The sequence below is a fragment of the Clostridium lapidicellarium genome (assembly GCF_041224415.1).
Classification (GTDB): Bacteria; Bacillota; Clostridia; order Clostridiales; family Clostridiaceae; genus Clostridium_B; species Clostridium_B lapidicellarium.
The window spans coordinates 1-103,000 of sequence record NZ_JBGFFE010000009.1; the positions used below are offsets into that span (position 1 = coordinate 1).

Sequence of the window (103,000 nt, forward strand, 5' to 3'; positions counted from 1 at the left end):
GGAAAGTCTGTAGCTTTTTAACCTACAGTAAATTGACACGATCATAATTTTATTGAAAAGGTGATTTTTAATAATGATCTGTGTTATAATATGAATATGAAAAGGGAAAATAAAAACAGGATGCTGATAACATCCTGTAGTATACAATCTAGTTGCTTAGGCAACTGGTATCACTAAATTTTTAAATAAAAAATAGTAGTATCCACTTGCGCAGGGGCTACTATTTTTTTGAGATTTTTTCTATAAGTAGAATTATTAATGTTAATAGTGATATTAAGAATAAACCACTTTGAAATAATAACATTAAAATGCTGTTACTCATTTGTATCACCTCCCTTCGAAAAGGGATTGGTGATATCAGCAGCCCTTATGCAGCCTATTTGATTGTACTAATAGATTATAACATGTATAATGTTTTAATTCTATAGTTGGTATTATCTGTTACTTGAAACATATATTATAAAATAAGACTTGTGATTTATTTTTATTGCACCGTAACGTCTCTTACTATCTTTATAAATATCGAGAATAAGGGATTTAATCTGCTCATAATGTGGTTATTCATCCCTTTAACTCATCCTACATTGAACACTGTAATATTTGTATTCGCCTTGTGCAATGTCAGCATGTCAACTGTTGATTATGATACTATATTTCATGCACTTAAAGAAGTACCGGAAGGGGCAGTCATACAAGGCGACGGTACAGACGCTTAATTGATACATTGCAGGATTTGCCAAATGAATAAATAGAGTAATTTTTTATGTCAATGCCTTTTTTAAGGTATTGACATAATTATTTCAGTTGGAGTTAGTTGCTTTTTATTGGTCTACATTTTATTTTAATTTACATAATATTTATGATGTTTATTAAATTATTTTATATTTTCTTTTCAAATAAATAAAATATTCACTTTTATCATCCCCTTAATGATGTCTCACCCATGAGGTAATAGTCAACCTGCTGTGCCGCCTTCCTTCCATCTTTTAAGGCCCAAACCACAAGTGACTGACCGCGCCTCATATCTCCGGCAGCAAATATTCCCTTTTTGCTGGTCATATAATTTTCATCTGTCTTCACATTTCCTCTAGCATCAAATTCTACACCAATATCATTTAGCAATCCTTCATGCTGAGGGTGGACAAAACCCATAGCCAGAAGAACAAGGTCAACTTTTTGATTAAACTCCGTGCCGGGTATGCTTGTCATCTTCATCCTGCCATTTTCTTTCTGCCATTTAACTTTCACCCCTTGAAGAGATCTCACCCGCCCGTCTCTGCCTTCAAATTTTTCTGTACCTATACACCATTTTCTTATACAACCTTCCTCATGAGAGGTCGTAACTTTGAGAGTTTTGGGGAAAGTAGGCCAGGGCATGGTTTCATCTCTTACGAGCGGCTGCCTGGGCATCAGTTCATATTGATAAACAGCTTTGGCACCCTGTCTTATTGAAGTGCCTATGCAGTCAGAACCTGTATCTCCTCCGCCTATGACAACTACAATTTTTCCCTTTGCATTTATCTCCTCTTCAATTAGTTTCTTACCTGCAACTCTTTTATTCTGCTGTTTCAAAAAATCCACTGCAAAATGTATTCCCTTGAGCTCTCTTCCCTGAATTTTAAGATCCCTTGGAATAGTAGAGCCTCCCGTTAGAACTACTGCATCAAAGTTTTTAATCAATTCATCAGCGGAATACTTTCCTCTGCCCGCATAAACATTTGTTTTAAAATCTATGCCCTCCTCTTTCATTATATTTATTCTTCTATCCAATACGCGTTTTTCAAGTTTAAAATCAGGAATTCCGTATCTTAAAAGTCCTCCAATCTCATCTTCTCTCTCAAATACGGCAACCGAGTGTCCTACTGAATTGAGTTCCGATGCCGCCGAAAGTCCTGAAGGACCCGAACCTACTATAGCCACCTTTTTTCCAGTTCTTACTTTCGGAAGATTGGGCTTTATCCATCCTTCTTCAAAAGCTTTTTCTATTATATTCAATTCTATTTCCCTTATGGACACCGGTTTCCTATTTACTCCGAGAGTGCAGGCACCTTCACAGATAGCCGGACATATCCTCCCTGTAAATTCGGGAAAACTATTGGTAAGGATTAGCCTTTCAAAAGCTCTCTTCCAGTTATTCCTATACACAAAATCATTCCAATCCGGGATTACATTTTCGGTAGGACAGCCCCAGTTGCAAAAAGGAGTCCCACAGTTCATACACCTGGCCGCTTGAATCTTAATCTTATCTTCAGACAATCCGCAGTATATTTCTCTATAATCTTTGACTCTTTCCTCTACACCACGTTTTTCAGGATCTTCTCTTTTATATTCTCTAAAACCAGTTATCTTTCCCATAATGCTGACCCCTCTTCATTACCAGAAGCAGCAACCGCTTCCGCTTCTGTCTGCTGCAATATGGACTTGTATGCTCCAGGTATTATTTTTTTGAACTTATTTTTATAAGCATCCCATTCATCCAGTATATTTTCTGCCTTCAAACTGTCTGTATATTTATAGTGCTCCCGTACTAATCTATATACAACATCCATATCCCGTTTATCTGAAATATTCTCTACTTCAACCATCTGTAAATTACACCTGTCATAGAAGGAATCATCCTCATCCAGAACATAAGCAACTCCTCCGCTCATGCCGGCCGCAAAATTTTTGCCGGTTCTACCTATGATAACCACTGTTCCGCCAGTCATATATTCACAGCAGTGATCTCCTACACCTTCAACTACCGCCTCAGCTCCGCTGTTTCTCACCGCAAATCTTTCTCCTACGCCGCCATTTATAAAAGCTTTTCCTGAAGTAGCTCCATATAAAATAGTATTCCCGGCTATTACATTTTTTTCTGCTGCAAAAGTGCAATTTTTAGGTGTTCTAATGATTATTTTACCTCCTGACAGCCCTTTGGCCACATAATCATTGGCATCACCTTCAAGTACCAGAGTAAGTCCATTTACTCCAAAGGCACCAAAGCTCTGCCCTGCAGATCCTTTAAAATTAAGTACAATTGTATCTTCAGGAAGACCGCGGCTTCCATATTTTTTAGCAATTATACCGCTCAGCATGGATCCCACGGCACGATTTACATTCTTTATTTCCATGGTTGCAGAAACTTTTGTTTTATCATTTATGGCACCTTCAGCCATCTGAATAATCTTATAATCCAATGCATCATCCAATCCATGATTCTGGGGTATCGTACAATAGGATTTAATCTTTTTCGGCATATATGGCTTATACAAGATAGAAGATAAATCCAATTCTTTGGCTTTCCAGTGATCGACCGCCTCCTTTGTCTCCAGCATATCTACCCTTCCTATCATTTCATTCATGGTTTTAAATCCAAGCTCAGCCATGTATTCTCTTACTTCCCGTGCAATAAAAGTCAAAAAGTTTATTATATACTCGGGTTTACCCCTGAAATGCTTTCTGAGCTCGGGGTCCTGCGTGGCTATACCCATATCACAGGTATTCAAGTGACATTTCCTGAGCATAACACACCCCATGGTCACAAGAACTGTAGTTGCAAATCCAAATTCTTCAGCTCCAAGCAGTGCTGCAATTACCACATCCCTGCCTGTTTTTAACTGTCCGTCAGTCTGCAGCCTAACTCTGCTTCTCAAATTGTTCAGCAAAAGCACCTGTTGAGTCTCAGATAGACCAAGTTCCCAGGGAATCCCCACATGTTTTACAGACGAAAGCGGCGCTGCTCCTGTTCCACCATCATAACCACTTATCAATATTAAATCTGCATGAGCTTTTGCAACTCCGGCCGCAATTGTTCCCACTCCCATTTCAGAAACCAATTTTACGCTTATATTCGCCTCAGGATTTACATTTTTCAAATCATATATAAGCTGTGACAGATCTTCTATGGAATAAATATCATGATGGGGAGGTGGTGAAATAAGATCTATTCCCGGAGTACAATGTCTGGTTCGTGCAATATATCCACCAACTTTCTTTCCCGGAAGTTGACCGCCCTCACCAGGTTTCGCCCCCTGGGCTATCTTTATCTGAAGCTCGTCTGCATTTACCAGATACTCTGTAGTAACTCCGAAACGTGCTGAGGCTACTTGTTTTATGGCACTTCTCCTTGAGTCTCCATTAGAATCCAGTCTGTACCTTTGTGGATCCTCGCCGCCCTCTCCAGTGTTGCTTCTCCCACCTATTCTGTTCATAGCTATAGCTATGGTCTCATGGGCCTCTTTACTTATGGACCCAAAGGACATGGCTCCTGTACAAAATCTCTTAAGTATTTCACTTACGGGCTCCACCTCTTCTATTGAGATACTATTTCCCTTCTTAAATTTTAATAGGCCCCGTATAGTACATAGATTTTTATCCTGCTCATTTATGATTTTTGCATACTCTTTGTATACATCATAACTGTCGGTCCTGGCTGCAACTTGAAGTTTATATATGGTTTCAGGATTAAAGAGATGAAATTCTCCCCCTTTTCTCCATGAATAATTTCCTCCTACATCAAGCTGTGAAATAGGTTTTCTTATCTTATTGAAAGCATTTTTATGTCTTGACAGTACCTCACTGGCTATTACGTCAATTCCAACTCCACCTATTCTTGAAGGTGTACCTTCAAAATATTTGTCCACAAACTCCGAGTTCAAACCTATGGCTTCAAATATCTGCGCTCCATGATAACTCTGAAGAGAGGATATTCCCATCTTTGAAAGTATCTTCAATATCCCCTGATTTACAGCTCGTATATAATTTCTTTTTGCCGTATTCATATCTGCTTCAGTTATGTCTCCATCTCTCACCATCTGATCTATAGTCTGATATGCAAGGTATGGATTTACTGCCGAAGCCCCGTAACTTACAAGCAGTGCAAAATGCATGGTTTCTCTTGCCTCTCCCGTTTCCACAATAATTGAAACTTTCGTACGGGTTTTTTCCCTGATCAGGTAATGCTGCACTGCGGAAACCGCCAAAAGACTTGGAATTGCCGCTTCATACGAATCCACATTTTTATCGCTCAATACCAGTATATTATATCCTTCTCTTATTCTCTGCGAAGCCCTTTCACAAATTTTATTAAGAGCCTCCTTAAAACCATCTATTCCCATATCGCATTTAAAGGTAATCGGTACCGTAGTAGTTTTAAAGTCCTTATTCCTCAAACTCTTTATCTTCGACATTTCCTCATCCGTTAAAATTGGGCTTTTGATCTCTATAAATGGATCCTTTGTAATTTCATCATTTAGTATATTGGCTTGAGGAGAGCCTATATAATTCAAAAGAGACATCACAAGTCTTTCCCTTATAGGATCTATAGGGGGATTTGTTACCTGGGCAAAAAGCTGTTTGAAATAAGAAAAAAGAAGCTGGTTTTTGTTGGAAAGCACAGCAAGTGGGGTATCGTTACCCATTGAGCCTACAGGTTCCTTACCTTCAATTGACATTGGGGCTAATATTCGCTTCAAATCCTCAAGAGTATATCCAAAAGCCTGTTGTTTTTCTCTCAGTACTTCTGGAGTTATTTGCTCTTTTGCCGCAACAGTATCAAACATATCCAAGGTAAATCTCAATTTATCCAGTATTTTGCCATAGGGTTTCGCTTTACAAATTTTTTCCTTTAATTCCTCATCCTTTATAATTTTGCCTTTAGATGTATCCACTAAAAACATCTCACCGGGCTTTAATTTTCCTTTTTCCAGGATATCTTCATTTTTGAATTCCAGCACCCCAGCCTCTGAAGCAAGTACAACAAATCCCGTTTTCGTTATTACATACCTGGCAGGTCTCAACCCATTTCTATCAAGGGTAGCACCTATCTGAATGCCATCGGAAAATGAAACAGCTGCAGGTCCATCCCATGGCTCTACCAGAGAACCATGGGATTCATAAAAAGATCTCTTATACTGTTTACTGCTGCAATTTTGTTCCCAAGCTTCAGGTATCAGAAGCATAAGTGCATGTGGAAGAGATCTTCCGTCCTGATACAAAAGTTCCAGTACATTGTCAAGAGAAGCAGAATCACTTCCGCCTGCATCTATTATTGGAAAAAGATTTTTGATATTTTTACCAAAGGCCCTGGATCTAAGCACACCCTCTCTGGCTCTCATCCAGTTTCTATTTCCCCTTATGGTATTTATTTCTCCATTATGGCCAAGATATCTAAAGGGCTGGGCCAAATCCCATGTTGGAAAGGTATTTGTACTGTACCTCTGATGTACCAGCGCAATAGCACTCTTAAAATTTATATCATTGAGATCAATATAAAATTTTTTTATCTGATTTGCCAGAAGCAGTCCTTTATATACTATCGTCCTGCTGGAAAGACTGCATACATAAAAAGTTTTTGCGGCTCCCTTCAATACCTCCTTTACTTTATTTTCCACCTCTTTTCTTATCATATAAAGCTTTCTTTCAAACTCAATTTGATTTCCTGCATTTTTTCCTATAAATATCTGCCTTATAATAGGCTCAGTACCCTTTGCAGTCTCACCTATACTTCTATTGTCTGTAGGTACGTCTCTCCATCCCAAAACCCGCTGGCCTTCTCTTTCAGCAACTCTTTCCATTATTCCCTCACACTGCAGTCTCAGAGCTGTTTCCTTAGGGAAAAATACCATGCCTACTGCATATTCTCCAGGCTGCGGCAGTTCAATACCTAGATTATCACAATTTATCCTGAAAAATTCATCCGGAATTTGAACAAGCATACCTGCTCCATCTCCAGTTTTTGTATCAGAACCAACTGCTCCTCTGTGAGTTAAATTAACTAGAATCTGAATGCCGCGTTTTACTGTACTGTGAGTTTTTTCACCTTTTACATTTGCTATAAATCCAACTCCACATGAATCCTTCTCAAAGTCAGGATCATACAGGCCCTGTTTTGAAGGAAATCCATTACTATAATTCATAATACTATGCCCCCTTTATAATTAACAATAAATGCCATCAGCTGAACCGATGGCCTCTACACACGGCAAAGATACATTTTTCAAGTCCCCAGAATGTATTTTATGCCTTTTTTCCTTTTAGCACTGTACTTTAAATTACAATGTAAGTTCTTAAAAGTATTTCATTTTTTATTAATATTTAGTAAAAATATTATCACAATTCACTATTATATGCAAGTTATATATAGAAATATTTCATTTTAATATATATTTTTTGTAATTGACATTATAAACTCCCCAACATTAAATTTATATTTTCAGATGTATGGGACACATTCTTTTATGAATCTGGACACCTGCACCGATTTGCCTCTTACAGTGCTGCTGCAGCACAGGTTCAAATTATCCACGGCCCTGGTGACTCCAACATAGAAGAGCCGTCTTTCCTCTTCTATATTGTCGTCAATATTGTTTTCGTGGGGCAGAATCCCCTCGCTGCAATCTACTATATATACATTCTTAAACTCCATCCCTTTCACGCCGTGAATCGTACTCAGCGTAACGCTGTTTTCATCCTGTACACTTTCCTCCAGAACTTTTTTTACATCGTCTACATGGTTTAAAAAGTCCTCTATACTGTCAAAATTCTCACATGAAACTTTAAATTCATACAGGATGTGCTGAAATTCTTCCAGATCCCTATTTGATTTTCTGCAGTAGTCCCTTAAATATTCTATATAATTTAGCTTATTCAATATAAATTCCACAGCACCATTTAGTTTTATCCTGTTTAATTTTTTGATTTTTCTCTGAAATTTATCTAGGATTTTAAGCTGGAAAATAGATATGCCGCCCACATTCTTCAATATTTCAAAACAATTTTCCCTCGTTCTGTTTTTTCTGATTTTTTCCATATTTACCCTTCCTATATACCTGAAGGGTTTATTTATAATGGATATGAAATTTTTTCTGTCACACACGTCAATGGATAATTTAAGGTAGGATATCAAATCTCTACATATAAAATGATTATAAAAATTATATTTCTCATCCAACAGCTTGAATTTTATGCCATGTGTCAAAAAAGAATCAATCAAGATCCTGGATTCCACATTTGTTCTGTAAAGTACCGCAATATCTCCATATTTGCACCTGCCTTCATCTACAAGATTCCGTATGGATTTCGACAGATAATCGGCCTGCTCTTTTTCTCTAGGGAATATATTGAAATTTATTTTCCCGTACTCCTGTCTGCTGCTGCAAATGGGTTTTAAATTTCTATCTTCATTATTAAATATGATGTTTTTAGACATACCTACTATATTCTTCGTACTTCTATAATTCATTTTTAGAAACAATTTTTTGCCATTTTGAAAGTATTCCCTAAAATTCACCATACAATCGGGTTTTGAACCCCTAAAGGAATATATGCATTGATCCTCGTCTCCCACTGCAAACACAAAATTGCTCCTGCCAAGCAGCTGCAGGATTTCTATCTGAAGGCTGTCGCAATCCTGAAATTCATCCACCAGTATATATTTAAAAGTTCTCCTGTAATAGTCTAAAATATTTCTATCCTTCCGGAACAGTTCCCCAACTTTCAGCTGGAGATCATCAAAATCCATAAGGTTATTCGCCGCCTTGTACCTCTCGTACTTATTAAAGCAGTCCATAAATACAGTTTTATCCAGTCGACTCTTGAAATCTTTTATATTTCCCCCGGTATTTTTAAAAAAGGATATGTCATTTAAAACCTCTCTTATTTTTTCATCTCCTGTGGAATCCATGTAAGATAAAAGTACATCTTTTACCACCTGGCTTGCTTTGTGCAGTGGTATTATCTTTATCTTATTATCATATTTTTTCAGTATGTTATAGTACAGGGAATGAAATGTTCCAAAAAAAGGTATATTTTCTCCCTTTGAAATCATTAAATACCTGCCTCTCATATCAAAAGCCGAGGATCTTGTAAATGTTATTACCAATATGTTACGCGGATCTGCATCTTTTACATTTATCAGATAATTCACCCTGTTTATTATAACTGTCGTTTTTCCCGAACCCGGCGGGGCACAGATTAAGACGTGCTTAAAATCAGTACATACTGCTTCCAGCTGATTCAAATCCAAGTTATTGTTCATTACAACCTTTCTCCTTATATATTTACAATAGTTTCGCCGAATCTACAATCTTGTAATATTTCATGTTAAGTATTACAATATTTATAGAATACCTATACATAATTTTGTTCATAATCACCCAAATTAAAACATAAATAGAGGAGATTTTTATTATGGAAAGTTCAAAAAATTTTGACATGAGAAATGGAAGAAATCTTACCATGCTGGTAGATTTTTACGAACTCACCATGGGTAACGGATATTTTGAAAGCGATATTGGAAATAAAATATCTTATTTTGATATGTTTTTCAGGAGTATTCCGGACAACGGAGGATACTGTATTATGGCTGGAGTTCAGCAGATTATAGAATACCTGTCCAATTTAAGCTTTTCAGAAGATGATATAAGGTACCTCAGAGGTAAAAAACAATTTTCCGAAGAGTTTTTGAATTATCTTAAAAACTTCAAATTTTCCTGTGACGTGTGGGCCGTACCAGAAGGAACTCCGGTATTTCCTGGAGAACCTATAATAACCGTAAAAGGTCCTGCCATTCAGGCACAGTTTTTAGAAACCATGATACTTTTAAATATAAATCACCAGACCTTAATTGCCACAAAGGCAAACAGGATTTGCAGGGCTGCAGGTAAAAGACCGGTAATGGAATTCGGATCCAGGAGGGCTCAGGGTCCTGACGCAGCTATGTATGGTGCCAGAGCTGCAGTCATAGGAGGCTGCAGCTCAACTGCCTGCACCATAGCGGACCAGATGTTTGGAATTCCTGCAGTCGGAACTATGGCTCACAGCTGGATACAGCTGTTTCCCTCCGAATATGAAGCTTTTAAAGCCTGGGCTAAAGTATATCCAAACAACTGCGTGCTTCTAATAGACACCTACAATGTATTAAAATCAGGCTTGCCAAATGCCATAAGAATATTCAAAGAATTCCTGATTCCCGGAGGTTATAAACCAAAGGGCATAAGAATTGACAGCGGTGATATAACTTATTTAACTAGAAAATGCAGAAAAATATTGGATGAGGCAGGACTCCCAGAGGTAAAAATAGTTATTTCCAATTCTCTTGATGAATTCGTTATAAGAGATGTGCTAAGCCAGGGTGCTTGTATTGATTCTTTCGGAGTCGGTGAAAGACTGATAACTGCGAAATCAGAACCTGTATTTGGGGGAGTGTATAAACTATCTGCAGTAGAAGATGACGGAGGAAATATAGTCCCTAAAATAAAAATAAGCGAAAATGAGGAAAAGATAACAAACCCCGGATTTAAAAAAGTATACAGAATTTACAGTAAAAACGAAGACAAGGCTATTGCAGATTTAGTGACTTTAAGAGATGAAAACTTGGATGCAGATAAACCTCTGGAAATATTCGATCCTGTATTTACCTGGAAGAAGAAAAAAATAAAAGACTATTATGCCAAAGAACTGTTAGTAAAAATATTTGACAAAGGCCGCCTTGTATATAAAAACCCGGATGTAAGCGCTATTAAAAAGGTGGTAGGGGAAGAGACTTCCAAGCTGTGGCCTGAAACTTTAAGACTTGAAAATCCCCATCGCTATTATGTGGATCTGTCCAAAAATTTATGGGATTTAAAGCAGCACCTGCTTGGAAAATATTCCGATACCTATGACGGATAAACCAAATTTAACTCACTGCTTGAAGATTTTCGGTCCTTCCGAAAATCTTCTTTTTAATTGTACTCTTTAATTATATCTGTAAACTTTTTTACTATATAAGCTGTAAATCCCCAGATAACATATTTTTTATACTGATAAAAGTATTCCGTTATTTTTCCACTTCTAAACTTATAGTTTCTCCCATTTACTACTAGATTATAGGGAAATTTTTCTCCCGGCATGGAAACCACCGGCATTTCATAAATAAGCGGAATGCTTTCCATAAAAAATTTCAGGGGAACTTTGATAATATGATCCACTTCACTTTTGCTGGGAATTATATTTTCACTTTTAACCCTGCATACAAAGGGATACATTATAAAATTATAGGGCGTTACAGCATAATCCATCTCTCCTACTACATCTATATCCTCCCTATTTAAATTTAATTCCTCCATGGTTTCCCTTACTGCTGTATCTTCGGGAGATTCACCATATTCCATTTTTCCGCCCGGAAAACATATATCCCCCGGCTGGTGCTTTAAATTCAGGGCCCTTACTTCAAATATCAAATTCAAATTCCCTTTCTCCAAACAAAGTGGAATTGTTACTGCACTTTCACTAAAATCCCCCATAATTTTTCCTTTTCTGCCTTTAAATATTCTCTCGACTTTTTCCATCAAAATTTATAACTCCTCCTATCTTTCAAAATACAACGATACTCAATTGTAAAATACATTCCTTAATGATATACTTTAAAATGTCATAATTAATTATATAATATGTTTTCAATAAAATACAAAAAAAATTTGGACAGATGGAGTGATTTACTTTGAAACACAGAATAAACATAGCATTGTTTTTCTATATATTTATATTTATATTCTCTCCGAATTACAATGTATCAGCTGCCAAACCGACTGGAAATGAAAATCCCGATATTTATGGAAAAGCAGCCATAACAGTGGACATGCAAACGAATGAAATAATATATGAAAAAAATCCGGATATCAGGGTGTATCCTGCCAGCACTACAAAGCTTCTCACGGCTATACTCCTTGAAAAAAACAGAAAGCCAAATAATATTTTAAAATATACTCCTGGAGCCAAAAATCAACCCAAGTCGTCTTTAAATAGGGACATCCATTCCATAGAGCCAGGTGATTCAATGACTGCAAGGGACGTAATGGATGGACTTTTGATGTATTCTGCCAACGATCTGGCCTATGTAGTTGCAGAGAATATATCCAAAAATGCAGGTGACTTTTCCAAAAAGATGAATGAATACGTGAAAAAACTCAATTTGAAAAATACCCATTTTGTCACCCCAAATGGCCTTCATAATCCCGATCACTATTCTACATCCTATGATATGAGTGTAATTGCAAGAGAAGCTTTTAAAAGTCTATGGATAAGAAACACCATGGGAACTTACCAGGCCACGGTAAAAACTGCAAGTGGTTTAACTTTTCCCATTAAAAATACAAATAAATTGCTGGGTAAAGATGGATGTATCGGAGGTAAAACCGGATATACCGTACCTGCCGGAAGATGCCTTGTAGCCATCTATTATAGAAACGGCCGCCAGATACTTGGAGTGGTAATGAATTCCGTATATGATCCGGGAGACACGTATGTATTCAATGATATGGAAAAAATAATAAATTGGAGCTATGATGAAAAGCCCACCATTTTATATAAAAAAAATTCTATAATTGGAAAGCAGATTATAAAGTATAGACCTTTATACTTTATAGGACCGCATGTAAATATAGAAGTTCCCATAAGAATAAAAGACAATGTAGCCTATTACGACAATGAGCTCAACAGAAAAGAACTGAAAAAAGATATGAATTTTTCGAACATCACTTTCAAAGCTTTGGAAGGTAAAGCTCCACTGGGAGATTTAACTATAAAAGAAAGAAATTATTCTAAAAGCTATAAAATTTATTCCAATTTATCAGATCGGGAATTTCTCAAAAAAATAATTCCTTTCTATTTAAAAACTTTACTTGTAATTTTCATAGGTTTCCTTATGATAAAGTTTATTTATAAAAGAAGTAGGGGCAAATGACAGTGGAGTATTTTGTCCACTGCCGCAGGATTCTATTTTACGCCTACATTATCCTCCAATTTATTTCCTCTCTGAATAGCCGTGAGTCCTGTACGTACAATCTTCTTAATTCCATAGTACTTCATAATACCAAGAAAAGCGGATATTTTTTTCTCGTCACCGGTTATCTCAATTGTCAGACTTTTTTCATCCATATCAACTATATTTCCCCTAAAGGTATTCACAATTTCCATGATAAGCAGTTTGTATTTTGAATTTGCGGATACTTTTACCAGGCACAGTTCTCTATAAACGGCCGGAACATCTGTAAGATCTGTTACTTTTATAACCTCAATCAATTTATTCAGCTGTTTGCTTATCTGCTCAAATATATAATCATCTCCCAGTGAAACAATAGTCATTCTTGATATCGTAGGATCGCCCGTAATACCTACAGTAAGGCTGTGTATATTGTATCCTCTCCTGCTGAAAAGCCCAGCTACTTTACTCAAGACTCCCGAATGATTTTCCACCAATACTGACAATACATATCTTTTTATAATGCTCACCTCTTTCTAAAATGTATTTTCGAGTGGATCAACAATACACTCTATTAAAAATGTTTTGTCCGAATACAGCGCTTCCTGAAAAGCCTTTTTAAATTCAACATTATTTTCTACTCTTCTTGCCAGAAGCCCATAAGCTCCAGCCAGTTTCACAAAATCAGGGTTAGCTTCAAAATTGACCTCAAATTCTTCAAAATGGTTATTTCTTTGAATTTCCCTAACCAACCCGAGACCTGAATTATTGAGAAGTACTATAATTATATTTATCCTTTTTTCCAAAATGGTTCCGAGTTCAAACATACTCATCTGAAAACCCCCATCACCTACAAAAGCTACAACTCTTTTGTCAGGGCACCCTATCTTTGCCCCGATGGCCGCCGGAATCGAGTATCCCATGGTCCCAAGGCCGCCGGAAGTGAAGAATTTCCTGTCACCCAGAATTTTAAAATTACGCGCACACCAGATCTGATTCTGCCCCACATCTGCAGTTAAAATTACATCATTTTCCAATAAGTCGGATATTTTATTTAAAATAATTTTGGGATTTACCTTTTCTGTGCTATTTTCATCAGGATCTGAATTCTCACTCCATTCTTTTATTTTATATATCCATTTTTCCGTATCTAAAGGACATATCATCCGTGACAATTTCTCAAGAATGATTTTTATATCGCCCACCACGGGAATATCTGCATTTAAATTTTTATCTATTTCAGCAGGATCAATGTCTATATGAATTATATCTGCTTCTGCAGCAAATCGGCTGCCTATCCCGCAGGTTGTCCTGTCAGAAGCTCTGGAACCAATAAGTATTAAAACATCTGCACTTTCTACAGCCCTATTGGCATAGTCAAAACCATGCGTCCCTATAAAACCTATATAATAATTGCTGTCTTCATTCATGGCTCCCTTTCCCATCAATGTATTTACAACGGGTATATGGGATTTCTCCACAAATTCTCGAAGCTGCTTTTCAGCATTTGAAAGTATAACTCCTCCTCCTGCACAGATAATCGGTCTTCTGCTATTTTTAATTCTATCCACTATTTTTCTTATCTGTCCAACATGTCCCTCCGTAGTTGGCTTATATCCCCTTATATCAACGGTTTGTGGATATTCAAAATCATCAATATCTTCATCCATTATATCCACAGGTATGTCTATGAGAACTGGACCCTTTCTCCCGGTTCGTGCTATATAAAACGCTTCTTTCATAATTTTAGGTATGTATTCTGCCTTTTTTACAAGGAAATTATATTTTGTAAATGATTCGGCAGCACCTGTAATATCAAGTTCCTGAAAAACATCCCTGCCAATTAAGGAGGATTTAACCTGTCCCGTGATTACTACCATTGGAATGGAATCCATGTAAGCTGCAGCAATACCTGTAATGATATTTGACGCACCCGGTCCTGATGTCACAATGCAAACTCCAACTTTTCCAGTAGCTCTGGCATATCCGCTGGCTGCATGTCCCGCTGCCTGTTCCTGTCTTACAAGAACATGTTCAATGTCAGATTTTCTCAGGGCCTCATATATGGGAATAACTGTGGCTCCGGGATATCCAAATACCACTCTCACATTTTCTTTTTTTAAGCACTGCATAATTATTTCAGCAGATTTCATATATACATCTCTCCCCATTGTTGAAAGTTTAATATATTTTTTATGCACAATAAGCAAACACCATTTGCTTATTGTGCATAATCAAAGTTGTGCCATTCTCGTATACTACTTTAATATTGCTCCAGTATTTGCAGAAGTCACAAGCTTTGCATACCTAGACAAGTATCCTGTTTTTATCTTCGGGGAAGGCTTTACATATTTCTTTCTTCTTCTTTGAATCTCTTCAGAATCCACTTTCAATTCTATTTTCTTGTTTATAATATCTATGAATATGCTGTCTCCTTCCTCTATCAGGCCTATAAGGCCGCCTTCCATAGCTTCCGGAGATATATGTCCTATGGATGCCCCTCTGGTCGCCCCTGAAAATCTTCCATCCGTGATAAGTGCTACATCCCTGTCAAGACCCATGCCTGCTATTGCCGAGGTAGGTGAAAGCATTTCCCTCATTCCAGGGCCTCCTTTAGGGCCTTCATATCTTATTACAATTACATCTCCCCTGTTTATTTCATTTCCAAAGATGGCTTTTACCGCATCTTCTTCTGAGTTGAATACCCTTGCCGGTCCTTCATGTACCATCATTTCCGGTGCCACTGCAGATTTTTTGACTACTGCCCCATCTGGTGCAAGATTTCCCCGCAATATTGCTATTCCACCTTCACTGCTATAAGGTTTGTCTATATGTTTTATAACTTCATAGTCAAGAACTTTATAATTTTTTATATTCTCACCCACAGTTTTTCCAGTGACAGTTAATTCATTCTCATTTATCAGACCTTTTTTTGAGAGTTCATTCATAAGAGCTTCTATCCCGCCTGCCATATGCAAGTCCTCCATATGATGCTTTCCGCTCGGGCTCAATTTTGTAAGACAGGGAGTTCTTCTGCTTATCTCGTGAAATAAATCCAAATTCAGCATGATTCCTGCTTCATGTGCAATTGCCGGAAGATGAAGTACGGTATTCGTAGAACCTGCCATTGCCATATCAACGGTTATAGCATTTTTAAAGGCATTTAAAGTCATTATATCTCTCGGTTTTCTATCGTTTTTTACACAGTCCATAACATACATTCCTGCATATTTCGCCAGTTGATTCCGTTCGCCAGTCTGGGCAAGTGCAGTTCCGTTCATTGGAAGCCCCATTCCAAGAACTTCGGTAAGACAGTTCATGCTGTTTGCTGTGAAAAGCCCGGAACAGCATCCACATCCCGGACAGGATCTTTTAACTTCCTCTTCAAGCTGTTCTTCTGTTATCTTGCCATCGCTGCAGGCTCCCACTTGTTCTATACATGTACTGAAGTCCAGAATCCTACCATTTAATCTGCCTGCCCTCATAGGTCCGCCGCTTACCACGACAGCTGGTATATTGAGTCTTGCAGCAGCCATTAGCATTCCAGGTACTATTTTGTCACAATTGGGTATTAAAACAAGTCCATCAAATTCATGGGCAAGTGCCATGGATTCAATTGAATCTGCTATGAGTTCCCTCGATGGAAGTGAATATTTCATACCTATATGACCCATGGCTATTCCATCACAAACTGCAATTGCAGGAAATTCCATCGGTGTTCCCCCGGCCATGACTACTCCAAGTTTGGCGGCCCTTGCTATCTCATCCAGATGCATATGGCCTGCCACTACCTCATTTTGCGAATTTACTATCCCAATCAGAGGTTTTTCAATTTCCTCTCTTGTAAGCCCCATTCCATACATAAGCGCCCTGGCCGGAGCACCTTTAATTCCTTTTTTCGCCAAATCACTCCTCATTTTGAAAATCCTCCCTCAAATTCATACATAACCGAACCAAATACAAAACCATCAACTGTGAAAGCAATCATGACCTGCAGGTTTCTCACCTTCTACCCCGCTTCTCTGTAAAGTCAATTTTCACTGCTTACTTCACTTTTTATTTTTTAATCACTTATATTTTAAAGCCCCTTTTTATTTACGATACTTAAATCAAATTTATTCATTGTCAGGATTCTCATTTATCCAGGACATCATACCTCTCAGTCTCTTGCCTACTTTCTCTATAGTGGAATTTTGTTCCAGCCTTCTCCTTGCAGTAAACTTAGGCCTTCCAACCTTGTTTTCAAGCAGCCAGTCCCTTGCAAATGTTCCATCCTGAATTTCCCCAAGAACCTTCTTCATTTCAGCTCTTGTATCCTCGTTTATTATTCTCTTTCCAACCTTATAATCTCCATATTCTGCAGTATCACTGATGGAATACCTCATTTTGTTTATTCCACCTTCATACATCAAGTCAACTATCATTTTCATTTCGTGCATGCATTCAAAATATGCATTTTCAGGAGCATACCCTGCTTCAGTGAGTGTGTCAAAGCCCGCCTTTATGAGCTCTACAATTCCTCCGCAAAGTACTACCTGTTCTCCAAACAAATCAGTTTCCGTCTCTACCCTAAAGGTAGTAGTCATAACACCTGCCCTTGTTCCGCCAATTCCCTTTCCATAAGCAAGCGCAATATCTTTTCCTCTCCCTGTGAAATCCTGGTACACTGCATAAAGGCACGGAACTCCGGCACCCAATGTATATTCTCTTCTCACTATATGTCCTGGTCCCTTAGGTGCAATCATAAGTACATCTATATTCTTGGGCGGAACTATCTGATTAAAATGAATGTTAAATCCATGTGCAAAGAAAAGTGCATTTCCCTCTGACAAATTATCTCTTATGCTTTCCTCATAAACCTGCTTTTGTTTTTCATCAGGTATGAGAACCGCTACAATATCAGCCCGTTTAACAGCCTCAGCTGTTTCATATACTTTGAATCCGTAATTCTCGGCTTTTTTCCATGACTTGCTGCCTTTGTACAGCCCTACTATTACATCAAGACCGCTGTCCTTCAAATTCAAAGCCTGGGCATGTCCTTGACTTCCAAATCCTAAAACAGCTATTTTCTTTCCCTTCAAAAGATCTAAATTAGCATCCTCATCATAGTAAACTTTTAATTTTTCCACAACATTTTCCTCCTCTATAATTTCATTTGTGCCCATTTTCACCTAATTAAATGAAAATTATGATAATTCCAAATTTTACAACTATTAATTATAACATATTTCACTCATTCGATTTAATTAAATCATAAAACTAAGCCAAAAACATACCCCTAAAATTTTATAAAAAAAGCGGCCAAATTTCTCACTTGGGGCGAGAAGTTTGGCCGCGCGGTACCACCCAAAATTTTTACTCAAAGTAATAACGGTATTACCGGAAAAGCCTACTTAAAGTTCAGCTCACAACTTAAAGGCTACCTTCAATAGTTGTATTTATGAGTTTTCACCAAATCTCACTCTCTAAAAAATATTCCCTATTTACTCTTCCTTGTCATTGTCTTTTATACTCTATAATTTTTATACAAATCTTTTTAACAATTTTATTAATCAAAATTCAGTGTATGTGATGATAATAATCCTTCATTATCAGAATGTCAAGAGCTTTTTTGCAAAAAAATTATTTTTTTGAATCAATATTTTTTCCTACATTATATGCAAATTTGATACTCAAACTTGCAAAAATAAATTTCATGGATTTTATAGACTTTTTTAAATTAATTGTTGACATGTTTATTTTTTTATAGTATATTATGTACAATAAATAAAAAACATTGACGGAGAAGAGTAAACAAAAATATGCCTTCAGAGAATGGGAATGTGGTGAGAACCCAGAAGCTAAAGTTGTTGAAAATCACTTCCGAGTTGCATGCTGAAATTAATTTAAGTAAAGTAAGCTATGCCGGCACAGCCGTTATACGCATGAGTAATAATTTGGGTGGTACCGCGGTAGACTTTCGCTCCAGAGTGAGAAGTCTATTTTTTTATACTCTAATTTCACATACAAATTATTTTATTTAAAATTACAGTGTATATTTTTTTAACCTAATCGGCGAGAAGTCGTCCACCTCTATAGGTGGTGTGATAAATTGAATAATATTCGAATTTGCTTTATCCTATTAAAAGACAAATAGTGTCAGAATCTGTCTTTTAAACTCTAAAATCAATTATACTATCTTTTTATCTTTTAAAAAATCAAAACAAAGTTTTATTCATTCATTAAACGGAATTGACGGGCAGCAGGAAATTTCCTGACTTCAACCCTGCACAATTTCAACAGGCGCTTGTAAAAATATCTATAAAAAATAGGGGAACACTGTAAAAACAAGCTTACAGTGTTCCCCTATTTTGATTTTTATATGTTCCTTTTTCTTCAGCTGCCAAACTTACTTCCTCTGTCGCCTATGTAGTACTCAAATGTACTTCCCATACTGTCTAGAGACCATAATCCGGTTGCCTTGAAATTATATCCACTATAGGTATCATAATCTGCGGGATCTGTATTGTAGGTCTGTATTATAGGATATATAGGCTTGTCCAATCCATAGGCTTTATATTCCCTTGCCATCGTATCCAGGCAGGAAGCAACAGACCAGCCCATTTCTTTCCAGTAACATTGTGGTGCTGAAAAATCGCAGTATTTGTTAAAAACAGAATAGGGTATATTCTGGTGATAACTTGCTATTGGAAAAGATGAATATCCAATTATGGCATTTGGACATTTGCTTCTCACAATCTGACATACCTGTTCTGCCGCATCAAATTTATTGGCTACACCGGCCACGTTACTGTCGCCCTCGGCATCAAAGACATAATAATCGCTGTTGTTCAATGCATCTACTATAATATCCGCTTCACTTTCGGGATAATTGAAATAGTTGTACCCCCAGGTGCCTACTATGAATCCATTTCGCCTAAAGTCTCCTACATATTTCAGAAAATCATCCCTGAAGTTTGTCCCACCTCCTGAGGGGCTTGAACCTTCATTGTATTTTATGCATACATTGTTTATTCCCATGTTTTGCAGCTTTTGAATCAGAGCATCTATACCTCCGTAGGAATCCACTTCACTTTGAAGCTCCCATATCCACATGGATGTAGATGCTACAGATTCTACATTTTTATTCGAAGGTTTTATTGTAACACTAAGGTTCACCGGTTTGTCATATCCTTCTACACTTCCCTGATAAACATAGGTTCCCGGTGGATCCTGCGTATTAACACTTTTACTCCACACAACCCCTACCTGTTTGACGGTTCCGTCAGACATGGTAGCCGCAACGGTAGTCGGGAGGGTATAATTATCTCCCTGACTTATAGCCACATTCATGTCATTTACACTCACTACCTTCAATGTAGTTCTAAAATCCATGCTGAAATTACTTTTTATCTGCCTGTTATACCTCGATTTCAGATTAGAATCCACAGTCAATATGTATTCGCTGTTAAGAGCATAGGATTGTTTTGGTGAAACATTTACGTAATAGCCATTATTACTCAATGATATATTTAAGGACACTTGTCCATTAGTTTCTTTATTTACAACTTTTATACTGTTTTGGGCGGATGACAGATCAACAGGTTGATTGAATTTTATAGTCCAAGTTTTATCCACAGGTACATCTTCCCTGCTTTCAGGACTGCTTTGTGTCACATACTGCCGAGGTGCATCATTCTGCGCTGTTTCATCGGCCAAAGCAAAACTGCAGTAATTCAGCTCACATATTAAGACAACTACTGCAAATATAAAAATATTCTTTAGCAGTTTAAACAATAAACTCCTTCCTTTCTGCATAAAAGTAATATATTCCTCTTTTTTTTCCTCCTTTCCTCTGATTTAAAAACATACCATATTACCATTTTATTTCCTAAAGATTATAACTCAATGAACAAACTATTAATAATATGTAAATAATATATGAATTAACCGTCAAAAGCTCAAAAGTTAAAATATTTAAATCCAAATCAGAAAAAGTTTTTTGCTGTCTATGCACATATCCCAGGGCTGATTCAAATTCTTAATTTTTTGCCATTTTTCTCTGCTTATTTCCCATCTCAACGTCTTGATTTTATCATAAGATTTTTCTTCCACACTCTCCAGATAAATTGCCGTTGTAAAAGGACCATTGTTTACATATTTTACACGACATTTGAAAATATTTTCGCCAGTGCACCCATTTCCCATGGTAATATAATGTGATCTAATACCTACGTAGGACGGAGAACCTTTGATTTTTTTGTCAGTTTTAAGTGTACAGCCCCAGTCAAGAGCTTCTACCGTATTTTCATCCAGTACTTCAATCCTGGATATATTTTTACATCCGGTGAGCCGGGCGGCAGCAAGGGTAGCCGGATTCTCAAATATATAATCCCTGTCTCCGCAGCTTTCGACCACTCCGTTATTGATTATTGCAATATTCTTACAGATTCGATACACCTCGTCCCTGTTATGTGATACAAAAACTGTAGATCCGGTGTAATTATTCAATATGTATACAAGTCGTTCCTCCATTTTACTTCTCAAATGGCTGTCGAGAGCTGAAAATGGTTCATCCAGCAGCAATATCTCAGGTTTTACAGCCAGCGCCCTGGCAATGGCGACTCTCTGCTGCTGCCCACCTGAAAGCTGGCTGGGATATCTGTCTTCCAGCCCGTTTAAGTTCATCATGTTTATCTTTTCAGAGACTATTTTATCTTTTTCGACGCGCGATATATTATTTAAGGCAAAACTTATATTTTGACTTACAGTCATGTTGGGAAACAACGCGTAATTTTGAAACAAAAATCCAACTTTCCTGCTGCGGACGGGAATATTTATTTTCTTTTCAGAATCATACAGTACCTTTCCATTTAATATGATTTTCCCGCTGTCAGGGACTTCCAGCCCTGCAATACATTTTAGCGTCATACTCTTACCCGAACCCGACGCCCCAAGCAGACCTATGATATTATCTTCTGTACTGAATTTAACATTAAGATTAAATCCATGGAATTTTTTTTTGACATCAATATAAAGCCCCATATTATCTTCTCCCAACACCATATATGTTTTTCTTTTGACGTTCGTTCCAATAATCCATTAAAAAAATCATAACCGTTGAAATTGCAACAATTAATATGACCCAGATAAGCGCATTTCCCATTTCACCATTTTCTGCCGCAAAATAAATAGCTATGGGAATAGTCTGCGTTTTGCCAGGTATATTTCCAGCCACCATGAGAGTAGCTCCAAATTCCCCAAGACACCTGGCAAAAGAAAGGACTGTTGCCGCACCTATTCCAGGCCATGCCAGCGGCAGTATCACCTTCCAAAAAATCTTACATTCAGATACTCCAAGAGTTCTTGCGGCATTTATAATGTTATTGTCTATCTGTTCAAAAGATCCCTTTGTTGTCCTGTACATCAACGGAAATGATACAACAGCGGCAGCTACAACAGCGGCCGGCCATGAAAAAATTAAGCTTGTTCCAAATTTCATCAGCAATTTACCTATAGGTCCATTTTTCCCAAAAATAATAAGCAAAAAAAAGCCAACTACCGTTGGCGGAAGTACAAGAGGAAGTGTAAATACAGTATCTATGATGTTTCTGAATTTTCCTTCATAATTGGTCATCCAGTAAGCTGCAATGATTCCAACAAAAAATGTTATAATAGTAGCTATAAAAACCGTCTTTATAGAAATCCAGGCCGGTGAAATATCAAAATCCACAGCAACTCCCCCTTTATTTCAAAATCAAAAGTATATGCACTTTACTTTGCTATCTTGAACCCGTATTTTTCAAATACTGTTTTAGATTTATCCCCTGATAAAAATGAAAGAAATTCTTTAGCCGCACCTGCATTTTTACTATTTTTCACTACAGCTGCAGGATAAATTACAGTTTTATGGGAATCCTTTGGTGCCGCAGCTATGATATCAACCTTATTCGATATAAGTGCATCCGTTTTATAAACAATACCTGCATCTGCATTTTTTGTTTCAACCCAGGTTAAAACCTCTTTTACATCTTTTCCATAAACAACCTTAGGCTGAACCTTATCCATTAATTTTAAATTTGTAAGAACTTCCTGAGAATACTGACCTACAGGAACACTTTTAATCTCACCAAGTGCCACTTTCTGAACCTTGTCTGAAGCCAGATCATCAAAATTTTTGACATTGGAAGAACCCTTAGGAACTATAAGCACTACATCATTCTGCAGTAAATTCTTTATAGTATCGTTTACAACAAGATTTTCATTTTTGAGATCATCCATCTGCTTGGTGGCAGCAGATACAAATATATCAACTGGTGCACCCTGTTCAATTTGTCTTTGAAGACTGCCCGAAGCCCCAAAATTGTACTTGACAGTGACATTGGGATGTTCTTTTTTATACAGTTTCCCTATTTCATTCATTGAATCCTTAAGACTTGCAGCTGCCGATACGGTCAAAGTAACCTGCTTGTCCTTATTTGCCGATGAACCAGTTTCTTTGGAACTTGCATTGGATCCACCGCATCCTGCTGCCAGGAATACAATACACAAGGACATGACAATAAATAACATTCTCTTAGATTTTTTCATATAACATAACTCCCCTTATTGCAATTATATTTTTCAACATAACATAACATTATATAACGTAATATAAAGTATATATTCAATCCATTTATTTTATGTTATATTATGTTATATTATATAATAAAATTATATATTTCAAAAACTGATCAGTCAAGCCAATATCTAAATTTTCAGTATAATATTTAAAAATAAGCAGGGTGCTGTAAAACTGTTTTAAAAAATAATTTTACAGCACCCCATTTTACATATTAAAAAATAAGCAGAAGCCTGATTTAATTGTAACTGCTGACAGCTTTCTCTACGTTATTTTCCCCATAGGTTATCCAGTCACTCCAGCTCCCACTGTAAAGTTTAACCTTTAATCCAATTTCATCCATCAGCAAAAAATTAAAGGCCGCATCAATTCCTGATCCGCAGTATACTACCGCACCTTTTTTATCATGGGCGTTTTTAAATTTTCTCTTTAAGTAATCAATATCAGCAACGGTATTGTCCACGTTCAAACTTTCTTTCCAGTAATAATTTACAGCCCCGGGTATGTGTCCTGCTATTTTGTCTATGGGCTCACTTTCACCTCTGTACCTTGCCGGAGTCCTTGAATCTATCAATATCCATTTGCTGTCATATTTTATTCTATTTACAAAATTTACATCCGATATTATATTTTCATTCATATTCAATTGAAAATTACTTTTTCTAGTGGATTTTGACACATCTTCAGAAAGCCTGTTTCCATCATTTATCCATTTGCCTATTCCACCATCCAGGATGTAGTTAAATTTATGTCCCATGTAGTACCTAAGCATCCAGCAAAATCTTGCTGCATCGGCAATTTTATAATCATCATAGGCCACCACCACAGTACCTTCACTTATTCCCAAATTCTCCACTGTATTTCTAAATTTTTCAGCTTTGGGAAGAGGATTTCTGCCGCCGTGTTTCCCCGGTGTCGAAGATAATTCAGTATTCAAGTCCACAAAAAAAGCACCTTCTATGTGGGATTTTTTATAAGACTTTTTCCCATAGCTTTCATCCAACAGATCTCCCCTGCAATCCACAATCACCAGGTTGTCGTCTTTTAAATGATCTTTAAGCCATCTGGTAGTAACAAAATTTTTCATCTAACTCCCCTCCATATTATCTACTATTTAAATTTTTTTCTATTATCGACTTAACCATTAATGGCAGGCTTCTTTTTTGTTTTGCACTTAAAAGCTTTACATCAATAGGTTTATCAATGACCATCTTCACTCCGGCAGGTGCAAATATTTTATATTTACAGCCTTCAAATATTCTATAGCTGCCATCAATGGCAACGGGAATTATGGAAACACCCGATTTTATTGCAAGTTTAAAACTACCCTTTTTAAAATCAAGCATCTTATGGCACTTACTTATAGTACCCTCTGGGAATACAACCATGGAATACCCATTTTTCAAATTGTCTATCCCCCTCGCAATAGCTTTCACAGATTCTCTCATATTTTCCCTGTCCATAAATACACAGTGAATCTTTTTCATTCCTTCTCTAATAACCGGTACTTTTAGAAGTTCTTTTTTTGCTATAAATCCCATGGATTTGTCAATATAAGCAAGCATAACAAGAGGATCAAAGATTCCCTGATGATTCGAAACAAATAGATAGTTCCTTTCCCCAATGTTTTTCTGGCCAATTACATCCACTTTAACTCCAATTTTATCCAAAATGTTTTTTGCCCATTTCGACACAATTTCCGATATAAGTCTATCTGCCTTTTTACCCGCAAAATTTTTATACATGAACTTAATTTTCAATTCCAGATAAAGAGTATAAAATGCATAAAAAATAAAATAAATGTACAAAAATACAGTTTTCATATTTTTCTCCTACAATATCACATATTTAATATTTACATTATATCATTATTTAAATAAAAAATTGTATAAAATTATTGAAGATATGTCCGGTTAAGGATAAAATGATATCATACAAGTATTATAAATTTTTAATCAAAAGAAAATTATAGGAAGCGACAAATCTTATGTTAATAAATTTGTTTAAGGGAATAGCCATAGGTATGATAATAGGCATGCCTTTCGGACCAATTGGAGCCCTGTGTCTTAAAAACACATTGACTTTCGGGCGCAGATACGGCTTGATTTCAGGACTTGGAGCTGCATTTACAGACAGTATATATGCTTCTCTGGTTCTAATGAGCTTTATGTTGATAAAAAAATTTGTTGTATTGCATGAACTATACCTCCGTATTATAGGAGGACTTATATTAGTCTGCTTTGGAATTTATCCGGTTATAAATAGAAAACATCACATTACATTAAATATAAAAAAAATCAACAAGAAAGATATTTCACAAAATAACAATTTACTGTTTAAGACATTTACTTCCACATTTTTAATATCACTGGCAAACCCAACGACTGCTCTTCTGCTTATAGCCATATTTACAGGTTTGCACCTGTCAAATGTACGAATAAGTCCTATAAATAAATATTTTCTAATTCTGGGCATATTCACTGGATGTATGATCTGGTGGTTTATACTTGTTTCCACGGCAGGAAAATTTACAAGCAAGCTCAAGGTGGAAAATAAATTTTTTCTAAATAAAATATTGGACCTGGCAATAACTATCGGCGGAATAATAATATTTTTAAGTGCTTTTATTTCCTTTAGAATCAGAAGGCCCTCTCTTTTAAATTTAAAACTGTTTAACACATTTAAAAGCTCATTTTTCAAAATACCCTGGATTTGAACCCCTTGCCTCTAACTTCACTTGCATCCATAATTGACATAACCGCATTGGCATCCAGGTCATAGATGAATCTTTTAGCTTCTTCCACCTGTCTTGAACTCATGATGGAATATATGATCTTTTTTTGAACTCCAGTATATGCCCCTTCACCGTAAAGGTAAGTAACTCCCCTTCCAAGTTTTTCAACTATTTTTTTCTCTATCTCTTCATTTTTACTAGTTACTATAAACATTATCTTTTCTTTATCAAGTCCCTCAATAATCTTATCAACTACTACGGAATACATATACATTGATATAAGAGTATAAATTGCAGTAGGCAAATTACCTATGAGCATGCCTGCCGCCACTACCACTGCATTGATTGCAAAACCAATTCTCCCTATTGAAATACCATATTTCTTTTTCAGTGCAACTGCTATTATATCGGTGCCGCCCTGTGACGCCCTGCATTTAAATACAATACCCGCCCCAACTCCAGTAAGCATTCCACTGCACAATGCCGACAAAAGTGGATCCGGCAAATAATAAAAATTACTTACCTTTCTTGTAAAAATCAAGGACAAAGACATGGCCGCCATACCTATAAAGCTGAAAATTCCAAATTTCTTGTCTACGGTTTTGAATCCTACTATAAATATAGGTATATTTATTGCTATAATAAAATATCCTGAAGATATATCCGTCAAATACTGAAATATAATTGCAATACCTGAAACTCCGCCGCTTAAAAATTTATGCGGTATGATAAACATATTCACTCCGATGGAATATATTATATTCCCCACAATTATCAATATTACTTTTAATACAACACCCTTTACATTTTTCATATTTTTCTCCATACAAATAACCTATTTTTGATCTCTATTGCAAATAAATTCTATTACATACATATATTATGATCAATTACGATAGATGTCCATCAAATTACATTACTATTTATATAAAGGTGTGAACACAAATTACATCACATATATATCACATATCTTTCCCTAATCTTCAAATACCTCCAGATATATTCCGGTACCTAAAATCAAACAAAATAATTGACACATTAAAGAACTGCCAGAATAAAATATTATGAGAAGCAATATCATGGGGGAATTTGAAAAAATGCTCTACTTTAATTATCCTGATAATTCTAACTATATATTCAATATTGGAAAAAAGCACTTAAAATTCTATAGGCGTGACACAAATACCGGCTCAGTAATATTAAAAGAGCAAAAATTATCTCCTTCCAATTTTGGTATAAATTATCCCGTAATTTCAAATGAAGGTGATACAGAATCTATTAAAAAAATCAATAACCTTATTGCCGACAAAGTGAGTTCACTATTTAAAAGTCAGGTACTTCTGCCTGAAATAATTGATTTTCACGATATCCTTGGGAACTACGAAATAATGTTAAATCAAAAAAATATTCTCAGCATACTTTTTAACATAAGTACCTATATAAATCAGGCCGCCCATGGATATACAAAGTACTCTTCCATAACAGCCAATACCGAAACAGGACAGGTATATGACTTTGACGATTTATTTAACTCCAAAGTATACTACACCAAAATACTAAACGAGTTGGCAAAACAGTACATTAAAGAAAATGATATACATCTAATCGGAAAATACGATGGAATAACCCAGGATCAAAAGTACTATTTAACTCCCGAAAGTCTTGTACTGTACTATCAAATTTATGAATATACGCCGTATGTACATGGGCTTTTCAAAATAGAAATTCCCTACGCTAAAATCAAGAATATTATAAATCCCGCAGGGCCCATAGCCAAACTCATAGATACAATGTAATCCATCCCCATCCATCAAATTTGGGAATTAAACTGCATTTTCAATTACAGCAGTTTAATTCCCTGACATTGATTATTATTCTATTACTTCCAAATCCTTTGGATAATGATTCAATACCTCACAGCCGCCTTCCTCAGCAATTACCAGATCTTCTATTCGTACTCCAACTTCTCCCGGTATATAAATACCAGGTTCAATGGAAAAAATCTGGCCCGGCTGAACCACATTGGTATTTGCCGAGGAAACATCACCAAAATCATGATCATCTATTCCTATAGAATGTCCCAGCCTATGGGTAAAATATTTCCCATAACCTTTTTCCATTATATAGTCCCTGGCTGCCGCATCTATATCACAAAACCTAACTCCTGCCCCAGCTTTTTCTATTCCTCTCTTGTTTGCCTCAAGAACTATATTATAGACCTCCCTGCTGTGCTCCGGTACATATTTATAAAAAACAGTTCTAGTCATGTCCGAACAGTATGAATCTTTTTTGCAGCCGATATCGATGACAACACCATCTCCTTCCTTCACAGTCGAGTTGTCCATTACATGGTGCGGATCTGCCGCATTTGCACCATATCCTACAATAGGATCAAAGGAATGGCCCTGTGCTCCCAATTCTTCCCATATATCAGAAAGTATTTTTCCCATTTTCTTTTCAGAATATTTCTTGGGAATAAGTTTAATCATTCTGTCCATGGCAATATCATTTAATTTAGAGGAACTTCTCATAAGCTGCTTTTCCTTTTCATCTTTACACATCCTTACCTTGTCCACAATTTTTGAAGCATTTACAAATGCACTTCCGGCTTTTAATTTCATCAATTCAATTAAAAAATGTGAAGGCCAGTTTTTATCAATGCCCATGGGTTTATCTTTTTCAACATATTTTGAAAGGATTTCTACAGGTTCCTGAATATCATTGTAATAGACAATATCTATCCCCAAATCTTCATTTATCGGAAATAATTCATTTACGAAAAGTCTGTTGCCGTCCTTTAAATTTATATAAAGCGCCAGCATTCTTTCGCCAGGTAATATCCATTTTCCTGTAAGATAAAATATAGAAGACGGATCCGAAATTATCATTTGAGGCAATTTCTTTTCTTCCATTAGTTTCAAAACCTTGTCAAGCCTTTCCTGTATCATTACAAATCAACTCCTAAAATTATATTTTTAATTCATATGTATCATAATAACTAATAATCAGAAAATTACAATATTATTTTACCACATTTCTCATGTCATGTATATATTTTTTCCATATACATAGTAATTTTCTTCACATATACAGTAAAAAATTTCAATATTTCAATGCATCTATATATTGAATATATTTATTCGTTATGATATCATTATCATGTTCAGATAAGTAAAACTTAGGAGGAAAAAAATGATTGGTGAAATATCTCAAAAAATTCATAATTTAAGAAAGAAAAATAATCTCACTTTAAAGGATTTAAGCAAAAAAACTGGCCTTTCAGTGAGTTTTTTATCTCAAATAGAAAATGGATCTTCCTCCCTGGCAATTACCTCATTAAAAAAAATAGCAGATGCCTTCAACGTAAACATGAGTTATTTCTTCAAAGCTCCTGAAACGCATAATTTTCTGGTCAAAATAAATGAGCAAAAAATATTTAAAATGGAAGGTTCCAATTCAAAATTTATTAGAATAAGTGGAAATTTTCCTTCAAGAACCCTTGAATCCATGCTTATAATAATTCCTCCCGAGCAGACTCACGGAAGCACATTTAACCACCCCGGTGAAGAATTTGTATACGTACTGGAGGGAGGTCTTGTCGTAACTTTAGACGGCAGGGAATATTTCGTGGAAGCAGGCAATTGTATACAATATCCTTCAACTATAATACATTCATGGAGAAATCCAATGAAGCAGGCTGCAAAACTAATCTCCATAACAACTCCACTTATCTTCTAGTGAACTGCTGTCATTCTTACTCATTTTTATTCCCCCTATTCCCCCATTTCACCAATTCCCATATAAATAATGCTGTAACTGCCATTCCAAAAATTAAAATTAACACTTTCATATAAATACCACCTTCAATAATAAAATTATAGCATATCTTTCTATAAAAATAATGATTTTCAATTTAAAATTTTTCATTGACATGTGTACATTAAAGGTGTATAATAGTGTGATATAAGGAGGTGATAAAATGAAAGATAAAAAATCAGTATTGATAACACCTGATATCATAGAGGAATGTTTATGTGAGTCCTTGGATACAGTGGAAAATAATTCTCAGTCACATAGAAAAAATAAAAAACATTTAAAGTAAACAGAAATAATTTATTCCCACCAATTTAAGAGTTTATACTCTTGATATCATTTCTTTCTCATCAATGATTTTTTAATTTTTCAAGGGAAAATCCCATGAATTTCCCGCTATTTCTCCTATACCCTAGGAGAATAGGAGAAATAGAAGTATAAGGTTGTAAACACATCTTGTCTATTAAAATATCCATGTTAAAGAAAGCAATTAAAAGTCAAAAAATTTATGAAGCCGGCTTGTAATAATTTCACCAGTTAGGGGAATGAAATTAAAAAAACCAGCTTCATATTTTTATATCCAAATATTTAAGATAAATACCTGTTCAACAACAATTCATATAGTACATTATAGCATATAATATATTATATATCCATAACATTTTCTTTGGAAATATCGATTATTTCGGCATCAGTATGGCTTTCTACAAAATCTACAATACTTTCCATTATAGAATCAGTATGTGATGAATTCCCACATATTCCTACAATGCCTATGACTATTATCTGATATATGTCCCTGTCATCTATTTCCGATACGGATATATTAAACTTATTTTTTAATTTTTGAATTATACTCCTAACAACCATCCTCTTTTCTTTCAGAGAGTGCACCCAAGGTGCTCTCAACTTGATCTTCATGAATAAGATTTTCAAAATTTACCACCATCTTTTTTCAATAATATACATACCTTTCAAATAAATTATAATACAGTATTGATCATTTGCAAAAAATTTAATCCAATTTTAATGTTAATGGGATATACTGAGTTTATATTTCACTGCAAATAAAAAGCAAGGAGATTTTTTTTATGCCCTTATTAGAATTTAAAAACGTATCATACACGAGCGGTGACAAACACATATTGAAAAATTTATCTCTGGCAATTGATCGTGGAGATTTCATATCAATAGTAGGTCCGTCAGGCAGCGGCAAAAGTACTTTCTTCAGATTGTGCTCACAACTTATAAGTCCAACTGAAGGAACTATACTTTATAAAAATATACCTTATAATAAATACGACCCCATAGAGTGGAGGAGAAAAATAGCCTACTGCTTTCAAACCCCTTCCTTTTTCGGAAACACCGTAATGGACAATTTAAAATTTCCCTTTTCCGTAAGAAACAAGAAAGCGGATTTGTCAATTATAAAAAAGCTTTTGAAAGATTTCAAGATGGATACGGAATATTTATCAAGAGCTGTAAACAATCTTTCAGGTGGAGAAAAACAGAGAATTGCACTTATAAGAACTTTGATCACCGGCCCTGAAATTCTTCTTTTAGATGAAGTGACATCAGCTCTTGACGAAAAAAATACCCTCATCGTAGAAAACGTGATAAAATCCCTAAATGGCAGCGGAATTACTATTTTATGGATAACGCACAATTCTCAACAGAGCAGGAAATATGCAAATAAAATTTTATCGATTGAGAATGGAACTTTAAAATCTTTGGAGGTCATAAAATGAATGGAGCTGCAGATATCAGTATTTATTCAATTTTATTTTCCCTATTACTTGTATTAATTGCCCTTGCATTTTCGTATTCACAAAAATTAGATCTTGAAAAAGATATAGTCATAAGCATTGGAAGAGCCGTAATACAATTGATCATTGTGGGATATCTACTGAATTACATATTTGGATTAAAAAATATATTTTTCACTACATTTTTATTGATATTTATGATGATAAATGCTGCGTATAATGCAGCGAAAAGAGGATATAAAATCAAGAACGTATTTTTTGTATCTTTTGTCTCAATAATTCTAGGGACATCAATTACTCTGACAATTCTTGTATTTTGTAAAGTCATAAAATATGAACCCTATCAAGTAATACCTATTGGCGGGATGATTATCAGCAATTCCATGGTGAGCCTGGGATTGAGCTACAAACAGATGAAGCTGGAATTTAAGAATAAAAAAGACGAAGTGGAGACAAAACTGTCATTGGGAGCAGACATTTATCAGTCATCCATGAATATAATAAAAGATTCCATCAAGGTTGGAATGATGCCAACCATCGATTCAGCCAAGACATTGGGAATAGTAGCACTTCCCGGCATGATGACAGGACTTATTCTAGCGGGCACTTCACCCATAAGTGCTGTCAAATATCAGATAATAGTGACTTTCATGATGCTCTCTGCCACCTCTATATCTTCTTTTACAGCATGTTATCTAAGTTATAGAAATTTCTTCAATGACAGGAAACAATTAATCCAAGAATAACTGGCTATCTGTTTTTTCCCATATGGGAATCTGAACCGTGCCAAGATGAATTACTCCGGTTGAATCTGCTCTTTCCACTATTGAAGTTCTTTCTCGGAGCTCTCGGAGCCTGGTTTACTTTAATGCTGTTTTTATTAGAATAATGATTTGGTTGAATTTGGGGGCGTTTTGGAACAAATTTAACTCTGACATTTTTTTTACTTGGAGAAGGACTATAATTGCTGTGAACACTGTTTTTTCTGTTATAGGTACTATTTGACGATTTATAATTGCTTTTGCTGTTCAAATACTTATCGTCCGTCCTGCCATCAATGTTACTGTCAACACTCTTTACATTTTTGGCCGGACTGTAATTCAAACTTCTGCCGGCGCTTTTATCCGGCTCTTTAACTAAATTTTTATTTAAGATAACATTGCCATTTGATTTGATTTTAACATTCAAGTCAGAAGTTTTAATATCTGATTTGAATTTAGAAATATCCAGGTTCTTACCGGATATATTGATAGAAATACTTTTTGCCTTCATGTACTTCCTGTCAATAAGTTTGTCTTTCCGGGATTGATAAAGTATCATTCTCAGCCCATCATTCACGTCAATATTATTTATTTTAATTTGATTCAGTACCTTGCGGCCGTCGTCATTCAATGCTTTTGAAGAAATAATTCTGTTTAAAGAATTTACTTTCAGTTCAATACGTGGATTTATATTCACCAAAACCGTGGCCGAAGGGCTGTAATAAACTCTGGCGGCACCGCAAACAACCAGTGCAAATGCTATACATGCCGCAATCAATATTTTTTTGGCACTGACAGGGAAAAATCTATGTACAGCTTCATTTCCTACAAATTTTTCACCAATATTAGGTTTTTTACCATTGCAGTTTACTCTTATAAATTCACCATAAGGAGTAAGTAAATTAGCATATTTACCATTTGTATCTATTACTATACCTTCTTTTTTACTCATTATTCACACCTGCTTTTATATTTAAATAAGACTTTATGTAAAGAAACTTTTCACTGCTGAATATTATAAATAAAACAATGATATATTTTCTCCACTTATCGATAAATTTTTTGCTAAATCCGGTATATACGCATATTTTCTTAACGGGAAGCCGTCTTTTATTTAATATGTAACTGCTAATTTCACTATTATTACATATCTTCAAAGCAAGTTTTAAAGCATTGTTTCTCGTATCCTTATGTTTTGGACTTTTATTTACCAGGCTGTTGAAATTAATTCTGTATTTCACAAGCTCTTTTTTCAATTCAATAATCTCATATGCCCTATTTTTATTTTCCGTTTCCAATTCAAAGCTATCTATAGAACTGATATTGTCCAATTTTCCACCGTCACACTGATCATCCTCAAAAGTAAGCAAAGGTAAATTCCTATTTTTTCTAAAATAATCAATCAATGCATTTTTGATTATAACTCTTGCATATGCATAGAAATTCCCCTTGTTTTCTGTATATTTATCACAAGCCTTATTAAATGCAATCAAAGCAATACTGAGCTCATCGTCATTTTCCCACTGAAGGTGTTTTTTTGAAATAGAGTAAGTACATTTATATATAAAATTCTTATTTTCACTAATAAATTCATCTTTGTTCTTACAAATCAAGTGATTAATATTCTGCATGAAATCACCTCATGTATTAATTATACGAAAAAAAGCAATAATTTCAGGGGGTAAATTCTAAAAATTATTCCTCAAGCCCGCATTCCTGAGTTTAAATTTTTGAACAGCCATGGCCAAAACATCATAGATTTCATCATACTTAAATATTTTTCCCTGTAAAATCATATTTTTAAATTTTTCTATGGAAACAAACCTCACCTCGCTTACTTCTTCCTTCTGGAGAACTACTTTCGACAAATCAATATTCATATACACAAAATAAATGTCCCAGATAATGTTATCCTGAAATATTCTCATTATAAAATCCATATCTTCTTTCCTGAAACATATTCCCAGTTCCTCCTTTACTTCCCTCATAGAACCCTCCAATGTATCTTCACCGCTTATCATACATCCTGTAGTCAATGTCCATATATTTGGAAGGACCTCCTTATTTTCGGATCTTTTCTGAATCAATATTTCAAGTTTGTCATTTATTATCCAGACCTCAGCTGCCAAATGATACTGTCCGCCGCTTAAGACATCGGTACGTCTTTTTTTTAGACCTGTTTTATGTCCTTTATTGTCGTATATATCCCATAATTCCATTTAAAATCCCCCTATATATATTTTCTTTACAAACTTTTATTATACGTCAACAATTAATTCCTTTGAAGATGGCGCAAAAACGGCGGCTGTTATATACAACCACCGTCGGCATTTAAATTTCCGCATTTGCAGTATCGCTTTTTTTCTCTCTCATAAATACAACAACTGCCGGAATGAGAGATATTACTATAATTGCAATTACCACATAGGAAAAATTATGTTTTATAAAAGGCAAACTCCCGAAGAAGTATCCTCCCCACAAAAACATGGATACCCACAGAAATCCTCCCAGCATATTATGAGTTAGAAATTTAAAATATTTCATCTCGCCAATTCCAGCAACGAAGGGAACAAAAGTCCTTATGACAGGTACAAACCTTCCCAGCACTATAGCCATAGGGCCATGTTTTTCATAAAACCTGTGAGCTTTATAAATATGTTCTTTATTTACGAATCTTGTATTTTTGCTTTTTAAAATATTATTTCCTATCTTCTTTCCTATGAAATAATTGGCAGTATCACCCAGCACTGCCGCCGCAAAGAATACAATAAACAATGTAAATACCCCGAGGATATTTTCTGCAGCAAGCGCTCCAGCTGTAAATATAATGGAGTCACCCGGCAAAAAAGGCGTTACCACCAGTCCAGTCTCACAAAATATCACTATAAAAATTATAGCATATGTAAATGTACCATAATTTTGTATAATAATATTCAGATATTTATCGAGATGCAGCATGACATCAATCAAACTAGCTGTAAAATTCATATCTTTTATCTCCTCTTCCTATATACTTTTATAACCTTATTAATACATTATGGTATACAAACAAGGTTAAAATACAGTTAAAAAAGGATTATAATTTAGATAAAATTCCAGGGTCATACATCCATTTTGGAAACCAAGAAATCTGCATCTTTTACACTCAAAATAAAATTTACAATGTTTTCTGCCGCATCCATATTTGCATAAACTCTTTGAAATCTTCTGATTTTATTTAATTCCTGAGAATTATTTGAAATCAAATTACTCACCACATCTTTTATTTTACCTGTACTTTCGCATACTACTCCAAGCTTATGCTTTTCAACAAATTTAGGGTTTTCCTCTTCCTGTCCCGGAAGGGCGCCTGTTATTATCAAAGGTACGTTACAGGCTACAGCTTCCATGATTACATTAGGACTTCCCCTCATAAATACAATATCGGAGTCCCACATTAGATCCTGTATATTTTCCGTAAATCCATACACTTTAACTCTGCCTGCGTATTTCTTACCCAGTGATTTTTCCAGTCTATTCTTAAGTGCCTTATTTCGGCCGGCTACAATTTTCACTGTACAATTAAAATTTTCCAGGAGAATTGCGGCTATTTTTTTCATATTGCCAACTCCCTCTCCCCCGCTCATTATCATGCATTTAAGTAATTTCTTGGAATTACAATCGATGCCTTTTTCAAATCTATAGGTACGGCTGTAAAACCTCGAACGTACTGGAAAGCCCAGAACTTTTATTTTTTTTTCAGGCACGCCGTAACCCATGCATTTATACTTTGCCTCCTGCGTAGGGCTTATTATATAATCCGCTCTTGGATCTGCCCACAATGGCGTTATGCTCACCAAATCCGCAATAAGTGTGACAAAGGGTATTTCAATATGGTATTTTTCAAGAATATTTAGTATGGAGCCGTTAAAATTGGGGTGAAGAGTTAAAATCAAATCCGGCTTCGTCTCTTTTAATAAATTCAAAAATCTGTCTTTTATTTTCAACTCGACAATTTCATTTACAATAGATGGTTTAATAGACGAAATATCCCATATGAGTTCCCATAAATTTTCTGACTTTCTTGTTATGGGCCCATACGCCTTTGCTACATTCAGCAAAGTAGTTCCGCCCAACGAAAATCCATCTACTATATTTACTTTAATATTTCCGTTTTTAGGAAATTTCTCGCATAAAGATTCTGCTATGCTTTTATGCCCATGCCCTGTAAAATTAGATGAAATAACAAGTATATTATTAATCATAACCAGTCCCTCTTATCAGTTAATTATTATAATACAAATATCATCAATATTCTATTTTAGTATATTACACAATTAAATCTAACACAGTATTAAGAATAAGTTAAAATTACATTAAATCTTAATATTAAGATGAAAAATAGATTACAATAAACAAGGAAATAGAAAGAAAAGGAGCTGTGAATTTTATGAATACCAATAATATAAAATCAATTTATACTGTTCTTATTTTTATAATACTGGCGGCTTTTGATAATGTAGTAATAGGATTGTTCCCGCCGCTTTTCTCTTCTATCTCAAAAAGTATGAATGTACATATTTCTTCGCTGGGGATAGTCTCGGCAGTCAATATTCTGATGACATCCTTCTCGTCAATTTTGTGGGGCTATCTCACAGGTAAGTTCAGCAGGAAGTTTCTCGTCATTATAGGCACAGTCATCTGGTCAATTTCAATATTTTTGACATCGCTGTGTACAAACTACCTGCAGCTCCTCATCCTCCAGGTTTTCACCGGTGTGGGGCTTGGCTGCATATCTTCAATAGGATTTAGCGTTTTAACCGACTATATTCCGAATAAATACAGGGGAATGCTGCTGAGCCTCTGGGGCATGTCTCAAGGATTCGGCGGAATAGCAGGGGCGCTGATGGCATCACTTATGGCTCCCTTTACAAGTTGGAGGAAGCCTTTTGAAGTCGTGAGCATTACAGGCTTTTTGCTTATCGTACTGTATTTTTTTATAGAAGAACCTGCTGTAGGTCAATCAGAGCCTGAATTAAAAACACTTATTGAAAAGGGATATACATATAATTACAACATTGAATTCAAGCATCTATACAGTATCGTATCAAAACGAAGCAACATCTTATTGTTCCTGCAGGCGTTTTTTATGAATATTTCCATAGGAACTTTAATATGGCTTCCAACTCTGTATATTTCAAAAATTCAACAGCAGGGTTACAGCTTAAAAGTTTCGATTATCGCAGCCGGGTACCTTTTTGCCATATTTCAGCTGGGAGGTCTGACATCACCACTGTTCGGCCACATGGGCGACATTCTCCAGGGCAGGACCTACAAGGGAAGAGCTGTCCTTACATCTCTATTTATATTCGCTATGATACCATTTTACCTGGCAGTTTTCATGCTTCCGATGAACAATCTCAAGCTGCCGCAAAACAGCGATCCGCTACTTATATTGATATCATTACTAAAGGAGATAGTGGTGAATCCATGGATATTTACAACATTTATCCTATCTTTTCTTGCAAGTGCACTGCAATCCGCCAATACCCCAAACTGGCTTGCCCTGATAACTGACGTAAATCTCCCGGAACAAAGAGGTACCGCCTTCAGTATAGCCAATCTGGCCAACGGTCTCGGAAGAACCATAGGAAATGCAGGTGTTGGAATCATACTGTCCCACATACATGCCGGTGAACCCACAAATTATATAATTACCCTGTCACTGATGCAGATTTTCCTGGTTCCATCCGCTGTCACCTATTTGATAATGACAAAAGACAACATAAAAGATATCAATGACGTTAAAAATACATTGGTAAAACGCACAAGGAAACTGTCCCAATAAACTATATTTTAAACTGCCCCACAATGCCGGTAAGTTTTTCAGCTTCTTTTGCATTCTTATCTGTATTCAAAGCTATGTCCAAATTTTCTTTCTTTATGGAATCCATACTGCTGGATATATTGGAAACTGCATCTGTACACTTATTCACGGATGCAGCTATTTCCTCCACTATGCCGGAGAGATCCTGCTGTGACTTATTTATGCCCTCCATGAGTTCATAAAATTTCTTTATGACAGCTGCCATTTTAGTCCCGTCATTCTGGTATTCCCTGCTCATATCCACTATTTTAACATAGTCTTTCATGACCTTTCCCTCAACAAAGCCAAGTACATCCTGTGAAGAATCCATAAGTATGCCCACTGCTACAATTATATTTTTTATATCATTTTGCATATTGTCCGCCATATCCGAGCACCTATCCGCAAGTTTCTTGACCTCTTTGGCAACCACCATAAAACCGCTCCCATATTTCCCGGCACGGGAAGCTTCAATAAGTGCATTCAATGCAAGTATATTGGTTTTCTCGGAAACTTCTTTCATTTCATCCAGCATTTTCGAAATGTTTTTTACAACCTTTATGGTCTCAAAGGATTTTTTCAGTTTTCCGCTGGAATCCCTATAATATTTTTTTATATTACGGGCTGAATTCTCTATTTCGCCGCCCATGCTCACAGCTTTTTTATTTATATTGTCGGCCAATTTAAGTCCCGAATCAGCTTCATCTACAGTATTTTCTATCTTACGTTTTATGTAAAATATGCTTTTTTCAACCTCTTCAATAGAAGTCATGACTTCCTGCATATTAGACGTTATCTCATTTGATTTATCGGATATGGTTTTAATTTCGCCTTCAGATTCCCTAAATCTGTTATTTACATATTTGCTGGAATTTAGCGCAGCAAATCCTTCATCCTTTGCATATTTTATCATATATTTTATATTTTTCAGTGCTGAATTCAAATCAACCACGGTCTGTCCAAATTCATCCCTGGACTTAATATCCATTTTATATGTAAGATTAAAATTTGAAAGTTCCCTGGCATATTTCCTTATATTCAAGAGAGGTTTTTTGATCTGACTTGCTATTATGATCCCCATTAAAATACCGGCCAGTATAAATATCAAAGTAGCTGCCGCCATCTTGTATTTGAGGGAATTCACAGAGTTCAATATCTCATTTCTGTCAATCACAAGTCCCAGGTACCAATTTACACCGGATAAAGGCGAATAGGCAAGTAGAAGATCATTCCCCTTCTGTCTATAGTAATCGGAGCCGCTTCTGCCCTGCACCATATTTTTTTCTATAGAAGCAAGTTTTTTCAGAGAACTGTCCTTCTGGGAATTCTTTATAGTATTGTCCTTATTCAAAACCAAAGTCAAATTTTTATGTGCAACTTTAGTCCCATCTTTATTTATTATAAAACAGTATCCACTGTTTCCAATTTTCATACTTTGAACAAATTTATTCAATTCAGACGTACTTATGTTTGAAAATAGTACACCTGTTGTCCTTCCGGCATTATTTTTTATAGGAACTGCCACGGATATTATTTCCTCTCCATTTACATTAAAATAGGGCCCGTCAATAGCCGGAGTGCCCTGGACAGCTTTTTTCAAATACCCTGTCCCAAGGTCCATTTTTGTTTTCTCTCCAGTTTGCATGTAGGCCATACCGCTTAAATCCATGGCATACAAACCTGAATACCCAAGCTTGTTCGCCCTTTCCTGTAAAACAGGCACCTGAATTTCTGGATTCATGGATTTTATTTCACTTCTAGCCGCTATCTCCGTCATAGAACGAACTTGCTGCTGCAAAATGGAGCTTAAAAGTTTGGAGGACTCCCGGGCTTTGTCCTGCAGCGAGGAATTTATATTTTTTTCCATGGCAGTATAAAAAGTATAATATGACAGCATTCCAAAAAAACCGCAGATAAATACTACCAGTATTCCAATTTCAAGAATTATTTTCACTACGACGCTGTCCATGCTGATTAAATTACTGTCCACTTTTTTCTTTAAAAGGGAGCTTGTTTTTTTCCTAAAATTATCAAATATACGTAAGAAATTCAAAATTGTTTTTTTCATGACATTTCCTCCAACTTATTTATTTGAATTGATATCACATATAACATAACTGCTGCCCCTGTTCTTCTTGGCTTTTTTCTTGATCTTACTCATGCAGACTCCAATATCGTCAACTCTTTCAAATTTGCTGAAATTTCCATACATACACCCGAGGGCTATGGACGTAAGTGGAAAGATATCCTTATTGCCCTTTCTATCGAAAGATTCGATGTATCCATTTGTTTTATCCTTTTCATTAAAAAAATCAAGCACTTTCCTGTTGAATTTTGAAATTATCTTTTTGCACAAACCGCGCCCCTTATCAATATCATTTTCAAGCACACATACAAAATCGTCCCCACCTATGTGCCCTACAAAACCATTGTACATGGAACATCTGCTTACCTGTTCCTCTATGATTTCCGCAGTAAGCTTCAATACTTTATCCCCGTTTTCAAAGCCGTAAGTATCATTGTATATTTTAAAATTGTTCAAATCTGCGTATATGACAAAAAAATCATTGTGAGAATGTATTACATTGTCGAGAACCTTATTTATAATTTCATTTCCGGGAAGCCCGGTCAATGGATTGAGATTCCTGGCATGTTTCTTTTCAAACTCCAGAGTGTATTCAAGAAGATCCTTTATGGTTACAATTCCATAATACTTGTTGTTTTTTGTAACTATGACATAATCGTATATTTTCTTGTAATCCCTGGCCATTGCAATTTTGGACACCTCGCTTATAGATGTGTTATAGTCCACTATGGTCGGGTTGGCATCCATCACCAAAGACACGGGGCGTTTGAGAAACACCGAAATTCCATACTGCGTGGCAAGCACGTAGTCCAGGTTATGCTGCATCATAAGTCCGAGGGGATAGCCGCCATTTGTAATACAAACTCCCGTTATATTATAGGTATCAAAAAATCTCTTTACATCTTTAGCAGAAGTTACAGAAGGAAAATCAGGGTTTTGCTTTGCTATATCTCCAATGCAGTTTTTTTCAAACTGAAACCTGTTTGTCTTCATTTTATTGTATTTTATTATGGTTGCCCTCACATTCTCAGAAATATCGAGAAAAGTTCCCGAAGGCCTCTGCAGAAAATATCCCTGACCTGAGCAAACTCCCAGTTCTATGAGTTTTGCAAGTTCGTTTTCAGTTTCAATCCCCTCGGCTATGATGTTCATGTTTGTAGATTTCCCCAGCATCACAAATGTTTTTACAAGCTTCTGTTTAAAGCTGTCTTTATCTATATCTTTTATAAAGGAAATATCAATTTTAATATAATGAGGTCTGGTTTCCATAATGGTTTTTAGTCCGGAATAACCTGTACCCATATCATCAATGGCAATTTTATAACCTTGATTTACATAATTGTCAAGTGCTTTTCTAAAATCCTCATAATCTTCTATAGCTGTTTTTTCCGTGATCTCAAATATAATCGTGTCCGGAGAAATATTATTTCTCTCCAGGAAATCCTTCGTGAAGCCGCTTTTAAAATTTTCGTTTTTGAATATCTTAGGATCTACATTTATAAACAGGAGCTTGTTTTTATCTATCTTATTTGCCTTTTCAATTGCCTTTTTCCTGCACAAGAGCTCTAGCTCCCATGTTTTTCCAAAAATCTCTGCCGCATGAAAAAGTTTTACAGGCAGGTGCAGCGGTGAATCTTCAGGTCCTCTGCTGAGTGCTTCATATCCAACTATAGATGCATCCCTCAGAGATACAATGGGTTGAAACACCGTAGTAATGTCCTTTGCATCCAGTATTTTATTTAATTCTTTCTCATCTTTTGATTCCATATATTTCACCTCTTGCATTCTATTACTAACGAAATTATATATTTACTTTGTTAATTGCATGATAATCTTATGTTTTAAGCCCGGTCCTTGAAAAAAAAAGCTACGGTACAGAAATTTCACAATTAAAGTAAAAGTTCTGTTTTCCCGTAACTTCACAAGTTTATATCTGTCTGTCTGCTATTGCAAAAGCTCATTGGCAGTATTCTGCGGAATGGATGCCTCTCCTCCAAGAATTGTAATCTGGCCAACTCCATTCAACTTTTTCTGAATATAATTTTTAGTATTGCTCAAGTCCGATCCTCCAACAAGTACAATAGGAGCATTTTTCTCACCTGCTGCCGCAGATCCTGAAAGTGCATCTGCAAAATCATTTCCTGAAGCCAGGTAGATATTCGACATATCATATTTTCCGTCAAATTTATCAAGCACTGCAAGATTCGTAGAATATCTGTCGGTTCCGGATATCCTCTCAGCTCCGAGACCGCTGACTATGCTGTCGTCTACTACACCCTCTCCGCCAATTACATAAGGTGTGCTTGAATTGTCCTTGACATATTCAAGTATGTCGCTGCTTAGCTCTTTTCCATTGGTAAGAAGTATTGGACTTCCTGACAGTGACGCATATGAAGACACGGAAAGTCCGTCTGCAAATCCCTCTCCTGAAGCTATAAATACCTGCTTAGGACTCCCTATCTGCTTTGCAACTGCAAGCGAAGTTGCATATCTGTCATTGCCGCTTATTCTCTTAACTACCAATTTCATATTTCTCAATGAATTTTCTATTGAATCGGAAACTACTCCAGTACCTCCGATTATATAAACAGTCCTAACTTTCAGTCTTGAAAGCTCTGCTTTTGTACTGTCACTTAAAGTATCATTCGAAGTCAAAAGTATAGGTGCATTTTTCGACTTTGCAAAAGGAGCCGCACTCAGCGCATCTGCAAAAGATTGACCTGAAACCAATACAGCCGCCCCTGCTTCATCCCAGTTATTCTGTGATATTTTAGCTGCAGTCTCATACCTGTCCTGTCCTGCTATCCTCGATACATTTTTGTGAGAATTTGTCTTATTTATAGTATAGCTGTCTATAGAAGTCATATTATCAGTCCTGTACGTGGATATCGTAAAACTCTTATCCGTCACACTTATATTGGAAAATGTAGGAACTTTGTCCTGTTCTTTCTTAGCCTCGTAGTAATTGTTGTAATTTGGCTCCTGAATCTCATAATACTTACTTCCACTGGCCGAATTGGCAGTTATATAGAGCACACCATTTGGATCAGTAACACTGGTATCATCTTTTCCGCTTACTGCCTGATCATTTTCCATCTGGTAAGATCTGGTATAGCAATGATCATGTCCATCTAAAACTACATCTACTCCAAGCTCCTGAAATACCTGTGGATGTGTTACCCTTCTAGCTGCTATATCGGCATCAGTTTCATGGTTTGCAGAACTGTATATGGAATGATGCATGCCCACTACTCTCCATTTGGCATCCGGATTTGCAGCTATGGCCTGCTGCATAAACTCCTTATGATCTTCTGCATTTATATCATTGCTGTTGAGCATCATAAAAAGTGTATTCCCATATACAAAATAATAGTCATTTCCTGTCGTTCCATTACTGTTGTCAGATTCATAGCCGTTATTCGTAAAAATGCCGTACTTATCAGACATATTTGGAGAATTGAAATGTGTAATATGCCCTACTCCATATCCTTCATGATTTCCGGGAATTGCGGCAACGGGAATATTTTTTATCTGTTCCGGTTTGAAGTATCCGTCATATTCCAGTTCATTCGTCTGTCCATTGAGTTCTTTGCCGTTGTTGACCTGATCTCCTATGGACAGTATAAAACTGCTTGTAGGAAATTTATCTGTTACCTTTTTAACAGAATCAACCCATCCTGTTGTATCTTTATTTATATCACCGCCTGCACCAATTTGCGGATCTCCTGCAAAAAGGAAACTAAAACCGCTGGATATATTCTGCGTAGTGTAATTATTGACAGAACTCCACGTAGTACCATCACCTACACGATATACATATTCGGTAGCCTGTTTCAAATCTGTAACTGTAACTTTATTGGAAACATAGCCGTCATTTCCATCGGATTTGCTTCCTTTGAACGACTTAGCTTTGCTTTCCGGGAATTCACTTCCTGTCATATCGGATTTCAATGCAATCTGTACTTCAGGATCCGATGTCTTATTATTGGAATACCAGGTGAAATCAACCTGTGATACATCTTTACCTGGTGCAAAAGTTATATCCTTGATATTGGCAGAGGTTTCCCCTTCAGAGGTAATTGATTGATTTGTTGTAGTATTCTCACCTGTAGCCGCATTAGCAGACATTGGTATTGCAGTACCTGCAAACACAAGTGAGCAGCAGAGTAAAAATAATGCTGTCTTTTTTAAATAATGTTTCATGAAACTCCCCCTTATAGATATGTTATACGTTGNCAAACACAAGTGAGCAGCAGAGTAAAAATAATGCTGTCTTTTTTAAATAATGTTTCATGAAACTCCCCCTTATAGATATGTTATACGTTGCAGACCAATTCAATTTCCGTCCACCCCATACAGTTTTTATAGTATCACCTTGTAAAATTTCTATCTGTCATGTTCATGTAAATTCAATGTAAAATAATCATAACATTTTTATATTTAACTTAAACTTTACACGATCTTTATGGTTTCATTCCAATTAAGCAATATAATGAATAGATACTAAAACATATGGAGGAACAGACATGACAAATTCTTCAAAAATATTTAAAATATTATTTTACATAGCTGCCATATTGGTATTTGGTATTTTTTTATATAGCTTCAACGTCAGCCATCCCGTAACCTATAACAGACAAAACGGCAAAGCTAACATAAAATATGAAAAAGCCCAGGTACTGGAAATAAAGAATAATTCTCTAAAACAATTCAACGAGTCCAAAAATATATATTTTGGAAGCCAGCAGGTAAGATTGAAAATCCTTTCAGGGGAACACAGAGGTGAAATAAAAAATGTCACAAATTATTTAAGTGACACCCATAACGTATATTTAAAAAAAGGCATGAAGGTCATAGTGGATATAGCTACTGCCGGAAACGGCTCTTACAATGTGACAGTTTATAATTACTACAGGGCACCGGTACAGTATATATTTATTTTAATATTCTTCGCCCTGCTGTGTATAGTGGGGGGAGAAAAAGGGTTCAAATCGGTCTTGGGACTTATATTTACTCTTTGCTGCGTCATATTTTTGTTTATTCCCATGCTTTACAGGGGATACTCTCCGGTTTTATCTGCCATAATCATGATAATCATAACCAGCTGTGTTTCACTTTTTTTGCTAAATGGCAAAAGTACAAAAACACTGTCTGCAATACTTGGAACACTGGCCGGAGTTATAATCGCAGGTATAATTGAAGTTATATTCGGGCACCTTGCACATTTGACAGGTCTAAACCTAACCCAGGTGGAAAGTCTGAACATGATCTCCAATGTATCCGGCATGAAGGTGTATGGACTTTTAACGGCAGGAATTTTAATAGCTTCCCTAGGAGCTGTGATGGACATCAGCATATCCATAGCATCTTCCGTACAGGAAATATATATGTCAAATCCTAAAATCAGCAGGAAAGAATTATTTGGATCAGGATTGAATGTAGGGAAAGATATGATGGGAACCATGGCAAATACACTTATCCTGGCCTTTGCTGGAGCTTCCCTGAGTATGCTTATAATAATTTACTCCTACAATTTAAGCTATAACCAGCTCATCAATATGGATATGGTAAGTCTTGAAATAATTCAAGGACTTACGGGAAGCATGACAGTAATTTTCACAGTTCCAATAGTGTCGTTTATTTCCGCACAGATCACCACGAGATTACACAACAAATTTAATTCCATATAATATCCAAACTTGCAGTCACCCTGGTTCCCTTTCCAACTTTACTTTCAACGCTGATGGTTCCATTGTAGATATTCACAATTTGCACTGCAATAGACAATCCAAGACCGCTCCCTCCAATATCTTTGGATCTGGATTTATCCACACAGTAGAACCTGTCAAATATCTTGGGAATTTCATCCTCTGGAATTCCCACACCGGTGTCGGTTACAGATATGTTGACATATTCTCCGAATTTAACAGAGCTTATATCTATTTTCCCACGTTCCGGCGTAAATTTTATACTATTGTCTATAAATATCCTGATCAATTGTTTTACAAGTTTGTAATCTGCAATAACCTGTATATTTTTACTGCTGTGATTTGATATGATGTGTTTTTTGTCGATAATTCTAGTTTCCCCGGCAACCTCATCTACCAGTTTATCAATATAGAAAACATCTTTTTCCACCTTCTGGGATCTGTTGTCACTGCGGGCCAAAAAGAGCAGCTTTTCTACCAGATCACCCATATTGTGCGACTCGGATTTAATGGCTTCAATGGATTTGTCAAGGGCTTTTTTGTCATTTTTCCCCCACCTATCCAAAAGGTTAGCATATCCCTGGATCACTGCTATAGGCGTCCTGAGTTCATGAGAAGCATCTGAAACAAACTGAGTCTGCCTTTTAAAAGATATCTGAAGTCTGTCTATCATATTATTCAAGGTATTTGCCAGCCTTTTGAGTTCATCGTTGGGTCCCTGCATATTTATTCTTTCTTTTAAATTGTTAATGCTTATTTCGTCCGCAGTTTTTGTTATATTATCAATGGGTCTCAACATTTTTTTGCTTATTATATATCCAAGCAAAATGGATAATGCTATCCCGGCCAGATCCGCCACGGCCATGAAAAAAAGCAATATTTTCAAAAAATTATATTCATTGTCCATATCTTTGATTATCTGTACATACAATATCCCATAATTCCTGTCGGGCACCTTTGTATTTAAATAGGCAAAATGTTTTTCCCGCTTTTCCACATATCTCGCTTCTCCATATGGCCCGGAAATTCTAAAATGATAATCGAATCTGCCGGACGTATTTATCAATTTTCCATTTTTGTCCATTATTTTTATGAATATGTTTTCGTTGGGCATTATGTCAGAGAACAACCTGCTGCTGGACTTTTCATTCAGCTTCATCCTCTTCAGTATTATCTGGTTTATGTCTTCCAGACGTTTTGATGCCTGGGTATACATGTAATGTCTCACCCCATGCAGTACACAGGCATTTGATACTGCCAGCATCACAGATAGCATAAATGCAAATATTACAGTTAGTTTTACCGATATTTTAGCATTTTTTATAATATTTAAATTCATAACCTAGTCTCCCTTTATTACATATCCAACTCCCCTTACAGTGATAATTAATTTTTTTTCAAATCCATCATCAATTTTACTTCTGAGATATCTTATGAATACACTGACCACATTGGTATTATCAAAATAATCATAGCCCCAGACCTTTTCTATCAGCTGATCCCGTGTTAAAACTATATTTTTATTTTCCAAAAGAGTTTTTAAGAGATCATATTCCTTTTTGGTAAGTTCAATACGTTTTCCGTCTCTCGTAACTTCATGTGTCCTGGTGTCCATTACGAGGCCATCCACTTTATACTTATAACCCCGTGATTTCTCTCCGCTGTCTCTTCTTATAACACGTATTCTGGCCAAAAGCTCCTCTATGGCAAAGGGTTTTGTAATATAATCATTGGCTCCTATGTCCAATCCCATTACCTTATCCATCACATCATCTTTTGCAGTTATCATTATAATTGGAATTTTAGAAAATTTTCTCACCCTCCTGCACACTTCCATTCCATTCAATCCGGGCAGCATTATATCGAGGAGTACCAGATCATAATTTCCCTCCTGTATCTTTTTTAATCCTTCTCTCCCATTATACTCGACATCAGTAGTATATCCCTCGTGATCAAGCTCCATCTGCATAAACATGGACATTTTCTTTTCATCTTCTATTATAAGTATCTTATAGTTTTCCAAAAAACCACCTCAAACATCAATCATATATAAAATAATCACTTGTCATCACCGTATAAAAATTTCCTGACTTTACAATAACTGCTCTCCTCGCCTATTGTCAGCAAAATATCATTTTCTTTGAATACGGCATAGGGTCCCGGGGAAAGAATCAAATCCCTCCCTCTCCTGATGCCTATTATAGTGGCATTTGTATTTTGCCAGAACCTGCTCTCAGAGATGGTTTTGCCGACAATTTCCAGTCCCTTGTAAACCTTGAATTCAAAGGGCATAAAGGGATTGGAGTTTATAAATCTATTGGAATAATCGGTAAATTCATTTATCTTTTTCCTGATTTCCTTTTCCAATTCATTTTTCTTCTTAAACAAATCCAGGATCTCTTTTTTTGACAGATTAAGGAAATCCATATTTCTAAATTTTTTTATAAATTTTAGACAATTATCTACGGATTTTATAGTAATCCCACTTCCCTTAGCCACTTCTACTATATCCATATCATTTAAAAGAATAATGGCCTTTCTTATAGTTTCGGGCGAAACGTTATAATGGCTTGAAAGTGATGATCTCCCGTGAAGCCTGTCACCTACCGAAAGATCTCCAGTTATTATCCTGTTGGCTATATCTATAGCTATTTTTTGATATATAGGTTTTACCGCATATTCTGATTCTACTGACATATTAAATCCTATTTTTAGATAATGATTACCTAAAATAAACCTCCCCTCAAAATATTTCACTAAATCAATAAATAGTATAAATTATTATTTCCATCATGTAAATACAATCCGAAAAAATAAACTATTAATGACAAGTAACAACTTTTATGGTATGATCAAATTGTTTCTTTATCGATTTCCCTCTGCGCGGTACATGGAAATTATAAATAGAATGGAGGATATTTCGTCGTGATAGAATTCAAAAATATAACTAAATCCTTTAAAGGTAAAAAAGTATTGAAAAATATAAATCTGAAAATACCCAGCGGAGAATTAGTAGTGCTGATTGGCCCCAGCGGTTGTGGAAAAACCACTACTTTAAAAATGATAAACAAGCTCATAACTCCCACTTCCGGCGACATTTTTATAAACAATAAAAATATAAAAGAAGAGAACACCATAGAACTCAGGAGAAGAATTGGGTACGTGATTCAGCAAATCGGTCTATTTCCCCACATGACAATAGGAGAAAATATAGCACTGATACCAAAACTTCAGAAATGGCCTGAGAACAAGATAGAAAAAAGAATGAAGGAACTTATGGAAATGATAGGTATGAACTCAAGTGAATTTTTAAACAGGTATCCAGACGAGTTAAGCGGCGGCCAGCAGCAGAGAATAGGAGTAGCAAGGGCCTTTGCCATGAACCCGGACATAATACTTATGGATGAACCCTTCAGCGCCCTTGATCCCATAAGCAAAAACCAGCTTCAAGACGAACTGTTCAACCTGCAGCAGGATCTTAAAAAAACCATAGTATTTGTCACCCATGACATGGACGAGGCAATAAAACTTGGAAATAAAATATGTATAATGAAAGACGGAACCGTACTTCAATTTGACACCCCCGAGAACATATTGAAAAATCCATCCCATGGTTTTGTAGAAGAATTTATAGGTAAAAACAGAATCTGGAATAAACCTGAATTCATAAAGGCAAAGGATATAATGATAACAAATCCCGTGGTAACAAATTCAGAAAGAACTATAGTACAAGCAGTAGAAATAATGAAGACAAATAAAGTTGACAGTCTCATGATAGTGGACAAAAGTTCAACTCTCCTTGGAATAGTAACTTTAAAGGGCATACGAAAAAGCATAGATAAAACATTGAAATTGAAGAATATAATGGAAAAAAATATATTTACAGTATACGAAGAAGACAATATAGTAGATATACTCAAAGAAATAAATGATAATGACATAGGATATGTACCCGTTTTAAACAAGAATGGCAAGTTAACAGGGCTTATTACCAGAAGCAGTCTTATAACAGTACTGAGCACTCAATTTCTAGATACAGAGGAGGACAAACAATGAATTCAATCATAGGTTTTTACAATTTTATTTCAAGCAGAGCAGGTGATATTCTAAATCTCTTCCTCCAGCATGTCGAACTTACCTTTCTGTCAGTAGTTATAGCCATATTGATAGGTGTACCTCTGGGAATGCTCATAGAAAACAACAAAAAATTATCTTCATTCATAATAGGCATTGCAAATGTAATACAGGCAATTCCAAGTCTGGCCCTGCTGGGATTTCTAATCCCCGTCCTGGGCATTGGAAGCAAACCTGCCATTGTAATGGTAATTTTGTATTCTCTGCTTCCCATTATAAAAAATACTTATACCGGATTATCAAGTATAGATCCCAATATCATAGAAGCCGCAGAGGGAATGGGCATGACTGAATCTCAAATACTTAAAATAGTAAAGCTTCCCCTGGCACTTCCAATAATAATGGCGGGCATAAGAATATCTGCAGTTACGGCAGTGGGCCTTATGACCATAGCTGCATTCGTAGGTGCCGGAGGACTCGGATATATGGTATTTACAGGAGTACAGAGCATCAACAACTATATGATACTTGCAGGAGCAATACCAGCATGTATACTGGCGCTTTTAATAGATTTTATAATAGGCAAGATTGAAAAATCAGCAACCAGGAGATCTTCAGCCAGAACAAAAAAGAAAAAAATCCCATTGAAATTCAAGAGAGCTGCAGCAATAATACTCTGCATCATAATAGTATCAACTTCTATATTTTACTATAATAATACGAAAAACAAGGTAGTAGTAGGTGGAAAAAACTACACTGAACAGATTATATTGGTGGATATGGTTGGAGAACTCATTGAGAAGAACAGCAATTTAAAAGTAGATTACAAGCCCAATCTGGGTGGTACGAATATAGTATTCAACGCCTTAAAATCCGGAAATGTAGATGTAAGTGTAGAATATACAGGTACTGGGCTCATGGATGTAATGAAGCACGGTCTAATAAGTGATCCAGATAAAACATACAATACCGTAAAAGATTATTATGATAAAAACTTTAAAATAAAGTGGTTAAAGCCAATTGGTTTCAACAATACCTATGCACTGGCAGTATCCCAGGACACTTCTAAAAAATACAATTTGAACACCATATCCGATCTTGCAAAAATAAGCAACAATTTAAGATTGAGCTGCACTATGGAATTCACTTCAGGGAGGGCAGATACTTTAAAGCCTCTTGAAGAAGTATACGGTATTAATTTCAAGGAAATCAAAAGTGTAGACGGGGGACTCAGATACACCGCATTAAACCAAAAAAAAGCCGACGTGATTGATGCCTTTTCCACAGACGGACTGCTAAAGCAATTCAATTTAAAGGTGCTGAAAGATGATAAAAAAGTATTTCCACCCTATTATGCCGCACCTATAATAAGAGAGGATACTTTAGAAAAACACCCTGAACTTCAGGATATTCTGAACAGGTTAAGTGGAAAAATTGACGATAAAACCATGATGGAATTAAACTATAAAGTCGACAGTTTAGGCCAAAAACCCGACACAGTAGCTCACGAATTCCTGAAATCACAAAATCTTGTCAAGTAATTTTAAATTTGACTGGAACTGTTTCCGGCAAAATACTGATAATAATAACATTTTAACCTTCCATTATAAAGTTTTCTGTTTTTATCAGATTTTCTCCCGAAATATTTTTCAAATTTGCGATGGGCAGTTATTATGAAATAGTTCCAGTTTTTAAGCCTTGAAAACACTTTGCCCATATCTCCATAAAGTTTTTCCACTTCCCTAAGCTCCCCCAGCCTTTCCCCGTAAGGCGGGTTGCTTATTATAAATCCACAGCTTTCATCTGAGCTGAAATTCTGTACAGGCAGTTTTCGAAATGATATATAATCCTGTACTCCCGCTTTTTTAGCATTGTTTCCGGCAGTTTTAAGCACTCTTTCATCTATATCCGATGCCAAAATTCTAAATTTTTTATTATTTATGGAATTTGCTGCAAACTTTCTCAAGTCTCTCCACAGATACTGTGGAATTATGTTCCACTGTTCAGAGATAAAATTTCTATTCAGTCCCGGGGCTATGTTCTTTCCTATCAATGCGGTCTCAATGGCAATAGTTCCTGAACCACACATCGGATCTGCAAGCACCCTTGAAGGTTCCCATCCGCTCAAAAGTACCATGGCAGCTGCCAAAGTTTCCTTAATAGGTGCTTCCCCTGCATTTCTCCTGTACCCTCTCTTGTGCAACCCCTCTCCGGATGTATCCACCGTCAGAGTAACTATATCCTTCAGGATGGCAACTTCTATCCTGTACTCAACTCCATCCTCAGCAAATTTTTCCATATGATATCTGCTCTTCATGGATTCCACTATGGCTTTTTTAACTATGGACTGACAGTCAGGTACACTGTGTAATTTTGATTTTATGGATTTCCCCGTCACATGCATAAAGGCATCCTCGGGCATTAAACTCCACCAATCAACAGAAAGTGTACCTTGAAATAGTTCCTCAAAACTCTCCGCCTTGAACTCCGCCATTCTTATAAGTACCCTGTCTGCAGTCCTGAGCCATAAATTGCAGGTAACTATATCCATTTCGTCTCCGCTGAAAATAACTTTCCCATTTTCAACTTTCAAGTTTTCATACCCGAGGGACTTGAGTTCACCGGCAACCACAGACTCCAATCCAAAGGTAGATGTTGCAATCAATGTATATTCCATATTGTTCCCCCTATTCAAATATTAACTGCTGTTTCCAAAATGTTTTTACAATTATTTGAAATGTTTTTACTGCATTTACAAAATAGTGACACAATATTCATATTTATTATCTATACTCTAAAATAAGTTCTTAATTTTCAAGTCAAAATTTTTGGAGGTTTATTTTTATGAATAAAAAAGTCAAATCGATAATTGCAGCAATGGTCATAGCTGGAACTATACCAGCCCTTACACCTGTTGTATCAAAAGCAGCTGAAAACACATGTCCCAACTCTAACTTGGTAAATCAGCTGACTCTATCAAAAGACACACTGGCTAAATATAGCCAAGCTGGCAATTTGAAAATTTCCACACTGGAAAAATCAGCTGAAAACAAAAATTCTAATAATATAAATTCAAGTACTTCATCACCTGCAAAACCGGTACAAAATAATGGACAATCTTCTGATGTAAATGCGGAGGCAAGTGAAGTTATAAAACTGGTCAATGTAGAGAGAAGTAAAAATGGACTAGCTCCTCTTAAAGCCAATGCTGAATTATCAAAGGTGGCAGCAGTCAAGTCACAGGATATGGCTGACAAAAACTATTTCAGCCACACTTCGCCTACTTACGGGTCACCTTTCGACATGATGAAAAAATTTGGCATAAGCTATACAGCAGCAGGTGAAAACATAGCCTATGGCCAGAAAACTCCTGAAGAAGTAATGAATTCCTGGATGAATTCTCCAGGTCACCGGGCAAACATACTAAATTCCAATTTTACAGAAATTGGAGTGGGAATTTTTAGAAATAAAAATGGAACTCCCTATTGGGTTCAGATGTTCATAAATCCCGGCAAATAACCAAATTTCACTCAACCATTTTTTAGTATAACTGTTCACACAGTTATTAGTCAACTCCAATTTTAAAAATATGTATGGGATGGTCTGCTTGGCCATCCCTTTTAAATCATTACTGTATGCAGTTATTCAACAAGCACTAATCCATAACAATTGATCTCATCTTCCCCATTTTTATCCTTCAATACACCTATTGGAAACCCATTTGCCTTTATTGTAGCAAAAACATCTATGCCGCAAGCTTCCATGGAAGGCCTTGCTTCAGCAGGATGCCTGCAGTTTCCTATATCACATTCCTCGCACAATTTACAGGGTCCTGCACCAAATCCAAAAGCCTTATAGTATCCATCCAAAAAAATTTTTCTCTCCATCTCGACTACAATTTTGGTGGTAGAGACCAGATCCAGTTTACACTGTATAAGAAGAGCACTGCTGTAACAGTCTATTATATCCTGAGTATCACCATAAGAAGGAGCTCTGGGCGGACAGCAGTTACTCCTGTTATAGTTTTTACATCCAAACTTACATTTCATTATTGTCCATGCAGCCGTCTCTACGGTATCCGTATCAATTATCTTAGCATCATGTGCCCCAAGTTTCTTTGCCATTTCAATATATTTTTTCAAATCATCCTTCACCTGGAATCCCTCCAATTTTATAAGTACATCCTGAAACAATTATACAATAAATAAACCGGAGATTGATAATTATATCTCATTTAATGTATAATTATCAATTGTACTTGTTTTTCTATATAATAATAAAATCAGGAGGACTAACAATATGAAAAGTATATGTGTATACTGCGGTTCAAATTCTGGCATACGTAGAGAATACAGTTCAGCTGCAAGACTGCTCGGGGTGGAACTGTCCAAAGAGCATATACAGCTCGTATACGGAGGTTCCAGTTCCGGACTCATGGGTCAGGTTTCAAGTGAAGTTTTGAAAAATAGTGGAAAAGTTATTGGAATCATTCCGAAAATACTTCTTCCAAACGAGTCACCAAATCAAAACTTAACTAAAACCATCTATGTTGAAAACATGAGTGAAAGGAAGGAAACAATGTCCAGACTTTCTGACGGGTTTATAGCTCTTCCAGGAGGCCTCGGCACCTATGAAGAACTATTTGACACCATAAGCTGGGCCAGACTTGGAATTCATAAAAAACCCATAGGACTACTAAACGTAAACCAGTTTTTTGATCCTCTTTTAAAAATGATCGAAAATTCCTGTAAAGAAGGTTTTATAAACAGGCACAGTCTAAAATTTCTGCTTGTTTCAGAAAATCCTCATGAACTCATAGTCAATATGAAAATTTACGAATCCAGCCGTAACCAAATCACTTGATGATCTGGGCGATTATTCTGGCTATATATTTTGTTGAAGCTTTGGATTCATCCGTGGTATTTATCTGGGAGCCAATTTCCATAAGTATTGCATTGCCGCTCATTCCCTGGTTGAAATACCTGGTTCCATAATTATAATCCAAATTGATACCTCTTGAAAATCCGGGATACAATTTATTTGAAAGATCCACTATCTGGTTTGCCAGCCTCATATTTTCGTTAAAATGGGGATTTTTCTTAGTCATAACAAGCATGAACTTAGAAACATTTTCTCCATTTAATTTTACCGTTACAGAATTTTTATCTTCGGCATAATCCCTGTGCATATCTATTATAAGTTTAAAATCTCCATATTTTTTCAAATATTTATCCAAAGTTACGGAAGATCTTGCATAGCTTTGGGTATATCCCTGGGCATCGTGGACGGTCGTGTCATTTATTGCAGATATTCCATATTTGTTGAGCTCTGTCACCAGCTGCTGTCCCACGGCACATACATTCTTATTGTCATCAAAACTATTTGCATCCCCCGGTTTATAACTTTCCGTAGTGTGAGTGTGATAGATAAGTATATCCGGTTTCTCCACATTCATCTTTCTTTTCAAACTCGGATCGAATACATCTGCACTACCGGAAGAATTGTCTCCCCTGCTCAAATTTTTACCGTCATTCACTTTGGATATCTGTTTATCATCCAGCTTGAATTCACTTGTACCATTACCTGAAACATCCTTTCCCAGAAAAGCCACTTCTCTTCCCAATATACTGAGTGGGCTTTTGGAGTTTATATTGAATGGTTCAAGTATTAGATTTTTTAAAGAAAAATTATTTTCCGCCATATCCTCTTCATCAAAACAAGTGGCTTTAACTGCAGGCATTGCATAATTTAATATTTGCACATACATCATATTTCCCCTGACATTTTTACTGGGGTTACTGCTGGCTTCAACCAAATAGGGCAGTACAATCACAAATATCAAGCTTATAATCAAATTGAACAACTCAAATCCAGGTTTATCTTTTCTGCTAAATTTTTTATAATTCAACACATTCACTGCTTTAAACAAAAAGCAGCTTTCCCCCTTTCATAATTGAAATTCGCTGCAGATATCTATCTCTTATCCAAAACCCAATAAGCAAAAACAGTGATTGGAATTGTAAATATAAGCCCTATACTGCTCGCAAAAGTTTTTATTACATCCGAAGCAATCATGTCCTGATTTATTATATCGGCAAAACTGCTTTTACTTACCATATACCCCAATACCAAGAATACAGCACTGCTGATATAGGCCAGTATCAAAGTAGTCGTCATTGTACCTATAGTATCTCTCCCTACACTCATTCCAGCTTTTACAATATTCCTGCTTGAAATTCTCGGGTTGTTTTCTCTCAATTCATTCATGGTTGAAGCTATAGACATGCTTATGTCCATAACTGCACCTAAAGTACCAATAAGTATTGACCCAAATAAAATTCCCTTGAAGTTTAAAGTTCCCTTCAAAAGCGAGTCCATAAGCAGCTGGGCATCTTCCGTCCCAACTCCGGACACACTTGTAAAATTAATATAAATATATGCTATGGCACCTGCTATGATTACTCCACTGCTTGTTCCTAAAATTGATGCCGTTGTTTTTCTATTAAACCCGCTTACTATGATAAGGCTTATCACCGTTATGGCAATACAAACAGCAGTTGAAACAAGAATAGGGTTATACCCCTGTAAAATCAGCGGCAGAAATACTTTTACAATTATCAAACAGGTTATTGCCAGTGTTATCAGGGATTTAAAGCCCTTTATTCCCCCTATTGCAACAATTGATATCATAAAAAATACAAGCAAGTGAAATAAGTGATTTTGTCTAACCACCTGGTACACACTCGCTTCATTTATTTTTCCGCTATTATCTTCACTTATCGACAGAAATAATTCATCACCTGTTTTAAATTCTATATTATCCGGCTTTGACGGCTGGATAGTATGTATTATATCGACCTTTTCACCTCTATGCTTTCCCTCCAGAACTTCCACCTTCAACTTTTGCTGCTTTTCCATGACATTTTTCTCTTCACTATTTGCATTGCTCGAGGATCTCACATTCAAAACCTTACCTTTTACCGTATTTTCTATACTATTGTTCTCACTTTCACTTCCCCCCGCTTTTACTGGAATAGTACAAAATAAAACTATTGGAATTACGAGAAGTACTACAAACAGAAAGCATTTACGTATTTTAAACAACTTCATCACCCCTAAATTTAATGTTTATTAAATAATATTCAAGTATTTCAAAAATATAACATTGGATTTCGGTACTTGACAAAATAAGAATGTGGAAGTATCATGTGTGTAAATGCAAATCAATTGCATTTACATATGGAGGAGTGATAGAATGAAAAAATTTAATATTAAAAGTAAAGCCAATGGTTTGGAAAAATTATTGGCAATTTTTACTGTAATAATTTTCTTTTCAATCTCTTTAACAGGCTGCGGCGGTCCTTCTTCTGCCAAGTCAGAAAAAACTATACAAGCTGTAGGTGCTGAAAATGAATATGCGGATGTCATAAAACAAATTGGAGGAGAATATGTTTCCGTAACTTCAATCATGAACAATCTAAGTGCTGATCCGCATTCATATGAATCCAATACAAAGGATGCAAATGCGGTGAGCAAAGCTGAATTAATCGTTCAAAACGGCATAGGCTATGACGACTTCATGAATAAACTGGAATCTGGATCTTCAAATTCAAAGAGAACCGTAATAGATGTTGGAAAATCACTTGGCTATTCTAAAAATACACCCAATCCACATCTTTGGTATGATCCAAAAGTTATGCCCAAGGTAGCTAAACTCATCGCTGAAAATCTGGAAAAACAAAATCCAGACCAAAAAAAGTATTTCGAGGATAGATTAACTAAGTTCAATAATTCCATGAAAGGCTATACTGACGTTTTAAACGAAATAAAGAAAAATTACAGCAAAGCTGGCGTGGCAGTTACTGAACCGGTAGCTGACTATATGTTAAATGCAGCCGGAGTGGACACAAAAACTCCCTGGACATTTCAAACAGCTGTGATGAATGGAACGGATCCTTCACCGCAGGACGTTAAAATGCAGCAGGATCTACTAAAAAATAAAAAAGTCAAGGTATTTTTATACAACCAGCAGGCGGTGGATGACGCTGCAAAAAATCAATTAAAAATTGCCAGGGCAAATAAAGTCCCCGTAGTTGGGGTATATGAAACCATGCCTCCTAAACACAATTATCAGACATGGATGGAAGACGAAGCCAAGAATTTGCTTAAAGCTTTGAAAAATGGTGTTTCCACGGAGAAGATGTCATGATGAACTATGATATTCCAGAAAAGAACAAGCCTATATTATCGCTGGATAATATAGGCGTCAATTTCGGTAAAAAACAGGTTTTGAAAAACATAAATTTCTGCATATATCCCGGCGAGTTTATCGGCCTTATAGGATCAAACGGTGCCGGAAAATCTACCCTGTTAAAGGTTATTCTAGGTCTACTGCCGCCGAGCAGCGGAAATGTAAATACATTCGATAAAAACGGGAACCCCAAAAAAATTACAATTGGCTACGTGCCTCAAAAGATATATTTGGATCCTGGTATGCCCTTAAGAGGAAGAGATCTGGCAGCACTTGGACTCGACGGCAACAAGTGGGGAATACCTCTGCCAAGCAAGAAAAAAAACAATAAAGTAAATACGATGCTGGAACTTGTAGATGCAGCCAGATATGCGGATTTCCCGGTAGGCAAACTGTCAGGAGGAGAACAGCAGAGGCTGTTAATTGCACAGGCACTTTTAACGGATCCACAGCTCTTGTTATTGGATGAACCGCTGTCAAGCCTTGATATCAAAAGTTCCTATGAAATTGTGCATCTTGTCTCACAGATCTCAAACAGAAGGAAAGTTGCAGTTATTCTGGTGGCCCACGACATGAACCCGCTTTTAGGCGCAATGGATAGAGTATTGTATCTGGCCGGCAGGAGCTCAGTAATCGGAAAAGTGGATGATATATTCCGCAGTGATGTACTGAGTAAATTGTACGGATATAAAATTGAAGTACTCCATATTAATGGAAGAATTTTAGTCATTGGATCACAGAATCCCTCCGATATGAAAGGAGGAAAAGTGAAAGTTGAATAAATTGATAGAATTCATTTTTGCTCCAGGTTTTTTCCAGAGCACAGAGGTAATGAATGCGCTAACTGCAGGTGTTGTCACAGCCGCAGTATCTGGGATAGTAGGTGTATTTGTGATTCTGAGAGGTCAGTCTTTTGCAAGCCATGCCGTGTCCGACTTTGGGGGCACAGGCGCAGCCGCAGCATTTTTGCTGGGAATAAATAGCCTGTGGGGATTTATCGGCTTTGGTACTGCTGCAGCAGTATGTATGGAATTTTTAGGGAATAGATTTAAAGAACGGGATTTAGCTACGGGAATAGTACTTTCAGTAGCTCTTGGAGTTGAGGCATTATTTTTATATTTTGATACAAACCTCACAGGTAAGGCCAATGCCCCCATGACGGTATTATTTGGCTCTGTTTTCCTGGTTGATAGATTTACAATCCACATGGTAATACTCATAACAGCTATTATTATCATAATATTTTTGGCAATATACAGGCCCCTTCTAATGTGTTCCATCGACTACTCCATGGCATTTGTACGTGGAATTAAAGTTTCCATGATAAATTTCATATTCATTATTTTAATGTCACTTGTAGTTGAGGAAGACTCCATTATAGTAGGTGCCCTGCTAAGCACTGCACTGGTCATTGGCCCTGCCGCAGCAGCAATTCGCATTACCGACAACATCAAAACTGCAATGTTGATTTCAGCAGTTTTAGGTTCAGTATCCATAATATTGGGGATAATTTTATCCTATGACAGTTACCACTGGCCTCCTTTCGGACGTGGATGGCCCGTAAGTTTTTTTGTTTCAGTTATAATACTGGGCTTTTACCTTGTAGTAAGATTTTACAAAGAATTTTTAAAGCCGATAGCATCAAAACACAGAGGAGTTGTTGCACATTATGAGTGAATTTATGGTTCATGCATGGATCAGCGGAACTCTTGTGGCCATTTTATGTTCGTTCGTAGGGTTCTTCATAGTAATTAAAAGTTATTCATTTGTTGCACATGCATTACCTCAAATTGGTTTTGCAGGTGGAGCAGGTGCCATTCTTTTAAACAAAAACCCAATTTACGGTTTATCCATATTTGCCGTAATAGGTGCGCTTTTAATAGGAGCTCTCGGAAAAAAGGAACATAATGATGTCATAACAGCTCTCATATTAGTTGGGGGACTTGGATTTGGTGCACTTTTTCTTGGACTTACAAATAAATATGCAGCCGGTTCTTATGCACTATTATTTGGCCAGATACTCGGTGTCAGTACAGATCAAATTTTCAGCACTATTGTACTCACAATTGCCTGTTTGATATGTATGGCTTTTTTGTATAGACCCCTCCTGCTTGAAAGTATTTCAAAAGGTATAGCAGAATCACGGGGTATATCAGTCAAATTGATAGAAATGCTGTTTATACTGACAGTGGCCCTGGTTACTGCAGCTGCAGTCCCCGTGGTAGGTGCACTGCTGTGCTTTAGCCTGCTTATAGAGCCCACTGCCGCCAGTATATATATTACAAGCAATCCTTTTAAGGTCATGATATTGTCACTGATTTTTTCAGTATCTACAGTCTGGATCTCTCTTGTATTTGCCTACTTTTTAGGATGGCCTCTTGGATTTTTTGTATCCGTAATAGGGGCAATTATCTATGCATGTTCAAGGATAATCCATCATTTTAAATTGGCTTCTATTTCTTGACAATAATAAAATTCTAAATTATAATGGAAGATGTGTAAATGCAAATTAATTGCATTTACACATCTTTGTTTATATATTTTTAAGGAGGTAATAAAATGTTTAAAAAAAATAGGCTGCTCGTACTGGCTGCCATTTTAAGCAGTATCATGTTTATCTTTTCAGGATGTGCCAATTCAAGTGGTGGTACAACCTCAGGCAATCAAGGCAAATCAAAACCCAAGGTAGTTGTATCCTTTAATGCAATGCGGGAATTTGCTTCAGCCATCGGAAAGGACAAAATAGATATAACAACCATAATTCCAAACGGTACTGAGCCACATGATTTTGAACCTACAACAAAAGATCTCAAAGTTTTAAGCAGCGCAGACGTATTTGTATACAACGGACTTGGAATGGAATCATGGAAGGATAAAGTTATAAATTCTTCAAATAACAAAAAACTGGTTACAGTAGATGCTTCAAAAGGGATAACTCCAATTAAAAATACCAGCGCAGACGAAATAAAAGAACATGGACAATATGATCCCCATGCATGGATAAGTCTAAAAAATGCCAAAATTCAATCAAAAAACATAAAGGATGCCCTGGTTAAAGCTGATCCTTCAAATAAGAATTTTTATGAAAAAAATTACAGGGATTTTTCAAAACAGCTGGACGATCTCTACCGCGAATACAGTACAAAATTTTCCAATGTCAAGAATAAAAATTTTGTAACTGGACATGCTGCTTTTGCATATCTCTGCAGAGACTTTGGATTAAAACAAAACAGTGTCGAAGGCGTATTTGCAGAAGGAGAACCTTCTTCACAAAAACTGGCACAGCTTGTAAATTACTGCAAGCAGAACAATATAAAAACCATATTTGTGGAAGATATGGTGAGCCCCAAGGTTTCCAATACCCTGGCAAAAGAAGTGGGAGCAAAGGCAAAAAAAATATACACAATTGAAAGCAAAGAAGACAATAAAAATTACATTCAAAGCATGAAGTCAAATCTGGAAATGATTTATAATAGTTTGAAATAATATCCGGATGAAACTATGTTATAATAAAAATAAACACAGGCAGGAAGTGATTCAACCCCGATGATAAGTTTGATTGCGGCTATCAATAAAAAACGTGTAATAGGAAAAGACAACAAGTTGATATGGCACATACCGGATGATCTAAAAAGGTTTAAAAAATTAACCTCAGGTAAAACCATCATAATGGGGAGAATGACTTTTGAATCACTTCCCAAAATACTGCCCAACAGAAAACATATTGTTATAACAAGAAACAAAAATTATTTTATTCCGGACAGCAGGGCTGAAGTTGTACATAACATCAGGGACATCATAAAATATAAATATCTGCCGGAAGAGGTGTTCATAATAGGCGGAGAAAAAATCTACCGACAGATGCTTCCCTACTGCGGTAGAATGTATTTAACTCAGATAATGTCTTCTGAAAGTGGAGATACATATTTTCCGGAATTCAACACAGAAGATTATAAAATAATTAAACATGAAAAGCACCATTACAACAGCATTGAATATGACTTTTTTACCCTTGAAAGAAAATTGTTCTGATCAAATACTCTCCAGTGCCGCAAGAGCTGCCCCTATAGCACCTACTATCTGGGGTTCTTTTGGTATAAATATATTATCTCCAAGCTTTTCTTCAAGACATTTCACTATACCTACATTTTTGGCAACTCCTCCTGTCATCATATAATCTCCCTTTTTCCCGACCCTGTTTAAAAGTGAAAGTGTTTTTGCGGCAACCGCCTTATTCAACCCGTGAATTATATCCGCTATCTCCTTATTCTGTGCAACGAGTGACACGACTTCGGATTCCGCAAATACAGTACACATACTTGTTATATCGATGTCTTCCTTCCAATTCAGGGATTTTTCCCCCATCTCATCTAATGGAACCTCGAGGGTGCGGCTCATCATCTCAATAAATCTTCCGGTCCCGGCTGCACATTTGTCATTCATGGCAAAATCCACAACTTTTCCCCTGTCATCCAGTCTTATAACTTTACTGTCCTGACCTCCTATGTCAATCACAGTTCTAACCCTGTTATTCAAAAAATAAGCAGCTTTCCCATGACATGTAATTTCAGTTATTTCTCTGTCTGCAAAGGGAATGCTTACACGTCCGTATCCCGTAGAAATTATTTTGGAAAGCCTTCCCCTTTCTATGTCTAATTTTTTCAGAGCCTCTTCCATGGCTCTTTCCGCACCGCTTTGACTCTTGGCACCAGTTCGCACTATGGAATAGGAAAGTACTTTTTTATTTTTATCCATTATGACTACGTTTGTAGAAGTAGAACCGCTGTCTATACCGGCAACCAAAATATCATCTTTTATGCCGGCAGGATGATTTTTTACATGCTGTGCATTCCTTGATTTGACTGTTTCAACAAAAGCTTCAATTCTCGTTTTAACCTGCCCCTCTCCTTCTTTTGTATAATCGGTTTCTATCTTCAGCATAGGTATGGGAACCTTCTTTTTCAATACGGCATATTCAAAAGAATAGGCATCACAAAATTTAGTGGTATGATATATTATTCCATCCAAGCCCTTCAAATTTTCAGACAAAATCTCAATTCTGTCACTATTGTCAACCATTCTCATACATGGAAATGAATTCAACAAAAAAGAGGCATAGCTCAACAGAAAATCTTCGTTTTTATCAAGCACAGTTGATCTTGTGAAGTTTCCAGTACAGGTAAAATCGAAATCTACAGAAGCTCCTGCTTTTTCAATCTGCCCGAGGGTAGAATCTTTCATTCTGGATCCCATAAGTGCAATTCTGATGTCATCAGATTTTTTAGCTGTCCTGCCGCTTTTGCCTCCGCCGTTTACCAATCCTATGAATCTGTCTTCATCAAATTTTTTTCCAGTAAATTCTTCCATTGATCTTATAAATTTCAAAATCTCATTTTTCATCATCAGATCAGAAGCCCTGTTCCTTTTCCTGGGGACATCTATAAGATACACATATTTAAATTCAGCACTGTCCTTGGCCACATCATACAGCCGCTTGATACTGTCACAGCAATTTACAAGTACTAAATTGCGCAGTTCCGAATCAATGCATTCCTCAAGCACTGCTTTTGCATAAGTACATATATTGGGATGCATTAGTGTCTCGGCCTTGTCAAACCCAGAAACCTCTGGGGATATCTTTACCGCTTTCTCTCCAAAAGAATTTATAATATGAGAGGGAGTGTATTTGCATACGTAACCTATCATTTTTCCACCTTCTGTCTGCTTTTCAATATTTCCATAAATGCTTCAACCCTGGTTTCAACCTGACCTTCATGGGCGTTTCTCCTGTCAACTCCATCACCGTCTATGGATAAATAAGGTATATCCTGTCGTTTGAGGGCTTCTTTTAAAAGCATCGTGCCTCCGCTGCATTCTTTACAGCCGAAAGAACACAGGTTTATAACCCCGCTGGCATTGAAATTTCGAGCCATTTTCATTATATTCTGTATTTTTCTCTGAAATGGTCCGTTGAGCTTGTTTTTGAGAAATTTCTGGGCCAGGGCTTCAAATGGATGATTATAGTCCATTTCCTCTAAATTATCCAGGTTGTAATCACATGCAAGAAGCTGACAGTCAGCATTTAAATTAAAACGACCCTTCAATGTTTTACTGTAAAAAGGCATGATATGGCTCCAGAGTATCCTTTTCCCCCTGCAGTCGGGATATTTCTCTATATCTTCAGCCTGCATCCTGTAAAAGTCCAGTACTTCAGGCCTGCCTATCCCCAGATGCGATGTAAACAATTTGTACATTTCCAATGTAAGGGTATTTGGAAAGTACTTGTGTTCAAGTCTTTTATAAAACCTGCGCATGTAGAGTTTGGTTTCATTCTCAATTCTTATCACTTCTTTAAATTTATCCTCGTCAAACCTGGTTTTCATTATGTCCTGAATAAATTCCACTATTTCATGAAGCTGTCCCACAACATATTTTACAGTATATTCACTGTACTCATAAGGTACATCGAGATAATAATAAGGTATATTATATTTGCCTGAAATATACCTTACGGTATTCAAATTGCTGTCGCATATCATGGATGAGGTTATGGCAAATCTGGGTTTTGGTACGGCTTTTGCCTCCACAGCTCCTATAAATGCCTTGTGATAACTGCAGAGTGTATCGGAAATTCCAGATTTTTCAGCACAATCTATAAATGCATCTTCACACTGGGTGCCTGAAAGGAAGGAAGAAAAACCCTCAATCAAAAGAGGATTCATATCCATGGCATAAAGTATCTCAACAGGTGAAAATATTGTAACAAAAGCTGAATTCAGAGGATTCTTAAGAGGGGTAAGTATGAAATCAACGCATAGTTCGTTTAAATAATTGAGGGAAGGAGGAATTTTTTTATCTTTAAATCTAGAAACTAAAAATTTTTCAAAAGAAAATCCGAATTTCAACAGATTCAATGTCTTAGAAGGATTATTTATGTTTTTTTTTATATATTTTCCATATGTCTTTATCAGATCCATTTTCAAAAGCCTCTCCGCTATCTACTAATATTTTACTTACCTTTAATTATAGAATTATGTTATCATATTATATTGTAAAATGCAAAACATACAATACACAACTGAAAACAAAAGAGGAGGATCTATTTTGAAAAATTATCGTGAACTTCAACAATTATTATTATCAATAGATGGAAGGGGATATTCCGCCTATAAGGGACTAAGAGGCGAATATGACTTCGGAAAATATATACTCTCCATAGATCATATACAATCGGATCCCTTTGCCCCGCCATCAAAGGCACGTATAATTCTATCCAAAAAAGAAGCAGGCTTTCCCGAGAAATTTTTGGATTCAAAATATAAAATAACAGCTGTGTCTGACTTTTTAACAAGAACTTTTTCACACAGCATTAAAAATTTCAATGGAACCCCCAATACAAAAAAGCTAAGTACATTTCTGTCTATAGACACCTGCGGCCAGGAAATGCTGGAGAGAACCTCCATAGTCGTAAATCATGACAATATTGAAGCGAGATTTGAAGTTGAACTTCCTGCCTCCGGGAGAAGAATCCGGGGTAAATCCGCAGCTGGAATCTTCTCTGACGTGCTTCCCAAAATTGTCAATTCATCACTGCTTTTTAAAAACATAGACAAATTCAAATTAAAAAAGCAGGTAGAACTCATACTGGACCAGGAATACATCAGACAGCAACTAAATGAAAGGAAACTTGCAGCCTTTATTGCCAACGGCTCCATTCTGCCGAGGGAAAACGGAATATCAGACAGACCGTTGCGGGATGAAAGTGCAGTTCCCTTTTCAAGCCCTAAAAGCCTTGAAATAGAACTTTCTCTCCCAAATCACGGATCAATAAGAGGAATGGGAATTCCAGAGGGAATCACCTTGATTGTAGGCGGTGGATACCATGGAAAATCCACACTTTTAAAATCTCTCGAACTTGGAATATACAATCACATTCCAGACGACGGCCGTGAATATGTAATAACTAGAAGAGATGCAGTCAAAATACGGGCAGAGGACGGCCGCAGGGTGGAAAAGGTGAATATCAGCCCTTTCATAAACAACCTGCCAAATAATAAAGATACCCTGAGGTTTTCCACGGATAATGCCAGCGGCAGTACTTCACAGGCAGCCAATGTAATGGAGGCCCTGGAATGCGGGACCAGGCTTCTATTAATAGATGAAGACACATCCGCAACAAATTTCATGATAAGGGACGGCCGCATGCAAAAACTTGTTTCAAAGGATAAAGAACCAATTACTCCATTCATAGACAAAGTTCGCCAGCTATATAACCAGTACAATGTTTCAACTATATTGATTGTAGGCGGTTCCGGAGATTATTTTGATGTGGCGGATCACATAATCATGATGGATGAATATGTTCCAAAGGAAGTTACAGGGCAGGCCAAAAAAATTGCAAACAGTGCAGGATATCAGAGAGAAAAATCCGATTCAGCCATTTTTGGAGACATAACTTCCAGAATACCACTGAGATCCAGCTTCACCCGTACCAGAAGATCTTTCAAAATAAAAGCCAAAGGAAAACATACGGTCCTCTATGGCAAATCCTCCATAGATCTATCGGCACTGGAACAGCTCACAGACAGCAGTCAGACCAACTGCATAGCAGTGATGCTTGGTTTTATTTCAAGTAAAATGGTAGATGACAGGATGTCAATTTCACAAATTGCAGATATGCTGTTTGAACAAATAGGAAAAATAGGGCTGGATTCTATATCACCCTATTCAGGACACCCCGGAAACCTGGCACTTCCGAGAAAATATGAACTCTGTGCTGCCGTAAACCGCTACAGACGGCTTAAAATAAAGTGATCTTTCAACAATGAACAATTTTCAATTGACAATTAACAATTGTAAACTGTCAGCTGTCAGCTGTTAATTCTCAGCTTCTAAACACAACTTCTTCCTTCGAAAACATGATTTTTGCCAGAAGTACAGTAGCTACAACATACACCACATGCCATACAAGTACTATGGAAATGTGCATGGGATCAAACACTCCAGCAAGAGCTTCTTTCATAACCGCAACTGCATTTACCACGGGAATATTAAAGAATAAAATGCCTATATTTTTAGAATCCATCATAAAGGGAACATAAGTTAGAATCATTACAGGAACTATAAATCCGCCGAGATATGTATTGGCTTCTTTCATGGAACGTGCAAATATACTTATGGATATTTCAATAGAACTAAGTGCTACAAGTACGAATACAGATACAACACCTATAACCACAAAAGCACCTATTGAAATGTCAATCCCTCCCCCGCCTGAAAATATGTAAAGCATGGAACCTACCATGGATATCAATGTAACTATAAGTGTGATAAGAGCTACAGATGAAATGGCCGTAAGTTTTCCCCAAAATATAGACATTCTTCCTACAGCCGTCGACAAAAGCGGTTCAAAAGTTCCCCGTTCTTTTTCTCCCGCCACCAGGTCTGCCGCTATGCCTATAGTAGGGCTTATCATGAAAATAATAAGTAAAGTTGGAAGCACACTTAAAATACCAAAAGCTATCGGGCTGCTGTTGTCCTTGCTCAAAGCCTCTTCCTTTATATCAAAAGGAGTCAGTACCTGGCTGTCAATTCCCTTTGCCTGCAGTCTTCCATTGACAATGGATTTACTGTATTTATCAAATATATCCTTCATCGTAGAAGATGCCATGGAAGATTTATTTGAATCCTGATCATATATCACCCTTACGTTGGTTTTACTTTCCGCTGTAACTTTCGAGTCAAAATTTCCAGGTACATCAATTATAAGGGAAATATCTCCTTTTTTAAGCTTTTCCTGGGCATTGCCGCTATTATCTATTGTTATATTTTTCACACTCTTCAGCATTTTATAAACTGAGGAATTCTTTTCTCCCCTATAGGCAACAGTTATGTTTTTTTGAACGGATTCAGTCGTATTCTTCAATGTTAAATCCATTATTTTAAACATGGCAGGGTACATTATGATAGGCAGGAGTATGGTAAATACAATAGTCTTTTTATCCCTGAAAATATCCACAAGTTCCTTTTTCAATATTATCCAAAAATTATTCATGCCTGCTGCCTCCCACTAATTTTATAAATATCTCTTCCATATCATCACTATTGTACTTTGATTTTAAATATTCTATAGTTCCCTGTTCTACAAGTCCGCCCTTATGGATTATAACAACTCTGTCACATAGCTTTTCAACCTCAGTCATGGAATGAGAGGACAGCAAAATTATCTTGTTTTCACATTTGCATTTAAAAATAAATTCATGTATGACCTTGGCTGCCGAAACATCCAGTCCAGTGCTTGGTTCATCAAACAGCATCACATTTGGGGAATGTATTATGGACCGTGCTATGGACACTTTCTGTTTCATACCCCTGGAAAATTTGCCAGCCCTTCTATCTATGTATTCGGACATATCGAGATCTCTTGTAAGTTCAGATATTCTTCTATCTATATCGTCCTGCGGCATTCCATATAATTTCCCAAAATATTCTATATTTTCCCGAGCGGACAACCTGTCATAGAGTCCAACTTCCCCTCCAAATAAAATTCCTATTTCTCCTCTTACCTTTGAAGGTTCATGAACTACATCATATCCATTTACCCTTATGATTCCTCTGCTCGGCTTCAACATGGTAGAAATCATTCTCAAAGTTGTGGTTTTTCCCGCCCCGTTTTCACCTAGCAGTCCCACTATTTCTCCATTATCAACACTAAAAGACAAATTATCTACAGCTCTTATCGTTTTGAATTCCTTGCTTACATTTTTTACTTCAAGCATAATTACCTGATTCCCAAATATAGGCAAACTCATTTATTTGCTATTTCAAATAATCAGGTTTTTTCACCTCACCTTTCTCTCTTATATTTTTATGTTCTAGAAAAACTTTTTTCATATCCTCCAATCCCTGAAAAATCTCCTTTCTCGAAAAATTCCCCCCAGCAAGCTGCTCGTCGCTCTTCAAAAGCAACATACCATAAAATTTCTTGCCTGTTTCAAATAATTTATGGGATGGATTTTCATCAAGTTCCTCAAACAACATATTTTCAGCCTCGTCATACTTTCCCTGAACCACAAGCTTTTTCAGCAGTAAAGGAAACATATCTTCCAGAGAAAGCGACTGAAGATCAATATTCTGGTACTCGACATCCTGATCCTGTTCTTTTGAAAAAAGATTTCCCGTAAACTTCTTTAAGGATTCTATTATTCTCATTATATAGTCATCATTCATTTCAAAATTTCCCCCTCTCATCAAATATTTTCTCAGCAGCCTCAATCATTCTGCGTTTTTTGCGGATATCCCTTTTTAGAAATTTAACACCCTCATCAGTTGTCATGTAAATTTTTCTCTGGGATGATTCATCTATAAGCTTTATAAGTCCGGCATCCAAAAGTTTTCTTATGCTGGTATATAGAGAAGCTGGACCTATGGAAAAAGTATTTTTTGAAATTTCTTCGACTGACTTCATGATAAGATATCCATGCTTGGGCTTCATAAGAGAAAGTAAAATATAATAATATGTGTCCGTAAGTTCACCTTTTTTTAAAGAAGTATCTCTTGATATATCTATTCACCCGATTTCTAAATAATCTCCTCCTGTTGTCCCATTATATATCATTAAATGATATATAATCTGTTAAAAAAATCATATCATCAGGTGATATGATTTGTCAACTTAAATTTAAAATTTTTCTTTTACACTTTAAATTTTGATAACATTTTATTTAGCTTTTGGGCAAGTTCCGATTGAGTTTGTGCAGAAAGTGCCACCTGCTCCGTTGCCTTAGCGGCCTCGTCCATACTTGATTTCACCGATTCTACATGACTGGATGATTTCTGAGAGGTATTCGCCACATTTTGAACTGCTTCACTTACTTGATTTATAGTTGCCGCAAGTTCTTCCGACATAGATGCCATTTCATCGGACATCTTGCTTAAAAAATCTGCGTCTTCATAATATTTATTTCCAAGTTTTTCAAAATTCTTAAATCTGTTGCTTACATTCTCATTTACAAATTTCAATACGTCTTTGCTGTGCTGTGCAAGGTTTTTAAAAGCCTCCTGGACTTTTTCTATGGTATCCTGAATACCAACTACGGCCTTTGAGGACTGTTCGGCCAACTGCCCAACTTCATTTGCAACTACTGCAAACCCTTTTCCCTGTTCTCCTGCCCTGGCAGATTCTATAGAAGCATTAAGGGCAAGAAGGTTGGTCTGTTCAGCTATATCTGCAATAGTGTCAGCCATAACTTTTATGTTCTCAACTACTTTACCATCTTCTATCGCTTTAATTACATTGTTTGCCTTGCTTTCATATAATTTATGCGATTCTTCTACAGCATCTTGTCCCTGTTTTTTCGTAATGGAAGCCCTCTTTTTGAATTTATTTGCGTTGGTACTTCCCTCCAGCGCTTTTTGAGAAAGCTCACTTATGCTCGAATTCACTTCCTCCACGGAAGCTGTTATCTCCTCCACAGCGGCACTGTTCTCCTCAATGCCCGATGCCACACCGGATACAGAATTGTCTATTTCTCCGGATTTTGCGGATAATTCTTCAGCTACAGCAGAAAGATCTTCACTGGAACTGCTCATATTATGAAATTTTTTTTCAATTTCCTTTACAAAGCCCTTCAGATTCTCCTGAGCCCTGTCTATAGCTTTAAATGTCCTTCCAAATTCATCATTTCTATCGGTTTTACAACTGCAGGTAAAATCAAATTTAGATAAATTTTCCGCCGCACTCACTATTTTCATCAAAGACCTATCCATATATCTGGGTATAAAGATTTGAAATATCAAAGCACAGGCAATCCCTACTATAATCAGAATCACAGTGACAATATCCTTATAAGCAAATGAAAATATTCCCACAATACCAATGGCAACAATTATTGCAACCATAATTCCAAAACACAATGATAACTTCGTCTTCATCTTCATGTCTTTTAAAAATATCATATCAACTCTCCTCATCTATGAACTTTTTTTCAGAATTTACTGGTTGGCTAAATACATATCTCTGTATCCGGGATTCTATTGTTTCCGCCTCCTCTCAAGAGCTTTATTTGTCAACCATATTATGGTATAAATTACATAACGGGCTAAAATTTAAGTAGATAAGCATTCATTCCACAGCTTATACTTGCAGGTTTTTTGACAAGTTTTTTACAAAAATATGACAATTATTCATATAAATTCAGTAATTTTATATCTAAATTTGTAATACATTATATATTATACACACCTTTTATTACAATTACAAGTGTATTATACACTTACAGTTTGTTATATGTTCCACCAAAAATAATTAAAGTCAGAATAGGTGATGCAGATGAAAATAAATTACAAAAAAATGGGAAAGCGGATTAAATCAGCTAGAAAAAAGAAAAAATTTACTCAAGAACGGTTAGCCGAAATAACTGGCCTTTCAAATAACTATATAAGTAATATTGAAAGGGGTTCTTCTATACCGAGTATCGACACATTGATAAAGATCTGCAATTCTCTCAATGTAACTCCTGACTTTGTGCTGTTGGATTCAATATATACTTCCAAGGAATATTTAAAAGATGAAATAGCTAAAAAGCTCGAAAAATGTAATGACAAAAATATAAGACTTGTTTCAAAGTTTTGCGATTTGCTTTTAGAAGAGCAGGAAGAAAAGTAAGTTTTTGATACAAGTGAAAAAGCATATTTTCAAAAATGGAAATATGCTTTTTTAGTTAAAGCAAATCTACAGGCGTTAAAAAGTTTTTTTCGGTTCATAAACTTCCGGTACTGCTTTTTTTATAAACACCAGTGTAATTATAAATACAACGGACATTACTACCATCAATATACAAAAATAGTGAAATCTATCAAGAAGAATTCCATATATCAAGGAACCCAGGGGTATGGCACCTTGTCCAAAAATTCCTAATACTGAAAAAAATCTTGAGCGCATTCTATTTGGCACCATTTCCTGAAGATTTGTGTTCAAAGGTGTGTTCAATCCTGAATTAAAAAATTCCCCCAGAAACATTATACCTGCCAAAAGCATAAATAGTTCCATGCTGTGTCCCCCCAGATAATTTACGGTAATTGGAAACACAGCTGCTGGAAACATAAATAAAATTATGGCCTGAAATACAAGGGAATTCTTCATTATAAGTTTTCTACTGAATTTAACAAGGCAGGTACCCATTAATATATTCCCCAGGAGTATTCCAAAAGTGAAAAATGAAATAAGATAACCATACTGCTGAGAACTAAATCCTATTCCCTTCTTCACAACATAAGGAAGTACTATGTCAAAGAGTGGTGCCACCAGGAAATTTGTCACCAGTGCCAATGAGAATAACTGAAGCAGTGCCCTGTTTTTCTTTATGAAATAAAATACATCGCTGTTTTCAGTAAAAAATGATTTAAATGTAAGTATTCCAAGATTTCTGTCTTTATTTGCATATGCTATGAGAGTGCAGCATATGCCTGATATGATAAATGTTATTCCGTTTAAACAAAATACCGTCTTTATTCCAAAAACACCATATATGATTCCTCCAATAGACGGCCCTATAATCATGGAAACTGCATCAACACCTCCCCTTGCAGCTATTCCCTTCATAAGTTCGTCTTCTTCTACAAGCTCTGGAAGAATTGCCGTAGAGGATGCATTGAATATACTGTCCATAATCGAAATAAATACCTGCAACGTAAACAGAAAAACTATATTCAGACTCCCATTCATGGCAAGATATCCTAAAAGTAATACAAAAATCCCTCTGACATAATCAGATGCCATCATTATATTCTTTCTGCTTTTTCTGTCACCCAGAATTCCTGCAAAAGGCAGAGCTATAATATTTGGAACCAAGTTTACTGCTGAAAAAATCCCCATCATTATTCCCGAATGAGTCACATCCAAGATATAAAGCGGCAGTGCCACCTGCTGTATTCCAGTACCTGTATAGGATATAAATCTTCCAAACATATACAATAGTAAATTTCTCTTATATTTCATATTTACCTCTCTCAATTCAATTTATAGTGTTATTACAACCTCAGTAGTATCAACGGTATGGGAATTACAAACCTTCTGTTCCCTGTTCTTATATAAACTCTCATAAGCTGCACTTCCTATTCTATGCTTACCTCTACTATGTCTCCCTCTGCACTTTTTACATCCACTATTTTTCCCGAAAGCCCCTTGTCTATAGCCTCTGAAATGAGATTCAGATCTATATTTTCCATCCCTTTTACGCCGTCACTTATGGGAATCTTGCCAACAGTTTTCAGCATTACCTTTATGAATTTCACTGGAAGCTTTACATTTACATTGTCCCCTTCATGGGAATTCACTTTTATCATCAACATCTTTTCCATAATATCATCATCTGGAGCAAGCTGTGTATTTCTGTCCTTCAAAGATTCTATAAGCTCCTGGGCCTTATCTGCTGTAATCTTTCCATCTTCTACCATCTTCAATATCTTTGCTGTTTCTTCATTCATGTTATATTCCTTCCTTTCATATTTACTCATTCATCATTTTTATAGCTTGATCCGCAGTTATCTCTCCCCTGTCCAGCATATCCACTATCCTTTTCTTGTCAGCCTTTGAATTTTGAGATACATTGTATCCCAGGGCGGATATTAACTCATCCAATTTCGATCTCACTGTGGGATAGGATATGCCAAGTTCTTTTTCCACATCTTTTATATTTCCTCTGTTCTTTAAAAATATCTCTATAAATTTAAGCTGATCTTTTGTAAGATATTCAAATTTAGACATTTCAAAATCATTTTCAATTACAGTGCCGCATTTAGGGCAGTGAAGTTTTGAAATCAAAAGTCTTGCCCCACATACCGGACATTTTCCAATTACTTTATATGTCAAATAATCACCTTCTCTTTTTTATGAATACAGTATATCATGAAGTATTAATATATTCAATATAAATATTTATTTTTTTAATTAATAATTATATATAAATTACTATATTTAATTATTATATAAATAATATTAAGTTTACTGTAAAGTTAATTATATAACGGAACAATAAAAAGTCTTCTACGAAATTAATTTTTTCATAGAAGACTTTTTATACAACACGCAATTAATATAATTTTATGCTGTTGGATTCAATATATATTTTCAAAGAATATTTAAAAAATTATTTTAATATTATCTTTCTAAACCCTCCAAAATTATTTGCCATCTGGGAATATACCCCTTTTCCAAGAAGAAATTTATAGATTTCATCAGCCTTTTTTATAGGATCAATATTTTTAAATTTTTCGGGATAGATAACCTTTCCAAGGTAATAGGCATCCGCCATAGCAGTTTCAATATTTGTAGTATAGAAATTATAGGGCATCTGTGAATATACTTCACCATTTTTAACTGCTGAAAGATTATTATAATAGTCAGGATTTTTTTTACAGTCTTCCTGAACCATCTGAAATCCTCCCTCATCTATAAAAATCTTATCCGGATCCCATTTTAGGAGTTTCTCTTTATCTATCATAACTGTACCAGTCTTTCCCGTTTCATCCACTACATTTTTCCCGTTTACAGCCTTGAGCAGAGAATAATTCCCCTGAGTACTTTCAATGCCATGCGTGCCTTTCATGCCCAAAGCTCCGACATATATACTTGGCTTTTTACTTTCAGGGATATCTTTAGTTCTCTTGTCCAGATCATCTTTACAGTTTTTCATATAATCAATTACTTTTTGTGCCCTGCTCTCATTGCCAGTGACTTTCCCAATAATTTTCAAAGAAGTGTACATATCAGGATCAAATGTGGATTGTTTACCATAGCTCAAAACAACGACAGGTATGTTGGTTTTGGACTGCAGTTCATCTGCAGAAGACTTATCTGAAGCATATGTATCGAAAATGACATCCGGTTTAACTGAAAGTATTTTTTCGGCATCCGGTGAATTATTAGGTCCTCCCTGACCTATAGTTGTAAGTTTTGCAATATTGGGATTCACCATCATATAAGGCTTTCCCACAGTGCTGCCTTTCTCAGTCTGTTCTACACCCACTAACTTTTTTGAACCATTTATATAACAATAAAGTCTCAATGCCCCTGGTCCAATAGCTACAACTTTATCAATTCTTTTATTTAATGTAATCTTTCTTTCCAATAAGTCTGTTATCATTATATTTTTAGATTTTGAATTTGAAGTTTTTTCGTATTTAGGTGAACAGCCTCCAATCAAAAGTGCAAAAATAAATATTCCTACAAATAATAGACTTAAAAATTTTTTATGCACAATTATTTCCTCCCTCCATTTAACGTACCTCTTATGAGAATAACTTACAGCGGTATAATTACCGGAATATTCTTATAATTTTTTACGGCTACTGGAACAGAATAAACTCTTTCAATATTCTCAGGAGTCATTATTTTCCTTCCGCCTGCGGCAAAAATTGTACCATCTTTCAGCATGATAAATTTATCCGCAAACCTTATGGCGAGATTTAAATCATGAACTATCATTACAGCAGCAATTCCCTGAGTTTTAACTATCCTATTGATGATTCTTATCACTTCAAGCTGATTTTTCAAATCCAGATTGCTTGTAGGCTCATCTAAAAGAAGTATCTCAGGTTTTTGGGCAATAGCCCTTGCAATAACAACTTTTTGCAGTTCTCCACCGCTTAGCTCATCTAAAAATCTTAAAGAATAATCTTCAAGCTCCAGAGCTTCAATGGCCATATTAGCTATTGAAATATCTTCTTTTGAAGCATTCCATTTAATGTAGGGTTTCCTTCCCAAAAGTACGGAATCAAAAACAGTGGTTCTTACACTTGTTTGCTGCTGTGAAACATAACCAACCCTCTGAGCAAGTTTTATAGGGCTGAGTTTAAAGATTTCATTTTTTTCAATTAATGCAGTACCGTATTGTGCCTTCAATATACGATCTATACATTTAAGAAGAGTGGATTTTCCTGCTCCATTTGTACCCAGGAGTGCAGCACATTCTCCTTTTTCCACCGAAAAATTAATGTCTTTTAAGACAGATCTGCTTGTATATTTAAATGCAAGTCCCCTTACAGATAAAATCATTTTTTCCTATACCCCCTCATGAGCAGATATAAAAACATAGGTGCTCCCATAAAAGATGTAATAGCTCCAACAGGAAGAATTATAGGTGAAACTATGCTTCTTGCAAATGTGTCAGAAACGAGAAGTAAAAGTGAACCCATAAGTGCGGATGCTGGAATCAAGAAACGATGATCCCCTCCAATAATCCTTCTCATTATCTGAGGCCCTATAAGCCCTATAAATCCTATAATACCAAGAAATGAAACTGCTGCCGCAGTGATTAAAGAAGAAGTAAACATTCCCCCAAATCGTATTCTCTCAACACTTACTCCTAGACTTTTTGCAGCCTCCTCCCCATTGTCCATAGCATTATAATCCCATTGTCTAACAGCAAAATAAATCATCGATACCCCTATAATAACTGCCATTATAATTATTTCCTTCCAAGAAGCACGTCCAAGATCACCAAATGTCCAGAATACAACAGCTGCTACCTGAACATCCTGGGCAAAATACTGAATAAGCGTAATACCTGCAGAAAAAAGAGATCCTATAGCTATCCCCGCAAGTAATATAGCCTCTGGAGAAAGGGATCTAAGTCTCGCAATCATTAAAATAATGACAGCAGCTATCATAGAAAAGGAAAATGCGCAAATAGTAACTATATACGGATTATCTATAAGCACTGCATCAGCACCTGTACTTTTAACACTTCCTGCACCAAATATTATAATAGCAACATTTGCACCAAAAGCCGCAGCATTTGATATTCCTAAAGTTGATGGTGATGCAAGAGGATTTCTCAGATTACTCTGCATTACACATCCTGCAGCAGACAGTCCTGCACCTGCTATAATGGCAGCAAGGACTCTTGGAAGCCGTATATTCCAGATTACAAGATTTGATAACCCACTTCCCTTTTGAAAAATTCCCATTAAAACCTGGTAGGGTTTAATAGCCGATGAGCCGGCACATATTGAAAATAGAGAAAATATTATAATTAACAACAGAATAACTAAGATTATAATTCTTTTTCTTGTTGTATATCTTTCATAGTTTATGCACATTTCCTCTTTCAATTTCATCAATCCCTTTATTTATTTGATACATCATCTTACCATCCCCGTGTGTACTCTTCAAAACAATCCAGGCAAAGTTTTTTTCCGTTGCTTATTCTTATTTTATGCTCAGGAACACCTTCTCCACATTGTTCACAAATAATCGTATTAAACAACCTTGCATTTTTAGGGGCTTGAAATTTTGGCTTTTTTATATCAAATATTTCTTCTGCCGGTGACTCCAAAATGTACTTCTCTTTTTCCTCCCTGCTCATTTCACCCTTAATCTGTTTCAAAACAACTCTCATATTATCTCCATTTCCCCTGTTGAAAAATGAAAAAGCCATTTTACCAGTACCTCTGTACACCAGATTGCCTTTTCCCAAAGTGCATCCTGTTATAACCTGTACTGCATCAACACCGCAGGCATCGTTTTCAGTAACACATACTATTTCTTCATCAGATGAAAATTTCAGATTCATCTTTTCTATTGCTGCTTCACAAGCTTTGAATCCTATGGCAAGCCCCGGGCAATCATGTCCATGGAACTCTATGCACTTATTCCACAATTCTTTTTTATTCATTGATAATCTCTCCTTTTGAATATATCGTGTACATATAAATACAAGCAATTTTCAAGCCAAAATGGAAAATATGATTTTAAAATATATAAATTACTATAAAAATGCTGTGTACAAAGCCAACTCAATCTAAAAATATTTTCTATAACAGCTAAAATTATAGTCAGCAAAAGAGAATTATTTATCATAATGATAAAAAATGGTTTCAAAATGAAAAGTATATCATTTTGAAACCATTTTAACACATATATGATAATATTTTTAGAACTACTTTATTTCAGTTCTTTCACTATTTTTCTTGTCTTTCCTAAATAATCTTCCACACCGCAGACTCCAGTATTTATAACTCCCAACCTTTTATAATTCTGAAGCATAATATCCCCTCTTGAGTCTGAACAAACATTATACAACAGGTCCTATTTTGCACCCTATATCAATAGTCTTGCATAATAAATGCAAGAAGTAACAATAGCATCAACTCACGTCTCAACATAATCTTTAATATTTTTTTCATCAATCCCGACAGCTGCTAATATAACCATGCCTGGATTAATATTTTTTAAAACACTTACATTTTTTCTTAATTTATCACAGAGGACCTTATCAAACAGTTAAATGTTTACTCAGCGGCTTCACATGAATGTTGCTCCTGTACTCTGTTTCCGTCCAGTTGATATTCTCGGCAATAAAAGCTTCCGGATTCAATGTGACACCTTCGAGCATGAATTCTTTAAATTTCTCATACCCTGCCCTGTCTATCAGATGGCCGCCGTGAATATAAACAGGCTTTCCGCCAAGTACCCATTCTGAAAATCTAGGCCAATTTGCCATTATCGCAAGTACACTTTCTTCAGTCAACCAGTTTGCAAACATCTTTCCCATCCTGGGATACTGTTTTCCTGTCCTGCCGCCAAGAATTATCTTATAAAAATCTTTGTCCGGTCTGCGCCATGCCCCCGTTGGACATGCAATAACACATTCACCGCATCCCACACAGCAGCACGTATCTTTGTCTATTTTACCCTTGTCATTAAGTGACAGCACACGGGTTGCAGCTTTTTCACACTTCCTCACACAGGCCCCACAGCCAATACATCGGTTTATATCATAAACAGGCTTTGTACATCCAATTATGCCAAAATCCTGAAAGTGACCTTTCGCACAGTCATTAGGACAACCTGATACCGAAATCTTGATATGATACGGATTGGGATAAATTATCTTCTCCAGTTTTCGCGCCAGCTTCTGTGTGTTTACATTTGCCTTGATACAATGAATTTCTCCAATACAGGCCATTATATTTCTCGGGGCAATATAAGGGTAACCGTTATCGGTTTTCATATTCACACCGCACATTTTATGCTCTATACTCTTCAAATAAGGCTGTATATATTCATTTACCGCAGGTATATCTTTTGCTTTTATTCCAGGTGCATTCAAAGTCTGTCTGACACCTAAATGGAAAGAACCATTTCCCCATTTTTTACACACATATTTTATAACATCGAGCCACTTTGCATCTATAACAGCACCTGGGACTCTAAGCTGAAGCATAAATTCACCAGGTACTTTGGATTGCCTGAAACAGTTGTTCCTTAATTTTTTTATATTACAATCTTCCACCATAATTTTCCCCTCCTAATCAACCAGCTTTTTACCTATTGTATAATTGAAAATAGGGCCATCTAAACATACATATGTTTCATCGATTCTGCAGTGTCCGCATTTTCCAACGGCACAGGACATTTTTCTCTCAAACGACATCCATATTTTATCTTCAGGTACACTATTTACAATCAATTCTTTACCTACAAATCTCATCATTACAGGAGGGCCCACTACAAGACATTCATAATTTCCTTTAAAAGATTCAAATGGAATATTCTTTATGAAGTTTGTTACCATTCCAACCTGCCAGCCACTGTACTTTTCATTGTCAAGGGTATAAACCACATGAAAATATCCAGCTTTTTTCCACTTTTCAAGCTCATCTTTAAACAGAATACTATTGGAATTTTTAAACCCAAAAATCAGATAAATTTCTTTTGCATAGTCACTCCTATCAAATAACTCGTCTATAAGGCTCTTTACCGGTGAAACTCCAGTACCCCCAGCAATAACCACAACATTTTTATCTTTGAGTTTTTCAAAAGGCCATCCATTTCCATAACATCCCCTGAGGAAAATATAGTCCCCTTCCTTCATGGAAAATAATCTATCCGTAACTTTTCCCACTCTTCTTATCGTAAAATCTGCATATCCTTTTCCAAAACCACTTAGAGATATGGGTGCCTCGCCAACTTTTGGAATGGAAAGCTGCATAAACTGGCCGTGTTTTACGGGAATATTGTTCTCTATGCGAAAAGTCCATTCAAGCTTTGTTTGTGGAATTATCTTCAATATCTTATGCGGCTCCGGCCTAACTGGATTGTTAAACATCTTTGACTCCTCCCTGTTTTTTTATTTCCTCTACAGCATCATATAGCTTGTTCAATGTGGCAGGATAACTTATAAGTTCAGGACATCTTGCAGAACATCTGCCGCAGCCCACACACATAGGACCATCCTTGAATCTTGCATTGTATCCGTAAACTTTGTGGAGGATTTTATATCTGTATCTTTCAGAAACTTTTTTTCTAAAGGAGCTGCCTCCCGCAACTTTGTCGAAATTTTCAAGCATGCATGAAGAACAGGTTCTTCTTCTCTCTCCTACATTTGCATTTTGTGTATACACTATATCTGTGGTTTCAAAACAGGTACATGTACTGCACGCAGTAGTGCATGAACCACATCCAATACATCTGTCTTCAAACTCATCCCACATCGGATGATTTTTTATCTTGTTTGCCATATCCAGATCCTCTATTACAGGAAATTTTACTTTAAGTTTGTTTTCTGCAGGGAATTTGATCTTATAATCAGATAGTTTGTAATTTCGAAAATATTGTTTAAATTCCTCATCCTTTACTTCCACATTATTTATATTTTCACCAAAGGATACAGCAATGGAATACATATCTGTGGTGTTCGTACCCATACTGCAGCAAAAACACCCATCAAATTCATTGGCACATTCCATCACTGCAAACTTTACCTTGTCTCTTATTCTTTTGTAAAAATAATCTTCTATATCACCATTTTTCAGATAAATCTGATCCTGAATTTTTATTGAATTTATGTCACATGCCCTGCCAAACACCAAAATGTCTTTTTTTTCTCTCATTTTGCTTTCCCTGTATTCATCCTCAGTAAAATAAAACAAGGTCTGAGTAATTGGAGTAAGAACCTCTTTCATAGGGTAAGTCGAACGTTCACTATATTCTATCTCTTCATATCTGTGCACTGGCTTGTATAAAATGGAATCCTGTTTTGCATATCTTCCTCCTCCACGAATTCGTACCGGAGCATAGATAACATATTTCTGTTCCAATTTAGCAAATAATTCATTCATATCTTCAGCTCTAAGCTGACAGGTATCGGGAACCTTCATCTTGATTACACCCTTTCTAAATTTTTCATTTTCACAATTTTAAAGATTCAGGTGGAGAAAAGTATTTCCTATAAGCAAACTCCAACTGGAGCTAAGAATCACCTGATTTTTCAACTAAATTGTAAAATGGGTATTGGCCAATTCCCTATATAAAAATTATATTCCTTGCCATTTCTTTTGTAAAATGCTAAACTTATTATAATTTCATAGCTTTTTATCTATGTATTTTTATGTAAAAAGGGGGATATCCATGACAATACGGGACCTGGAAATTTTCACCGCAGTAGCAGAAAATGGAAAAATAGGAGCTGCAGCAAAAAAACTCTATATATCCCAGCCCACTGTCAGCCATGTTATTTCTCAGATTGAAAAGGAATATCATGTGAAATTGTTTGAAAGGCTTTCCAGAAAATTATACATTACAGATGTGGGAAGGGAATTCTTAAATTATGCAAGACATATTCTCTCAAATTTTCGTTAAATGGAACATTATCTGCACCATGCTTCCGAACAGATATGCATTCATGTAGGAGCTTCACTTACCGTAGGAAGTTTCTTTCTGGGTAATATCATATCCAAATTTGAAGAAAAAAATCCTAAAATTCGCATACGTGTATATGTAGACAACTCTAAGGACATCATACAGAAAATTATTGATGGAACTCTAGATATAGCCGTAATAGAAGGATTGGTAAATTCAAAAGACATTATATCCCATGAAGTCTACCAAGATGAAATGGTCTTGATCTGCGGCAAGAATCATCCATTTGCTTCAAAAAAATCAATTCAACTGTCCGATTTAAAGGGTAAAGACTGTGTACTTCGTGAGGAGGGTTCCGGTACCAGGGATTTTCTCATCAATCTAACGGAACGCAGGGGAATACCAATTATAAAAAAATGGGTGTGCCACAGCTCTGACTCCATAATCAACGTAGTTGCTGCCGGTCAGGGTGTATCAATCCTGTCTAAAAGCCTACTAATTCACCAGAATAATGTGGTGCAGATTCCCATCAAGGACTTTTCACTTTACAGAAGCTTTAAAATAATTTATCACAAAGACAAGTACATTTCCTCTGCCCTCAAAAAATTAATTTCAGCAATAGAAAAGCTCTTTAATTCTGCCTATAAATGATAAATAAATTATAATTCAATCATCTTTTCTACCTAATTTGCACCATTTTTTGCAGAGATTAGCTCTTTTATTACAAATAACCTTATTTGAACCACAGGAAGGGCAGACATATTTGTCTTCTTCTTTTTTTATCTCATATATATTGCCGCAATTAAAACATTTAAATTTGCAGAATACAGGTCTGTAGTTTCCTCCATTTATCCTTATTGAATTCCCCTGTGTCAGAGCAAGCGCTGTTTTTTCCCTTGCACTATCTATTATATTTTGAAAAGTCTGCCTGGACACGTGCATTCTTTCAGCACATTCTTCCTGATTTAATTTTTCAATATCTTTCAGTCTCATTGCTTCAAGTTCCTCAACTTTTATAACTACATCTTTTATTTCACATTTTTTCCTACCTACCGGTATAAAATAAGTATATTGCGGCAATTTCTCTACACTTCTATATTTAACTGGTCTTGGCATTTTTCCCTCCCTGCATTTGCTGCATATTCCGACTAAAACAATATTGGTATCTTTTATATCAATATTTTTAATTTTTTCTATGTAATTATTTAGTTTAATAAATTCTAAATTGATATTGCTATCATCTATATCTATTATATCATTGCAATTAATATATTGTTCTATAAACAGTTGCAAGACCTATCTTATTATGACTTTTTATTTTATCATAAATCTCTTTGATATTTTGGTGAATATTTGATTCAATTAAAACTTCAAGTACAATTTCCCTTTGATTGGTAAGCTTGTAATTTTTCTTATTCAACAATTCTTTGATTAACAAAAATTCATCTTTCATATTCAAATACTCACCTCATAAATTTAATCTAATTACTTATTGTAATTTCCCTCATATTGATGCTCTGTACATACACTCCCAGTAGATTTTAGTTCTCCATTTATATATTTTTGTATTACATCATCACATAGGCCTTGCGCACCTATGACAACTTCTATTTTATTATCTCTAAATAATTGAACCGCAGTTTCTCCCATTCCTCCCGATATTATTACATTTACACCCTTTTCTTTTAAAAACGCCGGTAAAAATCCCGGTTTATGTCCTGGATTCTCCACAAAACTCCTTTTTAAAGATTTGTCTTCCCCTATTTCATAAATCATAAATCCACTACAATGTCCAAAATGTCCACTTACTTGTTTCCCATCACTTGCTACTGCAATTTTCATTTTTATTCCTCCTTTAAGCTTTTGATTATATTTTCAACTATCGGATTGAATATTGAATCTATACTATTATTTGTATTTTTATCTTGGGAAGACAATGGGTTACATATACTGTCCACTACAGGCAATTCACCAAGAAATTTTAAATCCATTTTTTTTAAAAACTCATGAGTATTCTCACCGTTGAAGATTCTGATCTTCTTATTACAATTTGGGCACTTTACGTAACTCATATTTTCAATAATACCTAAAATACTAACGCCCATTTTATTTACCATATTTACAGCTTTTGAAACTATCATAGACACTAAATCTTGTGGCACCGATACCATTATTATTCCATCAATAGGTATCGACTGCATTGCAGTAATAGCTACATCTCCTGTCCCCGGTGGCATGTCAATTATCAAATAATCAAGTTTTCCCCACAGTACATCTGTCCAAAACTGTTTGACAATATTGCCTATCAAAGGCCCTCTCCAGATTACCGGTTCCTCCTCATTTTCTATCAGCAGGTTAAGCGACATGACTTCTATACCTTCCTCTGTAGCTACCGGCAGAATATTTTCATATTTGGCTCTTGCTCTCTTATTTTTTAAATTCAGTAATATTGGAACACTCGGCCCTGTAATATCAGCATCAAGTATACCTACCTTAAAACCCTTCTTATTAAGCTGCTTTGCCAATAATACCGAAATTGTAGATTTACCTACTCCTCCTTTTCCACTCATTACACCTACTACTTTTTTTACATTATTCATAGGATTATTTTCTTTTTCACATCCGTCATTTGATGGGCATGAATCACGATCTGACATACAATCATCTCCCATTTTTATATTGGCATTTGCCAATATCATATTACTCCTGTTTATAGTTATTGTCAAATGCCAATTAAAAATGTTATAATAAATATTAACAGAATCTATAAAGTTTGAAGAAGTTAACGAAGAGAGAAAATTTGTATTAAACCAAACCGGCATTCACCTTCCCGGCGTTGCTGTCCAAAAATATGAAGTTGAAATAAAAGAAATAAAACAAAATATCAGCATATTAAAATCCCTATTGCAAAGGGATAAAAAGAACATCTGAAATTTATTTCATTTTATAAAAAATTTTTTAATTCCCAAATAATAAATTTATTGTGTTCATTAATTTACAGAGCCATAAAAAATATTCTTATTCCCACAATAGCTAAAGCAGCTGCAAGACTTCTAATTATCGTGACTCCATGAATTTTTTCTGAAAGTCTAGCACCCAACTGTGCCCCAAACAGCACACCTATTGATAATGCAGCAGTTTGAATTACACTGGATTGCAGTACTCCATCTGCTATATGAACTGCAGTTCCCGATAGTGACATCACTGCCAAAACAAAATGTGATGTGGCAGTTGCAATATGTACTGGATAATTCAGCATGTTAATAAGTACTGGAACATGTATTATTCCTCCACCTATTCCTAAAAAACTGGATATAAGTCCTACAAAAACACTTGCAATAATTCCAACAAGAGGATTATATGAAAATGTATGTTTCACCCCTTCAATATCTATTACTGTTCTTGTAACATATCCCTTCTTAATTACCACATTTTTTTCTATTGTTTCCTTTTTCGTTCTTACTATTAAGAATATTGACACAATGACTAATATCACGCCAAATATTCCATTAAAAAGCTGCCTTGGCACGTATGATGTCGTAACCGAACCGAATATTGAACCTGGAATTGTTGCAATTGCAAACATTATCCCGGATTTGTAGTCAATACGTTTCATCCTGGAGTAAGCAAAAGAACCAGATAATGCATTAAAAAATACAACTGCAAGAGAAATGCCAGTTATAGTATCTGGGCTTTTGTCAGGATATAATAACAACAATATAGGCACAAGTATGAAACCTCCGCCAGCACCAATTAGAGTTCCAAATGCTCCAACAAGAAATCCCAGAGGAACCAGCCACAAGAATTGTATCACTTTTAAAAAACCTTCTTCCTATTACTATTATTAAAATCTATAGATTGATAAAACTGCCTTTATTATTTTAACACACCTTTCCCTTCTAGAGTATTTATATTAAATGTAAATGCTTCTCTTTTTTTTATCTATTGTAAATAATTTTTATCACTATTTTCTAAAACACCACTCTAAACTGCGGATAGTTTGTAATGACAAGTTGCAGTCCTCCCATGATCATGGAAAAAGCGCAAAGTACCATCACAATAATTATCGCTCCTGAATCATACCTTATTTTTTCTCCATCGTTTACCACGTAAGCTGCAATGATCTCCGCTCCAAGTGAAATCAAAATTACAGGCCAAAGGGATATTAAGACTTTATAATTTACAATTTTCAATAAACTGTTTATTAAAAACATTGTCCCAAATGCAATAAGCATTATACCTGATGTAAATGTACCAACTCTCCTTCCTTTAGTCATCTTCATCAACCTCTTTTTTCTTCCCCACGATAAGTTTTATTCCAATTACAATTATGGCTATTCCCACAATCATCTGCGGGATAATTTCTGTAAAATTACTTATAATTTTATAAATTTCAGAATTGATATATGGCTGAATAATGAATCTTATATTATCCCAGATAAGGTATAGTCCCATACAAATTAGAAGTATTCCAAAAAACAATCCCTGTTTCTTAAACAGGTTCTTATCCAATTTCAGCAATTTGTCTATAGAAAATATATAGCTGTCATCTAATTTGTCAAACTCTTCCTGGGGCATACTCTGTTTGTTTATGCAGTCAAAAAGTGAATAAAACCATATAAGTGGAGTAATGTACAAAAGCGGACCTATATGAAGCCAGCTGGAAAAAAATATTATTGTAAAAAATACTGCCATAATTGACAATCCCATTTTCATAAAACCCATATACATATGTCCTGCACCGGGCAGAAAAGAAAATATAATAGTTAAAAAACTACTTTTTTTGGATACCATTATTAAATACCTCCCTATCGATTATATTATTAGTAAAATTTTCAAGTTTCACATTCATAGAATTTACCGCTGTAAACTGGGGCGATTTTATTTCCAATTTCCTCACGCCGGTGTCGGCCATAAAATTGAGGGCACTGGAAAATACAAGTACAAGTGCCATACAAGCTGCAGCAGATACTTTCAGCGAATAGAAAAAAAGCTGTTTATTTTTCTTGTGATTTCTATTTATTTTATATTCTATCTCTTCCTCAAACCCACAGGGTACTTTTAAAAAGTCCTTTTGCTCAAAGCTATTTGACAGCTTTTGTGCACACTCTTCACAGCTTTCTATGTGCTCCGATAAAATATTGATTTCTGTTTTCTTCAGATTTCCATTTTTCAATTTCTCTATTGACGAATTTTTTATATGTCCTCTTCTATCAAACAGATCATTATTCAAATCAACTCCTCCTCCCATAAAATTTTAAGAAGTTTTTTTGATCTATATAGTCTCGTCTGGAGCGTTTTTAAATTTTCTCCTGTATTCCTTGCCATATCTGAAAGTTTTATATCTCTACAGAAATAATTTACCGCCACAGTTTTATAAGGTTCATTTAATTTATTACACAGCTCATATATTTTTCTGATGCTGTAATTTGCCAGCATATTTTCTTCAGGAGAATTCTTTAGATCTTCTATGTATATATAATCTTCACAGGTAAGTTTCTCCGCTTTTCTGGAAGAGCTTCTAATATGATCTTTGCATTTATTAACTGCAATTTTTGTAATCCAAGCTTTAAAATTCTTTCCGTCAAATCTATTCAATTTTTTATAGGCGGTTAAAAAAGTCTGTTGGGCTATATCTTCGGCGTCAAAATAGTTTCTTGTAAAGGAAAAACATATGGTAATGACTAAACCTCCATACTGTTTTACATATCTTTCAAATTGATTTTTTTGAATAACCACCACCGCCTTTTTTGAACTCACAATAATATAACGATTTACAAGTAAAAAACACTTCAACAATTTTAATTTTTACATAAAATAATATAAAAAAATAGACTATTCAATACAATAGATACTAAATAGTCTATCCTTTTTTAATTGCCGCTATTTTGTTTCAATCTACATTTCCTCCGAGTTTTGTATAAGTAGTGCCATAAAACTTTTGATAAAAATCATTTACTTCCTCCATTATATCAATATCTTTAAATACTTGAGGATTTATCTTCTTGCTAAGCCACATTATTCCCAGAATTGTCTGTGGACAGGGCATATCCCAGGCGCTCATCTTTGAAGGCATCAGATAAACTTTTTTATTTTTTACAGCATTTATATCCTTCAAAGTAGGATTGTTAAGTACATCCTGCGGCTTTACTCCACAATATTGTGTGAGAATTATCACATCAGGATTCCAGTTAATCACCTGTTCTGCAGATACCTGGCTCCATTTAGCACTTTCACTCAAAGATTCCGCCACATTCACTCCTCCAGCTAATTTAATCAATGAATTTTGAAACATATTTTTTCCCGGAGTGGAATACATGGCCCCGCCTGCCATATACACTTTAGGTCTATTGTTTTGATCTACGGCTTTAAGTTTATTATCAATGGAATTCAGCGTTTTAGCATAATAGTTCATAAATTCATGCGACTGCTTTTCCCTGCCAACAGCTATTCCCAAATTTTTCACAGTAGACTCCAATTCGTCAAGGCTCTCCGCATTGGCAACAAAAACCTTTATGTTGGATTTCTCAAGACTTGGCACAATCTTCTGATTCTTCTTCTGCATGATAACAAGATCCGGTTTGGAAGCTACTATCTGCTCTACATTCATTTCATTGGCAGAAGACACTTTGTTTGTACCTGACTTCGGTGAAAAAGTCAGCGGATCTTTTATAACATTTCCATCAGCACCTAAAATATTATTTTGTTTTCCCAAAGCACACAATATCTGCACCGCTATAGGATAATTAGTCAATATTTTTTCAGCAGGCTTGGACAATTTTATTTTCCTTCCTGCACCATCGGTAACGGTGATTTCCCTGTTATCTGCAGCATTTGCACCCTGTGTAGACGCTGTAGTACTCTTGTTGCAGGCACCAAAAGTACATACAATCAATACCAGGATTAAAAATTTAGCTATTTTCTTCATTTGCCATTCCTCCATATTCCTCGAATTTTTCTCTCCATCAAATCCCTATTATCTTTATCAATTTCAATTACCTGTACATCTTTTCTCTCTGCTATTTTTCGCACAAAATTTCCATTACATTTTTTTAACACTCCTATTACAGGCTTGCTGCTGTCAAGCATTCTAAAAACAATTTTTTGAAATAGGGGAGCTTTTTCTTCCATATAGCCCAATTCGTCCAAAATCATCAATTCTCTATCCTGTAGACTCTTCAACAATACATCCCTCGATATGATATCAAATGTATTTATATCCCAGTGCAATTCATTTTCTTTCTTATCATAGAACCCAATAATATAACTGTCATCCAAATTATAAAGCGACTTTACCCTAAAGCGTTTATTTCCCCCACTCAGTTCCTTTTCCTGAATAAATCCGCCTATCGAACAATCCACATTTTTAATGATCTTTTTTATAATTGTAGATTTCCCCACTCCTTTCTCGCCGGTAAAAAAAATATTTTTCACAATAATTTTCAATCTCCCTCTTCCTTTAAAATATTCATACATAAAATTAACCTATCATCGGAATACAGGCCCTTACAACACCGCCTTTAGAATTGGATGTATTTATTATTTTCACATCAATCCCATATGCCCGTCTAAGGTTATCTTCCGTAACAACTTTATCTGCATCACCAACCACAAATACATTATTTTTCTGCATGAATGCCACTTTTGTAGAACACAGAAAAGCATGGTTGGGATAATGTGAAGTCATAATAATTGCCAGTCCTTTTTTAGAAAGCTTATTTATCTGTTCCAGTACTTTAATCTGGTTCCCAAAATCTAAATTTGAAGTCGGTTCATCCATTATCAATATCTCCGGGTTTTGGGCAAGGGCCCTGGCAATTAAAACCATCTGCCTTTCTCCGCCGCTTATTTCCGTGTATACCTTGTCTTTCAAATAGGATATTTTTAAATCTTCCAGAGCCTTTTCTGCAATATACCTGTCCTTTTTACTAGGAGAAGAAAACATTGGAATATGGGCAGTTCTTCCCATCAGCACCACGTCAAAAACCTTAAATGGAAAAGTAGGTGTATGTAGTTGGGGAACATAGCCAATAATTTTGGCCAATTGCTTTCTTGAATAATTGTGTATATTTTTTCCGTCTATCAATATTTCTCCGCTTTTCAGCTTCAAAAAACCCAATATAGTTTTGAAAAAAGTAGTTTTGCCTACACCATTGGGTCCCAATAGGCACAATATCTCCCCTGAACTCACATTCACAGATATGCCGCTTACTATATTCTTTTTACCATATCCACAGACTGCATCCCTCACTTCTAACTTCAAGCCCATCCCTTCTTTCCTTTAATTAGAAGATAAATAAAAAAAGGTGCTCCAATAAGTGACGTTAAAATTCCCAACGGAATTTCCACGGGAAACGCACAACGGGCTATATCGTCAACTAATAAAAGAAAAATACTTCCGATAAGCAGTGACGCCGGTAACAATATTTTAAAATTAGGTCCGACAATCATTCTTGCTATATGAGGTATTACAAGCCCCACCCACCCAATCATGCCGCTAATTGATACAGCTCCGGCTGTCATTAAAGTGGAACAAAGAATTGAAACCAATCTCAATTTTGAAGTATCAACACCTAAAGATTCCGCTTCCTCATCTCCAAATGAAATAACATTAAACTTCCACCTCAATAAGATAAGCGGTATAAGTCCTATAACCATTGGTACCAGTAATATTTTGACATCCTTCACAGTAACAGCATCCAGTCCTCCCATAAGGTAAAAAGTTATAAGCGGGAGCTTTTCGTATGGATCCGCCACATATTTTGTAATTGAAGTAAAAGACGTGAACAAAGCTGCAACAACCATACCCGTAAGTACGAGTACCAATGTGGCATTATTGTCTCTCGATATCATGGTACTTATTAAATATGTGATCATTACCGCTGTGAGTCCAAATAAAAAAGCAGAAACCTGTATACCAAAATCATTAAATGACAAAAGAATTCCCAATGCCGCACCAAATCCCGCACCAGCAGAAGCTCCAAGTATATCGGGAGACACCATAGGGTTTCTAAATAAGCCTTGATATGTGGTCCCGGACACAGACAAAGCCGCTCCCACCATTAAGGCAGATAATATTCTAGGGGCTCTGACATCAAAGAGTACCGTTTCAACAACATTGGCTTTTGCTGCGCTACGGCCAAGAATTTTTGATACCAGGGCATTGAAAAATTGCGGCAATGATATTGAATATTTTCCAATGGTCAACGAAACCAAAATGGTTATTATAAGTAGTGTAGTGGTTATAAGTATAAAATAAATTGTTTTCCTCTGTTCAAATTTTCCTTCATATAAATCCAATGGTTCTATCACATGCCTTCCCTTCTACAAAATCCATCATATTTGAATATCAGACAACATCTGAATAAATTTTTTTACTGCCGGATTATTATTTACTTTTCTCCAGGCTGCAATAACATCAAAAGAATATTGATTCCCTCTAAGTGGTATAAAACAAATTTTCTCACTTGCAATAGTTTTGAGTTTTTGTGGAACAATTGCAGCACCATATCCTGCCTCAACCATCAGAAGTGAGGAACCCGCACATTTATACCGGAGCTTCCTATCCTGAGATAATTTTTCTGAATTGAAGATCTCATTTACAAATGTCGCATATCCATTAAAATTTTCATTTGAAGGCATCAATATACGTTCCGAATTCAGCTCATGAATTGTAATGTTTTTCCGTTTAGCTAGAGGATGATCCTTACGTACTACAACGCAGAGCTCATCTTCATATAACTTGTACGTGTCACACCAAAACAAAATATCCTTATCAAAATCAGCAGTCAAGATCAAATCCAAATCATTGTTTTTAAGTTTTTGGGCCAGTTTCCCGTATTCGCAGGCCATCAATTTCAACTCAATATGGGGATAATATTTTTTAAAAAGCTGCATGGCTGGTACGAGAATATCTCTGGTACTTGCATACAAGTAGCCTATTTTCAATTCCATTTTAATCCCATATACTGCCATCTTCACTTTTTTCATACCTTCATCATATCGATTTACAATAGCAATGGCCTCTTTTAAAAACAATTTTCCCACATCGGTCAATTCAACATTATGGTGACCTCTTATCAACAAAGTCAATCCAATTTTCCTTTCCAATAAGGCAATATGCTTGCTGAGCACAGATTGTGTAATATAGAGCTGCCGTGCCGTCTTACTGAAATTCAAATTTTTAGAAAGCACAATAAATTCACGTAATATGCTGATTGGCATATCTTATCTCCTTCCTATCAACTTAAATACACCAAAAGACATCCTTGTTAATAAAATATCAAAGCTGCTGCTTGTAATCAATTTCAAACTATTATATAATTAATTCAAAAATGGAATAGGTGAGAACAATGACAGAAGAACAATTAAAATATTTTATAACCATAATAGACACGGGCAGTTATATGGAAACCGCCTTAGAGCTAAATATCGCCCAATCTTCTGTTAGCAAACAAATACAGGCACTTGAACGTGAATTGGGAGTTCAGCTCTTTAACCGCCGCCGCAGACATGTAAAATTAACGGAGGAAGGAAAACAACTATTACCACAGGCAAGACACATACTGGGAGAGATCCATCATCTGAAATACATGGCAAAAAAACTACAACCTGGATACAAATACAGAATAACAGTACTGACTCTGCCTATAATGAGCTGTTTCGGATTCCACATTCCAGTAAGCAGGTTTGAATTGGAAAACCCTTCATTCATAATCAATCTCAAGGAATTGGAAGAGCCCCAGTTATTTCGTAAACTGCTGGGCAACAATTTTGACATAGCACTGACTTATTGGGACGAGCAAAATCTAACCAACGGCAAAAATTCGTTCGTCCCTGTTTCCACGGATAAAATTGTCCTGGCAGTTCACAAAGACAATCCCCTGGCAAAACTAGAACAAATCACCCCGGAACAATTGAAGAATACGCCCCTTATGCTGATGGAAACCTATACATGCATATCCCATCTATGTATGGCATTTTTTGAAGAACATCATATTGTCCCGAATATTGTATTTAGAGGAAGACCTGAAACAATTTTAGGAGGTGTGGAAGCTAAACTTGGTTCTGCTTTAATAGCACGCAAACTAGCCAGCCAATTACTAGCTAACAATGTTGTCTCAATACCTATCTCGCCCAGTATCCCAGCCACATTGGGAGCTGTCATCAACAGACACAGCCAAAAAAATCCAAAGGTCAGAGAATTGGTCAAAATGTTAATTGACAGAAATAACGAATGATCATTACCCCCCTATAGCCGTCATGTTCCTCTTTATATATTCTCCCTTCTCCAGATTATGTCTCTCAGGCTTGTTTTTAACCGAGTCAATTATTATTTTCTTTAAATTTTCTCCATTTCTCAGTGCTGATTTCAAATCTATTTCATAATCTGAAAGGAGGCAGTCTTTGAGCTTACCATCTGCTGTCAGTCTAACTCTGTTGCAATTTTTACAGAACTTATGGGAAACAGGACTTATAAGTCCTACCCTTCCTCTCCCGCCAGGTAACTTATAATATTTGGCAGGTGACGATACATCTTCCCTTTCAATTTTCTTTAATTCTTTAACTTTTTCCAAGACTACCTTATTTGATATAAATTTATCCAGAGACCAATCCTTGGTACGCCCAATAGGCATGAGTTCAATAAATCTGACATCTATCTCTTCATTTTTTGTCAGGCCGACAAAGCTTTCTATCTCGCTGTCGTTAAATCCGCTGATCAAAACCGTATTCAATTTTATGGGTGCAAGTCCTACTTTTCTGGCTTCTTCAATTCCATCAAGAACATCCTTCAAACACCCTCCTCTGGTTATATCACGGTATTTTTTCCGATCTAAAGTATCCAGGCTGACATTAACCCTGTCAAGGCCTGCGTCTTTCAAATTTCCAGCATATTTTTCAAGAAGCATTCCATTCGTAGTCATTGCAAAATCCTCAATTCCACTTAAACTGCCTATATTTTGAATCAGTTTTACGATTCCCCTTCTAATCAGAGGTTCTCCTCCCGTTATTCTTATTTTTTTTATTCCCAGTGATACAAAAATTTTCACCAGCTCATATATTTCTTCCAGTCTCAATATTTCACTATGCCGTATTTTTGTTATGCCGCCTTCAGGCATACAATACATACATCTCAGATTACACAAATCCGTAACTGACACTCTTAAATAATTTATGTCCCTTCCATATGAATCTATCATATCTATCCCTCCGTCAGGTGATTTTCAAGTTATTCTGCATTTACAAGTACAAGTATAACATATACTATTGTGTCCCAAGAGTCTAAATTTTTTGAAAATAATCACTTATTTAATATAGTAAATCACAATTGATGCCTGCAATCAATTTAAAATTATCATATAATTAATTCAAAAACGGAATAGTTTAAAAACCGCAGAAGGGACTATTCTTTTTTGGAATAAACTATCATCTTTTTTGAATTGGAAATCAAATTTATACGATGTTATTCTAGAATTAGATAATTAAATTATCCAAAATTATTCATTAGTAAAGGAGGCAAACAAATGGAAGAACAAAAAACAAATAAAAAAGATTTCCTCGATGCAACGAATGTAGGGGGAATTGCATCAGCTTTGGACGGTTCAGATGGATTAGTGCGAAATGAGCTGCCGCAAGATGATGTATCATCTTCCATTAAGACTGTCAGAACATGCTGCAGGGCATGTATTTCCAACTGCGGTGTTATCGCCCATGTTAAAAATGGTAGAGTAATCAAGCTCGAGGGTGATCCGGAGAACCCCATGAACAAAGGATCACTGTGTGCCAAGGGACTTTCTGGCATACAAGCTCTTTACAATCCAAACCGCAATAAGTATCCAATGCTGCGGGTAGGCAGCCGTGGTGAAAACAAATGGAAACGTATTTCCTGGGATAAAGCCATTGACATTATCGCCAAAAAGCTTATGGAAACCCGTGAAAAGTATGGAGCTGAAGCTGTGCTCTGTTCTACAGGAGGAGGCGGAAACCCCGAATTTTGGAGCATTGCAAGATTTTGCAACGTATTTGGGACTCCTAACTGGTTCGAACCCGGCTGTGCGCAATGTTATCTGCCGCGTATACTGGCAAATAATTTAATGTACGGCGGTTCCGACTACAGCATAGCCGATTCAAACTGCCAGGAAATCTACTACACTAAAGATACACCGATGAAATGCCTTGTCCTGTGGGGAGCAGCTCCTTCCTATTCCAGTCCTGCGATGGGAGGTGGAGCCGTTGCGGATCTTCGTGCAAACGGGGTAAAAACCGTTGTAATCGACCCACGCATGACACCGGATGCAGCTAAAGCCAACGTTTGGCTTCCAATAAGACCCGGAAGCGATGTAGCACTATTGCAAGCTTGGACCCGCTATATAATCGATAAAAAACTCTATGACAAAAATTTCGTATTGAAGTGGACAAATCTGCCTTATCTTGTAGATGTAAAGAGCAAAATGTTTTTACGTGCTGACAAGAGCAATGATCCGGATATTCCAGATACCTTCATGGTATGGGATACAAAAACCAATTCAGCCAGATCGCTGGACTACCCATGGAACGATGCCCTGGCTCCTGCACTTGAAGGCACTTTTACGGTAAATGGAGTTGAATGCAAAACTGGCTTCCAGCTTTTAAAGGAAAGAGTGGAGCCCTATACCATTCAAAAGGCGGCAGAAATCTGCTGGCTCAATGCAAGCAGGATTGAAGAGGCAATTAATATATATACACAAAATTCTCCTGCAGGCATCTGCCTTGGTGTTGCTACTGACCAGAGCCCAAATTCAGTACAGGCAGCTATGGCGGCAGTCATTCTCAATGCACTTATGGGCAACATTGAAAGGCCGGGATCATTGATGCAGCGTTTTAAAGTAAGTGGTGTCATACCCGGTGATGCTGCTGTTTCAACCTATATAGTACCGGCTGCCCGAAAAATGCTCCCGCCTGAGCAGCTCAAAAAACGTTTGGGTGGAAATGAATACAAGGGACTTCTATTCTGGTGGGCGGGACACCCGGGGAGCATAAAAAAGGCAATTTTAACTGGAAAGCCTTATAAACCGAGAGTCTGGATTGAGCGTTCCGGTAATAAGTTTGCCAATGTAGCCGAAAGTAAATCATGGGCTCCCGCCATTAAGGAAATGGAATTCGTGGTACACATGTACATGTACCCTACTTCATTTTCCAATTACGCAGACATGCTTCTCCCTGCATCAGAATGGCTAGAAACAGATATGCCTGTGGAATCCTGCAACAAGGTCTTTGCTAGACAAGCCGTTACCCATCTCTGGGAAACCATGGACGAAACGCTGTTCTGGTCAAAACTTGCAAAACGCTGTGCAGAACTCGGACATGAAAATTGCAAGAAAGCATTCGATCCGGAAATCATGGGCAGCGATCTACCTTACTGGAATAACATGAATGAACTTCTCAATCGCTGTACAAGCACCTTTGATATGACATGGGACGAATTCAAGGAAAAAGCTCCTTTTGAATTTTTACCTAAAGACAAGTGGAAGCAGTATTACGTGTATAAACAGATCGATCCAAAGACAGGCAAGCCAAGAGGATTTGACACACCTTCCAAAAAAATTGAACTCTACCTGGAAAGCCTTATCACCTTGGGAAGAACGGGAATGCCTTACAGCACCTGTGAATTGCCTCCTGCTTCAAAAGACTACGACCCACTGCCGTATTATATGGAGCCTTCTGAAAGTCCGCTTGAAGACAGTGAACTTGCCAAAAAATATCCTCTAGTCATGACCAACGGCCGGCTTCCGTTTTATCATCATTCAACCCTGAGAAATGTTCCATGGCTGCGTGAGATGTACCCCGTTCCCGAAATCTGGATTCACCCCGCAGCTGCAAAAAACTATGGAATCTCCCATGGAGACTGGGTATGGGTGGAATCATTAAGGGGCAAGATCAAGGCAAAGGCAAATGTGACAAAAGGAATAAATCCTAGGGCAGTATACATGGAACGCTTTATTTTCCCTGAAAATTATCATACTGAAACTGAAGGATGGCGTGAAATGAACGTCAATGTACTTTCAAAATCAACTGCTCCATACAACGATGTTGTCGGGACGTATACGCTGAGAGGTTTTCTCGTAAGGGTTTCAAAAGCCAACGACGGTCCTCCAAAAGGAGTCTGGACCAAACCCGAACAGTTCAGAGAGTGGCTCCCCCAGCCATCTGATCCTACGGAGGTGGTTAAGTAATGAAACAAAATGTTTTGGTAATCGATGTGGATAGATGTATCGGCTGCTATGGATGCAGCGTAGCGTGTAAAATGGAAAACGGAGTGGCACTGGGCTCTTCAAGAAACAAAGTACTGACCATAGGTCCTACGGGGACATACCCTGACGTGCAGATGTACTGGCTTCCAGTTATGTGCCAGCAGTGTGCCGATCCTGCCTGTGTCAAAGTCTGTCCTACAGGGGCATGTTATAAACGCAGCAGTGACGGTGTTGTAGTTATCGATCAGGAAAAATGTATTGGATGCAAGAGCTGCCATAGAGCCTGTCCCTATGAGATAAACAATTTCAACAACGAAATGAGAGTAATGGATAAATGTAATCTCTGCACTCAATTGACGGAAAAAGGTGAAAAACCCGCGTGTGTAAAAAGCTGTTCAGGGAGAGCCATGATTTTCGGCGATATCAATGATCCAGGCAGTGATGTATCAAGGACATTAAAAGAAGCCGGCAGCGAAAATGTATACAGTCTCCGTGACGTTGGTACCCATCCTTCCGTTCGATACATTTTACGTCATGACAAATGGATTGATGTTATTCCGCAGGAGTGCGGCGAACAAGACGGGAGGAAAAGATAGTTGAATAAAAAGTCAGAGTACTTGATACTTGCAAAAAACCGTGAAAATCTATATCGCTTTTTGGGACGCCTCTATAAATCAGAAGTGGATAAAACGCTATTTATGCAGATGAAAAATATGAGCTTTCCTGTAAAGTGCTGTGAATCTGAACTCAGTGAGGGATATCAAATACTCAAGAAATATTTGGATAACCATGACAGCAATTCACTGACTGACCTTGCCGTAGATTATGCGAAGGTTTTTCTCGCTGCGGGAATGGCGGAAGGATCTGCTGCATTTCCCTATGAGTCGGTATATACAAGTAAAAAGAAGATTGTAATGCAGGAGGCCCGAGATCAGGTAATGGTTATATATGCAGCAAAAGGTCTGAAAAAAAGCGTAAAAAATTTAAATTTTTTCGAAGATCACATATCTCTGGAGCTGGAATTTATGGCATTTTTATGTCAGGAGGCACAGCATACTTCAGATATACATGGAGAACCTGATTTTTCGCCCTATGTAAAAGAGCAGATGGATTTTCTAAATAAACATTTGTTAAATTGGGTGCCTAGATTTTGTGCCGATATAGAAAAGTATGCCGGTACGGAATTCTATAAAGGAATTGGAAAAATCACCAATGGCTATTTACATCTGGATCGCACAATCCTGGAAAGCCTGACAAGTCAGCTGGAACATAATTTATAGAGATAGGAGGGGTAATCATTGGGTTACTATGTAAGTTTGGAAAGAATGGACGAAATAATGAACAAGCTTAAAAATGAATACAAGATATATGCTCCCAAGCGCTTTAAAAATCGCGGTTGGAAGCCTGATACCGATCTAATACGCTACGATGAGATCGATTCGGTGAAGGAAATCGTATATGATGTAAAATCCGACTTTTCACCAAAAGAAATTTTCTTCCCAATTAATCAGACACTTTTTTATTTTACCGAGGACAAATGTACCGAAAACAGTCTCGGCGATAAAAGGGACATCATCATATTTGCCCGTCCCTGCGATATCAATGCCATAAAAAGGCTGGATACCATCTTCTTAAAAAATGGCGATAAAAAGGATAATTATTATGAACAACTGCGTGACAAAATAAATATTTTCATGATAGAGTGTCGAAAAGGCTGGGATAATTGTTTCTGTGTCTCCATGGGTTCAAATCAAACCGACAATTACAGTGCAGCTGTGAGATTTCAAGACAACGGGCTGCTTCTGGATGTAAAAGATGATAAATTCAAAAATTACTTTAGCGGGGAAACTTCAAGGAATTTTACTCCTGAATTTGTCCAGGAAAATCAGACAAAAGTAAAACTGCCTGAAATTAGCAGTAGTGATCTTTTGAAAAAAGCATGTAATTTAAAATTATGGGATAGTTTCAACACAAAATGTATAAGCTGCGGTGCCTGTAATACGGTCTGCGGTACATGCAGCTGTTTCGATACCACGGATATCATATACAATGAAACGAGCCGAAATGGAGAGAGAAGAAGGGTATGGTCATCCTGCATGCTTGAAGAATTTACAACTATGGCAGGTGGACATAAAGTCCGGGAAACAGCCGGCGAAAGGATGAGATTCAAGACACTGCACAAGGTTTACGATTACAATGCCCGATTTGGCGGCACTGAGCATATGTGCGTAGGGTGCGGACGCTGCACAGATCGATGTCCGAAAGAAATCTCATTCCCGGATACTATCAACAGTTTAAGTGAAGAAATAGAAAAAATATCAAGTGGAAAGTCATCTAGGGAGGTGGATAAATAATGAATAATATCACTTTGCCATCGCCTCATAAAATTCTGGATGTCATACATGAAACCAATGCAGAATATACCTTCAGGGTTGCATATGACGATCATGATAACATCATGTACGGCCAGTTTTTCCAGCTTTCAATTCCAAAAGTAGGTGAGGCCCCAATATCCGTAAGCGGCAAGGGTGACAAATGGCTTGAATTTACTATACGAAAAGTAGGTAAGCTTACAAATGGAATTTTTGGCCTGCAGCCCGGAGACATGGTATTCATGAGAGGTCCCTACGGGAACTATTTTCCTGTAGATGAATTTAAAAGCAAAGACCTGGTAGTAATTGCCGGAGGTACTGGTCTTGCTGCAGTCAGAGCCCTTTTAAACCATTTTTACGAATACCCCGAAGAAATTAAATCAGTAAATTTTATTGCCGGTTTCAAAGATATCAATTCTGTTTTATTTGAATATGATCTTAAAAAATTCAAAACCAAATTCAATGCAATCTATACCTTGGACAATACCAGGGAAGATGGGTTCGAGACCGGAATGGTCACCGCATATATTGAAAAAATTCCTTTCAGCACTTTTAAAGACTACAATGTAATTATCGTAGGGCCTCCCGTCATGATGCATTTTGCCGCTAAGGAGTGCCTTGCAAGAGGTGCAGAAGAATCTAAAATATGGGTTTCACTTGAAAGAAAAATGTCCTGTGCAGTTGGCAAATGCGGACACTGTAAAATAAATGGAACTTATATATGTCTTGACGGACCAATTTTCAACTACACCAGGGCCAAAGATTTGATTGACTAAATTCTAGTACGTTTGATAATTCAATAATACCGGGGATTGCCCCGGTATTATTATTTAAGGTATAATTGCAAAGGAACGTACTGGAAAACCAGGCGCTTTTTCAACTTTGGGAACTATACTAAAAATTATCGATCCAGTTGGAGGTACCTTGTCTAAGTTTGCCATGACTTCAATTTGATAATGATCTTCTTTCAGCACGTAATATTCTCCCTGAAATCCCGTTTTCTGCTGTTTTATTGGTGCATCCGTATCAAATGTTTCATGACCATTTGCACTTATCTTCCTCGTTTCATATAAAAATTTAAGTGCTTCCAGCGACCATCCCGGATAATGTTCATTACCACCCTTGTCAAGATTCAAAAATTTGTCCTGATCAGGCCATCTTTTGCTCCAATCCGATCTAAATGCTACAAAAGAACCCTCAGGTATTTTTCCGTATTTTTTTTCCCATTCCAAAATATCATCTACAGTCATCACGTAATCATTGTTCTTATTTACCTTCTCCGAGAGATCTATATTCACAAGAGGCAAAACCAATTCTTTCAGTCCCAGTTCATCCAGATACCTTCCACCTTCAGCAAAATGCACCGGTGGATCAAGGTGAGTACCATATTGCCCCGCAAATGTATATTGTTTTACAAAAAATCCATCTTTGTAGGTAAAAAGAGTTTCAAATTTTGCAGGATCAAAACTTGCAAACCTTGGAGTATCGGGCCCAAATTTATGGGTGAGATCAACCCATTTATGTTTTTTTAAGTCATTTAAAGTATTCCACAAACTATTATTCATAGTACACAAACCCCTTTCAAATTAAAAAATTATTGAACACTAGTTTTTAAATTAGCTCTTTTATAAATAAATGTAATGATACAACCAGCTATTATCCACGTTAGAACAATGTAGGGGAATATATTATTTGGAAATTGCGGTATAGGATAAATATTAGAGTAAAATGTAAATGCCAAAACAAAAAGTGCCACAATTGGTATAAATAGCTGCCATGTCCATATCTTTCTCTTTCCAAAATATATCAAGGATCCCAGACTTGTTATAAAATAAGCAATAAGCAGTGCAAGTGCGCCAATAGTACCTATGTAACCAAATACCTCAACGCCATCATGCTTGAACAGTGCCAAAACTGGAATTATAATTATTGCAAGTATAATATTTAATGCTATATAGGGAGTATGATGCTCGGGATGTACATTTGAAAAAGCTTTTGGTATATTACCATCTTTACTCATGGAATAAAGCAATCTCGAGCCTGCCGTCATAGACCCCAGAGCCGTTGAAAAAGCCGATATGCTGATGGCAAGCGTTATTAAAATGGTAAACAAACTGCCCATATAGTTCTTTGAAAGTTCCACTATGGTGGATGGTGATTTTTTTAATGCCTGTATTCCTGAATCTGATACACCGAACCCTATAACTTCAGCATAACTTACAAATATAAATACAATTCCCGTTATGACAACCGTACTTGCAATTGCAAGCGGAATGGACTTTTTAGGATTCTTACTTTCCTCACCTAAACTGGAAGCACCTTCAAACCCGCCAAAGCAAAGTATCGCATATACAATCCCCGTCCCAAAATTTGAAAATGTATTTCCGTTCCTTTTAAAGGGTATCAAACTCAAACCTTTTGTAGATCCAACTTTTATGAGGATAATCACCGCAATTAAAATTACAAGCAAGATTGATATACTTTCTATTACAAGCATAATATTTGTACTCAATTTTATGTCAGTATATGATATAAACCATATAAGCACTTCACAAATCAATGCAAATATTATCCATGATATGTTAAGCCCTGTCAGGTCCTTGACAAAGCTTGCAAAAAGCGACCCAAAGGCGGAAGAACACCCGGCGGAAAATGCTATATAAGTAAGTGATAAAGTCCAGCCCGAAATTGATGCTGCATTTTCCCCCAAAGATTTTTCAGTAAATGTATATACCGAACCGGCAGACGGAAAATATTCATTAAACTTTACAAAAGACACTGCTACAGATCCCATCAATATAGTTGATACAAGAAATACCATACTTACGGAATAGGATACCGTGGATGCCATAAGCCCGACATTCATTGACATAGCAAAAGTAGGAGCTATTATTGCAACTGAGAGTGCAATAACTTCTACAAAATTAAGCTGATTATTCTCAAGGTTATTAATTTTTCTATTTTTGGCAACATTCAAGTAATTTCTCTCATTCATATGTTTTCCTCCTTGCCAATAACATTTAATTGGTTTTTAATTTTAAAAAATTTTTACTAGGTAAATAACTTCATCTTCATTCTGTTTAATTTAAGCAAGTGAAACAAAATAAGGTGATTTTCTTAAGATAAAGAAAATCACCTTTAATATCATGATATTAAAATTAATCATCTCATCTCTCAGAAATAAATCTGCAGGAATTGACACCAATACATTCACGTGAAAATGTTGGTTGTCGGGTTTCATAGGGCCTGTCCCTCTACCGCTCTCGATAAGACACTGTTTAATTTGATTCTTAGTATACTATCCAATTAGACTTTTGTCAACAATTTTTTTAAATTAAATTTATGACTATGATTTAATTGTGATAATGTCTTAGTATACCGCATTTGATTAT

Annotated in this window: 97 protein-coding genes, 1 riboswitch and 2 other annotated features; of the genes, 30 read left to right on the forward strand and 67 right to left on the reverse strand. The window is 36.2% G+C overall.

All coding sequences use genetic code 11. The features are described 5' to 3' along the window. Positions 1 to 220: 220 nt before the first annotated feature. The 4 genes from AB8S09_RS07770 to AB8S09_RS07785 all read right to left on the reverse strand — a co-directional run bounded on the left by AB8S09_RS07770 (position 221) and on the right by AB8S09_RS07785 (position 9,019). The gene (locus tag AB8S09_RS07770) at positions 221 to 322 is read right to left on the reverse strand and encodes a putative holin-like toxin (protein WP_367112703.1); all 102 of its coding nucleotides are present in this window, start codon (positions 320 to 322) and stop codon (positions 221 to 223) included. Positions 323 to 918: 596 nt separating this feature from the next. Then, the gene (locus AB8S09_RS07775) at positions 919 to 2,355 is read right to left on the reverse strand and encodes a glutamate synthase subunit beta (protein ID WP_294184670.1); all 1,437 of its coding nucleotides are present in this window, start codon (positions 2,353 to 2,355) and stop codon (positions 919 to 921) included. Beyond that, entirely contained in the window at positions 2,343 to 6,899 is a 4,557-nt protein-coding gene (gene gltB, locus AB8S09_RS07780) for a glutamate synthase large subunit (protein WP_369868868.1), read from the reverse strand. Before gltB ends, AB8S09_RS07775 begins: the two co-directional genes overlap by 13 nt. A gap of 296 nt (positions 6,900 to 7,195) precedes the next feature. Beyond that, the gene (locus AB8S09_RS07785) at positions 7,196 to 9,019 is read right to left on the reverse strand and encodes an ATP-dependent helicase (protein WP_294184674.1); all 1,824 of its coding nucleotides are present in this window, start codon (positions 9,017 to 9,019) and stop codon (positions 7,196 to 7,198) included. A 152-nt stretch (positions 9,020 to 9,171) separates the two neighbouring features. Here AB8S09_RS07785 and AB8S09_RS07790 point away from each other — a divergent pair, with 152 nt between their 5' ends. Beyond that, positions 9,172 to 10,653: a nicotinate phosphoribosyltransferase gene (locus tag AB8S09_RS07790; protein ID WP_294184676.1), complete on the forward strand. Its 1,482-nt coding sequence runs from the start codon at positions 9,172 to 9,174 to the stop codon at positions 10,651 to 10,653. Positions 10,654 to 10,706: 53 nt separating this feature from the next. Here the strand turns inward: AB8S09_RS07790 and AB8S09_RS07795 are convergent, their stop codons facing one another. After that, positions 10,707 to 11,312 carry an NUDIX hydrolase gene (locus AB8S09_RS07795; RefSeq protein WP_294184704.1) on the reverse strand — a complete coding sequence of 202 codons (606 nt, stop codon included), beginning with the start codon at positions 11,310 to 11,312 and terminating at the stop codon, positions 10,707 to 10,709. Between the two features lie 152 nt (positions 11,313 to 11,464). Here AB8S09_RS07795 and AB8S09_RS07800 point away from each other — a divergent pair, with 152 nt between their 5' ends. Then, positions 11,465 to 12,706 (forward strand): D-alanyl-D-alanine carboxypeptidase family protein, encoded by a 1,242-nt coding sequence (locus AB8S09_RS07800; protein WP_294184678.1) that lies wholly within the window; start codon positions 11,465 to 11,467, stop codon positions 12,704 to 12,706. A gap of 32 nt (positions 12,707 to 12,738) precedes the next feature. Here the strand turns inward: AB8S09_RS07800 and ilvN are convergent, their stop codons facing one another. The 10 genes from ilvN to AB8S09_RS07850 all read right to left on the reverse strand — a co-directional run bounded on the left by ilvN (position 12,739) and on the right by AB8S09_RS07850 (position 25,147). Beyond that, positions 12,739 to 13,245 carry an acetolactate synthase small subunit gene (gene ilvN, locus AB8S09_RS07805; RefSeq protein ID WP_294184707.1) on the reverse strand — a complete coding sequence of 169 codons (507 nt, stop codon included), beginning with the start codon at positions 13,243 to 13,245 and terminating at the stop codon, positions 12,739 to 12,741. A gap of 15 nt (positions 13,246 to 13,260) precedes the next feature. Beyond that, a complete protein-coding gene (ilvB, locus tag AB8S09_RS07810) occupies positions 13,261 to 14,877 on the reverse strand; it encodes a biosynthetic-type acetolactate synthase large subunit (protein ID WP_369868869.1) in 1,617 nt (538 codons plus the stop codon). Between the two features lie 105 nt (positions 14,878 to 14,982). Next, on the reverse strand, positions 14,983 to 16,641 hold the full coding sequence (gene ilvD / locus AB8S09_RS07815) for a dihydroxy-acid dehydratase (protein ID WP_294184682.1): 1,659 nt from the start codon (positions 16,639 to 16,641) through the stop codon (positions 14,983 to 14,985). A gap of 198 nt (positions 16,642 to 16,839) precedes the next feature. After that, positions 16,840 to 17,853: a ketol-acid reductoisomerase gene (gene ilvC / locus AB8S09_RS07820; protein ID WP_294184683.1), complete on the reverse strand. Its 1,014-nt coding sequence runs from the start codon at positions 17,851 to 17,853 to the stop codon at positions 16,840 to 16,842. Positions 17,854 to 18,036: 183 nt separating this feature from the next. Further along, positions 18,037 to 18,233 (reverse strand) — a binding site (T-box leader). Positions 18,234 to 18,491: 258 nt separating this feature from the next. Then, positions 18,492 to 18,694, forward strand: a binding site (T-box leader). A gap of 405 nt (positions 18,695 to 19,099) precedes the next feature. After that, positions 19,100 to 20,521 carry an Ig-like domain-containing protein gene (locus tag AB8S09_RS07825; RefSeq protein ID WP_294184685.1) on the reverse strand — a complete coding sequence of 474 codons (1,422 nt, stop codon included), beginning with the start codon at positions 20,519 to 20,521 and terminating at the stop codon, positions 19,100 to 19,102. 159 nt (positions 20,522 to 20,680) lie between these two features. Next, the gene (locus AB8S09_RS07830; protein ID WP_294184686.1) at positions 20,681 to 21,748 is read right to left on the reverse strand and encodes a sulfate/molybdate ABC transporter ATP-binding protein; all 1,068 of its coding nucleotides are present in this window, start codon (positions 21,746 to 21,748) and stop codon (positions 20,681 to 20,683) included. 1 nt (position 21,749) lies between these two features. Further along, the gene (modB, locus tag AB8S09_RS07835; protein ID WP_294184688.1) at positions 21,750 to 22,436 is read right to left on the reverse strand and encodes a molybdate ABC transporter permease subunit; all 687 of its coding nucleotides are present in this window, start codon (positions 22,434 to 22,436) and stop codon (positions 21,750 to 21,752) included. Positions 22,437 to 22,477: 41 nt separating this feature from the next. Continuing rightward, positions 22,478 to 23,293, reverse strand: a complete 816-nt coding sequence (gene modA / locus AB8S09_RS07840; protein WP_369868870.1) for a molybdate ABC transporter substrate-binding protein — start codon at positions 23,291 to 23,293, stop codon at positions 22,478 to 22,480. Positions 23,294 to 23,562: 269 nt separating this feature from the next. After that, the gene (locus AB8S09_RS07845) at positions 23,563 to 24,411 is read right to left on the reverse strand and encodes a sulfurtransferase (RefSeq protein WP_294184690.1); all 849 of its coding nucleotides are present in this window, start codon (positions 24,409 to 24,411) and stop codon (positions 23,563 to 23,565) included. 16 nt (positions 24,412 to 24,427) lie between these two features. After that, positions 24,428 to 25,147 (reverse strand): lysophospholipid acyltransferase family protein, encoded by a 720-nt coding sequence (locus AB8S09_RS07850; protein WP_369868871.1) that lies wholly within the window; start codon positions 25,145 to 25,147, stop codon positions 24,428 to 24,430. Between the two features lie 164 nt (positions 25,148 to 25,311). Between AB8S09_RS07850 and AB8S09_RS07855 the strand changes: the two genes are divergently transcribed. Then, a complete protein-coding gene (locus AB8S09_RS07855; protein WP_294184693.1) occupies positions 25,312 to 26,040 on the forward strand; it encodes a LysE family translocator in 729 nt (242 codons plus the stop codon). Here the strand turns inward: AB8S09_RS07855 and AB8S09_RS07860 are convergent. Next, positions 26,021 to 26,872, reverse strand: a complete 852-nt coding sequence (locus tag AB8S09_RS07860; protein ID WP_369868872.1) for a YitT family protein — start codon at positions 26,870 to 26,872, stop codon at positions 26,021 to 26,023. The genes AB8S09_RS07855 and AB8S09_RS07860 overlap by 20 nt on opposite strands. 250 nt (positions 26,873 to 27,122) lie before the next feature. Here AB8S09_RS07860 and AB8S09_RS07865 point away from each other — a divergent pair, with 250 nt between their 5' ends. Next, on the forward strand, positions 27,123 to 27,854 hold the full coding sequence (locus AB8S09_RS07865) for a DUF3298 and DUF4163 domain-containing protein (RefSeq protein WP_294184698.1): 732 nt from the start codon (positions 27,123 to 27,125) through the stop codon (positions 27,852 to 27,854). Positions 27,855 to 27,929: 75 nt separating this feature from the next. Here the strand turns inward: AB8S09_RS07865 and AB8S09_RS07870 are convergent, their stop codons facing one another. Beyond that, positions 27,930 to 29,006, reverse strand: coding sequence for a M24 family metallopeptidase (locus tag AB8S09_RS07870; RefSeq protein WP_294184700.1), 1,077 nt, complete (start codon positions 29,004 to 29,006; stop codon positions 27,930 to 27,932). 244 nt (positions 29,007 to 29,250) lie between these two features. Here AB8S09_RS07870 and AB8S09_RS07875 point away from each other — a divergent pair, with 244 nt between their 5' ends. Together AB8S09_RS07875 and AB8S09_RS07880 are read left to right on the forward strand one after the other, a co-directional pair. Continuing rightward, positions 29,251 to 29,796: a helix-turn-helix domain-containing protein gene (locus AB8S09_RS07875; RefSeq protein ID WP_294184702.1), complete on the forward strand. Its 546-nt coding sequence runs from the start codon at positions 29,251 to 29,253 to the stop codon at positions 29,794 to 29,796. Positions 29,797 to 30,037: 241 nt separating this feature from the next. Next, positions 30,038 to 30,160: a hypothetical protein gene (locus AB8S09_RS07880; RefSeq protein WP_294185167.1), complete on the forward strand. Its 123-nt coding sequence runs from the start codon at positions 30,038 to 30,040 to the stop codon at positions 30,158 to 30,160. A 356-nt stretch (positions 30,161 to 30,516) separates the two neighbouring features. Here the strand turns inward: AB8S09_RS07880 and AB8S09_RS07885 are convergent, their stop codons facing one another. Next, complete coding sequence (locus tag AB8S09_RS07885) at positions 30,517 to 30,807, reverse strand: DUF503 domain-containing protein (protein WP_294185168.1); 291 nt, start codon at positions 30,805 to 30,807, stop codon at positions 30,517 to 30,519. Between the two features lie 155 nt (positions 30,808 to 30,962). Here AB8S09_RS07885 and AB8S09_RS07890 point away from each other — a divergent pair, with 155 nt between their 5' ends. After that, the gene (locus AB8S09_RS07890) at positions 30,963 to 31,619 is read left to right on the forward strand and encodes an ABC transporter ATP-binding protein (RefSeq protein ID WP_294185170.1); all 657 of its coding nucleotides are present in this window, start codon (positions 30,963 to 30,965) and stop codon (positions 31,617 to 31,619) included. After that, positions 31,616 to 32,383, forward strand: a complete 768-nt coding sequence (locus AB8S09_RS07895) for an ABC transporter permease (RefSeq protein ID WP_294185172.1) — start codon at positions 31,616 to 31,618, stop codon at positions 32,381 to 32,383. The genes AB8S09_RS07890 and AB8S09_RS07895 overlap by 4 nt, the downstream gene beginning before the upstream one ends. 4 nt (positions 32,384 to 32,387) lie before the next feature. Here the strand turns inward: AB8S09_RS07895 and AB8S09_RS07900 are convergent, their stop codons facing one another. The 5 genes from AB8S09_RS07900 to AB8S09_RS07920 all read right to left on the reverse strand — a co-directional run bounded on the left by AB8S09_RS07900 (position 32,388) and on the right by AB8S09_RS07920 (position 36,642). After that, complete coding sequence (locus AB8S09_RS07900; RefSeq protein ID WP_294185174.1) at positions 32,388 to 33,350, reverse strand: anti-sigma factor domain-containing protein; 963 nt, start codon at positions 33,348 to 33,350, stop codon at positions 32,388 to 32,390. Continuing rightward, positions 33,343 to 34,029 (reverse strand): sigma factor, encoded by a 687-nt coding sequence (locus AB8S09_RS07905; RefSeq protein ID WP_294185175.1) that lies wholly within the window; start codon positions 34,027 to 34,029, stop codon positions 33,343 to 33,345. The genes AB8S09_RS07900 and AB8S09_RS07905 overlap by 8 nt, the downstream gene beginning before the upstream one ends. 57 nt (positions 34,030 to 34,086) lie before the next feature. Beyond that, positions 34,087 to 34,617 carry an NUDIX hydrolase gene (locus AB8S09_RS07910; RefSeq protein WP_294185177.1) on the reverse strand — a complete coding sequence of 177 codons (531 nt, stop codon included), beginning with the start codon at positions 34,615 to 34,617 and terminating at the stop codon, positions 34,087 to 34,089. 112 nt (positions 34,618 to 34,729) lie between these two features. Then, positions 34,730 to 35,386, reverse strand: coding sequence for a VTT domain-containing protein (locus AB8S09_RS07915; protein WP_369868873.1), 657 nt, complete (start codon positions 35,384 to 35,386; stop codon positions 34,730 to 34,732). A gap of 113 nt (positions 35,387 to 35,499) precedes the next feature. Further along, positions 35,500 to 36,642, reverse strand: coding sequence for an MGDG synthase family glycosyltransferase (locus AB8S09_RS07920; RefSeq protein WP_294185180.1), 1,143 nt, complete (start codon positions 36,640 to 36,642; stop codon positions 35,500 to 35,502). Between the two features lie 185 nt (positions 36,643 to 36,827). Between AB8S09_RS07920 and AB8S09_RS07925 the strand changes: the two genes are divergently transcribed. Next, positions 36,828 to 38,225: an MFS transporter gene (locus AB8S09_RS07925; protein ID WP_294185182.1), complete on the forward strand. Its 1,398-nt coding sequence runs from the start codon at positions 36,828 to 36,830 to the stop codon at positions 38,223 to 38,225. 1 nt (position 38,226) lies between these two features. Here the strand turns inward: AB8S09_RS07925 and AB8S09_RS07930 are convergent, their stop codons facing one another. From AB8S09_RS07930 to AB8S09_RS07940, 3 genes are all read right to left on the reverse strand, one after another. Next, positions 38,227 to 40,311, reverse strand: coding sequence for a methyl-accepting chemotaxis protein (locus AB8S09_RS07930; RefSeq protein ID WP_294185184.1), 2,085 nt, complete (start codon positions 40,309 to 40,311; stop codon positions 38,227 to 38,229). Between the two features lie 15 nt (positions 40,312 to 40,326). Further along, positions 40,327 to 42,096, reverse strand: a complete 1,770-nt coding sequence (locus AB8S09_RS07935; protein ID WP_369868874.1) for a GGDEF domain-containing protein — start codon at positions 42,094 to 42,096, stop codon at positions 40,327 to 40,329. A 177-nt stretch (positions 42,097 to 42,273) separates the two neighbouring features. Continuing rightward, positions 42,274 to 44,532 (reverse strand): cell wall-binding repeat-containing protein, encoded by a 2,259-nt coding sequence (locus AB8S09_RS07940; protein ID WP_369868875.1) that lies wholly within the window; start codon positions 44,530 to 44,532, stop codon positions 42,274 to 42,276. Between the two features lie 323 nt (positions 44,533 to 44,855). On the opposite strand from AB8S09_RS07940, the gene AB8S09_RS07945 reads away from it, so the two are divergent. Next, a complete protein-coding gene (locus AB8S09_RS07945) occupies positions 44,856 to 46,019 on the forward strand; it encodes a YibE/F family protein (protein WP_369868876.1) in 1,164 nt (387 codons plus the stop codon). Here AB8S09_RS07945 and AB8S09_RS07950 read toward each other — a convergent pair. Genes AB8S09_RS07950 through AB8S09_RS07960 form a run of 3 tightly spaced genes read right to left on the reverse strand, consistent with a single transcriptional unit; the run spans position 46,006 to position 48,734 of the window. Next, positions 46,006 to 47,376 (reverse strand): sensor histidine kinase, encoded by a 1,371-nt coding sequence (locus AB8S09_RS07950; RefSeq protein ID WP_369868877.1) that lies wholly within the window; start codon positions 47,374 to 47,376, stop codon positions 46,006 to 46,008. The genes AB8S09_RS07945 and AB8S09_RS07950 overlap by 14 nt on opposite strands. A gap of 3 nt (positions 47,377 to 47,379) precedes the next feature. Next, positions 47,380 to 48,060 (reverse strand): response regulator transcription factor, encoded by a 681-nt coding sequence (locus tag AB8S09_RS07955; protein WP_369868878.1) that lies wholly within the window; start codon positions 48,058 to 48,060, stop codon positions 47,380 to 47,382. 35 nt (positions 48,061 to 48,095) lie between these two features. Then, on the reverse strand, positions 48,096 to 48,734 hold the full coding sequence (locus AB8S09_RS07960; RefSeq protein WP_294184592.1) for a GntR family transcriptional regulator: 639 nt from the start codon (positions 48,732 to 48,734) through the stop codon (positions 48,096 to 48,098). Between the two features lie 228 nt (positions 48,735 to 48,962). Here AB8S09_RS07960 and AB8S09_RS07965 point away from each other — a divergent pair, with 228 nt between their 5' ends. Together AB8S09_RS07965 and AB8S09_RS07970 are read left to right on the forward strand one after the other, a co-directional pair. Beyond that, positions 48,963 to 50,093: a betaine/proline/choline family ABC transporter ATP-binding protein gene (locus tag AB8S09_RS07965; protein WP_369868879.1), complete on the forward strand. Its 1,131-nt coding sequence runs from the start codon at positions 48,963 to 48,965 to the stop codon at positions 50,091 to 50,093. Further along, positions 50,090 to 51,652 (forward strand): ABC transporter permease/substrate-binding protein, encoded by a 1,563-nt coding sequence (locus AB8S09_RS07970; RefSeq protein WP_369868880.1) that lies wholly within the window; start codon positions 50,090 to 50,092, stop codon positions 51,650 to 51,652. The genes AB8S09_RS07965 and AB8S09_RS07970 overlap by 4 nt, the downstream gene beginning before the upstream one ends. A 2-nt stretch (positions 51,653 to 51,654) precedes the next feature. On the opposite strand, the gene AB8S09_RS07975 is transcribed toward AB8S09_RS07970, so the two are convergent. Continuing rightward, positions 51,655 to 52,788, reverse strand: a complete 1,134-nt coding sequence (locus AB8S09_RS07975; protein WP_294184586.1) for a THUMP domain-containing class I SAM-dependent RNA methyltransferase — start codon at positions 52,786 to 52,788, stop codon at positions 51,655 to 51,657. A gap of 167 nt (positions 52,789 to 52,955) precedes the next feature. Here AB8S09_RS07975 and AB8S09_RS07980 point away from each other — a divergent pair, with 167 nt between their 5' ends. Then, positions 52,956 to 53,630, forward strand: coding sequence for a CAP domain-containing protein (locus tag AB8S09_RS07980; RefSeq protein WP_294184583.1), 675 nt, complete (start codon positions 52,956 to 52,958; stop codon positions 53,628 to 53,630). Positions 53,631 to 53,752: 122 nt separating this feature from the next. Here AB8S09_RS07980 and AB8S09_RS07985 read toward each other — a convergent pair whose 3' ends face one another. Beyond that, the gene (locus tag AB8S09_RS07985) at positions 53,753 to 54,265 is read right to left on the reverse strand and encodes a DUF2284 domain-containing protein (protein ID WP_369868881.1); all 513 of its coding nucleotides are present in this window, start codon (positions 54,263 to 54,265) and stop codon (positions 53,753 to 53,755) included. 145 nt (positions 54,266 to 54,410) lie between these two features. On the opposite strand from AB8S09_RS07985, the gene AB8S09_RS07990 reads away from it, so the two are divergent. Then, positions 54,411 to 54,974, forward strand: coding sequence for an LOG family protein (locus AB8S09_RS07990; protein ID WP_294184579.1), 564 nt, complete (start codon positions 54,411 to 54,413; stop codon positions 54,972 to 54,974). Here AB8S09_RS07990 and AB8S09_RS07995 read toward each other — a convergent pair. Then, complete coding sequence (locus AB8S09_RS07995; RefSeq protein ID WP_369868908.1) at positions 54,967 to 56,019, reverse strand: stage II sporulation protein P; 1,053 nt, start codon at positions 56,017 to 56,019, stop codon at positions 54,967 to 54,969. The two genes, AB8S09_RS07990 and AB8S09_RS07995, sit on opposite strands and share 8 nt — an antisense overlap. Before the next feature lie 65 nt (positions 56,020 to 56,084). After that, positions 56,085 to 57,221 (reverse strand): YibE/F family protein, encoded by a 1,137-nt coding sequence (locus AB8S09_RS08000; protein ID WP_369868909.1) that lies wholly within the window; start codon positions 57,219 to 57,221, stop codon positions 56,085 to 56,087. 145 nt (positions 57,222 to 57,366) lie between these two features. Here AB8S09_RS08000 and AB8S09_RS08005 point away from each other — a divergent pair, with 145 nt between their 5' ends. The 6 genes from AB8S09_RS08005 (at position 57,367) to AB8S09_RS08030 (ending at position 62,394) form a co-directional block, all read left to right on the forward strand. Then, a complete protein-coding gene (locus tag AB8S09_RS08005) occupies positions 57,367 to 58,320 on the forward strand; it encodes a metal ABC transporter solute-binding protein, Zn/Mn family (protein ID WP_369868882.1) in 954 nt (317 codons plus the stop codon). After that, positions 58,317 to 59,144, forward strand: coding sequence for a metal ABC transporter ATP-binding protein (locus AB8S09_RS08010; RefSeq protein ID WP_369868883.1), 828 nt, complete (start codon positions 58,317 to 58,319; stop codon positions 59,142 to 59,144). The genes AB8S09_RS08005 and AB8S09_RS08010 overlap by 4 nt, the downstream gene beginning before the upstream one ends. Continuing rightward, positions 59,137 to 60,039 (forward strand): metal ABC transporter permease, encoded by a 903-nt coding sequence (locus AB8S09_RS08015; protein ID WP_369868884.1) that lies wholly within the window; start codon positions 59,137 to 59,139, stop codon positions 60,037 to 60,039. The genes AB8S09_RS08010 and AB8S09_RS08015 overlap by 8 nt, the downstream gene beginning before the upstream one ends. Beyond that, a complete protein-coding gene (locus tag AB8S09_RS08020) occupies positions 60,032 to 60,826 on the forward strand; it encodes a metal ABC transporter permease (RefSeq protein ID WP_369868885.1) in 795 nt (264 codons plus the stop codon). Before AB8S09_RS08015 ends, AB8S09_RS08020 begins: the two co-directional genes overlap by 8 nt. 95 nt (positions 60,827 to 60,921) lie before the next feature. Beyond that, on the forward strand, positions 60,922 to 61,848 hold the full coding sequence (locus AB8S09_RS08025; protein ID WP_294184563.1) for a metal ABC transporter substrate-binding protein: 927 nt from the start codon (positions 60,922 to 60,924) through the stop codon (positions 61,846 to 61,848). Between the two features lie 60 nt (positions 61,849 to 61,908). Beyond that, the gene (locus AB8S09_RS08030) at positions 61,909 to 62,394 is read left to right on the forward strand and encodes a dihydrofolate reductase (RefSeq protein ID WP_294184562.1); all 486 of its coding nucleotides are present in this window, start codon (positions 61,909 to 61,911) and stop codon (positions 62,392 to 62,394) included. Here AB8S09_RS08030 and AB8S09_RS08035 read toward each other — a convergent pair whose 3' ends face one another. Then, complete coding sequence (locus AB8S09_RS08035; protein ID WP_369868886.1) at positions 62,395 to 64,068, reverse strand: acyl-CoA dehydratase activase; 1,674 nt, start codon at positions 64,066 to 64,068, stop codon at positions 62,395 to 62,397. Then, positions 64,065 to 65,339, reverse strand: coding sequence for a 2-hydroxyacyl-CoA dehydratase subunit D (locus tag AB8S09_RS08040; RefSeq protein ID WP_294184558.1), 1,275 nt, complete (start codon positions 65,337 to 65,339; stop codon positions 64,065 to 64,067). Before AB8S09_RS08040 ends, AB8S09_RS08035 begins: the two co-directional genes overlap by 4 nt. A gap of 127 nt (positions 65,340 to 65,466) precedes the next feature. On the opposite strand from AB8S09_RS08040, the gene AB8S09_RS08045 reads away from it, so the two are divergent. Next, complete coding sequence (locus tag AB8S09_RS08045; RefSeq protein WP_369868887.1) at positions 65,467 to 67,176, forward strand: ABC-ATPase domain-containing protein; 1,710 nt, start codon at positions 65,467 to 65,469, stop codon at positions 67,174 to 67,176. A gap of 70 nt (positions 67,177 to 67,246) precedes the next feature. On the opposite strand, the gene AB8S09_RS08050 is transcribed toward AB8S09_RS08045, so the two are convergent. From AB8S09_RS08050 to AB8S09_RS08070, 5 genes are all read right to left on the reverse strand, one after another. Then, a complete protein-coding gene (locus tag AB8S09_RS08050; RefSeq protein WP_369868888.1) occupies positions 67,247 to 68,416 on the reverse strand; it encodes an ABC transporter permease subunit in 1,170 nt (389 codons plus the stop codon). Continuing rightward, positions 68,409 to 69,140, reverse strand: a complete 732-nt coding sequence (locus AB8S09_RS08055) for an ABC transporter ATP-binding protein (RefSeq protein ID WP_369868910.1) — start codon at positions 69,138 to 69,140, stop codon at positions 68,409 to 68,411. The genes AB8S09_RS08050 and AB8S09_RS08055 overlap by 8 nt, the downstream gene beginning before the upstream one ends. Before the next feature lie 40 nt (positions 69,141 to 69,180). Continuing rightward, the gene (locus AB8S09_RS08060) at positions 69,181 to 69,591 is read right to left on the reverse strand and encodes a DUF6483 family protein (protein ID WP_369868889.1); all 411 of its coding nucleotides are present in this window, start codon (positions 69,589 to 69,591) and stop codon (positions 69,181 to 69,183) included. A 1-nt stretch (position 69,592) separates the two neighbouring features. Next, positions 69,593 to 69,856 (reverse strand): PadR family transcriptional regulator, encoded by a 264-nt coding sequence (locus AB8S09_RS08065; protein ID WP_369868890.1) that lies wholly within the window; start codon positions 69,854 to 69,856, stop codon positions 69,593 to 69,595. Positions 69,857 to 70,056: 200 nt separating this feature from the next. Further along, entirely contained in the window at positions 70,057 to 71,319 is a 1,263-nt protein-coding gene (locus AB8S09_RS08070) for a methyl-accepting chemotaxis protein (protein WP_369868891.1), read from the reverse strand. A gap of 394 nt (positions 71,320 to 71,713) precedes the next feature. On the opposite strand from AB8S09_RS08070, the gene AB8S09_RS08075 reads away from it, so the two are divergent. Continuing rightward, entirely contained in the window at positions 71,714 to 72,028 is a 315-nt protein-coding gene (locus AB8S09_RS08075; RefSeq protein WP_369868892.1) for a helix-turn-helix domain-containing protein, read from the forward strand. Positions 72,029 to 72,103: 75 nt separating this feature from the next. On the opposite strand, the gene AB8S09_RS08080 is transcribed toward AB8S09_RS08075, so the two are convergent. The 10 genes from AB8S09_RS08080 to asrA (AB8S09_RS08125) all read right to left on the reverse strand — a co-directional run bounded on the left by AB8S09_RS08080 (position 72,104) and on the right by asrA (AB8S09_RS08125) (position 81,525). Further along, entirely contained in the window at positions 72,104 to 73,360 is a 1,257-nt protein-coding gene (locus AB8S09_RS08080) for an MFS transporter (RefSeq protein WP_369868893.1), read from the reverse strand. Positions 73,361 to 73,476: 116 nt separating this feature from the next. Beyond that, positions 73,477 to 73,848: an SHOCT-like domain-containing protein gene (locus tag AB8S09_RS08085; protein ID WP_369868894.1), complete on the reverse strand. Its 372-nt coding sequence runs from the start codon at positions 73,846 to 73,848 to the stop codon at positions 73,477 to 73,479. 22 nt (positions 73,849 to 73,870) lie between these two features. After that, on the reverse strand, positions 73,871 to 74,233 hold the full coding sequence (locus tag AB8S09_RS08090; protein WP_369868895.1) for a DUF2089 domain-containing protein: 363 nt from the start codon (positions 74,231 to 74,233) through the stop codon (positions 73,871 to 73,873). A gap of 277 nt (positions 74,234 to 74,510) precedes the next feature. Beyond that, complete coding sequence (locus AB8S09_RS08095) at positions 74,511 to 75,620, reverse strand: iron ABC transporter substrate-binding protein (protein ID WP_369868896.1); 1,110 nt, start codon at positions 75,618 to 75,620, stop codon at positions 74,511 to 74,513. A gap of 44 nt (positions 75,621 to 75,664) precedes the next feature. Continuing rightward, complete coding sequence (locus AB8S09_RS08100) at positions 75,665 to 76,417, reverse strand: ABC transporter ATP-binding protein (protein WP_369868897.1); 753 nt, start codon at positions 76,415 to 76,417, stop codon at positions 75,665 to 75,667. Then, the gene (locus tag AB8S09_RS08105) at positions 76,414 to 77,481 is read right to left on the reverse strand and encodes a FecCD family ABC transporter permease (protein WP_369868898.1); all 1,068 of its coding nucleotides are present in this window, start codon (positions 77,479 to 77,481) and stop codon (positions 76,414 to 76,416) included. The genes AB8S09_RS08100 and AB8S09_RS08105 overlap by 4 nt, the downstream gene beginning before the upstream one ends. A 29-nt stretch (positions 77,482 to 77,510) precedes the next feature. After that, entirely contained in the window at positions 77,511 to 78,038 is a 528-nt protein-coding gene (locus AB8S09_RS08110; protein ID WP_294183406.1) for an FmdE family protein, read from the reverse strand. 600 nt (positions 78,039 to 78,638) lie between these two features. Next, positions 78,639 to 79,661, reverse strand: a complete 1,023-nt coding sequence (gene asrC / locus AB8S09_RS08115; protein ID WP_369868899.1) for a sulfite reductase subunit C — start codon at positions 79,659 to 79,661, stop codon at positions 78,639 to 78,641. Between the two features lie 12 nt (positions 79,662 to 79,673). After that, the gene (gene asrB, locus AB8S09_RS08120; RefSeq protein WP_369868900.1) at positions 79,674 to 80,474 is read right to left on the reverse strand and encodes an anaerobic sulfite reductase subunit AsrB; all 801 of its coding nucleotides are present in this window, start codon (positions 80,472 to 80,474) and stop codon (positions 79,674 to 79,676) included. Further along, positions 80,467 to 81,525 carry an anaerobic sulfite reductase subunit AsrA gene (asrA, locus tag AB8S09_RS08125; RefSeq protein WP_369868901.1) on the reverse strand — a complete coding sequence of 353 codons (1,059 nt, stop codon included), beginning with the start codon at positions 81,523 to 81,525 and terminating at the stop codon, positions 80,467 to 80,469. Before asrA (AB8S09_RS08125) ends, asrB (AB8S09_RS08120) begins: the two co-directional genes overlap by 8 nt. 250 nt (positions 81,526 to 81,775) lie before the next feature. On the opposite strand from asrA (AB8S09_RS08125), the gene AB8S09_RS08130 reads away from it, so the two are divergent. Both AB8S09_RS08130 and AB8S09_RS08135 read left to right on the forward strand, forming a co-directional pair. Next, complete coding sequence (locus AB8S09_RS08130) at positions 81,776 to 82,006, forward strand: LysR family transcriptional regulator (protein ID WP_369868902.1); 231 nt, start codon at positions 81,776 to 81,778, stop codon at positions 82,004 to 82,006. After that, entirely contained in the window at positions 82,007 to 82,657 is a 651-nt protein-coding gene (locus AB8S09_RS08135) for a LysR substrate-binding domain-containing protein (RefSeq protein ID WP_369868903.1), read from the forward strand. 15 nt (positions 82,658 to 82,672) lie between these two features. Here the strand turns inward: AB8S09_RS08135 and AB8S09_RS08140 are convergent, their stop codons facing one another. The 14 genes from AB8S09_RS08140 to AB8S09_RS08205 all read right to left on the reverse strand — a co-directional run bounded on the left by AB8S09_RS08140 (position 82,673) and on the right by AB8S09_RS08205 (position 92,230). Continuing rightward, positions 82,673 to 83,122 (reverse strand): DUF134 domain-containing protein, encoded by a 450-nt coding sequence (locus AB8S09_RS08140; protein WP_369868904.1) that lies wholly within the window; start codon positions 83,120 to 83,122, stop codon positions 82,673 to 82,675. A 148-nt stretch (positions 83,123 to 83,270) separates the two neighbouring features. Next, entirely contained in the window at positions 83,271 to 83,459 is a 189-nt protein-coding gene (locus tag AB8S09_RS08145) for a transcriptional repressor (RefSeq protein ID WP_294183418.1), read from the reverse strand. Between the two features lie 32 nt (positions 83,460 to 83,491). Further along, entirely contained in the window at positions 83,492 to 83,848 is a 357-nt protein-coding gene (locus AB8S09_RS08150) for a NifB/NifX family molybdenum-iron cluster-binding protein (RefSeq protein ID WP_369868905.1), read from the reverse strand. 2 nt (positions 83,849 to 83,850) lie between these two features. Next, complete coding sequence (locus tag AB8S09_RS08155; RefSeq protein ID WP_294183564.1) at positions 83,851 to 84,663, reverse strand: Mrp/NBP35 family ATP-binding protein; 813 nt, start codon at positions 84,661 to 84,663, stop codon at positions 83,851 to 83,853. Between the two features lie 338 nt (positions 84,664 to 85,001). Next, the gene (locus AB8S09_RS08160) at positions 85,002 to 85,820 is read right to left on the reverse strand and encodes a sulfite exporter TauE/SafE family protein (protein WP_294183421.1); all 819 of its coding nucleotides are present in this window, start codon (positions 85,818 to 85,820) and stop codon (positions 85,002 to 85,004) included. Positions 85,821 to 85,977: 157 nt separating this feature from the next. After that, on the reverse strand, positions 85,978 to 86,283 hold the full coding sequence (locus AB8S09_RS08165; RefSeq protein WP_294183423.1) for a LiaI-LiaF-like domain-containing protein: 306 nt from the start codon (positions 86,281 to 86,283) through the stop codon (positions 85,978 to 85,980). Then, positions 86,276 to 86,800: a hypothetical protein gene (locus AB8S09_RS08170; protein ID WP_294183425.1), complete on the reverse strand. Its 525-nt coding sequence runs from the start codon at positions 86,798 to 86,800 to the stop codon at positions 86,276 to 86,278. The genes AB8S09_RS08165 and AB8S09_RS08170 overlap by 8 nt, the downstream gene beginning before the upstream one ends. Then, complete coding sequence (locus tag AB8S09_RS08175) at positions 86,781 to 87,239, reverse strand: hypothetical protein (protein ID WP_294183426.1); 459 nt, start codon at positions 87,237 to 87,239, stop codon at positions 86,781 to 86,783. The genes AB8S09_RS08170 and AB8S09_RS08175 overlap by 20 nt, the downstream gene beginning before the upstream one ends. Then, positions 87,236 to 87,748 carry an RNA polymerase sigma factor gene (locus AB8S09_RS08180; protein WP_294183566.1) on the reverse strand — a complete coding sequence of 171 codons (513 nt, stop codon included), beginning with the start codon at positions 87,746 to 87,748 and terminating at the stop codon, positions 87,236 to 87,238. Before AB8S09_RS08180 ends, AB8S09_RS08175 begins: the two co-directional genes overlap by 4 nt. A 151-nt stretch (positions 87,749 to 87,899) precedes the next feature. After that, positions 87,900 to 88,934 carry an ABC transporter substrate-binding protein gene (locus AB8S09_RS08185; RefSeq protein ID WP_369868906.1) on the reverse strand — a complete coding sequence of 345 codons (1,035 nt, stop codon included), beginning with the start codon at positions 88,932 to 88,934 and terminating at the stop codon, positions 87,900 to 87,902. Further along, positions 88,931 to 89,482, reverse strand: coding sequence for a nucleoside-triphosphatase (locus AB8S09_RS08190; RefSeq protein ID WP_369868907.1), 552 nt, complete (start codon positions 89,480 to 89,482; stop codon positions 88,931 to 88,933). The genes AB8S09_RS08185 and AB8S09_RS08190 overlap by 4 nt, the downstream gene beginning before the upstream one ends. Before the next feature lie 4 nt (positions 89,483 to 89,486). Further along, positions 89,487 to 90,269, reverse strand: coding sequence for an ABC transporter ATP-binding protein (locus tag AB8S09_RS08195; protein WP_294183435.1), 783 nt, complete (start codon positions 90,267 to 90,269; stop codon positions 89,487 to 89,489). Continuing rightward, positions 90,266 to 91,318, reverse strand: a complete 1,053-nt coding sequence (locus tag AB8S09_RS08200) for a FecCD family ABC transporter permease (RefSeq protein WP_294183440.1) — start codon at positions 91,316 to 91,318, stop codon at positions 90,266 to 90,268. The genes AB8S09_RS08195 and AB8S09_RS08200 overlap by 4 nt, the downstream gene beginning before the upstream one ends. 24 nt (positions 91,319 to 91,342) lie before the next feature. Next, complete coding sequence (locus tag AB8S09_RS08205; RefSeq protein WP_294183442.1) at positions 91,343 to 92,230, reverse strand: LysR family transcriptional regulator; 888 nt, start codon at positions 92,228 to 92,230, stop codon at positions 91,343 to 91,345. Positions 92,231 to 92,358: 128 nt separating this feature from the next. On the opposite strand from AB8S09_RS08205, the gene AB8S09_RS08210 reads away from it, so the two are divergent. Further along, a complete protein-coding gene (locus AB8S09_RS08210) occupies positions 92,359 to 93,246 on the forward strand; it encodes a LysR family transcriptional regulator (protein ID WP_294183443.1) in 888 nt (295 codons plus the stop codon). A 3-nt stretch (positions 93,247 to 93,249) separates the two neighbouring features. On the opposite strand, the gene moaA is transcribed toward AB8S09_RS08210, so the two are convergent. After that, on the reverse strand, positions 93,250 to 94,206 hold the full coding sequence (gene moaA / locus AB8S09_RS08215; RefSeq protein WP_294183445.1) for a GTP 3',8-cyclase MoaA: 957 nt from the start codon (positions 94,204 to 94,206) through the stop codon (positions 93,250 to 93,252). Positions 94,207 to 94,530: 324 nt separating this feature from the next. Between moaA and AB8S09_RS08220 the strand changes: the two genes are divergently transcribed. Genes AB8S09_RS08220 through asrB (AB8S09_RS08240) form a run of 5 tightly spaced genes read left to right on the forward strand, consistent with a single transcriptional unit; the run spans position 94,531 to position 100,384 of the window. Beyond that, entirely contained in the window at positions 94,531 to 97,218 is a 2,688-nt protein-coding gene (locus AB8S09_RS08220; protein WP_294183447.1) for a molybdopterin-containing oxidoreductase family protein, read from the forward strand. Next, positions 97,218 to 97,832, forward strand: a complete 615-nt coding sequence (locus AB8S09_RS08225) for a 4Fe-4S dicluster domain-containing protein (protein ID WP_294183449.1) — start codon at positions 97,218 to 97,220, stop codon at positions 97,830 to 97,832. The genes AB8S09_RS08220 and AB8S09_RS08225 overlap by 1 nt, the downstream gene beginning before the upstream one ends. Continuing rightward, entirely contained in the window at positions 97,833 to 98,516 is a 684-nt protein-coding gene (locus tag AB8S09_RS08230; protein ID WP_294183451.1) for a TorD/DmsD family molecular chaperone, read from the forward strand. It begins immediately after the preceding gene. Positions 98,517 to 98,534: 18 nt separating this feature from the next. Next, complete coding sequence (gene asrA / locus AB8S09_RS08235; protein WP_294183453.1) at positions 98,535 to 99,590, forward strand: anaerobic sulfite reductase subunit AsrA; 1,056 nt, start codon at positions 98,535 to 98,537, stop codon at positions 99,588 to 99,590. Next, the gene (asrB, locus tag AB8S09_RS08240) at positions 99,590 to 100,384 is read left to right on the forward strand and encodes an anaerobic sulfite reductase subunit AsrB (RefSeq protein ID WP_294183455.1); all 795 of its coding nucleotides are present in this window, start codon (positions 99,590 to 99,592) and stop codon (positions 100,382 to 100,384) included. Before asrA (AB8S09_RS08235) ends, asrB (AB8S09_RS08240) begins: the two co-directional genes overlap by 1 nt. Positions 100,385 to 100,438: 54 nt before the next feature. On the opposite strand, the gene AB8S09_RS08245 is transcribed toward asrB (AB8S09_RS08240), so the two are convergent. Both AB8S09_RS08245 and AB8S09_RS08250 read right to left on the reverse strand, forming a co-directional pair. Beyond that, entirely contained in the window at positions 100,439 to 101,173 is a 735-nt protein-coding gene (locus AB8S09_RS08245) for a cyclase family protein (RefSeq protein ID WP_294183457.1), read from the reverse strand. 29 nt (positions 101,174 to 101,202) lie between these two features. Then, positions 101,203 to 102,603 (reverse strand): APC family permease, encoded by a 1,401-nt coding sequence (locus AB8S09_RS08250; RefSeq protein ID WP_294183459.1) that lies wholly within the window; start codon positions 102,601 to 102,603, stop codon positions 101,203 to 101,205. A gap of 169 nt (positions 102,604 to 102,772) precedes the next feature. Continuing rightward, positions 102,773 to 102,881: riboswitch (SAM riboswitch) on the reverse strand. Positions 102,882 to 103,000: the final 119 nt, after the last annotated feature.

What these genes read in the sequence shown, in the direction of transcription:
- AB8S09_RS08205 (WP_294183442.1), bottom strand. Translation starts at nt 92,230, where the DNA reads ATGCCAATCAGCATATTACGTGAATTTATTGTGCTTTCTAAAAATTTG.
- AB8S09_RS07770 (WP_367112703.1), bottom strand. Translation starts at nt 322, where the DNA reads ATGAGTAACAGCATTTTAATGTTATTATTTCAAAGTGGTTTATTCTTA.
- AB8S09_RS07850 (WP_369868871.1), bottom strand. Translation starts at nt 25,147, where the DNA reads ATGAAAACTGTATTTTTGTACATTTATTTTATTTTTTATGCATTTTAT.
- gltB (WP_369868868.1), bottom strand. Translation starts at nt 6,899, where the DNA reads ATGAATTATAGTAATGGATTTCCTTCAAAACAGGGCCTGTATGATCCT.
- AB8S09_RS08145 (WP_294183418.1), bottom strand. Translation starts at nt 83,459, where the DNA reads ATGAAAGATGAATTTTTGTTAATCAAAGAATTGTTGAATAAGAAAAAT.
- AB8S09_RS07830 (WP_294184686.1), bottom strand. Translation starts at nt 21,748, where the DNA reads ATGGGGCTTTATATTGATGTCAAAAAAAAATTCCATGGATTTAATCTT.
- AB8S09_RS08150 (WP_369868905.1), bottom strand. Translation starts at nt 83,848, where the DNA reads ATGAAAATTGCAGTAGCAAGTGATGGGAAACAAGTAAGTGGACATTTT.
- asrB (WP_294183455.1), top strand. Translation starts at nt 99,590, where the DNA reads ATGAATAATATCACTTTGCCATCGCCTCATAAAATTCTGGATGTCATA.
- modA (WP_369868870.1), bottom strand. Translation starts at nt 23,293, where the DNA reads ATGAAAAAATCTAAGAGAATGTTATTTATTGTCATGTCCTTGTGTATT.
- AB8S09_RS08185 (WP_369868906.1), bottom strand. Translation starts at nt 88,934, where the DNA reads ATGAAGAAAATAGCTAAATTTTTAATCCTGGTATTGATTGTATGTACT.
- AB8S09_RS08105 (WP_369868898.1), bottom strand. Translation starts at nt 77,481, where the DNA reads ATGAAATTGAAAGAGGAAATGTGCATAAACTATGAAAGATATACAACA.
- AB8S09_RS07845 (WP_294184690.1), bottom strand. Translation starts at nt 24,411, where the DNA reads ATGAAAAATTTTGTTACTACCAGATGGCTTAAAGATCATTTAAAAGAC.
- AB8S09_RS07910 (WP_294185177.1), bottom strand. Translation starts at nt 34,617, where the DNA reads ATGGAATTATGGGATATATACGACAATAAAGGACATAAAACAGGTCTA.
- AB8S09_RS08040 (WP_294184558.1), bottom strand. Translation starts at nt 65,339, where the DNA reads ATGGATCTGATAAAGACATATGGAAAATATATAAAAAAAAACATAAAT.
- AB8S09_RS08135 (WP_369868903.1), top strand. Translation starts at nt 82,007, where the DNA reads ATGGAACATTATCTGCACCATGCTTCCGAACAGATATGCATTCATGTA.
- AB8S09_RS08035 (WP_369868886.1), bottom strand. Translation starts at nt 64,068, where the DNA reads ATGATAGGTTACGTATGCAAATACACTCCCTCTCATATTATAAATTCT.
- AB8S09_RS08055 (WP_369868910.1), bottom strand. Translation starts at nt 69,140, where the DNA reads ATGCTTGAAGTAAAAAATGTAAGCAAGGAATTCAAAACGATAAGAGCT.
- AB8S09_RS07975 (WP_294184586.1), bottom strand. Translation starts at nt 52,788, where the DNA reads ATGGAATATACATTGATTGCAACATCTACCTTTGGATTGGAGTCTGTG.
- AB8S09_RS08080 (WP_369868893.1), bottom strand. Translation starts at nt 73,360, where the DNA reads ATGAAATATAAGAGAAATTTACTATTGTATATGTTTGGAAGATTTATA.
- AB8S09_RS08100 (WP_369868897.1), bottom strand. Translation starts at nt 76,417, where the DNA reads ATGATTTTATCTGTAAGGGGACTTGCATTTAAATATACAAGCAGATCT.
- asrB (WP_369868900.1), bottom strand. Translation starts at nt 80,474, where the DNA reads ATGTTTAACAATCCAGTTAGGCCGGAGCCGCATAAGATATTGAAGATA.
- AB8S09_RS07970 (WP_369868880.1), top strand. Translation starts at nt 50,090, where the DNA reads ATGAATTCAATCATAGGTTTTTACAATTTTATTTCAAGCAGAGCAGGT.
- AB8S09_RS08085 (WP_369868894.1), bottom strand. Translation starts at nt 73,848, where the DNA reads ATGAATGAAGAAACAGCAAAGATATTGAAGATGGTAGAAGATGGAAAG.
- AB8S09_RS08060 (WP_369868889.1), bottom strand. Translation starts at nt 69,591, where the DNA reads ATGAATGATGACTATATAATGAGAATAATAGAATCCTTAAAGAAGTTT.
- ilvB (WP_369868869.1), bottom strand. Translation starts at nt 14,877, where the DNA reads ATGAAATCTGCTGAAATAATTATGCAGTGCTTAAAAAAAGAAAATGTG.
- AB8S09_RS08070 (WP_369868891.1), bottom strand. Translation starts at nt 71,319, where the DNA reads ATGATATTTTTAAAAGACATGAAGATGAAGACGAAGTTATCATTGTGT.
- AB8S09_RS08110 (WP_294183406.1), bottom strand. Translation starts at nt 78,038, where the DNA reads ATGAATAAAAAAGAATTGTGGAATAAGTGCATAGAGTTCCATGGACAT.
- AB8S09_RS08165 (WP_294183423.1), bottom strand. Translation starts at nt 86,283, where the DNA reads ATGACTAAAGGAAGGAGAGTTGGTACATTTACATCAGGTATAATGCTT.
- AB8S09_RS08030 (WP_294184562.1), top strand. Translation starts at nt 61,909, where the DNA reads ATGATAAGTTTGATTGCGGCTATCAATAAAAAACGTGTAATAGGAAAA.
- AB8S09_RS08130 (WP_369868902.1), top strand. Translation starts at nt 81,776, where the DNA reads ATGACAATACGGGACCTGGAAATTTTCACCGCAGTAGCAGAAAATGGA.
- AB8S09_RS07920 (WP_294185180.1), bottom strand. Translation starts at nt 36,642, where the DNA reads ATGATTAATAATATACTTGTTATTTCATCTAATTTTACAGGGCATGGG.
- AB8S09_RS07945 (WP_369868876.1), top strand. Translation starts at nt 44,856, where the DNA reads ATGACAAATTCTTCAAAAATATTTAAAATATTATTTTACATAGCTGCC.
- asrC (WP_369868899.1), bottom strand. Translation starts at nt 79,661, where the DNA reads ATGGTGGAAGATTGTAATATAAAAAAATTAAGGAACAACTGTTTCAGG.
- AB8S09_RS07915 (WP_369868873.1), bottom strand. Translation starts at nt 35,386, where the DNA reads ATGAATTTTACAGCTAGTTTGATTGATGTCATGCTGCATCTCGATAAA.
- AB8S09_RS08025 (WP_294184563.1), top strand. Translation starts at nt 60,922, where the DNA reads ATGTTTAAAAAAAATAGGCTGCTCGTACTGGCTGCCATTTTAAGCAGT.
- AB8S09_RS07860 (WP_369868872.1), bottom strand. Translation starts at nt 26,872, where the DNA reads ATGAAAAATGTAAAGGGTGTTGTATTAAAAGTAATATTGATAATTGTG.
- AB8S09_RS08050 (WP_369868888.1), bottom strand. Translation starts at nt 68,416, where the DNA reads ATGAATAATTTTTGGATAATATTGAAAAAGGAACTTGTGGATATTTTC.
- AB8S09_RS07900 (WP_294185174.1), bottom strand. Translation starts at nt 33,350, where the DNA reads ATGAGTAAAAAAGAAGGTATAGTAATAGATACAAATGGTAAATATGCT.
- AB8S09_RS08210 (WP_294183443.1), top strand. Translation starts at nt 92,359, where the DNA reads ATGACAGAAGAACAATTAAAATATTTTATAACCATAATAGACACGGGC.
- AB8S09_RS08155 (WP_294183564.1), bottom strand. Translation starts at nt 84,663, where the DNA reads ATGTCAGATCGTGATTCATGCCCATCAAATGACGGATGTGAAAAAGAA.
- AB8S09_RS07795 (WP_294184704.1), bottom strand. Translation starts at nt 11,312, where the DNA reads ATGGAAAAAGTCGAGAGAATATTTAAAGGCAGAAAAGGAAAAATTATG.
- AB8S09_RS08225 (WP_294183449.1), top strand. Translation starts at nt 97,218, where the DNA reads ATGAAACAAAATGTTTTGGTAATCGATGTGGATAGATGTATCGGCTGC.
- AB8S09_RS08140 (WP_369868904.1), bottom strand. Translation starts at nt 83,122, where the DNA reads ATGCCAAGACCAGTTAAATATAGAAGTGTAGAGAAATTGCCGCAATAT.
- AB8S09_RS08065 (WP_369868890.1), bottom strand. Translation starts at nt 69,856, where the DNA reads ATGAAGCCCAAGCATGGATATCTTATCATGAAGTCAGTCGAAGAAATT.
- AB8S09_RS07870 (WP_294184700.1), bottom strand. Translation starts at nt 29,006, where the DNA reads ATGATACAGGAAAGGCTTGACAAGGTTTTGAAACTAATGGAAGAAAAG.
- AB8S09_RS07980 (WP_294184583.1), top strand. Translation starts at nt 52,956, where the DNA reads ATGAATAAAAAAGTCAAATCGATAATTGCAGCAATGGTCATAGCTGGA.
- ilvD (WP_294184682.1), bottom strand. Translation starts at nt 16,641, where the DNA reads ATGAGGAGTGATTTGGCGAAAAAAGGAATTAAAGGTGCTCCGGCCAGG.
- AB8S09_RS07880 (WP_294185167.1), top strand. Translation starts at nt 30,038, where the DNA reads ATGAAAGATAAAAAATCAGTATTGATAACACCTGATATCATAGAGGAA.
- AB8S09_RS08020 (WP_369868885.1), top strand. Translation starts at nt 60,032, where the DNA reads ATGAGTGAATTTATGGTTCATGCATGGATCAGCGGAACTCTTGTGGCC.
- AB8S09_RS07865 (WP_294184698.1), top strand. Translation starts at nt 27,123, where the DNA reads ATGAGAAGCAATATCATGGGGGAATTTGAAAAAATGCTCTACTTTAAT.
- AB8S09_RS07905 (WP_294185175.1), bottom strand. Translation starts at nt 34,029, where the DNA reads ATGCAGAATATTAATCACTTGATTTGTAAGAACAAAGATGAATTTATT.
- AB8S09_RS08190 (WP_369868907.1), bottom strand. Translation starts at nt 89,482, where the DNA reads ATGTATGAATATTTTAAAGGAAGAGGGAGATTGAAAATTATTGTGAAA.
- AB8S09_RS07990 (WP_294184579.1), top strand. Translation starts at nt 54,411, where the DNA reads ATGAAAAGTATATGTGTATACTGCGGTTCAAATTCTGGCATACGTAGA.
- AB8S09_RS07935 (WP_369868874.1), bottom strand. Translation starts at nt 42,096, where the DNA reads ATGGAATCAAAAGATGAGAAAGAATTAAATAAAATACTGGATGCAAAG.
- AB8S09_RS08075 (WP_369868892.1), top strand. Translation starts at nt 71,714, where the DNA reads ATGGGAAAGCGGATTAAATCAGCTAGAAAAAAGAAAAAATTTACTCAA.
- AB8S09_RS07875 (WP_294184702.1), top strand. Translation starts at nt 29,251, where the DNA reads ATGATTGGTGAAATATCTCAAAAAATTCATAATTTAAGAAAGAAAAAT.
- moaA (WP_294183445.1), bottom strand. Translation starts at nt 94,206, where the DNA reads ATGATAGATTCATATGGAAGGGACATAAATTATTTAAGAGTGTCAGTT.
- AB8S09_RS07930 (WP_294185184.1), bottom strand. Translation starts at nt 40,311, where the DNA reads ATGAAAAAAACAATTTTGAATTTCTTACGTATATTTGATAATTTTAGG.
- AB8S09_RS08170 (WP_294183425.1), bottom strand. Translation starts at nt 86,800, where the DNA reads ATGGTATCCAAAAAAAGTAGTTTTTTAACTATTATATTTTCTTTTCTG.
- AB8S09_RS08220 (WP_294183447.1), top strand. Translation starts at nt 94,531, where the DNA reads ATGGAAGAACAAAAAACAAATAAAAAAGATTTCCTCGATGCAACGAAT.
- AB8S09_RS07825 (WP_294184685.1), bottom strand. Translation starts at nt 20,521, where the DNA reads ATGCAGAAAGGAAGGAGTTTATTGTTTAAACTGCTAAAGAATATTTTT.
- AB8S09_RS07925 (WP_294185182.1), top strand. Translation starts at nt 36,828, where the DNA reads ATGAATACCAATAATATAAAATCAATTTATACTGTTCTTATTTTTATA.
- AB8S09_RS07855 (WP_294184693.1), top strand. Translation starts at nt 25,312, where the DNA reads ATGTTAATAAATTTGTTTAAGGGAATAGCCATAGGTATGATAATAGGC.
- AB8S09_RS07775 (WP_294184670.1), bottom strand. Translation starts at nt 2,355, where the DNA reads ATGGGAAAGATAACTGGTTTTAGAGAATATAAAAGAGAAGATCCTGAA.
- AB8S09_RS07790 (WP_294184676.1), top strand. Translation starts at nt 9,172, where the DNA reads ATGGAAAGTTCAAAAAATTTTGACATGAGAAATGGAAGAAATCTTACC.
- AB8S09_RS08000 (WP_369868909.1), bottom strand. Translation starts at nt 57,221, where the DNA reads ATGAAGTTGTTTAAAATACGTAAATGCTTTCTGTTTGTAGTACTTCTC.
- AB8S09_RS07940 (WP_369868875.1), bottom strand. Translation starts at nt 44,532, where the DNA reads ATGAAACATTATTTAAAAAAGACAGCATTATTTTTACTCTGCTGCTCA.
- AB8S09_RS07950 (WP_369868877.1), bottom strand. Translation starts at nt 47,376, where the DNA reads ATGAATTTAAATATTATAAAAAATGCTAAAATATCGGTAAAACTAACT.
- AB8S09_RS07960 (WP_294184592.1), bottom strand. Translation starts at nt 48,734, where the DNA reads ATGTCAGTAGAATCAGAATATGCGGTAAAACCTATATATCAAAAAATA.
- AB8S09_RS08005 (WP_369868882.1), top strand. Translation starts at nt 57,367, where the DNA reads ATGAAAAAATTTAATATTAAAAGTAAAGCCAATGGTTTGGAAAAATTA.
- AB8S09_RS08250 (WP_294183459.1), bottom strand. Translation starts at nt 102,603, where the DNA reads ATGAATGAGAGAAATTACTTGAATGTTGCCAAAAATAGAAAAATTAAT.
- AB8S09_RS07785 (WP_294184674.1), bottom strand. Translation starts at nt 9,019, where the DNA reads ATGAACAATAACTTGGATTTGAATCAGCTGGAAGCAGTATGTACTGAT.
- AB8S09_RS07895 (WP_294185172.1), top strand. Translation starts at nt 31,616, where the DNA reads ATGAATGGAGCTGCAGATATCAGTATTTATTCAATTTTATTTTCCCTA.
- asrA (WP_369868901.1), bottom strand. Translation starts at nt 81,525, where the DNA reads ATGAAGGTTCCCGATACCTGTCAGCTTAGAGCTGAAGATATGAATGAA.
- AB8S09_RS08245 (WP_294183457.1), bottom strand. Translation starts at nt 101,173, where the DNA reads ATGAATAATAGTTTGTGGAATACTTTAAATGACTTAAAAAAACATAAA.
- AB8S09_RS07890 (WP_294185170.1), top strand. Translation starts at nt 30,963, where the DNA reads ATGCCCTTATTAGAATTTAAAAACGTATCATACACGAGCGGTGACAAA.
- AB8S09_RS08010 (WP_369868883.1), top strand. Translation starts at nt 58,317, where the DNA reads ATGATGAACTATGATATTCCAGAAAAGAACAAGCCTATATTATCGCTG.